General features: G+C 48.1%; 90 protein-coding genes and 4 tRNA genes (2 of these 94 cut by a window edge). 52 read left to right on the top strand and 42 right to left on the bottom strand.

All coding sequences use genetic code 11. The annotated features are described in order from the left end of the window. On the bottom strand, nt 1-626 hold the 5' end (the start) of the coding sequence (locus HHL17_RS03985; RefSeq protein WP_169223487.1) for a hypothetical protein. It extends 643 nt beyond the left edge of the window; only the first 626 of its 1,269 coding nucleotides appear in the window; its start codon is at nt 624-626; its stop codon lies off the left edge, out of view. A 177-nt stretch (nt 627-803) separates the two neighbouring features. Between HHL17_RS03985 and HHL17_RS03990 the strand changes: the two genes are divergently transcribed. Continuing rightward, a complete protein-coding gene (locus HHL17_RS03990; RefSeq protein ID WP_169223488.1) occupies nt 804-1,871 on the top strand; it encodes a glycosyltransferase family A protein in 1,068 nt (355 codons plus the stop codon). A 68-nt stretch (nt 1,872-1,939) separates the two neighbouring features. On the opposite strand, the gene sigJ is transcribed toward HHL17_RS03990, so the two are convergent. Genes sigJ through HHL17_RS04000 form a run of 3 tightly spaced genes read right to left on the bottom strand, consistent with a single transcriptional unit; the run spans nt 1,940 to nt 3,373 of the window. After that, nucleotides 1,940-2,809 (bottom strand): RNA polymerase sigma factor SigJ, encoded by an 870-nt coding sequence (gene sigJ / locus HHL17_RS03995; protein ID WP_169223489.1) that lies wholly within the window; start codon nt 2,807-2,809, stop codon nt 1,940-1,942. Continuing rightward, on the bottom strand, nt 2,806-3,027 hold the full coding sequence (locus HHL17_RS33345) for a carboxymuconolactone decarboxylase family protein (protein ID WP_206155905.1): 222 nt from the start codon (nt 3,025-3,027) through the stop codon (nt 2,806-2,808). The genes sigJ and HHL17_RS33345 overlap by 4 nt, the downstream gene beginning before the upstream one ends. After that, on the bottom strand, nt 2,999-3,373 hold the full coding sequence (locus HHL17_RS04000) for a carboxymuconolactone decarboxylase family protein (protein ID WP_206155906.1): 375 nt from the start codon (nt 3,371-3,373) through the stop codon (nt 2,999-3,001). Before HHL17_RS04000 ends, HHL17_RS33345 begins: the two co-directional genes overlap by 29 nt. Before the next feature lie 171 nt (nt 3,374-3,544). Between HHL17_RS04000 and HHL17_RS04005 the strand changes: the two genes are divergently transcribed. Further along, a tRNA-Gly gene (locus HHL17_RS04005) sits at nt 3,545-3,617 on the top strand. Here HHL17_RS04005 and HHL17_RS04010 read toward each other — a convergent pair. After that, nucleotides 3,618-4,334: a DUF6438 domain-containing protein gene (locus HHL17_RS04010; protein WP_169223490.1), complete on the bottom strand. Its 717-nt coding sequence runs from the start codon at nt 4,332-4,334 to the stop codon at nt 3,618-3,620. A 116-nt stretch (nt 4,335-4,450) separates the two neighbouring features. Here HHL17_RS04010 and pth2 point away from each other — a divergent pair, with 116 nt between their 5' ends. Further along, on the top strand, nt 4,451-4,846 hold the full coding sequence (pth2, locus tag HHL17_RS04015) for an aminoacyl-tRNA hydrolase (RefSeq protein WP_169223491.1): 396 nt from the start codon (nt 4,451-4,453) through the stop codon (nt 4,844-4,846). Here the strand turns inward: pth2 and recB are convergent. The 9 genes from recB to HHL17_RS04060 all read right to left on the bottom strand — a co-directional run bounded on the left by recB (nt 4,843) and on the right by HHL17_RS04060 (nt 16,279). Further along, the gene (gene recB / locus HHL17_RS04020; protein ID WP_169223492.1) at nt 4,843-8,256 is read right to left on the bottom strand and encodes an exodeoxyribonuclease V subunit beta; all 3,414 of its coding nucleotides are present in this window, start codon (nt 8,254-8,256) and stop codon (nt 4,843-4,845) included. The genes pth2 and recB overlap by 4 nt on opposite strands. A 3-nt stretch (nt 8,257-8,259) precedes the next feature. After that, nucleotides 8,260-11,466 carry an exodeoxyribonuclease V subunit gamma gene (gene recC, locus HHL17_RS04025; RefSeq protein WP_169223493.1) on the bottom strand — a complete coding sequence of 1,069 codons (3,207 nt, stop codon included), beginning with the start codon at nt 11,464-11,466 and terminating at the stop codon, nt 8,260-8,262. A 2-nt stretch (nt 11,467-11,468) separates the two neighbouring features. Continuing rightward, nucleotides 11,469-13,298: an exodeoxyribonuclease V subunit alpha gene (gene recD / locus HHL17_RS04030; protein ID WP_206155907.1), complete on the bottom strand. Its 1,830-nt coding sequence runs from the start codon at nt 13,296-13,298 to the stop codon at nt 11,469-11,471. Nucleotides 13,299-13,397: 99 nt separating this feature from the next. Beyond that, entirely contained in the window at nt 13,398-13,604 is a 207-nt protein-coding gene (locus HHL17_RS04035; RefSeq protein ID WP_078669488.1) for a YwbE family protein, read from the bottom strand. A gap of 51 nt (nt 13,605-13,655) precedes the next feature. Then, complete coding sequence (locus HHL17_RS04040) at nt 13,656-14,750, bottom strand: slipin family protein (protein WP_169223494.1); 1,095 nt, start codon at nt 14,748-14,750, stop codon at nt 13,656-13,658. A 539-nt stretch (nt 14,751-15,289) separates the two neighbouring features. Continuing rightward, nucleotides 15,290-15,376: transfer RNA gene (locus HHL17_RS04045), tRNA-Tyr, on the bottom strand. Between the two features lie 4 nt (nt 15,377-15,380). Further along, nucleotides 15,381-15,453: transfer RNA gene (locus HHL17_RS04050), tRNA-His, on the bottom strand. Nucleotides 15,454-15,462: 9 nt separating this feature from the next. Then, a tRNA-Ile gene (locus HHL17_RS04055) sits at nt 15,463-15,535 on the bottom strand. Between the two features lie 489 nt (nt 15,536-16,024). Beyond that, complete coding sequence (locus HHL17_RS04060; protein ID WP_169223495.1) at nt 16,025-16,279, bottom strand: hypothetical protein; 255 nt, start codon at nt 16,277-16,279, stop codon at nt 16,025-16,027. A 278-nt stretch (nt 16,280-16,557) separates the two neighbouring features. On the opposite strand from HHL17_RS04060, the gene HHL17_RS04065 reads away from it, so the two are divergent. Both HHL17_RS04065 and HHL17_RS04070 read left to right on the top strand, forming a co-directional pair. After that, nucleotides 16,558-16,770 carry a helix-turn-helix transcriptional regulator gene (locus tag HHL17_RS04065; protein WP_169223496.1) on the top strand — a complete coding sequence of 71 codons (213 nt, stop codon included), beginning with the start codon at nt 16,558-16,560 and terminating at the stop codon, nt 16,768-16,770. A 637-nt stretch (nt 16,771-17,407) separates the two neighbouring features. Then, nucleotides 17,408-17,683, top strand: coding sequence for a hypothetical protein (locus HHL17_RS04070; protein ID WP_169223497.1), 276 nt, complete (start codon nt 17,408-17,410; stop codon nt 17,681-17,683). Nucleotides 17,684-17,719: 36 nt separating this feature from the next. Here HHL17_RS04070 and HHL17_RS04075 read toward each other — a convergent pair whose 3' ends face one another. Together HHL17_RS04075 and HHL17_RS04080 are read right to left on the bottom strand one after the other, a co-directional pair. Beyond that, complete coding sequence (locus HHL17_RS04075) at nt 17,720-18,811, bottom strand: MrcB family domain-containing protein (protein WP_169223498.1); 1,092 nt, start codon at nt 18,809-18,811, stop codon at nt 17,720-17,722. Nucleotides 18,812-18,843: 32 nt separating this feature from the next. Further along, the gene (locus HHL17_RS04080) at nt 18,844-20,697 is read right to left on the bottom strand and encodes an ABC transporter ATP-binding protein (protein WP_169223499.1); all 1,854 of its coding nucleotides are present in this window, start codon (nt 20,695-20,697) and stop codon (nt 18,844-18,846) included. A 284-nt stretch (nt 20,698-20,981) separates the two neighbouring features. Between HHL17_RS04080 and HHL17_RS04085 the strand changes: the two genes are divergently transcribed. Beyond that, nucleotides 20,982-22,205: a glycosyltransferase family 87 protein gene (locus HHL17_RS04085; protein ID WP_169223500.1), complete on the top strand. Its 1,224-nt coding sequence runs from the start codon at nt 20,982-20,984 to the stop codon at nt 22,203-22,205. A 149-nt stretch (nt 22,206-22,354) separates the two neighbouring features. Further along, on the top strand, nt 22,355-24,646 hold the full coding sequence (locus tag HHL17_RS04090) for a GH92 family glycosyl hydrolase (protein ID WP_169223501.1): 2,292 nt from the start codon (nt 22,355-22,357) through the stop codon (nt 24,644-24,646). 64 nt (nt 24,647-24,710) lie between these two features. Here HHL17_RS04090 and HHL17_RS04095 read toward each other — a convergent pair whose 3' ends face one another. The 4 genes from HHL17_RS04095 to HHL17_RS04110 all read right to left on the bottom strand — a co-directional run bounded on the left by HHL17_RS04095 (nt 24,711) and on the right by HHL17_RS04110 (nt 29,560). Beyond that, on the bottom strand, nt 24,711-25,799 hold the full coding sequence (locus HHL17_RS04095; protein ID WP_169223502.1) for a family 10 glycosylhydrolase: 1,089 nt from the start codon (nt 25,797-25,799) through the stop codon (nt 24,711-24,713). A 5-nt stretch (nt 25,800-25,804) separates the two neighbouring features. Continuing rightward, nucleotides 25,805-26,941, bottom strand: a complete 1,137-nt coding sequence (locus HHL17_RS04100; RefSeq protein ID WP_169223503.1) for a carbohydrate-binding family 9-like protein — start codon at nt 26,939-26,941, stop codon at nt 25,805-25,807. Beyond that, nucleotides 26,919-27,314, bottom strand: coding sequence for a GxxExxY protein (locus HHL17_RS04105; RefSeq protein WP_262889021.1), 396 nt, complete (start codon nt 27,312-27,314; stop codon nt 26,919-26,921). Before HHL17_RS04105 ends, HHL17_RS04100 begins: the two co-directional genes overlap by 23 nt. Before the next feature lie 197 nt (nt 27,315-27,511). After that, complete coding sequence (locus HHL17_RS04110) at nt 27,512-29,560, bottom strand: M13 family metallopeptidase (RefSeq protein WP_169223504.1); 2,049 nt, start codon at nt 29,558-29,560, stop codon at nt 27,512-27,514. 119 nt (nt 29,561-29,679) lie between these two features. Between HHL17_RS04110 and HHL17_RS04115 the strand changes: the two genes are divergently transcribed. From HHL17_RS04115 to HHL17_RS04125, 3 genes are all read left to right on the top strand, one after another. Then, a complete protein-coding gene (locus tag HHL17_RS04115) occupies nt 29,680-30,867 on the top strand; it encodes a DUF5009 domain-containing protein (protein WP_169223505.1) in 1,188 nt (395 codons plus the stop codon). A 159-nt stretch (nt 30,868-31,026) separates the two neighbouring features. After that, nucleotides 31,027-31,269, top strand: coding sequence for a hypothetical protein (locus HHL17_RS04120; RefSeq protein ID WP_169223506.1), 243 nt, complete (start codon nt 31,027-31,029; stop codon nt 31,267-31,269). A 21-nt stretch (nt 31,270-31,290) separates the two neighbouring features. Then, entirely contained in the window at nt 31,291-31,542 is a 252-nt protein-coding gene (locus tag HHL17_RS04125) for a hypothetical protein (RefSeq protein ID WP_169223507.1), read from the top strand. Here HHL17_RS04125 and HHL17_RS04130 read toward each other — a convergent pair whose 3' ends face one another. From HHL17_RS04130 to HHL17_RS04150, 5 genes are read right to left on the bottom strand one after another with little or no spacing between them, the layout of a single operon-like run. Further along, on the bottom strand, nt 31,543-33,432 hold the full coding sequence (locus HHL17_RS04130; RefSeq protein ID WP_169223508.1) for a monovalent cation:proton antiporter-2 (CPA2) family protein: 1,890 nt from the start codon (nt 33,430-33,432) through the stop codon (nt 31,543-31,545). Then, a complete protein-coding gene (locus HHL17_RS04135; RefSeq protein WP_169223509.1) occupies nt 33,429-34,040 on the bottom strand; it encodes an NAD(P)H-dependent oxidoreductase in 612 nt (203 codons plus the stop codon). Before HHL17_RS04135 ends, HHL17_RS04130 begins: the two co-directional genes overlap by 4 nt. Nucleotides 34,041-34,052: 12 nt before the next feature. Then, nucleotides 34,053-35,903 carry a chloride channel protein gene (locus HHL17_RS04140; protein WP_169223510.1) on the bottom strand — a complete coding sequence of 617 codons (1,851 nt, stop codon included), beginning with the start codon at nt 35,901-35,903 and terminating at the stop codon, nt 34,053-34,055. 16 nt (nt 35,904-35,919) lie between these two features. Next, a complete protein-coding gene (locus HHL17_RS04145; protein ID WP_169223511.1) occupies nt 35,920-36,828 on the bottom strand; it encodes a transglutaminase-like domain-containing protein in 909 nt (302 codons plus the stop codon). 33 nt (nt 36,829-36,861) lie between these two features. Continuing rightward, nucleotides 36,862-39,441: an NACHT domain-containing protein gene (locus tag HHL17_RS04150; protein WP_169223512.1), complete on the bottom strand. Its 2,580-nt coding sequence runs from the start codon at nt 39,439-39,441 to the stop codon at nt 36,862-36,864. Nucleotides 39,442-40,173: 732 nt separating this feature from the next. Here HHL17_RS04150 and HHL17_RS04155 point away from each other — a divergent pair. The 3 genes from HHL17_RS04155 to HHL17_RS04165 all read left to right on the top strand — a co-directional run bounded on the left by HHL17_RS04155 (nt 40,174) and on the right by HHL17_RS04165 (nt 53,756). After that, the gene (locus tag HHL17_RS04155; protein ID WP_169223513.1) at nt 40,174-50,511 is read left to right on the top strand and encodes an Ig-like domain-containing protein; all 10,338 of its coding nucleotides are present in this window, start codon (nt 40,174-40,176) and stop codon (nt 50,509-50,511) included. Nucleotides 50,512-50,618: 107 nt separating this feature from the next. Beyond that, nucleotides 50,619-51,626, top strand: coding sequence for a PorP/SprF family type IX secretion system membrane protein (locus HHL17_RS04160; protein ID WP_169223514.1), 1,008 nt, complete (start codon nt 50,619-50,621; stop codon nt 51,624-51,626). A gap of 72 nt (nt 51,627-51,698) precedes the next feature. Further along, nucleotides 51,699-53,756: an OmpA family protein gene (locus HHL17_RS04165; protein ID WP_169223515.1), complete on the top strand. Its 2,058-nt coding sequence runs from the start codon at nt 51,699-51,701 to the stop codon at nt 53,754-53,756. Nucleotides 53,757-53,888: 132 nt separating this feature from the next. Here the strand turns inward: HHL17_RS04165 and HHL17_RS04170 are convergent, their stop codons facing one another. Further along, on the bottom strand, nt 53,889-54,398 hold the full coding sequence (locus HHL17_RS04170; RefSeq protein WP_169223516.1) for a hypothetical protein: 510 nt from the start codon (nt 54,396-54,398) through the stop codon (nt 53,889-53,891). A 445-nt stretch (nt 54,399-54,843) separates the two neighbouring features. On the opposite strand from HHL17_RS04170, the gene HHL17_RS04175 reads away from it, so the two are divergent. Next, the gene (locus HHL17_RS04175) at nt 54,844-56,259 is read left to right on the top strand and encodes an MATE family efflux transporter (protein ID WP_169223517.1); all 1,416 of its coding nucleotides are present in this window, start codon (nt 54,844-54,846) and stop codon (nt 56,257-56,259) included. Nucleotides 56,260-56,340: 81 nt separating this feature from the next. Further along, entirely contained in the window at nt 56,341-57,264 is a 924-nt protein-coding gene (locus HHL17_RS04180; protein WP_169223518.1) for a PfkB family carbohydrate kinase, read from the top strand. 90 nt (nt 57,265-57,354) lie between these two features. Here HHL17_RS04180 and HHL17_RS04185 read toward each other — a convergent pair whose 3' ends face one another. Next, the gene (locus HHL17_RS04185; protein WP_240975082.1) at nt 57,355-58,146 is read right to left on the bottom strand and encodes a S1/P1 nuclease; all 792 of its coding nucleotides are present in this window, start codon (nt 58,144-58,146) and stop codon (nt 57,355-57,357) included. A 103-nt stretch (nt 58,147-58,249) separates the two neighbouring features. On the opposite strand from HHL17_RS04185, the gene uvrB reads away from it, so the two are divergent. From uvrB to HHL17_RS04205, 4 genes are all read left to right on the top strand, one after another. Beyond that, complete coding sequence (gene uvrB, locus HHL17_RS04190) at nt 58,250-60,301, top strand: excinuclease ABC subunit UvrB (protein WP_169223519.1); 2,052 nt, start codon at nt 58,250-58,252, stop codon at nt 60,299-60,301. A gap of 408 nt (nt 60,302-60,709) precedes the next feature. After that, nucleotides 60,710-62,098, top strand: a complete 1,389-nt coding sequence (locus tag HHL17_RS04195; RefSeq protein ID WP_169223520.1) for an ammonium transporter — start codon at nt 60,710-60,712, stop codon at nt 62,096-62,098. Nucleotides 62,099-62,370: 272 nt separating this feature from the next. After that, nucleotides 62,371-63,453 carry a porin gene (locus HHL17_RS04200; protein ID WP_169223521.1) on the top strand — a complete coding sequence of 361 codons (1,083 nt, stop codon included), beginning with the start codon at nt 62,371-62,373 and terminating at the stop codon, nt 63,451-63,453. A gap of 228 nt (nt 63,454-63,681) precedes the next feature. Beyond that, a complete protein-coding gene (locus tag HHL17_RS04205; protein ID WP_169223522.1) occupies nt 63,682-64,341 on the top strand; it encodes a DUF2461 domain-containing protein in 660 nt (219 codons plus the stop codon). 107 nt (nt 64,342-64,448) lie between these two features. Here the strand turns inward: HHL17_RS04205 and HHL17_RS04210 are convergent, their stop codons facing one another. Together HHL17_RS04210 and HHL17_RS04215 are read right to left on the bottom strand one after the other, a co-directional pair. Then, on the bottom strand, nt 64,449-64,667 hold the full coding sequence (locus tag HHL17_RS04210; RefSeq protein ID WP_127042883.1) for a hypothetical protein: 219 nt from the start codon (nt 64,665-64,667) through the stop codon (nt 64,449-64,451). Nucleotides 64,668-65,015: 348 nt separating this feature from the next. Continuing rightward, entirely contained in the window at nt 65,016-66,005 is a 990-nt protein-coding gene (locus HHL17_RS04215) for an aspartate-semialdehyde dehydrogenase (protein WP_169223523.1), read from the bottom strand. A 152-nt stretch (nt 66,006-66,157) separates the two neighbouring features. Here HHL17_RS04215 and HHL17_RS04220 point away from each other — a divergent pair, with 152 nt between their 5' ends. The 3 genes from HHL17_RS04220 (at nt 66,158) to HHL17_RS04230 (ending at nt 70,515) form a co-directional block, all read left to right on the top strand. Continuing rightward, nucleotides 66,158-67,837: a lamin tail domain-containing protein gene (locus HHL17_RS04220; RefSeq protein ID WP_169223524.1), complete on the top strand. Its 1,680-nt coding sequence runs from the start codon at nt 66,158-66,160 to the stop codon at nt 67,835-67,837. A gap of 95 nt (nt 67,838-67,932) precedes the next feature. Further along, nucleotides 67,933-68,598, top strand: a complete 666-nt coding sequence (locus HHL17_RS04225) for a DUF5606 family protein (protein WP_169223525.1) — start codon at nt 67,933-67,935, stop codon at nt 68,596-68,598. A gap of 204 nt (nt 68,599-68,802) precedes the next feature. Continuing rightward, nucleotides 68,803-70,515, top strand: coding sequence for a M3 family oligoendopeptidase (locus HHL17_RS04230; protein ID WP_169223526.1), 1,713 nt, complete (start codon nt 68,803-68,805; stop codon nt 70,513-70,515). A gap of 141 nt (nt 70,516-70,656) precedes the next feature. Here the strand turns inward: HHL17_RS04230 and HHL17_RS04235 are convergent, their stop codons facing one another. Beyond that, on the bottom strand, nt 70,657-71,091 hold the full coding sequence (locus HHL17_RS04235; RefSeq protein ID WP_169223527.1) for a Fur family transcriptional regulator: 435 nt from the start codon (nt 71,089-71,091) through the stop codon (nt 70,657-70,659). A 14-nt stretch (nt 71,092-71,105) separates the two neighbouring features. Continuing rightward, the gene (locus tag HHL17_RS04240; protein ID WP_169223528.1) at nt 71,106-71,732 is read right to left on the bottom strand and encodes an SCO family protein; all 627 of its coding nucleotides are present in this window, start codon (nt 71,730-71,732) and stop codon (nt 71,106-71,108) included. A 222-nt stretch (nt 71,733-71,954) separates the two neighbouring features. Here HHL17_RS04240 and HHL17_RS04245 point away from each other — a divergent pair, with 222 nt between their 5' ends. The 3 genes from HHL17_RS04245 to HHL17_RS04255 all read left to right on the top strand — a co-directional run bounded on the left by HHL17_RS04245 (nt 71,955) and on the right by HHL17_RS04255 (nt 76,272). Further along, entirely contained in the window at nt 71,955-72,353 is a 399-nt protein-coding gene (locus tag HHL17_RS04245; RefSeq protein ID WP_169223529.1) for a MerC domain-containing protein, read from the top strand. A 9-nt stretch (nt 72,354-72,362) separates the two neighbouring features. Beyond that, nucleotides 72,363-73,547: a GTP-binding protein gene (locus HHL17_RS04250; RefSeq protein WP_169223530.1), complete on the top strand. Its 1,185-nt coding sequence runs from the start codon at nt 72,363-72,365 to the stop codon at nt 73,545-73,547. 262 nt (nt 73,548-73,809) lie between these two features. Beyond that, complete coding sequence (locus HHL17_RS04255; protein ID WP_169223531.1) at nt 73,810-76,272, top strand: TonB-dependent receptor; 2,463 nt, start codon at nt 73,810-73,812, stop codon at nt 76,270-76,272. Between the two features lie 8 nt (nt 76,273-76,280). Here the strand turns inward: HHL17_RS04255 and HHL17_RS04260 are convergent, their stop codons facing one another. The 3 genes from HHL17_RS04260 to HHL17_RS04270 all read right to left on the bottom strand — a co-directional run bounded on the left by HHL17_RS04260 (nt 76,281) and on the right by HHL17_RS04270 (nt 78,397). Then, a complete protein-coding gene (locus HHL17_RS04260; RefSeq protein WP_169223532.1) occupies nt 76,281-76,952 on the bottom strand; it encodes a hypothetical protein in 672 nt (223 codons plus the stop codon). 72 nt (nt 76,953-77,024) lie between these two features. After that, on the bottom strand, nt 77,025-77,591 hold the full coding sequence (gene purN, locus HHL17_RS04265) for a phosphoribosylglycinamide formyltransferase (protein ID WP_169223533.1): 567 nt from the start codon (nt 77,589-77,591) through the stop codon (nt 77,025-77,027). Between the two features lie 53 nt (nt 77,592-77,644). Next, nucleotides 77,645-78,397, bottom strand: a complete 753-nt coding sequence (locus HHL17_RS04270) for a copper resistance protein NlpE N-terminal domain-containing protein (RefSeq protein ID WP_169223534.1) — start codon at nt 78,395-78,397, stop codon at nt 77,645-77,647. A 492-nt stretch (nt 78,398-78,889) separates the two neighbouring features. Between HHL17_RS04270 and HHL17_RS04275 the strand changes: the two genes are divergently transcribed. The 16 genes from HHL17_RS04275 to HHL17_RS04350 all read left to right on the top strand — a co-directional run bounded on the left by HHL17_RS04275 (nt 78,890) and on the right by HHL17_RS04350 (nt 95,434). After that, the gene (locus HHL17_RS04275; protein ID WP_317166566.1) at nt 78,890-80,119 is read left to right on the top strand and encodes a c-type cytochrome; all 1,230 of its coding nucleotides are present in this window, start codon (nt 78,890-78,892) and stop codon (nt 80,117-80,119) included. Nucleotides 80,120-80,213: 94 nt separating this feature from the next. Further along, nucleotides 80,214-83,279 (top strand): TAT-variant-translocated molybdopterin oxidoreductase, encoded by a 3,066-nt coding sequence (locus HHL17_RS04280; protein ID WP_169223535.1) that lies wholly within the window; start codon nt 80,214-80,216, stop codon nt 83,277-83,279. A 117-nt stretch (nt 83,280-83,396) separates the two neighbouring features. Further along, the gene (gene nrfD, locus HHL17_RS04285; protein WP_168870639.1) at nt 83,397-84,839 is read left to right on the top strand and encodes an NrfD/PsrC family molybdoenzyme membrane anchor subunit; all 1,443 of its coding nucleotides are present in this window, start codon (nt 83,397-83,399) and stop codon (nt 84,837-84,839) included. 75 nt (nt 84,840-84,914) lie between these two features. Continuing rightward, a complete protein-coding gene (locus HHL17_RS04290) occupies nt 84,915-85,475 on the top strand; it encodes a DUF3341 domain-containing protein (RefSeq protein ID WP_240975084.1) in 561 nt (186 codons plus the stop codon). Nucleotides 85,476-85,556: 81 nt separating this feature from the next. Beyond that, nucleotides 85,557-86,165, top strand: coding sequence for a c-type cytochrome (locus HHL17_RS04295; RefSeq protein WP_169223537.1), 609 nt, complete (start codon nt 85,557-85,559; stop codon nt 86,163-86,165). A gap of 50 nt (nt 86,166-86,215) precedes the next feature. Next, entirely contained in the window at nt 86,216-87,421 is a 1,206-nt protein-coding gene (locus HHL17_RS04300) for a quinol:cytochrome C oxidoreductase (protein WP_169223538.1), read from the top strand. 63 nt (nt 87,422-87,484) lie between these two features. Continuing rightward, a complete protein-coding gene (locus HHL17_RS04305) occupies nt 87,485-88,525 on the top strand; it encodes a cytochrome c oxidase subunit II (protein WP_169223539.1) in 1,041 nt (346 codons plus the stop codon). Nucleotides 88,526-88,631: 106 nt separating this feature from the next. Next, a complete protein-coding gene (locus HHL17_RS04310; RefSeq protein ID WP_169223540.1) occupies nt 88,632-90,443 on the top strand; it encodes a cytochrome c oxidase subunit I in 1,812 nt (603 codons plus the stop codon). Between the two features lie 113 nt (nt 90,444-90,556). Then, a complete protein-coding gene (cyoE, locus tag HHL17_RS04315; protein ID WP_169225905.1) occupies nt 90,557-91,456 on the top strand; it encodes a heme o synthase in 900 nt (299 codons plus the stop codon). 17 nt (nt 91,457-91,473) lie between these two features. Then, entirely contained in the window at nt 91,474-92,037 is a 564-nt protein-coding gene (locus HHL17_RS04320) for a cytochrome c oxidase subunit 3 (RefSeq protein ID WP_169223541.1), read from the top strand. Between the two features lie 27 nt (nt 92,038-92,064). Further along, nucleotides 92,065-92,739, top strand: coding sequence for a cytochrome c oxidase subunit 3 (locus HHL17_RS04325; RefSeq protein WP_169223542.1), 675 nt, complete (start codon nt 92,065-92,067; stop codon nt 92,737-92,739). Between the two features lie 80 nt (nt 92,740-92,819). Further along, a complete protein-coding gene (locus HHL17_RS04330; RefSeq protein WP_169223543.1) occupies nt 92,820-93,221 on the top strand; it encodes a cytochrome C oxidase subunit IV family protein in 402 nt (133 codons plus the stop codon). A gap of 58 nt (nt 93,222-93,279) precedes the next feature. Further along, nucleotides 93,280-93,972, top strand: coding sequence for an SCO family protein (locus tag HHL17_RS04335; protein WP_169223544.1), 693 nt, complete (start codon nt 93,280-93,282; stop codon nt 93,970-93,972). A gap of 87 nt (nt 93,973-94,059) precedes the next feature. Beyond that, entirely contained in the window at nt 94,060-94,632 is a 573-nt protein-coding gene (locus tag HHL17_RS04340; RefSeq protein WP_169223545.1) for a DUF420 domain-containing protein, read from the top strand. A gap of 61 nt (nt 94,633-94,693) precedes the next feature. Further along, nucleotides 94,694-94,912, top strand: a complete 219-nt coding sequence (locus HHL17_RS04345; protein WP_169222778.1) for a hypothetical protein — start codon at nt 94,694-94,696, stop codon at nt 94,910-94,912. Nucleotides 94,913-94,957: 45 nt separating this feature from the next. Then, a complete protein-coding gene (locus HHL17_RS04350) occupies nt 94,958-95,434 on the top strand; it encodes a GNAT family N-acetyltransferase (protein WP_169223546.1) in 477 nt (158 codons plus the stop codon). A 101-nt stretch (nt 95,435-95,535) separates the two neighbouring features. On the opposite strand, the gene HHL17_RS04355 is transcribed toward HHL17_RS04350, so the two are convergent. From HHL17_RS04355 to HHL17_RS04365, 3 genes are all read right to left on the bottom strand, one after another. Beyond that, nucleotides 95,536-96,144: a MarR family winged helix-turn-helix transcriptional regulator gene (locus HHL17_RS04355; protein WP_169223547.1), complete on the bottom strand. Its 609-nt coding sequence runs from the start codon at nt 96,142-96,144 to the stop codon at nt 95,536-95,538. A gap of 64 nt (nt 96,145-96,208) precedes the next feature. Continuing rightward, complete coding sequence (locus HHL17_RS04360) at nt 96,209-96,469, bottom strand: DUF2024 family protein (protein ID WP_169223548.1); 261 nt, start codon at nt 96,467-96,469, stop codon at nt 96,209-96,211. Between the two features lie 29 nt (nt 96,470-96,498). Further along, nucleotides 96,499-97,077, bottom strand: coding sequence for a protoglobin domain-containing protein (locus tag HHL17_RS04365; RefSeq protein WP_169223549.1), 579 nt, complete (start codon nt 97,075-97,077; stop codon nt 96,499-96,501). A gap of 320 nt (nt 97,078-97,397) precedes the next feature. On the opposite strand from HHL17_RS04365, the gene HHL17_RS04370 reads away from it, so the two are divergent. Beyond that, a complete protein-coding gene (locus HHL17_RS04370; protein ID WP_206155909.1) occupies nt 97,398-98,567 on the top strand; it encodes a chloride channel protein in 1,170 nt (389 codons plus the stop codon). Nucleotides 98,568-98,588: 21 nt separating this feature from the next. Here the strand turns inward: HHL17_RS04370 and HHL17_RS04375 are convergent, their stop codons facing one another. Beyond that, complete coding sequence (locus HHL17_RS04375) at nt 98,589-98,915, bottom strand: DMT family transporter (RefSeq protein ID WP_169223551.1); 327 nt, start codon at nt 98,913-98,915, stop codon at nt 98,589-98,591. Between the two features lie 158 nt (nt 98,916-99,073). Then, nucleotides 99,074-99,982 (bottom strand): methylmalonyl Co-A mutase-associated GTPase MeaB, encoded by a 909-nt coding sequence (gene meaB, locus HHL17_RS04380; protein ID WP_169223552.1) that lies wholly within the window; start codon nt 99,980-99,982, stop codon nt 99,074-99,076. 190 nt (nt 99,983-100,172) lie between these two features. Here meaB and HHL17_RS04385 point away from each other — a divergent pair, with 190 nt between their 5' ends. The 4 genes from HHL17_RS04385 (at nt 100,173) to HHL17_RS04400 (ending at nt 103,446) form a co-directional block, all read left to right on the top strand. Beyond that, nucleotides 100,173-100,808 carry an LON peptidase substrate-binding domain-containing protein gene (locus HHL17_RS04385; RefSeq protein WP_169223553.1) on the top strand — a complete coding sequence of 212 codons (636 nt, stop codon included), beginning with the start codon at nt 100,173-100,175 and terminating at the stop codon, nt 100,806-100,808. Nucleotides 100,809-101,029: 221 nt separating this feature from the next. Beyond that, nucleotides 101,030-102,322 carry a hypothetical protein gene (locus tag HHL17_RS04390; protein ID WP_169223554.1) on the top strand — a complete coding sequence of 431 codons (1,293 nt, stop codon included), beginning with the start codon at nt 101,030-101,032 and terminating at the stop codon, nt 102,320-102,322. A gap of 10 nt (nt 102,323-102,332) precedes the next feature. Beyond that, nucleotides 102,333-102,881 carry an LPS export ABC transporter periplasmic protein LptC gene (gene lptC / locus HHL17_RS04395; RefSeq protein WP_169223555.1) on the top strand — a complete coding sequence of 183 codons (549 nt, stop codon included), beginning with the start codon at nt 102,333-102,335 and terminating at the stop codon, nt 102,879-102,881. A 226-nt stretch (nt 102,882-103,107) separates the two neighbouring features. Continuing rightward, on the top strand, nt 103,108-103,446 hold the full coding sequence (locus tag HHL17_RS04400) for a tRNA-binding protein (RefSeq protein WP_169223556.1): 339 nt from the start codon (nt 103,108-103,110) through the stop codon (nt 103,444-103,446). 1,143 nt (nt 103,447-104,589) lie between these two features. On the opposite strand, the gene HHL17_RS04405 is transcribed toward HHL17_RS04400, so the two are convergent. After that, nucleotides 104,590-106,743 carry a S9 family peptidase gene (locus HHL17_RS04405; RefSeq protein WP_240975086.1) on the bottom strand — a complete coding sequence of 718 codons (2,154 nt, stop codon included), beginning with the start codon at nt 106,741-106,743 and terminating at the stop codon, nt 104,590-104,592. A 306-nt stretch (nt 106,744-107,049) separates the two neighbouring features. On the opposite strand from HHL17_RS04405, the gene lysS reads away from it, so the two are divergent. The 3 genes from lysS to HHL17_RS04420 all read left to right on the top strand — a co-directional run bounded on the left by lysS (nt 107,050) and on the right by HHL17_RS04420 (nt 110,440). Next, nucleotides 107,050-108,558 carry a lysine--tRNA ligase gene (lysS, locus tag HHL17_RS04410; RefSeq protein WP_169223557.1) on the top strand — a complete coding sequence of 503 codons (1,509 nt, stop codon included), beginning with the start codon at nt 107,050-107,052 and terminating at the stop codon, nt 108,556-108,558. Between the two features lie 250 nt (nt 108,559-108,808). Beyond that, nucleotides 108,809-109,642: a universal stress protein gene (locus tag HHL17_RS04415; protein ID WP_169223558.1), complete on the top strand. Its 834-nt coding sequence runs from the start codon at nt 108,809-108,811 to the stop codon at nt 109,640-109,642. Nucleotides 109,643-109,684: 42 nt separating this feature from the next. After that, nucleotides 109,685-110,440, top strand: coding sequence for a DUF4197 domain-containing protein (locus HHL17_RS04420; protein ID WP_169223559.1), 756 nt, complete (start codon nt 109,685-109,687; stop codon nt 110,438-110,440). A 72-nt stretch (nt 110,441-110,512) separates the two neighbouring features. On the opposite strand, the gene HHL17_RS04425 is transcribed toward HHL17_RS04420, so the two are convergent. Both HHL17_RS04425 and HHL17_RS04430 read right to left on the bottom strand, forming a co-directional pair. Continuing rightward, a complete protein-coding gene (locus HHL17_RS04425) occupies nt 110,513-111,391 on the bottom strand; it encodes a flavin reductase family protein (RefSeq protein ID WP_169223560.1) in 879 nt (292 codons plus the stop codon). A 2-nt stretch (nt 111,392-111,393) separates the two neighbouring features. Continuing rightward, nucleotides 111,394-112,407, bottom strand: a complete 1,014-nt coding sequence (locus HHL17_RS04430) for a fumarylacetoacetate hydrolase family protein (protein ID WP_169223561.1) — start codon at nt 112,405-112,407, stop codon at nt 111,394-111,396. Nucleotides 112,408-112,495: 88 nt separating this feature from the next. On the opposite strand from HHL17_RS04430, the gene HHL17_RS04435 reads away from it, so the two are divergent. The 3 genes from HHL17_RS04435 to HHL17_RS04445 form a co-directional block, all read left to right on the top strand. Continuing rightward, the gene (locus HHL17_RS04435; protein WP_169223562.1) at nt 112,496-113,623 is read left to right on the top strand and encodes a hypothetical protein; all 1,128 of its coding nucleotides are present in this window, start codon (nt 112,496-112,498) and stop codon (nt 113,621-113,623) included. A gap of 41 nt (nt 113,624-113,664) precedes the next feature. Beyond that, nucleotides 113,665-114,915 (top strand): serine hydrolase, encoded by a 1,251-nt coding sequence (locus tag HHL17_RS04440; protein ID WP_169223563.1) that lies wholly within the window; start codon nt 113,665-113,667, stop codon nt 114,913-114,915. 173 nt (nt 114,916-115,088) lie between these two features. Then, nucleotides 115,089-115,343, top strand: partial view of a sterol desaturase family protein gene (locus HHL17_RS04445; RefSeq protein ID WP_169223564.1) — the 5' portion only. Its footprint extends 402 nt past the window's final position; 255 of the gene's 657 nt are visible here — the first part of the coding sequence; it begins with the start codon at nt 115,089-115,091; its stop codon lies beyond the right edge, outside the window.

Consider the following 115,343-nt stretch of genomic DNA (forward strand, 5'->3'; position numbering starts at 1 on the left):
GCATAGTAAGCCACACCACCTGCATGGATGGTAACCGGACAAAATGCGTCCAGCTGCGTATAAGGGTTGGAAGCCTTGTACAGCGCTGAATTGGACATGTTGGCGGAATTTTGTACCAGCAGAATATGGCGATAGGTAATGTTAGCCATATTGGTGATATCTACCAGTGAAATGCGGACGCCTTTATGCTGGTTGTTAATGCCGGCAATGGTACCGGGATCTACGCCATACCATGTTACGAGCAGGAATTTTTTGGCACCCCAGGAAAAGCCGGTAATGCCCTGCGGACGCCATTCCTGCGTTTGTTCGTCGCCACTGTTCCATTTGAAACCGGTTACCTGGTTGGCCGCCGGAATGTTAAACCCATACACCGTATTATAGCCGCTGGTAGAGGCTGCCCGGTTGAGGTCCAGCTGATCAGGTGTTTTAAATCCGTAAGACGACAGGCTGTTGACGAAGCTGCTCTCGTCGGTAAAGGTGACAGTACTGGCGGCAAGGGTACCTGCATTAGCGGTTTGCTGCTGTGGAGCGGTATTGGCGGGTGCGGCCTGCTCCACCATGTTTTTGCTGCAAGCTGCCAGACAGAGGGACAGCGCCAGCGGAAGGTGATAAGCGTGTAGCTTCATAGGATGTTTATTAAATGGTTGAAAAGAAATCATATAAAGGCTGCAAAGCTAAAGCAGCAGAGAGGTATGTCGTGGAACCTTTCTGGAAGTTAATGATAACTTCACATTTTTGCAAGCCCCTCAACTAATCGGCCTGCGGGAATGTTATGATCTCATACTCTTCATCCATTAAAGAACATGTTGCAACATAAAATATCCTGCTGTACGGTGTGTATGAACCGTACCATGCACCTGAAGGAAACCCTGCTGCGAAACATGCAGGATAATGCAGGATACCGCCCGCTGGAATTTGTATTGCTCAATTATGGATCTACTGATGATCTCCATGAATGGGCACAACAAACACTCAGTCCATATATCGAATCCGGCCTGCTCGTGTATTATCACAATCCGGAACCAGCATACTTCCATATGAGCCATGCTAAAAACATGGCTTTCCGCCTGGCATCCGGTGATATCCTCTGTAGCATAGACGCCGATAACTACACCGGGACAGGCTTTACGGCATATGTAAACCGTTCTTTCAATGAAGAACCGGCTGCCTTCCTCTCCCCTGCGGGCATCGGCCCGGGGAAAAAGTGGTGGGATGTACAGGGACGTATCTGTCTGAAAAAAGAAGACTTCCGCAAACTACACGGTTATGATGAGCGGGTAATGGACTATGGCTACGAAGACCAGGACTTCAAAAGCCGGCTATTGGCGCTGGGAAAGAAAAAAGTGATTATCCGCGACCCTGCCTATCTGCAAGCCATCCGGCATGATGACACCCTGCGCATCGCATCCGGGTTCACCACATCGAAGATCAAAGACCTGTTGGTCGGGAATTACTGTGAACAAACATCGGAAGTGATCTGCCTGCAAAATGATTTCACCTTTGAACGCTTCTTTGTAGACCGTGACCTGCTTCACTACGAAAGTACCCAGGAAGACATTCACCCTAAAAGGAGATATGCAGGCACCTACCAAATCCGGGATAATGATATCCGGTTGTATAAGGAGAACGGGACTGCCTACCTGCAACTAACCCTTCAGGACGAGGACACTTTACTGGCGGCAGACAACCGCCTCTTTCACCGCGTCACCTCCCCTGTCCTGCTTAATAACTTCCTGCTTCAGCGCGCAATCTACCTCGGGAGACAGGTGTTTTTCCGTAACCGCAAGAAACCTTCCTGTGTGAACCCCGATGGCTATGGCCGTGGTAAAGTGTATCGTAATTTCTCTACAGAGCCGTTGCTGTTGACGTAGTATGCTGTATAAGTGCTAAGGAGTTGGCCCAAATGTGAGACCTCACTTTTGGGCCAACCTTTTTGATATTAGTTGATTGACCTTGTCAGCTCAACCGGTTTATCCAATCGTGTCAGTTTCTCCGGGTTGGCGATCGCATAGATCTGCGTAATTCTTCCATCCTCCACTACAAAGCCTACTGCGGCGGTTGCGCCGTCGACTTGGATAAGTCCTCCCGGTTGGCCATTGAGCCACACGGCACTTGCTGTTATCTGCCGATCAGGGCGTATCAGTAAATTGGCCACCAAAGCAGCCCCGTGGACCGGAACCCGGGCGGCGGGCACAAGTCCGCCTCCATCTGCGGTCAGGACCACGTCTGGCGCCAATACTTCCATCAGTTGCTGTAGCTGTCCGGTTTGCAATGCGATGAGGAAGCGCTCTACCACGGCCTGCTGTTCCGACCGGCTCACCTGTTCCCGCAACTGCCGGGCAGCCACATGCTGCCGTGCCCGTCGTGCAATCTGCCTCACTGCGGCAGCGGACTTCCCGATTACTTCAGCAATCTCACCATGCGGCATACCGAAAACATCGTGGAGCACGAACACGGCCCGTTCTGTCGGCCCAAGTGTTTCCAGTATGATCAGCATGGCGATCGAAATGCGTTGTGTGAGTTCAAGGTCACCACCTATATCAGCGCTTGTCAGCAGCGGTTCCGGCAGCCACTCGCCAACATATTCCTCGCGGCGGCGTGATAAGGTTCGCATGTGATTAAGTGCGAGTCGTGTGACGATGCGGACGAGATAAGCCCGCGCATCCTGTACCTGCAATTGATCAACACCCGACCAACGCAACCAGGTTTCCTGTACTACATCTTCTGCATCGGTAGCAGAGCCTAGCATCTCATATGCTATTGTGAATAACAGGCTTCGATGTAAGATGAAGGGGTCCTGGTTTGTCATAACTTGGATATTAGGCTGGTTTTCCCGATACGTTGAGCCAGTGGAATATCGCAGGAATCAGCGTAACCCTGTGATTTGATGCCATGTGCTGTATTGACCCTGGAAGCGTAATTAGCAAAGCCAATGAGTGCGGTGAGCTCCACCAGTGCTGTGGGTCCAAGCTGTTGCAGCAGGCTTGCTGCCAGCTCGTCAGTGACGGTGGTTGGCGGCTTCGGCATATTCAAGCACTTCCCGTTCCAGCGGGTCAAATACGTCCGATTCCCGCCAACGAGGCACCTGGCTGGCCTTAACAGGGTCCAGCTGCTTGTTCTGCGCCATAAAATAATTGATGTCAAGGCACCAGCTGCAGCCAATCTGCGCTGCAACGGCCATATGTGCAAATGTCTTGAGGCGTTCGTCAACTGTTTTCCATTCACCCACTTTATGTCCGAAGTCCAGGCTGGCTTCGGCCACCAGGGGGTTGTGCCATGCTACTTCAACAGGCTCGGGCACAGCACCAATCTGTGCGATCATATTTTCCCTGAGTTCAACAGGGAGCGTTGCTTTTGGAATACGTAGTGCCATAGTGTGTCTCTTTTAAATATTAATTGTTTAACAAGAAGACACCTGAAGTGCTGCGAATGTGACTTGAATTCAAAAGAATTTTTGCGCGTCAATACATATTTATATGTTTGATCTGTTCTTTTACTTTGGATCAGCCCGATGTATCCGTATTTTCTTTAACTTTAGATACCTGCGGAAGTAGCTCACCTGGTAGAGCGACAGCTTCCCAAGCTGTAGGTAGCGGGTTCGAGTCCCGTCTTCCGCTCTATTTTCTTGTTAAAGTATCAGGATTTACTAATACGAAAGGATGCCCACTTTTCTGCAAAGGCACATTGGCCGGCAGGGTCAATAAATACTTGAATAGCTGATTCATTACCAAAGGAAGTCTATAGTTGTAAATAACCTGCCGTTTATTGTTGTACCATACGGCCACAGTATATCTTGGAACATCGGATATCCGCTGCTCCCAGGCTTTTAGTTTGTCCAGCGCTGAAATACTAAGTAAATACTGCAAACGTTTATAGGTACTATCAGATAAAACGTCCGTATAATGCCCCTCTTTAACAGCATGTGAGCCTCCTATAAATTTTAATTGCCTGTTTTTACTGATTTGATATTCCATGGCGGGGCATTCTCCATAGCAAAGGGAAGATTTAAAATACAAGCTGTCGAAGCGGATAGTATCTGTGGCAGTTATTGCCTGGCTTACATAATAAAGTGCCGGTTGACCTCTAACCATTTTGACGGCGCCGGGATCAGCTGGAACCAGCACCAGGCTATCCGATGTTAGTCGCTTAATCCGAAACTGAGGATTGCCTATGCCTCTAAAATTGAGATGAAGCCCATTTGATTGTAGGAGTAAAGTATCCCCATTTATCCTGTAAGTCATGTCGATGGGAAATCGACCAAAAAAATCGAATACACAGCGGGTAGAATCAAACGACACATACGCCAGTTCTGGCCCCACCCATGCTTTCTGCAACAGGGACGTTTGGGATTGTGACATTACAGCAACAGGGAATAACAACAATAGTAGCAATAGGGATCGTATGGGCATATGGATTACATTTACAGTAATTTAAATAATTATTACAAATTATGCCGTCTAGAATTGTCAAACAGGTCATCGTCATGCGCAAAGATCTGAATATGCGAAAAGGGAAAATGATTGCGCAGGGAGCCCATGCCTCTATTGCTTTTTTGACCCGCGAAGCGAGTATTGAAGGGAATATTTTACAGACCAATATCCGTAATCCGGAAGAAGTGCAGGAGTGGTTCACCAAAGGGTTTACCAAGATTTGTCTGTCGGTGGATTCTGAGGAAGAGCTGGTCCGCGTTTATCAGCAGGCGGTGGAAGATGGGCTGAATGCCACGCTGATCACCGATTCGGGGCTGACAGAATTTGGTGGGGTGCCTACTAAAACCTGTTGCGCTATCGGTCCTAACCTGAACACAGAAATTGACAGAATTACCCAAGACCTCAAGCTGCTTTAATACCGGTGGCTTTTGGCTGTCAGCATGTCTTCTATGAAAGTGATGGTGTCAAGGTCAGGGCGGGCGGTAAAGATGCCGTAGTTGCCATTGTTACGGATACCACGTACGAAGCAGTAGATCACGCCGCCAAAGTGCTTGTGGTAGTCGAAATCGGGTAACCTGCTTTCGAGGTATTTTTTCACTGCCACGGTATAGATCAGGTATTGCAGGTGGTAGTTGTTGTCGTTCATGGCTGCTGCCAACGCTGCCGGTGCATAATCTTCCACATGGCCGCCCAGGTAGTTGGACTTCCAGTCGAGAATATAATACCGGTGGTGATGCTCAAAGAACAGGTCAATCTTCCCGTTCATAATGCCTTCCAGCTCCTGGTTCCTGTCTTCAGAAAAACGTTTAACCGTTACCGTTAATTCGTTGTCGGACAATGTATTCAGCATATTGGCACGGAACAGCGGCACCGGGAAGTCAAATTCCAGTTCGGCGAGGCGTTTGTTCCTGCCGACGGATGCCAGCTGGAAGCCGGTTTTGCCTACTTTGATCTGGGTGTGCATCACGTGTTGCAACAGCTCCTGTAACATCGGCTGGTAGACCTCCTCCTGCCCCGGTACAAAACGGGCGATGGCTTCATTGACCCAATATTCCCATTGACTGTCATCGGAGAAATTCACGTTCTCGAAGATGAAGTGCAGCAGGTTCCCTGTTTTGGCGCCTTTGCGCAGCGTGTTGAATATAAAGTTGTCATATTCGTTTTCCTGTTGGGCACTGCGGATACGGGGCTTCTGCTCCGGTTTGGCGGCCAGCATGGTGTAACTCATCTTGCGCCAGTTTTCCTCCCGGAGGAAGAAAGATACCGGCGCGTTGCCGGCGTTACGGTTGGTTGCCAGCTTGCTTTTGCGGTACCGTTGTTCAGGTTCCTGTGGCAGGCTGTCTTTTGTTTCTATGAGCGCCGGGTCCGGTGGATAATGCCGGAATGCGTCCATAAACTTGGTGAACGAGGACTTATTATTGCTGGTGTTGTTGAACAGATAACACTTATACACGGCGCGGGTAATGGCAACATAAATCAGCCGTCGGTCCTCCTGTACTTGTTGCCTTTGCTGGGCCGCCTTTTGTTCGGGCGAAACCCTTTTGGCTTCAGCATTGATGTAATCCCCGGTATCCGGATCACGGAAGCTGAGGAAATCGCTGTCTGCATTCCTGAAATCCAGGTAAGGCGCCAGTACAATGCGATAATCGAGTCCTTTACTTTTGTGGATGGTAACGATATTCACCGCTTCTTCATCACTTTCTACGCGTTGGGTATACTCATCCCCTTCCACCGGCATGCCGTCGATGCCGCGTTTCAGCCAGGAGATCAGATCGCGCATGGAGAGGTTCTTGCGGTTCTGTACCTGATGCACCAGCTCAGCCAGTTGATAGAGGTTGGTAATGGCGCGTTCGCCGTTTTTGGAGTGATCGCCAAGCAGTACGCCGCGTACGCCAAAGTCGGCGATGAACGTCATCAGTGCGGTGTAGGCACCGTTTTCCTGCCAGAGGTTATGATAGTGGCCGAAGCGGGTAAGCGCTATTTCGTCGTCGAGGTTCAGGATATCCTGTACACTGAAGCCGGTGAAAGGGGATAACAGTGCCCGGTTGATGGTAGAGCGTTCCGGCGTCTCCATGGCTTCCAGCAGGTACAATACATCGAGTGCTTCAGCGGTATTCAGGACTTTGGTGTCATCGATGGTCACTGCCGGAATACCTAACTGGGCCAGCTTTTGTTTGATGTCCCTGCCTTCCTTACCAGTGCGCACCAGGATGCCGATATCTGACGGGGTGATTTCCTGCGTTTTGTCTTTAATGATTTTATAGGCCGGGTCAAGCAGCAGTTGAGCTACTTGTGCAGCCACTGCGCCGGCGATGGTGTCTTTATTTTTGCAGTTGAAGATAGTGATGGGTACTTCTTTCCCTTCGTTGTAATACAGAAAACCCTTGCCGCTTTCTTCGGGGGCCATCACGTCGATATATTGAATACTGTCTTTCTCGCCGGCGAATTCAAACGTATCAAAATTCGGCGTGGGCTTGAAGAATGTATTCATGGCCGCAATCAGGTTTTCCGATGAACGGTAGTTGTGGTTCATGTCGTAGAGATGCCGTACGCTGTTGCGGGCATCGAAGTACGTGAAGATATCTGCTTTGCGCCAGGCATAAATACTCTGCTTAGGATCGCCGATGTAGAACAGGATGGTGTTTTCGCCGAAGGCCCGGTTGAAGATTTCATACTGCTGGCGGTCGGTGTCCTGGAACTCATCCACGAACACAGCTTTGTATTTGTTTTGCAGCGAGGCTATCAGGCCGGGGTTATCCTTTTGAACTAAAGCGAGGTTCAGGTGACTGATCAGGTCATCGTAGTTCAGCATGTTACTGTGCTGCTTATAGGCCTTTACGCCTTCGGCGACTTCCTGTATCGCCAGGCAGTTCAATTGGCGGCGAATGGTATCGATATGTGTGCTGATCATCTCCCCGAAAGCCTCCTGTGCATCTATCAGCTCCAGTATCTCGGGAAAAAGTTCTTTGATATAACCTGATGATCGTCTTTTATTGATAATCCCGGCAAATTCAGCAGGATTATCAATCTTGGGCAGTATATCTTTTTTGGCGTTGGCCTTTGTATTACAGGCTATGATAAGATCTTCCCTGTTTTGAAGAATGTATTCATGCAGGGATGTTTCAGCAGCTGTTTGTTGTTGACGGATGTTGTCCAGTTCTTCCAACCAGCTTTGTTGTTGGGAAGCGGTGATGTAATAACGCTCCCATGGCTGATATCCCAGGTATTTTTTTCCACTGAGATGTTCCTGTAGTATTTTTTGAATATCGGCGCGCATGCTTTCCCGCCACAGCATCTGGAGGATCACAGGATGCAGGGTGGTAACATGTGTGCGCCAGAATTTATTCAGTTCGTTTTCGATGATGGGCGTGGTGTCGGGAACCATTTCTGCGCCGAACAGCTGATCTGTCTCAAATGCAAATTCATTCAGCGTTTGCTGGCAGAAGCTGTGGATAGTGAGCACAGAAGTTTCGTCGAGCAGCAGTACGGCATCACGCAAACGGTGATTGACTTCAATGGCGCCCCATTGGTCTACAGCCTGCAACACCAGGTGAACGATGGTGTCGTCATCCACGGGGTTGCCGAAGCTTACGGTATAAGCTTTACGGATGAAGATCCGGATACGGTCTTCCAGCTCGGCTACCGCGGCTTTGGTAAACGTCACCATCAGGATGTCTTTCACCGATAGCTTTTTCTCCAGGATGAGGCGCAGCACCAACACCGCGATGGAATATGTCTTCCCCGTGCCGGCACTGGCTTCTATCAGGTTACTCCCTTCCAGTGGTACTTCAGTCGCTACGAAATGTTGATATCTGTTCTCCGTCATCGTTTACACATAATAATCAGGGAAAATTTCAGCCAGTGGTACAATCAGCTGTTCACACAGTCTTTTGTAATCAGCCAGTACAGTTTCATCACTGAAAAATCCTTTTTCATATTCCTGGAGGATATAATTATCGTTACAAGGGAACTGATAATTATTCAGTTTTTTCTCCACCAGTTCATCAAATGCTTTGCTGTCAAGATCCGGAAGATCTTTAGGCACGGTGCCGAAATCAGGATAGAAAGGAACGATCTTCCCAAATCCTGATTTATATATTTTCATCAACTCTCTCAAACGGCTATACGCCATTTCTTTTGAGAATCTTGATGCATGGAAAATGGCTTCCTTTTTAGCGCCGGAGATATACTGCATCCCCTGCACTGTGCCCGATGCAATACCGGCGAGGTAACGCACGTAGGCTTCTACCATGTATTTTGTCTCATTCTTTGACCAGGATATTTGTAATAACTGGTCGTTGTAGATATTGTTGATATTGCCTTTCAGGAGCGTACCATCGATATCTGTTTCAAAAGAGGCTTTCTGCTCGGTGCTGCCCTGTGTGGCGTTTTCATACAGCGTACGCACGGGGTGTACCCGCTCTTCTACCTGCTGTATAGCCACAAACGCCATGTTGTTGAGCGGCAGTTGCCCTTTTTTAACCAGCTTTTTCTGTAGCATACGTTTATCCGCTTCCGTTACCGGCAACAACTGATTTTTAATGCTCCATTGCTGGAGATTATCGAGGCTGAACAGTTCCGTGTCGCTAAGCAGGATTTGTTCATCGTTATAATAGATACCTAATACCTTGTTGTAATAAGCTTTGAACGGGTTCTTGAAGAAGCTGACCAGCTCATCGAGGTTTATTTCTTCAAAGGTGACAGGATCAATTTTTTTCTGTTGGTTGATGACCGCCTTTCCTGCGTCTTGGTGGCTGTTCAGGTAACTGTACAGGCGATCGTTGCCCATGCTGTATTTACGGCTGAAGCCTTGCAGGGGCTGCTGTGTAATCAACAGGTCCCGTACTTTTTCTGCGCCGTCTTTTACGCCGGAGATAATATAATCCACCAGCTCATCTACCAGTGCAGAGGGTGGCAAGGGCGTATTGTCTTTGGCATTACGGCCTACATAGCTGACGTAAAGATATTGCTGTGCAGATAATACTGTTTCGAGGAACAGGTGTTTATCGTTTTCTTTCACGTTACGATCTCCGCGCTGCCATTGTTTTTCCATCAGGTTGAAGCTCGACTTGATCTCCCGGCGGGGGAACTTGTCGAAGTTCAGTCCCATAAGCGCCACCACTTTGAACGGGATACTACGCATAGGGATCAACGAACAGAAGGTAATGCCGCCGTTGACGAACAGACCGGCGCGGGTAGTGCCCGTCAGGGCTTGTAGCAGGCTATGGCTGAACACCTCAAAGGCTACCGGTTCCTGCATGTAGTCATTCAGGGAGTGGTAGTCAGTCAGTTGTTTGATAAGGGTGTTATAGTCTTCATCTACTTCTTCCTGTTGTTCAAAAACCAGGCTATGGACCACCTGTTCGGTATATTTCACCCAGTCAGAGATGCTTCGGAGTTTCTTCCGCTCTTCGATGGCCGCCATCAGTACTTCTGCAAAGTGACAGAAGCGGATGGTTTCGTGGGCATCGCTGCCTTCCTGTACATCCAGTGGGAAAAAGCTGTCGTCGCCGTAGCCATACTCTTCTTCCCCGCTCATACAGATACCGTACATGATACGTTGTATGCCGTAACGCCAGCTGACGAAATGGGTTTCTTCTGACTTTTTGCCTTCTATCCCGAAACGGATATTGGCCGCTTCTACGATGCTTCTGAGATGTACCGGATCGTTTAGCCCAAAACGGTTACGGATATAGGAGAAGTCCAGCAGCTGCATCACCGCTTCCGCCGTGAAGTTGTCTTCATTGATCGTAAGCAGTGCGTAGAGGGCGTTGAAGAGGTTATCGTTATCGGTATAACTTTCATCCGCAATCGTGTAGCGGAACTTGTACGGTGCGTTATTGAATACGGCCTTGATGTAGGGAGCGTAAGCATCGATATCGCTCACCATGACCACAATATCACGGGGCGAAAGGTATTCCTGCCGCTGGTCTACGAGGTGAACGAGATAGTTGTAAAGTACTTCCACTTCCCGGGCAATCGTATAGCAGGAGTTGATGGTAATGGAGCCGTCCTGTACATCTTCGAGGCTGAGCAGATGACGGTGGTCTGTGGCTGCAGAGAAGATATCGTGCTGCACTTTATGCAGCAGTGAATCCGGTATCGGTTCTTCGATGCCTATTTCCTCAAAGGCGTTGATAAAAGCATCATACTGGAAAAACAGGCCAAAAGTGTTCTGTATCACACGGCCCCAGCCGGTGAGCAGCGCGTTGCCTACATTGCGCGGATCGCTGGACTTTTGTTCTTCCAGCCCTTTCTGTCGCCAGCGGGCCAGCTGTTTTTCGCTTTTATCATCAAACCAATACACCACTGGTGCAGGATTGATGATGTGAAAATGAATATCTATATAAGATGATAGTTCATGGAGGATCTTGATGTGGTAGGCTGTAATGATGGACAGGCCAAAGAGATGCACCGCCGGCATTTTGGTGGAGAGTCCTGTATGCGGCCCTTTATAGAAAAGCGTTTCGAGGATATAGTTGCCCACCAGTGTTTTATCCGGGAGGGCGCTGCCGGAAACGGCTTTCACCTTTGCCCAGAGCCAGGCTTGCCATTCATCATCTTTCAGCAGCGCAGGATTGGCCAGGCTCCAGTCCTTGATCATCTCAGGACGGTATACCTGGTACTGGTCGAATAAGTCGGCCACTTTTTCAGCCAGCCCCATGCGTTTCAATTCGCTCTCTCCTTCTCCCTCATTAAAATACGTGGCCACTTCGGGGTACTTCTCTGCAAATTCGGGTTCTCCCATCAGCTTAAACAGCAGCCAGCTGAGGTTCTGTGGGGAGAGCACCTGCGTAAAGGGGCCTCCCAGCAACAGGTACAGATGAAAAAGCAGATCGTTGGGCTTCATGAACCGGCAGTTGGCTGCAATGCCCATTTTATAGGCCAGTTGCAGTTTCAGCCAGTTGTTCATCCCTTCCGTCTGGGTGATGATATAATGAGGCTGGAACACGCCGTTGCCTGCGGCTTTCAGATCGTCTGAAAGGCCGGCAGCGAGACTATTGAGCGAGTTCGAAACCTTTAGATATATAGCCATGTTTAATTTCCTGTTTTGACATCCCCGGCCTGTGCCAGGAAGCGGGCGGCAATGCCGGAGGCCCTGGCCACAAAACGTTCTGCGGCAGCGAGGATGACTTCTGCGGAGCCCTGCACGTATACTTTGGTCCGTGCGCGGCTTACCGCGGTATATAGCAGTTCCCTTGTCAGGATGGGCACATCGGCCGCATCGGGGAGCACTACCAGTACCTGTCCGAATTCTGATCCCTGGCTTTTATGGATGGTCATCGCAAAAGCTGTTTCCGCAAGGGTCAGATAACCGGGCAATACGCCTTTTAGTTCACCGTTACTGTCTTCAAACCAGGCCATCAGCACGCCGTTTTCGTCGGGGCGGATGATGCCGGTATCACCATTGAACAACCCGTGTTCATAATAGTTGCGGGTGAGGATGATGGGGCGGTTTTCGTAGAACTCCGCCGTAATCCTGATTTTCCCGTGGTCATGGAGATATCGTTCGATGTCGCGGTTGATGGCGTAGAGGCCCTGTGCCCCTTCCCTTACAGCAACGAGCACACGCTGATCGTTGAGTTTGCGGAGGGCGGTACGGGTATCCGGTTCACGGATGAATGATTCATACCCCGCGATGAATTTTTCAAACAGCGCCACATTGCCGGATTGATCGATGACCACCTGGTCATCGGCGCCGGCGGCAAAGAAGCTGCGGATAGCCGGCTGATCATTCCGGATCAGTGCCTTACTGAATTTACCGATACCGGTATGACCGGTAAAGCGGTGGCTGCGGCGCAGTTCCACGAGATGCTCAAACAGCGGGTGCCGGTAATTCGTTTGTGCCTGCGCTGCCGGTATCTTGCGCTGATCGTCGGAGATGAACCGGTTGATCAGCTGTAGCCTGTCACCGGAGAACATGTTCAGTTTTTCCTGTGCCTGGCACAGGTCTCCGAACAGGCTTCCCGCCTCTACGGAGGCCAGCTGGTCTTTATCGCCCAGCAGGATGAGGCGTGTCTGCGGATGGATAGCATCCAGCAGTTTGGCGAAGAGGGCCACATCTATCATAGAGCACTCATCGATGATGACTACATCATAGGTGAGCGGATTTTTTTTGTTGTACCGGAAATACGGGCTGTTTTTGATGGATTTGAGCAGCCGGTGGATAGTCGACGGGCTCAGGTCCTGAAATTTTCCCGCAATAGCCGGATCTACCGGAATGGTCGTGTTACGCAGACTTTCCGCCATTCTGGCTGCGGCTTTACCAGTAGGTGCGGCCAGCGCCACTTTAAGGGCCGGGTCCGTAGCGTATAGTATCGCCAGCAGTTTAGCCACGGTGGTGGTTTTACCTGTACCGGGACCGCCGGTGATGATGGTGAAATTATTCAATACGCCGGTGATGGCCGCCGCCAGCTGCCAGTCGGCCGGATCATCGCCATCGCGAAGGTTGCTGCCAGCAGGAAACAGCAATCGTATCAGTTCCTGTTGTTGCTCCAGTAGCGCAATTCTTTCAGGCAGCAGCTCTTTTTCGGCTGCCAGGAAGTCATTGATATGTTGCAGGAAACTGGTTTCGTAGCGGTAGTACCGTTGGAGGTACAGTCTGTTTTGAAAGAGCACGAAAGGCTGGGAATCGTTGCCATTTTTTCCTACCAGCGGGACGGTCGTCAGCGGAGCAGCTCCATTTTCCTGGATTTGGTAGAACCCGGGCAGGTTTTCCTGTTCTTCGCTGATGGCGTCGAGGTCGAGGCAGATATGTCCCTCACTGAGTTTTTTAGACAACAGGTAAGCATACGGCTTCAGTACCGGTACTTCGAAATACTCGGCAAACTGCTGGTGAACATCATTGAGGGTGGTTATATTACGCATGTAGATTCGCACTCTTGAAACGTCGTCAAAGTACGACTTTTCTGCGTGATGGGGAACGCCCAATCACCTGATAATTGGTACTTATATGTAGTGGAAATGTCAGTCTTCTTCCGTGACGTTGATTTCAGCGACGCGGCCAACCTGACCGTCTTCCAGGCGGACTTTAATGCCGCGGGAATGAAAGGGGGCGGAAGTGAGGATGTCCTGAACGATGCCGTAGGTGCGTTTGCCGGTACGCTGGTCTTTTTTGAGGATGATCGCTACTTCCAGGCCTGGGTAAATATCGTTTCGGTTACGTCCGTGCATAGTTGAAAAAATTAGAAAAGAGTCAACCGCAAAGTTAACTCTTTTCTAAAACTATTTGCTGATGAAGAGCTGCCGGAGCTGATCTATCAGTACGCCGTTGCCGGAAACACTGATGCTGTTGATTTTCTCCGCGATTTTCTCCACATATTCCATTTCTTTCAGCTTAAACAGCATGGGATTATCTTCCATCAGTTTGGCGGTATTCAGCAAGCTCCTTGTGCTGGCGGTTTCTTCCCTTCTCATGATGATATTGGCCTGCGCTTTTTTCTCCGCTACCAGTACCTGGTTCATGATGTCTTTCACATCGCCGGGCAGGATGATGTCCCGGATGCCGAAGCTGGTGATGGTGGTCCCCAGTGCTTCCGCATTTTTGCTGACAGCCTCCAGGACGAAGGCAGACAGGGCATCTTTTTTCTCCATCAGTTCATCGAAGCCGAGGCCTGCGACGTATTCCCGCAGTGCCAGCTGAAAAAGGACATACAGCTGTTTTTCGTGGTCCTTGTTGAGCAGCAGCGCTTTTTCTATGTTGTCTACCCTGTACTGTGCCCAGGCGTTGATACGCAGCGCAGCTTTGTCTTTGGTCAGGATCTCCTGTCCGTTGATCTCCAGCTGGCGCTGTCTCATATCCACCTTGCTGACGAGGATAGAGATATCATTTTTCCACCAGTAGTAGGTACCGTGAGAGAGGGTTATTTCGTACTTACCATCAATCAGCAGTACTGCCTTCTCGTAGTTCTCCACAACCGTGGACCTTACGAAAGGCGCTACCAGTTTATGGTTCAGCGTAGCGCGATCTATTTTCTCCGTAATGTTCACTTTGCTGAGATCGGCCCTTACGAATTTGTATTCGATCAGGCTTTTCCAGAAGGTATATCTTCCGGTAGTGAGCACTTGTTTCAGCAAACCGTTTTCGTACAGCAGTACGATTTCAGTTTCTTTTACGTCGATGACGTGCAGCGCCTCAGCGAGAACTGCATCCTGCAGGAGGATGTTCAGTTCTACCGGTGCAGTGAAAGCAGTATTGATGTCATACACTTTCACATCTTCGCCAAACAGCCAGTAGCTGCCGGCTTTCAGCATGCGTTGGTATACGCCTCTTTTGAAGACGAGACCGATTTCATACGCATTGATGAGTACCCTTTTCATTGTTTTGTTTTTTGGGGCGGATGAAATAATAAAGCCAGGAGTATGTGACCTTCCCGTTTTCACGGAAACGACTTTCACTTCGTGTGTTCGTCTCTGTTATGGCGGAAGGAAAGTAACAATTGATACGAAAGACACGGATATATACAGCCGTTTGCTGGTGTCCACCGGAGTTGCCGTTGCGCCCTTTTGGCGCGGTGGCGTGGGCATATAACCCTGACTTTTTGATGAGCACTTTTTTAAAGAAGGTGTGCGCTTCTGAAGGATCCTAAGGTCCTTTGCCTGACCATCGGCTTACCCTTTGCGGGGTGGGAATCGAACCCGTTGTTACTATTGCTCTACCAGATGAGCTACTGATTCTTTAAACCAGAGAGGACTCGAACCTCTTACCCATAGATCAAAATACAGCGAACAAATTATGCCGCAACAGCATACAACCAGCTACTACCGTTGCACTGCGGGGCTATGTGAAACCCGCACCTGGTTTGCGTACACAACTATTCCTGCTTCTCTGTCAGAGAAGAATTTACGGCTTGCAGCCTTGGTGTGAGTGGCAGGATTCGAACCTGCTAAGCCCGAAGGCGATGGTTTTACAGACCATTGCGATACACCGTCATCGCAGCACTCACATAAGGGGTAAAGGCGGGAATCGAACCCTGATCCTCCGATCCACAATCGGGTGTTCTGCCGTTGAACTACCTTACCCATTTTTTTGTCGGCCAGACTGGATTTGAACCAGTAACACACTGCATATAAGGCAGCCGCTCTCACCGTTGAGCTACAGGCCGGACTTTTGGGGCAACAAAAAAACCGGTCATTTTACAACGACCGGTTTCAGATTATTTTTGCACAATGATACGTGCAGGGATTTACCGAAGTCGTTGTCGTTTGGGGGCATAATAATGCTTACGGCCTATTGGCTGTAGGCTAAAATGAATATGATATATCGTTAACTGTTTCATGATTTTTTAAATTAAAAAAGCCCCGCAATCTCTTGCAAGGCTTGTGTTATATCGAATTCGTTGATTTAACTATTCTGTAGCATAACATGCCCCGCAACCCGTATGGCCTATATAGCCTGACGCGCTGAATTTTTGTGTATGTGTATACTTTGGATGCATGTTTATGATTTTTTTAACACTACAAAGATGGAGAAAATATTTTAATATCACCAAAATATTTTTTTAATCCTGATAAGAATTTGAGATTTTGGTTTTTGTGAAATTGTTTGTGGTATTGAGTTTTACGTTATTTTAAATTTTCTGTTTGTTATAACGTTAATGATTATACGTAATATTATACACTGCATCGAAGAGTGATAATAACTGGTTGTATGTCAATAATAATTGTGCTCTTTCTGTGGTGTCTTCATAGATTGTATCTTCTGCGGATAATGTTTCCGTTAACCAGGTGTTGAGCGTTTTTCTTACTTCTGATAATGGCATGAGATCGCAGAAGCGATGAAGAGGTATGAAAGGATCGGCTTCTTCTACTGGTGTCAAGTAGGTGAATTGGAAAATGGAAGGGTGCATAACAATGAAGTTTTGGTTTAGCTTAAAAGTATGAATAATTGGCTTTAAAAGCAAATATTGTTGATTGTGAGATTGAATTTTTTGCTTTATAATATGCAATGCGTTAATTTCAAATGCGTTTTAATTGGGCCAGTGGGGAATTGAAATGCATTATTGATAATTGCTTCCTTAATTACAGGAGAGTTTTAAGTTGAACTATAAGGAATTGAAATGTTTGTACTCAAAACTCTGTATTAGGGTTATAGTCATTCTTATTGTACTATGAAGGAATTGAAATTATGAGTGATAAAGTTTATAATAGAATCAAGGCTGTTTTAGCTGAAAAAGGTAAAACGAATAATTGGTTAGCCGCGATGCTAGAAGTTAACAGGACTTCTGTTTCTAAATGGTGCACGAATAAGATGCAACCGACAATTGAGACGCTGTTTGCTATTGCGGAGGCGTTGGATGTAGAGGCAAGAGAGCTGCTAGTAGAAAGGAAGAAGTCTTAACAATCGTCGACTGTCATGGTAAACGGGGAAGTGCCACGCTGAAAAGGAGAGATGGGGAGCTTTAGTTGTATAAAAGAGGAATTGAAAGAGCTTTAGAAAACTACATAACGTATCCATTTATCTAAGATAAGACTATAATATGGGACGAAAAAGACCTCCAAACCCCAATACTGCCTATGGGCGAAAAAGAATACGGGAAGAATACATCCAACGACGTGCAAATATGAGCCCGCATGAGCGGGCGCAGAGTAAGGCCACCGAGACCATTGTATTTATTATTGTTGTTTCAATTTGCATTTTTTTTATTTACTTGATTTCAGGAACAGAAGGAGTATTGAAATGGTTGTCGCATTAGCGAAAATAAAAAAGACATCTAACAGTGCCGGGGGAATCCTACTACTAGCAACAGGCGAAGTTCAGATTCACAGCAGGTATACGAAATATTCTTTCATTGACAGAATATTAGAATTAGGATCTAGAATAGTTAATGACTTGTTTTTGATATAATGTGTAGTCGTTTTTAGTTTAATATTAATTAAGAAAATAAATATGTGATTGCTCCTGTCCTTGCTCCTCTTCTCTACTCCCATTTTTCCCTTAAATTTATACCACGTTTTTAACCCAAAAAGTAACACCAATGTACATCTACAGAACACCTCATCATCCGGAAGGATGGAAAGGTCTGGCCGAGTTTGAAATTCGGGACAACCAGATCTTCACTACTGTTCATCACGCCAGCGGTACGCACACACAACCCTGGTTTGAAATTACCAATGATAAGGTTTATCCGACCGCGTATCACCCCAATGGGCGAAGTTCTTTCCCTTGGTTTGAAATCAACGGAAGCAATGTGAATACGTCGGTAAATCATCCGAAAGGTGTACAGGGATTGCCTTGGTATAAGATACAGTAGGTGTCCTAATGAATAAGAGGTGTTGTAAGACGCCTCTTATTCTATGATATCATCTTGTTTAAGGTAGATGTCTAAAAGTACCCCTTCTGAGATATTGATACCCCGACGCTGCAATCCTAATTTTCTCTCCTCGTAAAACCGGATAATCAATTCCTTTTTGTAATCATTTTCGCCATGATGGAAGGCTCTATGGCAGGTTGGGCATAAGGCAATGATGTTTTCTGCTACATCAAGACTATAAGGGTAGTTGTCTTGTACTGCCATCGGTAGAAAATGATGAGCTTCTACAAATGGATGTTTATTTTTCTTGGAGGTAAAGGTTTCGTGAGCAGGATCGACTTCACATCTATAATGAGCGCGTAATAATGCGTCTGATGAGATGCTTGGATTTCTTTGCCACTTAGTCGGCGCACGCGATACCTTAGGTGGTCGTGATACGGGGCCGTCCGGTAGTTGAACAGGCGTCGCGGTTTGTATGTCAAGCTGAAAATCAGCTTCTGTAGGAATAGTTTTGTGAAGAATATCTGTACCAATCTCTTCTTTCATGATTCGATACAGGGTGGCCATCTGTTGGAGGTCATTTAATAGCATCTGATCGCTGGGCATTTCATCGATGAAGTACACTTTGTGAAAGAGTGTACCATGAATATAGCCTTTTGTTCGTGTTCTTTCCGCTAATAAACCTAACTCACCAGATGAGAATGAGGTAAGTGTATCGAATTGGTTTCTAAGTGCCTGTTGAAGTTTTAGAATAGCTTTTCTAGCTTGTCGTGGATGATCGTAATATTTTTCAAACTGTGTCCATGCTACCAATAATGTTAGGTAGAATTTAGTCATTCGAGAATCAAAAAGATAAACAATATAATATCCTCTTTCTGGTGAATTTGTAATAGCGTTATCTAGAATGCATAGGTTCGGTATTTCGGTCATAATACCTTTACCCACAGAGCCTTTGAAGTCGTATTGATTCAAAGATAGACCAGACATCTGTTGAACCAATGCTGGTAACTCTTTGGTCATTATTTTGGTAGAACGAAGATGACCATAGTTTTTATCTACAGATTCCTTAACACCATTTTTCTCTCCAGGATAGATATCGATAAATTCTGAGAATAGTTCTGTCAACATGATTCATGGGTTCACATCAATAATACAAAATATTACTTATACCCCGCTGCCTGCAACTCAAACAACTCGGCATACTTCCCTCTCCGCTTCAGCAGTTCTTCATGGCTGCCTATCTCCGCCAGCTGCCCTTTTTCGAGCACCAGTATCCGGTTGGCCATGCGCACGGTAGAAAACCGGTGTGATATCAGTACGGCTGTCTTGTCACGGGTCAGGTCTGCGAAGCGGAGGAACACATTGTATTCCGCACGGGCGTCCAGGGCGGATGTGGGCTCGTCGAGTATTAGCAGCTGGGCGTCTTTCATATAGGCACGGGCGAGGGCTATTTTCTGCCATTCACCGCCGGAGAGGTCGATGCCTTGATTGAAACGGCGACCGAGCATCTGTTCATAACCGAGTGGCATTTTTTCGATGAGTGGTTCAGCGAGACTTTGCCGCGCGGCATCCTGGATGAGGTTGTGGTCGTGGCTGTGGGTGATATTACCGACGGCGATATTCTGGGAGACGGTCATCTGGTACCGTTGATAATCCTGGAAGATAACGCCCACCTGTGTACGTAATTCGGAGAGGTCATATTCCCGGAGGTCTACCCCATCGAGAAGGATACGGCCTTCTACCGGGTCGTAGAGGCGTGCCAACAGCTTGACCAGCGTAGTTTTTCCGGCGCCGTTCTCTCCTACGAGCGCGAGTTTTTCGCCGGCATGGAGGGTGAAGTTGAGGTGACGGATAGCCCATTTGTCGGAGTTATGGTATTTGAAGCCTACGTTTTCAAAGGAGAAGCCCTGACGGATAGGATGGGGAAACGGCCGTGGATGTTGTGGTGAGCGCATCTGCGGTTGTATCTCGAAGAAATCGAAGAGGTCTTTGAGGTACATAGCGCCTTGGGTTACACTGGAGAAGCGGATCAGGATGCCCTGGAAGGTAGTGCGCAGCTGCCGGAAGGAGCCGGCGAGGAAGGCGAGGCTACCGATGCTCAGGACGCCGGTGACCGTTTGGAGGATGATGATCACATAGGCGGCATAGTAACCGGCGCTGCCCAGCAGGGCGAACAGGGTGCCCCAGATGGCGTGACGGGATTCGAGGTTCTTTTTATCGCTGTAGAACTTATCAGAGATCACGCGGAAGCGCTGTACGAGAAAATCGGACAGGTCGAAGACTTTCACTTCTTTGGCGGTTTCATCGCTGGCGCCGAGGTAGCGGATGTAATCCAGTTCACGGCGATCGGATGTCTGTCCCCAGGTGAGCCGGTAATGCAGATGGTTGAAGTGCGATTCATTCAGGAACGCGGGAATAACGGCGACAAGCAAAAGCAATATCAGCCACGGATTGAATACAATCAGGCCGGCGGCGAGAAAGCCCATGGTAATGAGGTCCTGCACCTGACTGAATATCTGTGACAGCAGAATGGTGCGGCCAATGGTCTGTTGACGGGCACGCTCCAGTTTATCGTAAAACTCGGAATCCTCAAACTGGTCCAGGTCCAACGAGGCGGCATGTTCCATGATTTTTACTGAGGTATGGTTGGCAACCAGGTCGCCCAACAGGCTGTCGATGAGTGTGATGGCCCGGCTGAGGGCATCTGAAAGGATGGCCAGCCCGAATTCCAGGGCCACAAGCTGCCAGAGGAACTGCGTACTATGATGGGCGTGGTCTTTACTGATCAATACCACTTCGTCGATGATGAGTTTACCAACGTACAACAGGGAAAGTGGCATGGCAGATTGTGAGATGCGAAGTACCCCATTGCCGATCGTTAAGCTCCGATTAGTCTGCCATACCATCCGGAAAAAGGCGGGGATATTACTGAGGGCGGCCAGTCTTTCCCGAAAAGTCATTTTATCTTCTGCTGCCCTTGAACGTTTCTTATGAGTGGAGCCATACTTATTCATAGTATTAATTTACGGAAAAAATGCTATGCGAAACCGGTAACCAATTCCCTATATTTGCTTTGGAGAATGCAAAAATCCAGATTTACATGGTAGTACTTTTTGTTCTTGTTGTGGCCGCGGCCGTTTTGGTGACCGCCGGCGCGGTAACCGCCATTAATCTGCAGTCCGCTAAGTGGGCTTCCTTTGAAGATTAATAACGCTCTTACTTTCATAATTGCCGTCTCCCAATAGGGGGATGCGGCTTTTTGCTGCGTCATATCAGCACATATAGCATTAGACCTACGATGAATCACACAGCTGTACAGCGCAAACGAAACCTGCTGACTTATTTGGGAGAAAAGGAATGGTTGATCATGTTCCTTTGGTTTGGACTGGCTTTTATTGGTGCTATTACGGAAATATCCCGCGGTAATATCAATAACTTCCTCATTTTCAAGAACGTATTCTTTCACCTGGTACATCAGCAACCACTATATATTGAGTATCCACAGGAATACTACGATGTAAACCTGTATGGGCCTGTATTCAGCCTGCTCATTGCTCCTTTTGCCGGACTGGAAACGAAGGTGGGTGCCCTGTTGTGGGCCATGACCGGGGCAGGCGTGTTGTATTATGCCATCCGCCAGCTGCCGCTGAACAGATTACAGCAAAACATTATTCTGTTGCTGTGTACGCAGGAGCTAATGGGCGCCAGTGGATGGTTTCAGATGAATCAGTTCATCGGAGCTTTTATTATCCTCACGTTCGCCTGTATTGTGAAAGGCAAGGATATGCTGGCTGCTTTCCTGATAGTACTGGGCACGATGACGAAAATTTACGGTATCGTGGGACTGGCATTCTTCTTTTTCAGTGGCAATCCCAGACGGTTGATTGGCGGGTTGTTCCTGTGGGGAGCTGTCCTGTTTGCGGCGCCGATGCTGCTTTCCAGCCCACAATATGTTATCAACAGTTATTTTGAATGGTATGGAGCCCTCGTGCATAAGAACGCGCTGAATGAGGCTGTTACTACCACCTTCCAGAATATTTCTGCCGGAGGCTTTATTCAGCGGGTGTTTCATCTGCCCGCATTGGATAACATGTATATCCTGGTACCGGCGGTATTGATTTTTCTGGCGCAATACGTACGATTGCCCTACCGCTATAATTCCCGGTATCGGTTGTATATCCTGTGCTCTGTGCTGATGTTCCCGGTATTATTCAGTAGCAGCTCAGAATCACCGACTTACATTATTGCCATACCAGCCATCTGTATCTGGTATGTGATGCAGCCCGCCACCCGTGCGAATAATATATTCCTGTTTTTCGCTATACTGCTGGTGAGTTTCTCCCACTCCGATGTGGTGACACCGTGGGTGCGTAAGAACCTTGCAGTGCCTTATGCGCTGAAAGCGCTGCCTTGTCTGGTGCTTTGGCTGATGATCGCCTGGGAGATTTTTACCAAGCAGTTCCTGAAGAAACCGGCTAAGCCTGAAGCAGCTCCCGTACTGGAGCCTGTTGGTCAACTTTAATAGCAACGCTTTTTACAATACAGGAGGGCCGGTATGATACCGGCCCTTCCTGATTTTGAGGCATCTCCGTCAATAACCTTCCGTTCACAAAAAAAGTGCTTGAAAAGTTGTCGTGACCCCGTATATTAGCTTGCTAAAAGGATTTAGTTATGAATATGGGATTTAGGATCGGTGGCGCGCTTACCTTGTCAGCCCTGATGCTCAACGGCACGCAGGCTTCGGCACAGGTAAAACAGGCAAAGACCGCTAAAGGCTTCATCGAAAGCAGATCAGTAGCGGCGGTAGACCCTTACATCGGCTCAGGCGGCCACGGCCACGTATTTGTAGGTGCCAGCGTGCCTTATGGCGCGGTACAGGTAGGCCCCACTAACATCGTTAAAGGATGGGATTGGTGCTCCGGCTATCACTACTCCGATAGTGTAGTTATCGGCTTCTCTCAGATGCACCTGAGCGGCACCGGTATCGGCGACCTCGGCGACGTGCTGATCATGCCTTACACCGGGAAAGTCCGCACTAACCGCGGTACCCAGGAGAATCCTACTTCCGGCTACGGCTCTCACTATTCACATGCCCGCGAAAAAGCCCGTCCGGGATACTATGCGGTGAAACTGGACGACTATAATATCGACGTAGAACTGACAGCCTCTGAAAGAGTAGCGCTGCATCAATATACCTTCCCGAAAAACGAACCGGCCAACATCATCATCGACCTGAAGGAAGGCATCGGCTGGGACGCTCCGGTGGAAACATTCATCCGTAAAGTAGATGACTATACCCTCGAAGGTTACCGCTACTCCAAAGGATGGGCGGAAGATCAGCGCGTATGGTTCGCCATTAAATCCAATGTACCGGTAAAACAATTCCAGGTATTTGAAGGCGATAACAAACAAGAAGGCATCTCCCTGAAAGGGAAAGCAGTAAAAGGGGTGATCTCCTTTGAAAAATCACCTGGACAGGTAATGCTGAAAGTGGGCATCTCCCCTGTCAGCAGCGCCAATGCATTGGCTAACATCAACGCGGAAATGCAGGGATGGGACTTCGCTAAAGCGGTGAACAGCGCCAACGCTAAATGGGACAAGGAACTGTCTAAAGTAGATATTCAAACGAAAAATGAAGCGGCCCGCCGCGTATTCTATACCGCACTCTATCACACCATGATAGACCCGGCGCTCTTCAACGATCACGATGGCAGCTACCGTGGTACCGACAAAAAAGTATACCCTAATCCGGGTTTCGATAACTATTCCGTATTCTCCCTGTGGGATATCTACCGCTCTGCTGCTCCGCTGAGCACTATCCTGCATCCGGAAAAAGTGAATAGCTTCGTGAACTCCATGATCACCATACACAAACAACAAGGCAAACTACCGGTATGGCCGCTCATGGGCAGCGAAACCAACTGCATGGTGGGCTATCATGCGGTGCCTCCTATCGTTGACGCCTATCTGAAAGGATTCACCGGCTTTAATGCGGAAGATGCTTTTGCAGCGATGAAAGCTACTTCCATGCGCGATGACCTCGGTGTTAAATACGTAAAGGAAAGAGGTTATATCCCGGCTGATAAAGAATATGAATCGGTGTCCAAAGCCCTGGAATACGCTATCGATGACTGGTGCATCGCTGCCATGGCTAAAAAAATGGGCAAAAAGGAAGATTACGAATACTATAAAAAACGAGCTGCCTACTACAAAAACTACTTCGACAGTACGATTAAATTTGTACGTCCGCGTATGAGCGATGGCAGCTTTAAAACACCATACGATCCGTTCAATTCCATCCACGAGAAAGGTGACTTCACCGAAGGGAACGGCTGGCAATACACCTGGCTGGTGCCACAGGACGTGGAAGGACTGATCAACCTGATGGGTGGTGACGAAGCCTTCACCCGCAAACTGGACAGCCTTTTCACAGCAAAAGGAGATATGGGTGCAGAGGCATCTAACGACATCTCCGGCCTCATCGGTATGTATGCTCATGGTAATGAGCCCAGCCACCACGTTACTTACATGTACGCTTTCGCTGGCAACCAGTGGAAAACAGCAGAGAAAGTAAGACAGGTGATGAAGGACTTCTACTTCGATCGGCCGGAAGGTCTTGCTGGTAACGAAGATTGTGGTGCGATGTCTTCCTGGTATGTGTTCTCTTCCCTGGGCTTCTACCCGGTAAACCCCGCCAATGGCGTGTACGTGATGGGAAGCCCGCTGTTTGATAAAGCGACAGTGAAACTGCAGGGCGGTAAAACCTTTACGGTACAAACTATCAACAACAGCAAAGAAAATATCTATATCCAAAGCGTTACACTTAACGGGAAGCCGTATACGAAAAGCTTCATCACACATCAGGACCTCGCAAAAGGGGGAACTATGGTGGTGACCATGGGTAACAAACCAAATGTCAATTTTGGTAAGGCGGTTGCAGATAGGCCTGCTAACAACCTGTAATCATACTTCATAAAAAAGCCGGCTGTTTAAGAAATTAAACAGCCGGCTTTTTTTATGCATTTATCTACACGCTTTCTCCCAATACCTGTAATACTTCCGGCGTCACAGTACCGAAAATAGATACTCCGGCTGCACCATTGTCTATGGCCAGTTTCACAGCTTCGCGAAGATCACTGTAGTTATTATTGAAATCAGGCAGGAATAACCCGGCATACAGCGGGAAAGCACCGTGCAGGGTTTTTACGCCCTCGGCAACGGCATCCCCTATCCAGGTGATATTTTCCCGGTAGAACCCGTGATAGATCATCGGCATAACAGCGTTTAGTGGCCAGTTGGTCCAGTCCTGCCGAACAATACGTTTGGCAATGTCCGGCGTCGGAAATACGGCAGCGGAAATAGGCTTTTTATGTTGTTTGGCTACCTGCGCCAGATTTTTTACTACGTTGGTGATACGATCGTAACGGAACCTACGCCAGGAAGGGCTTTGGTCAGGATGCTCTATCTCCAGCGGGTCTTTGCCATAAGCAGATTTGTAGGCGCTGCGACAATCATTGCAATAGCAGAAGTCGTACTCCGGCAGCTCTTTCGACTGATCGATACCGTATTTACTCCAGAGATTTACCGGCAGAACAACATCGCAGAAACGAACGTAATCCAGGTGGATGCCATCTACATAATCTTTAGACAATGCCTGTTCTACCTGTGATTTCAGATAGTTGACCACTTCTGGTTTGCTGGGGCATAACCAGCGATAGTAATCCACATACGGCGGATGGTTGGAGCAGGATTCACCTTTACGGTTTACGGCATACCATTCCGGGTGACTCGCCAGCAGCTCTTTTTCGCCACGGTTCATTGTCCACATCCAGCGGTGCGCCTTGATGCCGGCCGCTTTGGCTGCTTTAAAGTGTACTTCGCTGTCAGCTTCAAAGAAAAGGTCCGTGATGCCCGCCTTGCGATAGGTGGCATAACGTTTCTGCAGATCGGCGGCTTTTTCTTTTGGATCAGGATTGATCCATACGCGATGCTGTATGCCTATTTTTTCCATGGACTGCGGCTGCTTTGCAGTACCGGCTGCCATTACGGGCAGCGACGGTTTAGCCAGGGCCAGACTGCCCAGTCCCAATGCTTTGATGAAATTACGTTTATTCATAAGCGTTATTTTCTATTGGTGTAGATACGACCTTCCTGATTAATGTAAATCGTACCGTCTAATTTGCCGCCTTGTATGGAGGCGGTGAACTGGGAGCTAATACCTTCCAGTTGCAGTGAGTAGGTGACGCCATCGGCTGCCGTTTGTTTGGCAGGCAGTTTCAGCTCCCCGAGGTTGGCGGCAAACTTGCCGTGGCGCTCCCGGTAACGTACCTGCTCATGAAACACATGCCACAGCAGGCGTTTGGCGGGTTCAGCAACCGGCATCCGGAATGGAGCGGTGGCTTCGCTGGTGGGTTGTGTGCTGAATTGCAGGTATCCCCATCTTTCAGGGGCATGCATGTTGATGATTTCCTGTGGAGACCATACCCAGTTGTTTTCCGGCTTTTTCAGCTTCACATACTGGCCGTCTTTTATATTGGTGTCCCACTCCACCCGGGAGAAATTGATACGCCAGGTGCTGCCGTCGGAAGGGCGCTGTACGTCGTTAAAGAAACGCAGCGCGTTAAATGGTATCGCCATTTCCACGGTCCATTCGTGGTCTTTATCGTTGGGTTGGTTGAGGGTACCATTAATATGAACGGCGGTTTTAAGGCCTTTAGTATCCCAGTTGAGCAATGCGTTGCCACCATGCCGGTACGGCTTGTTCATGAACAAGTCCATGACGGTATTGTAGGCATTGATTTCCAGTTCAAAATATTGATGCGTGTCTCCATCGGGATCAATAAACACTTCAAAATCATTGTCCTGAAATATGATCGCATCATGATCCTTAAGGGTGGCCCATATGTGTGGTTCCTGCATTACTGCTGCAATGTAGAGGTAGTGTTGGTCCCACATCATTTTTACGCGGGTGCGAAGCGGCGGTGCTGGTTTGGCATCTCCTTCAATATCTGTGAAGTCATCTGTCCAGGGTACCTGGTTCCATGCTTTTTCCGATAGCTGGCCATCGATGGTCACACTGTCGGAAGTACGATAACATACGTAGTGGCGCGGCGTACCGGTAAACGGTTTGAAGGCTTCTGAAAAAGTTTGTGCCGATACGTTTTTAACACCAACACAAGTAGCAAATACCCCAATAATAGCAATGGCAAAAAAGTGCGCGACCGGTTTCCGTCGCTCATGAATGCATGAACTTTCCATTTCTTACACGTTTGAACTCCAGGCTTATAGCTCCAAAATTAATTAGCAATCCAATTTCAATATTATGGGCCTCAAGATAATTAATAGTTTGCGCAATATGTGCATTATCTATTTGTTTGACCGCTTTCAGTTCTACACATACTTTCCCCTCTATCAAAAAGTCTGCTCTCCTTGTCCCAACCAACTCTCCCATATAAAAAATCGAAATTCCTTTTTCTCTTTCAAATACAATCCCGTTGGCCCTCATCTCAATTGCCAAACAATTTTGATAAACAACTTCCAGAAAACCATTACCTAATGCACGATGTACTTTCATAGCACATCCTATTATTTTGCTTGTCAGTTCAGAGTGGGTATAATTCGGGTTAATCATAACAATGAAGATTAATATGGTTAAAAAAACAATGGTTAAAAAAAGCAATGGTTAAAAAATAAACAATATCGCCAAATTACAAAAATCCAATAAAAAACCTGGTTGGAATCCCAACCAGGTTTTAAAAAAAACAAACGATGATCTTCATGATAATCTCCGCTAATCAGGTGAATCAGCAGTAATCATGGCCATCACAGTTACCAGATGCGTACACGTGCGCTGTCAGCTCTCCACATGCCATCACCTTCTTTCAGGTTATACACTTTATAGAAAGCGTCTACATCGCTGAAAGGTCCATTCACCCTGAATTTGGCAGGTGAGTGCACATCGGTGAGCACTCTTCTGGCCAGTTCTTCTTTTTTGGTGTGGCTCAGCCAACCGAGGGAATAACCCATGAAGTAACGTTGTGCAGGAGAATAACCGGAGATCGGTTCATTCTTTTTAAACTGCTCTGTTTTCTGGAATGCGTCCCATCCAAGGAGGATACCGCCAAGGTCAGCGATATTTTCGCCGAGTGTGGCTTTACCGTTGATGTGCAGGGTATCCACTACCACGTAGGAGTTGAACTGTTTCACCATCACAGCTGCGCGCTGGTTGAATTTCGCTTCATCTTCTTTGGTCCACCAGTTTTTCAGGTTACCGTCTGCATCAAATTGACGGCCTTCATCATCAAAGCCGTGGGTAATTTCATGGCCGATGGTAGAGGCGCCGGCATAACCGTATACCAGGGCATCGTCCAGTTCTTCGTCACGCTTACCGGGAACGGTGAAGATACCTGCCGGCAGTACGATTTCGTTGTTGCTGGGATTATAGTAGGCATTATACGTCTGAGGTGTCATGTCCCATTCGGTGCGGTCTACAGGTTTGCCCAGTTTGCTGACCTGGTAGTTGTGCCACCATTGCTGCGCTGCTCTTGTATTCTCTGCGTATGACTGTTCTTTGATGGCCATAGCGGAGAAGTCTTTCCACTTATCCGGGTAACCTACTTTCTTGGTGATTTTAGACAGTTTGTACAGTGCTTTCTGTTTGGTGCTGTCGCTCATCCAGGTGAGGTTTTCGATGCGTGTTTTAAGCGCGCCGCGGATATCTTCTACGAGGGTCTCGTATCTTTTTTTCGCAGTGGCATTGAAGAATTCTTTTACGAACAACTGGCCCAGGGCTTCGCCCATAGCGCCTTCTTCAGCATCGAGTACGCGTTTCCAGCGGGGCTTCTGTTTCTCCTGGCCTTTCAGCAAGGTACCATAGAAAGCAAAGTCAGTGGAGGCAATGTTATCGCTGAGGGTGGAAGCGGCGCTGTTGATCAGATGCCATTTGAGATAGTTTTTCCACGCGTCCAGCGGCTGCGATTTAACAGCGGAGCTGAGGGCGGTGTAGAATTCCGGCTGTCCAACAATAATCGTGTCAGCGTGACTGTTAACACCTTGCTGTTTGATGAAAGCGCTCCAGTCAATATTGCCGGCTATTTTGTTCAGCTCCGTAACGGCCATTTTATGATAGTTGGCTTCAGGATCGCGCAGGTCGGCGAGCTTGCGGCTGGACTTGGCGAGTATGGTTTCCAGCTGTACCACATTGGCGGCGGCAGCTTTAGCGGCAGTGCTGTCCATGCCGGTGAACTGCAACATTTTCGCAATATGTGCAGGGTAAGCCTGTCTTATTTTAGTGGTGCGTTCGTCGGTGTTGAAGTAGTAATCGCGGTTAGGCAAACCAAGACCACCCTGGTAGAACTGCAGCGCCATTGATTCGCTGTTCTTGGCATCCTGTGCAATGTAAGGGCTGCACATGGCGTTGGTGAAGATGTTCTGCTGTGCGGCAAGGGCTACCAGCTGCTGCGTGTTGGTAACGGCATCGATGGCTTTCAGATCGGCCTCGATAGGTTTAATGCCCGCGGCGTTGATGGCAACGGAGTCCATACCGCTTTTCCAGAAGGCCGCTATTTTACGGGAAATATCATCTCCCGGTTTTTCAACAGCCTGTTCGTTGATGAGACGGAGACGTTTGTACAGTTCTTCCTGTACCAGGTTGCCAATGCCCCAGGAGCTGTATTCCGCAGGGATAGGGTTGCGCTTGATCCATCCGCCGTTGACGTAATCAAAATAATCTTGTACGGGGTTGACGGTGCTGTCTATGTTGGCAGCCAGGATGTCAGGAGTGGCTTGTTGTTTATCGGCCGTCGACTGACCCTGGTTGCAGGCGGCGATGCATGCCATACCAGCGATGCTGACGCCTGTGAGCAGGTATTTCCTCATAAGTGTTAATTGGTTTATGGCTGGAAAGATAAATTTTTTTGACCAGTGGCCGATTAAAATAGCCTTAATACTATCAGTTTTATATTGTACTTTGGAAGATAGTCAACCACTTTTCCCCTATGATCAATAAACTCTCCACCGGCCGTATTCTGTCTATCGATGCTTTTCGCGGAATCACTATCCTGGTAATGATTTTTGTTAACAGCGTTTCTGGCGTAGACGGTATCCCCGCCTGGATGCAGCACGCACATGCGGATGAAGACAGGATGACCTTTGTGGATGTGGTGTTCCCGGCATTCCTGTTTATCGTGGGCATGTCTATTCCTTTTGCTATCAATAGCCGGCTGAATAAGGGTGACAGTTTCTGGCAGCTGCAGAAACATATCTTGTGGCGTACGCTTGGACTGCTGGTGCTGGGCGTGTTTATGGTGAATACTGGTGATCTCAATCCTGCGGCAACGGGTATCAGCAGGGCACTGTGGGCACTGTTGTTTTATGGCAGCGTAATACTGGTGTGGAATGTATACACCTTTAAACAACCATGGATCAGCTGGACGCTGAAGGGCATCGGCGCTGTTATATTAATTGTACTGGCAGTGATTTTTCGTGGTGGTGAAGATGGTACACAATACCTCACGCCGCAGTGGTGGGGTATCCTGGGCCTGATTGGTTGGGCCTACCTATATGCCTGTATTATTTATCAGCTCTTTAAAGGAAACCATAGTGCTATCTTCCTGATGATCGCGGTATGTATTGGTTACTATATCTTATGCAGACAACCTTTTGTACAGAAAGGCGAATGGAGTTGGCTGGCATCGCAGAGTGGTAATGCCGCTCATACAGCCATTGTGTTGTGTGGTATGCTGTTGACTCTATTTTATTTTGATGAAGACCTGGGATTGACTGGCAGCCGCCTGGTATCGAGAGTGGTCGGATTTTGTGTGGTGCTGTTGATCGCAGGGGCCTGGCTGAGACCTGCCTATAAACTGTCCAAGATCCATGCTACGCCCAGCTGGTGCTTGTATTGTGCCGCTATTTGTGTGGCCGTTTTTTCACTTTTATATTTTTTGATAGATGTAAAACACTTCAGCAGATGGACTTCCTTCTTTAAACCCGCTGGTTCCAATCCGCTGCTCACCTATATTTTGCCAGACATTGTGTATTTCGGAATGATAGCGCTGGGCCTCAGTCTGCCGGCTGTTTTACAGCAGGACCTGCCTGGTATTATCTGGTGTATGTGTTTCGCGGTAGCAATGTTATTTGTGGTAAAGGGACTGAATAAATTACATATTCGCCTGCAACTGTAACAATATTCCCCATTCCTACGTTATAGCATATACGTTATGTAGAAAAATATCTGCATGAGCAACATCCGCATGCCGTTGTTGTAACGTAGATATGGTAATGGCATTTTGTTTGTCGCGTGATTCCGTAGATCGTATTCTTTATCCCAAAATTTACCCCCGATGAAAAAAATAGCAATTGTTCTGATGCTGGCAGGTGTGATTTTAGCTATCTTAGCGCAGTACGCCTACACGAATGACTGGATGTGGTTTCGGATTTTCCACACACTGGGATTCATAGGATACATATTTATCATTAGCGGACTGGCTTATTTTTCCCTGTGGTTCATTCATCAGCTTTCCCGCGATGAAAAAAACAGGATCAAGCGTTATTATCAGCAGCAGCACAGCGAAAAAGAAGCCTGAGCCCTACAACGGCAGTAACCAATGGCAGCAGATACATTTACACTCAAATTTGAATATAAGGGCCACCCTCATATTCTGGAAGTGAACACCGTACACCAGACGTATAAAACCGTATACAAAGTCGTCATTGCTGAACACGAGATTAGTTTTGAGCCCGATGAAGAAGGTTATGTGCGGGCCGTTTCCGATAAACCCATGCATGACCATAGCCGCCCGGTAGATGTTGAATTGTTACATCACGTGGCAGAACTGATCATCCATCATATTCAGTAATCAGTTTCCAGCTTCACCGCGTACTTCATCCCGGATGGATTCCGGGTCCCACCCCTGCCCTTCGTCCAGCCAGGTTTTGATGCGGTCGGAGGCAATGAGCTTTTCCATTTCTTCGATACGCTCCCGCATACTGACGAGGTATTGTTTTTTATCGTCACGCATAGCTGATAAGCCTTTCAGCGTCCGTTCATCCTGCCGGAAGAAAGTCCGCGCGGCCCTTTCGCTGTGATAGGCGCGTGCCCCCAGCATCCGGAGTGCGTCGGCGCCCATACGCAGTGACGTGTCCACTGTTTCGCGGTAAATATGCAATACGCCCTGGTCCATCAGCTCAAAAGTGTCTTCCACCTGCTGTGCTCTCACCAGTAATTGCAGATGTGGAAAATATTTATGCGCCAGTTCCACAATCTGACGCGTCTGTTCATATTGATCAGTAGCTATGATCAGGAGCTTGGCATCAGCGGCGCCGGCAGCGGCCAGCAGGTCGTACCGGGAGGCATCGCCATAATATACTTTGATGCCCAGGTTATGCAGCGCATCCACCCGGTCTGAATCCATATCAAGGATGGTGCATTTGATGCCGTTAGCCCGCAGGAAACGCCCGGTCATACTGCCGAAACGGCCGAAGCCCGCTATGATCACCGGGTTCTTTTCATGTATTTCATCAGTAGAGCGCTCATCGGACTTCGGTATCTGACGGGTAAATCGCGGTTGTATGACTTTCTCATACAGTAACATAATCAGCGGCGTCAACGCCATACTGATGGCCACAATAGCAGTCAGCATCGCGGAAAGCCTGGCATCGATCAATCTCACCTGGTTGCTGAAAGCCAGTAATACAAAGGCAAATTCTCCTATGTCAGCCAACGCAAAGGCAAAAAGCAGGTTCTGGTCTGTACTCAGTTTGAATACCTTCCCCAATATCATCAGCACAGCGGCTTTGATGACCATCAACCCCAGTACAAGCCCAAATATCAGCAACGGTTCTTCCATGATCAGGGTAAAATCGATGGAAGCCCCTACTGCAATGAAAAACAATCCCAGCAGCAAACCTTTGAATGGCTCTATATCACTTTCCAACTCATGACGGTATTCACTGTTGGCAAGTACCACACCGCCCAAAAAGGCGCCGAGTGCGGAGCTTAGCCCTACAAGATTCATCAGTACGGCAATGGCCACCACCATTAACAGGGCCGTGGCGGTAAACAGCTCCCTTACACGTGTACGGGCAATGATACGCATCAACGGATTGACAAGGTAACGGCCGGCAATGATAATAGCGGCTACAGCGCCCAGCACCACCAATGTTTGTCCCCATGCCGGCAGATTGTCACGGAGGGACGATTCATGCAGGTCAGCGGTATTGGTGGCACCACTGGCCAGCAGCGGGAAAATAGCCAGCATCGGGATAACGGCGATATCCTGAAACAACAGCACGGAAAAGGCGCTTTGCCCGGCGGCGGTATTCATCCACCCTTTTTCATTGAGTGTTTGCAGCACAATGGCGGTAGATGACAATGAGAGGATCATGCCCAGGGCCAGCGATGCATTGAAAGGCTGTCCCAGCAGGTAAGCCAGACCGGCGATGGCAGCGGCGCTGCCCAGCACCTGGAGCCCTCCCAGCCCCAGAATGGAAGTACGTAATCGCCATAACAAAGTCGGCTCCAGCTCCATCCCGATAAGAAACAACATCATCACCACACCAAATTCGGCGAAATGCATAATGTCTTCTCCCTCTTTGCCGATGAAGCCCATTACGGACGGACCAATGATCACACCGGCTATCAGATAGCCCAATACGGCGCCCAGCCCCATTTTCTTGGCGAGTGGCACAAACACAATGGCGGCAGCCAGGTATACCATTGATTGAAATAGCAGCGAATGTTGATTCATACGGAGCGGGTTTGGGATGGAAGTTGTAATGCCTCGTTCATATAAGTCAGCCGTGGCAGGGCTGCCGGATCTATCTTGTCGTCCCGCAGCAACTCCAGCATGTTGCGGTATTGCTGCGCGGCGGTGCGGATATCTTCTATGTCCATGCGGTGTACACCGTAAATCACGTAAGGTGCGGCATATTGCATGTTGCACAACGCAGCGGTTTGTGAAAACGGCAACAGAAATTGATGTACCGGATACCGGTGTATTCCCTCAGGCTGATAATTTTTTTCTCCACTGCCGGCGGAAATCACATTGCCGAAATACTTGCCCTGCAAGGCTTTGCCGGTATGCCCGTAAGCCCAGCCATGTTCCAGTACCAGGTCCATCCACTGTTTGATAATAGCCGGGGCACTATACCAGTAAAAAGGATGTTGCAGCAGAATAATATCATGCTTTTCAAGCAGTTGCTGCTCCCGGGCTACATCAATGTCAAGGTCAGGGTACCATTCATACAAATCGTTGATGGTAATACCCTTGATGCCCTTGATGGTAGTCAGCAGCTGCTTCTGCACCCTGGACTTCTCCAGGGCAGGATGTGCAAAATTGATTAATACCCGCGCCATATTTTGATGTGTCTATCCTTCGGAATATTCCTGTAACAATAACCGGTACTTATTCAGTATGCGTGATTTGGAAACAAACCCTATCAGCTTCTTGTCCTGCACCACCGGTAAACTCCAAACCTGTGCTTCGTCAAATTTTTTGAGCACCAGCGTAATGTTGTCTCTTAAAGATACTACTGCTGGCGGAGCTTTCATTAATTTCTTAACAGTAACGGTATCATATAGTTCCGGGTTGAACATGATCGGACGTATATCGTCGAGGGTGATGATACCTTCCAGCTTGTCCTGCTGGTTCACTACAGCAATGGTGTTGCGGTGCCCGCCCTTAACGAGTTCTATCAGTTCCCGCAGGCTGCTGTTGATGTCTATCCGCTGAATGTCCTCTTCTACAAGGTCCTGCATCTTCAACATCAGAAGAATGTTGTTGTCATGCGCTTTGGTGAAGACCTTCCCTTCTTTGGCCAGCTCTGTGAGCTCCGGTGAAATAGGGGAAAACCATTTCGCCATCAGGTAGGAAGTGGTAGACACGATCATCAGGGGGATGAACAGGTCATACCCCGAACTGGATTCCGCAATGAGGAAAATGGCGGTCAGCGGAGCATACATCACACCCGCCATAACGCCCGCCATCCCTACAATCACGAGGTTGGTGACCGGTACATCGGTAAAGCCTATCTGAGAACAGAGCATCGCAAAAAAGAAGCCCAGGAACCCGCCGGCAAACAGGGAGGGCGCGAAGTTACCACCATTACCACCGCTCTGGATGGTGATGGAAGTAGCGAAGGCCTTCAGCAGGCATACGCAGCCGGTGAATACCAGCAACATCCAGCTCTGTGGCGGGAAGTACCCGAAGAAACTGTTTTGCAGAATAATTTCGCCATGGCCTCCGGCCAATGCTTTCACGGCGGTATACCCTTCTCCAAACAACGGGGGCAATGCCACACAAAGTACGGATACTAAGACCCCGCCCAGCATGGCCTTCTGCAGGGCGCTCCATCGCAGATGCTGGAAAAAATGCTCTACTTTCTTCGATAACACCACAAAGTAGCGGGCATAAAAACCACACAGCAATCCAAGCACAATATAAAAGGGTACGTTATGATAGTTGAATGGTGTCCGTGATTCAAAATGGAAAAGGACTTCCTCCTGAAGAATGATTTTGGATAACAAGCTGCCACAGACAGCTGCGACCACCAACGGCATAAAATCGGAAAATACGACGCCGGTCAACAGGATTTCAAAAGCAAACATCATCCCGGCGATGGGTGCGTTAAATGCAGAGGCGATACCCGCTGTGGCACCCGCCGCCAGCAACAAAGTCCTCTCTTTGTATCCCAGCGAATAAGTCCGGGCATAGTTGGAGCCCAGTGCGGCGCCGGTAACGGCAATAGGGCTTTCCAGGCCGGCAGAGCCACCCAGGCCAACAGTCACGGCGCTTTGCAGTATCTGGGAATACATCTTCACTGGCGGAATGAGGCTGGAGTTTTGCGCGATCTCATGCAGAATGGCCGGAATCCCTTTACGGGACTGCCCCTTAAAAAAGAAAATAACAATCAGGGTGGTCAGCACAATCCCCAGAAAGGGAAAGACAACGTAAAAGATCATCTGGGTACTGAAATGTACCTTGTAGGTGATAACATAGTGGATGTAGTGGACCAGCATTTTGAGCACCACTCCTGCCAGACCGGCGGAACAACCAACCAGGATACCGGACAACAGCAGGAACTGATTGCGGTTCAGTTTGCTGTGAAGCCAGTGTAGGAGTAACTCATAGCTTTTGGCTTTGCGGAGGCTGTATTGTTCAAAATCCCGTTTAAACCTGAAAAAACCATGATACTTCCGGATACGGCTAAATTGACTCATGGCGCAAATTTAAACATCAGAGCTCAATCAACCCATAAACTTTATCGTTCATGTAAGGCCCGCCGGGATGTCTGGCGGTATAATCAAGGTTGATCCAGTACTCCCCTTTCAGCTCGTGGTAGTACAGTTCTTTGATAACAGGTTTGGGAAACAGGGTGATAATAGCCTGTTTCATGATCTCGAAATCTTCTTTGTCGCCGCAGTACAGCTCGGGATAAGCGTGACCCTTGATCAGTACAATACGGCAGCGCGCCCCAATGGATTGAAGGCAGGAAGTCATCAAGATGGAGTGGTCGTCACAGTCGCCGCCAAGGCCATTCTGAATCGTTTCCTGTGGCGTAGCGAAATATTCGTCACGACGGGAATCCAGTACATATTTAAAATTACCGTTGATATACCGGAAGAGAGATAGGAAACGGGTGATCTTCCCATATTTATAGAAGTACTCGTCATAAAAGTCGATCGAGTGCTTGACGGAGAAGTTGCGGACGACGGAATCCTGGTAGTTGACTTTTTCCTTGATGCCCCGCACAGTTTTGTCGCGATAGCTTTCCACGCGGCGGGGGTACAAGCTGAGGATGTCCAGTTGTTTGCTGTCTTTGGTGCCCCAGTTGCCCTGTACCATGCCTTTATAATCGTTCAATACATTTGTGAATGTATAGTCATCACGATATTTGTTGATCAGCAGAATGCTGCACACCAGCAGGAAAGCGGGAATAATCAATGGCCGGAAAACCCATCTCAGGGCAAATACTATCAGAAGGCTGATCAGGAAAGATACAGCCAGGTCTATATGGACCCCTCCCGCTACAATGGGCGGGAGGAACCGGTTTATAAAAGGTGCGAGTGGTGCCAACGTCAGCAGGCTCAGTATGTTGAGCAGCAATTGTGTAGACGTCGAATATTTACTTTCATCAATGGCCATTATGCTATGCAATAAAGCAAAATTATGCCATAATCACTTCGCAAAATTTGGAATGGCCTGTTTGAAGGAGGTACTGTTACGGATTAATTCTATTTGTTGTTGTGTGTCCGTAATCTGTTTATCCATGTTCAGGTCACGGTAAATGTTCTTCAGCAGGGCGAAGTTCATCAGCGCGAGCACTTTCAGGTCCAGCTTCTGCGCATGTTCAATGGCTATTTCGGCAACACGGATCGCTTTATGGAATTCGTGTTCGTTATAATATACCGTGGCATGCAGCAGTTTCTGGAATGATTCCAGGTGTTTTCCGCTGAAATAGTCGGAGGAGTATTTTTTAATGACCTGATCAGCGTGCCGGCAGATCCTTTCCGCGGATTTGATATTGCCCATTCCCAGATGGCCCTGTGCCTGCCATAACAACAGCATGAGACGGAAAGAGTCCGCTTTGCGGTAAGGCAGCGAGGGATACGTTTGGAAGAGCCGCTGCGTGAAATTGAGCAGGTGCTCATAATCTTCCATCAGCAGGAAGGCCGTGCCCATGTTACGGAATACAATTTCCTGCGCCACGGATATTTGTTGCCGGGAAGTATGGCCCCAATACTGTTGGTATTGGTATATCTTGGCCCGGATGCTTTCGTTTACAAAGCCAAATTTGAGATACTCATATATAAAGAGGAGTATTTCATAAGGTGTCACCCACAGTTCTCCGTCAAATTCATCTGCGTTGTACAGCTTTTTGATGCTGTTGAGTTCCAGTTCACACTGTTCTGCATCCAGCTGTAGCAGGGCCATGCTGAAGAGCAGGTTGCGGATTTTAAGTTTGTCTTCCCTGGCTTCGGCCAGTCCCAGCAAGGCATTCAGCACCTTCCGTTTGCGGAAGTGCATGAATTCATCATTGATGATTTGGCTGAGCGGGTTCTTTTTGAAGAATCCTGCGGGGAAGATCGATTTCAGTTCCACCTGGTTGTTGCCCTCATGATGATAGTGGAGCACGAGATATTCGAGCAGATGTGATTTTTCGATGTTAGCCAGCGGGAGATGGAACATTTTGATGATGCCTTCCGTTTGCCGGGTAGTGATCGCATAGCGGAGCAGCCAGCGGAATACCCCGATGCGGTAAGGAGATTGTGGCAGATGGTCCAGTATGTTCCGCAGCAGGTTTTCGTTGATTTCCTGGTTGCTTTGCTGGAGGTAATGCATCGCCACAAAGTATTCCAGCAGGAAGGTATGGGCGAAGCGCACTTTTACGTGGAACATAATTTCCTGGCTGAGGTTCTCTTCCGTGAGGATATTATCTGCCAGCAGCTCCTTATAGGCCGGGAACAGATCAGCGTTTTGGTTGAGCAGCTTGCTCTTATCAATATAGATACCACTGCGGCCATAGTCGAGTTGCGCCAGCAGCTTTTCGATGATCTTTATTTTAAAGGCGTTGCTTTGGGAGTTGAAAACGCGGTTCTGCACAAATCGTGATACGATCTCGAACAGGCTGAGGTGTTCGTCCACAAAGTTTTGGTCTGGCCCGGTATTGAGCTGGCAGAATAGCTGGAGGTAATATGGGTTCCGCAGTTTCTGCAGGAAGCTCTCTGAGAACATCCGGATGGTGGACGGGTCAAAGTGGTGGTTATAGAGGACAGACTTTACCTCCTGTTCTGTGAGGGCAGGCAGGTTGATGTTTGTTTCCTCGTCCATTTCGGGCCCCAGGTACCAGTAGCGGCGGAAGGCCGGATATTGATGGGAGTGCTGGAATATCTCTGACCAGGTGCTGCTCCGGATAGAAAGGATCACTTTCACCCAGGGGTAGCGGTCGTTAGAGTAAACGAAGTCTTCCAGCTTGGTATATAATAGTTTGAGTTTATCTCCGGAAACGGCGATTTCATCGAACCCGTCGATGATCAGTATCAGGCGGCCGCCTTTATTATTAAAGTGGCTGGAAAAATATTCGCGGAAGTTTTCCCCTTTGCCGAGGTCCATCTGGTTGTCCAGCCAATTGGCGAGGGAGAAGCCTTTGAGCAGCAGGCTGCCGGCGGCGTGTGCATGGATGAACCAGCATACGTCGTGTTTAAACCGGGCATCCCGGCAGAACCAGAAGTGTTCGGCGAGGTGTACCAGGGCCACGGATTTGCCCCATCCTGACGGGGCTATCAGGGCGGTGGCAGCGTAGTCGCTTTCCAGGAACCGCTCAATGTGTGCATTACAGAATGTCCGGGGAACAGTAAACGGGAACGCAATACCTGAACGGTTTTTAAGCGTCAGGATAGTGTAGTGAGATACTGCATCCGCTTTGGTTTTCAGTTCATCCCATCTCCGTGTGTCCAGTTGCTGGTTGCTGCGACTGGCGCTGTTGAGCAATTGATAATGATGTTGCTGAAAATCCTCCCAGTCCTTAAACCGGCAATATTGTGAGAGTGTGTTCAACGTGTAGCGCGAAAAGCTGTGTTGTGTAACAGCAAATCCGAATACCCTTTTGAGCGTCGTCTCACTCACCAGTTTAGTGGTGTTATCCAATATGGACTGAGCCAGATTCTTGCAATCTGCCGATGACATGACTTCAACACCGTATCTGCGCAATACTTCTTTTTGCAGTGTCATGATGAAGTCATAGGATAGATCAATCATAGGGGACAATAAATGGATTAGGAATTTTCGATACTTCTTTAAGTACGTCTGAGTCAGCGGTTTAGATTTACGAAAAGTAAAATGAACAAAATGAACAGGAAATTTTAAAAATGATTATATATATGAGAATTTCTAATAAAGATACTTTTGTGTTATTTATTAATAATATTTATATATATAATGAGACTATATATTAATTAAATAGATTAAAAGTCAACCATGATGGCCTTAAGGGGCGGGTTTCTAATAAAAATTGAAAAAAAACAAAAAAAAATTTGCCCGTCAGCCCGGTTCCTGCCTGTTCAGATAAATGTCGTGACATAAAAAAGGTGACCATCGTCATTGAAATGAACAAACTGAACAGTTAAATCTGATAATGAACGAAAGGGGCACTGCCGTTCAAAATGAACCAAAATGAACCACCTTTTATCCCCTTCTTCACTATACATTCGTAACGTTTTTACAAAGTTTTAACATATGATTGAAAGTGGGTACATCTACCACCTCACTTTTCAATTATTGTCATGTAGCCACCTCGTAGCCTATCCTTCCATCAGAGTAGTTTGTAATTCATTGCAAAATGAATATCGTTTTATTTTAATATCTGATGCTATGCATTCAAACACTACTCCTAATTGCCCTTTTATTGCCGCCCCAATCAACCAATCCAGGACGAAAAGTACCTTGAACACACCTGTGTTGCTTTTCTTCAAAAGGCAAACCCGTTTGTTATTGGGAAACCTGCTGTTACTGTTGATGATCTTCGGGATGATAGCACAGCCGGCAATGGCGCAAACACAGACTCAGCGCGTATATGCGAACAGCCAGTCCAACAATGTTGACATTACAGGTATTGGCGTGTGCCTCGCCTGCGGTGTGACCAACCCGGACAGCGCAATAGATGTCACCGGGAACTTCCTGAGGACCTCTTCGCAGATAAACGCGCCGGTAGTGCTGTCGCTGCTTGGTCAGGTGACCATCTCCCAGAACCTGATCTTCCCCGCTGGTCAGTTGCCTTCGGCTTCTACCCCGGCAGTAGTGAAAATTGGTGCGGGAAGCGCATTATCACTCTCGCTCGCCGGCTCCATCGTTGTACAAGCCTATAATGGCAACACACCAGTTGGATCGCCTGCACCTATTTCGAATGCATTGCTTAATCTCCTCGCCAGTGGTAACCAGGCAGAAATATTTGTACCTGCTCCGGGTGCTGCGTACGACAGAGTACGTGTCTCTATCCGGGCAGACCTCCTCTCTGCACTGGTCGATGTAAATATCTATGCTGCTTATTATAATAAACCGGCTGCCGGTACTATCGCCTGTAATACCCCCATCGATGTATTGTACGGTATTAATGGTACGCTGGCCGGTGTAGGCTCCATCTCCGCTGTTGATAATGCGGTGGACGGTAACACGGCCACATTCGCCCAGATGTTTTCGGCGGTAGGCACTACCTTAACCAATAGCTACGCTCAAATAACTGCTGTATATCCCGGCCTCTCCAAAGCCGGTGATTCCGTTCGTATCATTACTTCGAACAACGGTGTGCTGTTGAGCGCTCAATTGCTGAACGCGATCACCATCGTTACCTATAATCAGGGCACTGTTGTAGACTCCCTGACTGGTAATAGTGCTTTTCTTATAATCAATCTGCTCTCGGGCGCGTCGGGACCGCAAACCCTGACGTTCGCCTCCTCGGGCGTGTTCGACCATATACAGGTCCGGTTTGGGGCCGTCGTCAGTGGACTGGCCACACTAAATGTGAACGAAATTCAACGGTTTAGTCCTTCACCTGCCACCACGGGTGGAAGTGTTGTCAAAACCACTTGTCTGGGTACGCCTGTTTTACTCAGTGTTAGTAGTCCTGACAATGTCAATTATAATTATACCTGGTACGATTCTACCCAGACAACCGTAGTGGGCACCGGCTCCACTTTCTCAGCACCTGCTACTACCGTGGGTACTTTCCGGTACTATGTATCGGCCATGCTGAAAACATGCTCTGCTTCTGAATCCGCTAAAGCATTGGTAACAGTCTTAGTCAATAACTACGCTACTGCTGCTGATATCACAGTGTCGCCTACTACAGCGGTCTGTGCGAATGTAGCTACCATTACACCTACTGCTACCAACCCTTCCGGTACTCCGACATTCAAATGGTATAAAGACATTAATAAAACAACCCAGATCACGAATGGTCTGGTAGAAGGCCCCATCAGCTACGCTATCGACGCTGCGGGCAAACTGACCATCACAGGGCTTACTGCTCCGTCCACTACATTCTATGTAAGTCTCACCGACAGTACCCATTGTGAAAATCAGGCCGGCGCACTCGCTGCTGCCACTGTTACCGTGGGTACCAGCCCGCTACCGCCGGTAACGGCTACCGGTGTTTCCGGCAATACCGGTCAAACTATTACGTTAACAGCTTCTGCTCCGGGTGGTACCATCGAATGGTACACTGATACAACCCTGGCTCCGGTGGCTACAGGCCCGTCATTTAATGTAGGTCCGTTCGCGACACCAGGTGTACACACTTACTTTGTTGGTGTGCGTCTCCCAGGTGGTTGTACCTCGGCAAGGATCCGCGTGGATGTTACCATCATGACGCCTGGTACGCCTACTTCCTGTAACGCACCTACAACAACGGCATGGGGTACTACCCTCGGCTGCGTGCTTTGCGCGGTGAACAACCCTGATAACGCAATCGACAGTGACCCGAACAACTTCTCGCAATTGAACGCTCCGGTAAGCCTGTTGGGTGGTGCTGCTTTCCAACAGCTCATCTTCCCGCAACCAGGTGCTGCTACGGACAGCGTGCGGTTTGAGATCGGAGCTCCCTCAAGTCTGTTGGACCTGTCGGTATTAGGAGGTGTGGTATTAACTGTCGCTAATGGTACCAACGTGGTGACAAGAGATACTATTTCCAGCCTGCTCCATATTCAACTGTTGGGAGGAAACACAAGAGCGTATGTAACTATCCCGGCTACAGCTGCATTTGACCGTGTGGAAATCAAGCTGACCGGACTCGTCAACCTCCTGACTTCAGTGAATATATATGGTGCCCGCATCATCAGCCCGAACCCAACTGCACTGGTACGTAATGTACAAGCCTGCGTTGGTTCCACTGCTACGCTCAATGCTACACCAGCACCGGGTACCAGTGTTCAGTGGTATGCTGATTCCACCACTACCACTGCTTTGGGCCCGAATCCATATACTACCCCGGTACTCAATACCCCTGGCACCATCACTTATTGGGCTCAGGTGATTGGTACCAACGGTTGCGCAAATCCTGATCGTATACCCGTTGTGGTTACAGTGAATGCATTGAGTACGGCTGCAGATATCAACCTGGCTGATACCACGCTCGGTTGCGTTAGCAATACTGCTGTGCTGAAACCTACTTCTACCACTGTTACCAACCCGGTATTCACCTGGTATAAAGACGCCAATAAAACAACAGCGATCACCAATGGCCTGACAGAAGGTGCGGTACACTATGCATTAGACAGTGTGGGTAACCTCACCATTACCGGTCTGGCACTTGGCAACTATACTTATTATGTAGCCGTTACCGGTTCTAACCGTTGTGAAAATGCTGCAGGTACGTTGAAACCAGCTGTAGTGAAAATAGTGAATGCTCCTGCAACACCAGTGGTGACTGGCACGGTCGTAGTAGCAACCGGCCAACAGGCAACACTCACTGCTTCACCTGTTCCGGGTGCTGTGATCAACTGGTACACGGATTCTACTACCACTACCATCGCCGGTACTGGTACCAGCTTCGTGGTAGGTCCGTTTAATAATCCGGGCACTTACAGCTACTTCGCTGCCGTAAGTATTCCGGGAGCCTGCTCTTCTGCACGGGTACGTGTAGACGTGGTAGTGACTGGTCCGGTTATTCCTTCTCCGGATTGTAATGTGCCGACCAGCCAGATTTCCGGTACTACCCTTGGTTGCATACTCTGCTCCGTGCAGAATCCGACCAATGACATCGACAGCTCTACCACCAACTTCACCCGCCTGAGTGTACCGGTAGGTTTGATAGGTGGTTCTGTATACCAACAGCTCATCTTCCCGAACCCGGGAGCCGCAGGTGACAGCATCCGCCTGACGATGGCAGCTCCGGGCGGTCTGGCCGATGTGGGCCTGTTTGCCGGCATCGTGATCACTCAATACAATGGCGCTACTGCTGTGAAAGCAGATACCCTGGCTAACCTGTTGACCCTGCGTCTGCTGAGCGGCCAGCAATTTAATGCTACAGTAGGTGCTACCGCCCCGTATGACCGCGTGGAAGTGAAACTCACTGGTGCAGTTAATCTCCTCAACGCTATCGATATCTATGGTGCCCGCGTTTTCTATCCGAATCCGACCATCAGTGGCACTGGTGATACCGTGTGCGTAAACCAGAGAGCAACACTGTCTGTAACACCTGCTGCGGGTACTACCGTACGCTGGTACGCTGATTCTACCGGCACGACTGTATTGAGCAGCCTGAATACTTATACTACCGATACCCTGAGAACACCAGGTAAGGTTACTTACTATGTACAGGTGGTAGGCGCTAATAACTGCCCTAACCCTGGACGTGTACCCGTAACCGTTACTGTATCTCCTGCTCCTGTTGTACCTGGCCCGGACCAGACCCTGAATCTCTGTCCTGGAACCAGCGCAGCACTGGCGGTATCTAATCCGAACAACCAGCTTACTTATAACTGGTACAACGTAGCCACTGGCGGTACCAAGCTGAATACCGACAGCGGATATGTATTTAACGTACCGAATGTCACCAAAGACACTACCTTCTATGTAGAAGCAATGAGCGCTTGTGGTGCCGTTTCTCCGAGACAGGCATTCCACATCGTGATCTCTGCTTCGCTGAGCGCACCGGTGGTAACACCTAACCCGGATTCTGTGAATATCGGTACACAAGCCGTACTGAAAGCCAGCTCCAATGCCGCTAACGTGACATTCACCTGGTATGGCAGCCAGGCTGGCAATGACAGCCTGTTTACCGGCCCGACTTACGCGCCGCCTACACAGAATACGCCAGGCACCGTGACCTATTGGGTGAAAGCATCCATCAACGGCACATGCTCTTCTATCCGCGTGCCGGTAGTGGTGGTATACGGACAGTTTACCACACCAACACCAGTACCGTGCGAAGGCGCTACCACCCAAACTATCGGCGGCAGCGGTCTCCTCATACTGGGTAACGTATACAACCCGCAGCTGGCGGTAGATAACGATGCCAGCACTTACTCTTCCCTCGTGATCAACCTCGGTGTGCTGAATGCAGAAGTATGGGAAAAAGTAGGCTTCAACGGTCTCTCCGCTCCTGGTGATACTGTAAGAGTACTGCTTACCGACCCTGGTGTGGTATTGTCCGCTTCATTGCTGGGCGGTGTTCAGCTGACTACCTATAATGGTAATGCTCCGCAGGATTCCGTGGTTGTTAGCGACCCGCTGGTGAAACTCAGTCTGTTGAGCAATGGTACACAAGCGCTCGTTGAATTTGTACCAGCCCATCCGTTTGATGCGGTACAGCTGAAACTGAAATCCGGCATCGTCGGTGCCCTGACTGAAATAGGCTTCAACTATGCACAGCGTGCACTGGCCAAACCTACTGTACAGGCATCTCAGGTGGCTGTTTGCTCCGGTAACACCGCAACACTCAATGTACAGAACCCGGCAGCTGGCGTCACTTATCGCTGGTATACTTCCAACGGTACTTACCTGACCGGTAAAGATGGTCCTTCCCTGACTACCGGTCCGCTGACCTCAGATACCAGCTTCTTGGTGGAAGCGTACCGTAATGGTTGCGCCAGCACAACAAGAACTAAAGTAGATGTGAAAGTGGCTGCTGCTCCGGCTGCACCATCCGTACAATCCAATGACGTGAAAGTTTGTCCTGGTTCAGACGCGTTACTGGCTATCGCCAACCCGCTGGCCGGCTACTCCTACAACTGGTACAATGTGGCTGTAGGTGGTACCAAACTGAACACAGACAGCGGATTTACTTATAAAGTTGTCAATGTAACAGCTCCTGCGACCTACTATGTAGAAGCCGTAAACGACAGCTGCAACACTATCTCTGCCACCAGAACGGCTGTTAACGTGAGCACCGCAGCAACACTGCCTGATCCGACCGTAACACCGAACCCTGACACCGTGGTAGTCAACCAGCAACCGGTATTTACTGCATCTGCTTCCACCGCTAATGCACAGTTCTACTGGTTCGCTACCCAGACCAGCACAGACACCCTGTTTAAAGGTGCGCAGTATGCCGCACCGGCATCCGCTACCGTCGGTACTGTTACCTATTGGGTAGTAGCTGCGGTACCTGGCACCGGCTCCTGTACTTCTGCAAGAGTACCGGTAACAGCTGTCACCATTACCGACAGACAGGACCCTGTGCCTTGCGAAGGCGCAAGCACCTTCACCATCGGCGGCTCCGGCCTCCTGGTGCTGGGCAATGTGTACAACCCGCAACTGGCAGTTGACAACAGCGCTAATACTTACTCTTCCCTCGTTATAGACCTCGGCATACTGAATGCTTCCGTTTGGGAAAGAGCTTACTTCAACGGTGTCTCCACTCTGGGTGATACTGTGAAAGTACTGGTCACCAACCCAAGCCAGGTGCTCTCTGCCGCCGTACTGGCCAGTCTGCAGCTGACATCCTACAATGGTAATACAGCAGGTGACTCCGTACTGGTGTCCAACCCGCTCGTTAATATCAATCTGCTCAGTGGCGGCAGAAGCGCATTGCTGTCCTTCGTACCAACCCAACCATTCACCGGCGTGGAAGTGAAACTGAGATCAGGTATTGTGGGCGCCCTCACAGAAATTGGCTTCAACTACGCACAACGTGCCATCGTTCAGCCAACTGTACAGGTGACCAACGCCAATATCTGTAAAGGTCAGCAGGCTACTCTCAACGTGGTGAACCCTGCGGCCGGTGTTACCTACAGCTGGTACGACAGCCACGGTAACCACCTGCTCGACAGCATCGCCTACGTGACACCGCCGACCCTCGATTCCGGCACTTACACCTTCACCGTAAGAGCTATGCGGAACAACTGTAACGGCGCAGCTTCCCTGCCTGCAACAGTAACCGTGTACGGTATACCGGCTACTCCGGTTGCTACCAAAGACAGCGTAACCACCTGCGTGAATACTCCGGTGACACTCAGCGTAAATGCAGTGCCTGGTGTGAACTTCAACTGGTATGACGCTCCTACCGGCGGCGCTAAACTGGCCTCCAACACCAATACGTATACTACTCCGTCCAACCTCGGCGTAGGTACCTATAAATTCTATGTAGAAGCAGTAAACGGTAACAACTGTACAAATGCAGGTGCCCGCGCAGTCATCACCCTCATCGTGACCACGGGGGCCACGGCAGCTGATATCAATGTGACAGATCAAACCATCTGTGCAGGCGATACTGCTGTACTCACACCGACATCCAATACAGTATTGAACCCGGTATTCAAATGGTACGCTAATCCGGATAAGACCGGCCCGATCACACAAGGTGTTAGCGCAACCGGTGTGCTGTCTATCCCAGGCCTCGCACCAGGCACTTACACCTACTACGTGAGCGTAAGCAGTGCAGGCAACTGTGAAAACGCTGCCGGTGACCTGAAAGCGGCACATGTGACCGTTAACAGACGCTCCACTGCGGCAGATATCATCCTCAATGATACTACCGTGTGTGCGAAGACAACGGTTACATTGACAGCTACCACCACCACCGTAACGAACCCGGTATTTAAATGGTACCAGGACGCCAACCTGCAAACACTGCTGTTTACCGGCGCATCCTACACCACTCCGCTGATCACAGCCAATACCACTTTCTATGTGACCGTAGAAGGAAGCAACAGCTGTGCTAACGCAGCGGGTGCAGCTAAAGTGGTGAATGTAAACATCACCACGCTGCAAACACCAACAGTAACCGCTTCCAATACCAATATCTGTGCAGGCGACTCCGTAGTCCTCTCCGTACAGAACCCGGTGAATACCCTTACTTACCGCTGGTACAATGTGGCCACCGGAGGTACTGTCCTCTTCACCGGACCGGTATATATCGTGAGAAACCTGACCGTATCCACTGACTTCTATGTGGAAGCGTCTGCCGGCAGCTGTACAGACACTACCCGTGTTAAAATATCCATCGGCGTAGGCACAGCACCGACACCGGTACTGGTATCCAACAATGTGACCACCTGTCAGAATACGCCAGGCATGTTGATGATCCTCAATCCGGACAACGCACTTACCTATAACTGGTACACTACACCAACAGGCGGCACGCCGATCTTTACAGGACCGATATTCATAACACCGCCGCTGGCTTCTACTACCACTTACTATGTGGAAGCAGTGGGTGATATCACCCACTGCGGCGCACCATCTGCCCGTGTGGCCGGCACCGTGAATGTAGTGCCTGCACCGCCTGCACCTGTGGTAATACCGGCATCTGTTAATACCTGCACCGGCTCCAGTGTAACACTGACCGTGCAGAACCCGCAGGCTGGCGTAAACTACCAGTGGAATGATGCGGCTGGCAACCTGGTATTCACCGGCGTTAGCTACACCTTCAATGCAGACAGCACCACCACTTATTATGTGAGAGGTGTGATCGGCGGCGGCTGTCCAAGGTCTTGCGGAGGCTGCCCTGGCCCAAGAACGGCGATACCGGTAACAGTGAATCCGGCACCAGCTACTCCGACTATTGCAGCGACTTCGCTCAATGTCTGCGCTGGCGGTACAGTGACACTCAGTATCCAGAACCCTGTTGCAGGTACTACCTACAAATGGTATGATGCTGCTACCGGTGGTACGCTGCTCGGAACCGGCAACACTTATACTACTAACCCGCTGAATGTAACGACCGACTTCTATGCTGAAGCCAGCAACGGTACCTGCACCAGCGCGGTAAGAGCTAAAGTGACCATAAGCGTAGGCACCGCACCAACACCGGTACTCGAATCCAATGCACTGACTATCTGCACAGGATCTACCGCAACACTGCGCGTGCTCTCACCTGCAAACAATATCACGTATAACTGGTACACCGTACCAACAGGCGGTGCGCCAGTCTTCTCCGGACCGGTTTACACTACTCTGCCGCTCACTAACTCTACCGACTTCTATGTGGAAGCAGTAGGTGATCTGGCAACGTGTGGTAATCCTTCTGCGAGAGTGAAAGCTACTGTAACAGTTACCTCGGCTCCTGCTGCTCCGGAAGTAACGGCTACCAGTCTCAGGACCTGCGCAGGTACCGGTGTGACAGTATCTGTGAAGAATGCTCAGCCAGGATTTATCTATCAATGGTATGATGCCCCTGTAGGTGGTACCCTGCTCTTTACCGGTGAGGTATATAATATACCATCCGTAAGCAACACTACTACCTACTATGTACAGGCCAATATAGGCACCGGCTGCTCCAGCGCCACCAGGACCGCGGTTGTTGTGAACGTAGATCCGGCACCGGCAATGCCGACGGTAGTGGCGAACAACCTGACCATCTGTATCGGTGGTACTGCAACCTTCAGCATCCAGGCACCGGATCCGGCATTGACCTACAATTGGTACGATGCTCCGGCCAACGGAACACTGTTGGCTTCCGGTCCGAGCTTTACCACCGGCCCGCTGACCAATACCACTTCCTTCTATGTGGTAGCGGTGAATAATAAAGGCTGTGCAAGCTCCAGTGTTAGTGTAACGGCTACTGTGATCACTACCATCGATGCTCCGCTGGCAGATCCGATAACAACCTGCGCTGGTCAGACCGTGACCCTCTCTGTGAAGAACAGCGTGGCAGGCGTGATCTACAAATGGTATACACAGGCTACCGGCGGTACGCAAGTATTCACCGGTGCTAACTACACCATCACACCAACCGGTAATGCGACTTACTACCTCGAAGCTGCTACCAGCGGTGGTTGTGTAAGCGCCAGCAGAACAGCCGTGAATGTCACTGTCAATGCAGCACCGGCAGTACCGATAGTAGTCAATGCAACACTCCAGACCTGTCTGGGTCAGACCGTGACACTGAGTGTGCAAAGCCCGAATCCGGCACTCACCTATAAATGGTATACTACCGCAACCGGCGGAACAGCCATATCAACTGGCAGCAGCTTTACAACGCCACCGGTGACGGCTAACGCGATGTACTATGTGGAAGCGGTGAACGCCACCGGCTGCCCAAGTGCAACCCGCGCAGCTGTGAGTGTTCAGCTGATCAATGCTCCGGCTGCACCGACAGTTACCGGCAACGAAAACGGTATCTGCCCGGGTAAAACAGCCACACTGACAGCCAGTTCCACAACGGCGGGTGTTACCTTCAACTGGTATACAATACCTACTGGCGGTACACCAGTGTTTACCGGTCCGGTGTTCACTACACCTGTACTGAATACGACCACTACTTACTATGTGGAAGCTGTAAGCTCCTCCGGTGGTTGCGTGGGCATAGGCGCAAGAACAGCGGTGATCGTCAGCATGCTGCAACCGCTCGCTGCTCCGCACGTGTCGTTCAGCAACATTACTGCTACCAGCGTCACCTTCAGCTGGAACCCTGTTCCGGGTGCAGTACGCTACGAAGTGACCCTCGATGGTGGTATTACCTTCAGCGCTCCAAGCACAGGTCCAACCGGTACTTCACATACCATAAACAACCTGCAGCCTAACCAGACACTGAACTTCGGTGTAAGAGCCATCGGCGCCAGCGATTGTCAAACCAGCGGATTGGGCACATTGAGTTGTACAACATCCAACCCGCAAGGCAATAACATCTTCATTCCGAACCTCTTCAGCCCGAATGGCGACGGTATAAACGATGTGTTGTATGTATACGGAACAGCTATCGCGCAGCTCGAATTCAGAGTATACAACCAATGGGGTCAGCTGGTATTCACTTCCAAAGACCAACGTCAGGGATGGGATGGTACCATGAGCGGACAGAACCAACCGGTAGGGGTATACGTATACATCGTGAAAGCGACTATGCAGGATGGACAGGTGATTACGAAGAAAGGTAACGTCACCCTCATGAGATAACGACAGGAACAGAAACCCGTAGACTAATAACATAAAGAACTAGCCGGGGTGCATGCCAGGCACCGGTTTGCACCCCGGCCAATTTTGAACAAGTAAAAAATGTTCCTATGAAAAGGATCTTAATCGTTGCAGTACTTTTGTGGAGCAGTTTGTTGCCCTGGCAGTCTTTTGCCCAGGTAGACCCTCACTTTTCCCAGTATTATGCTTATCCGCTCTGGCTAAACCCGGCGCTGACAGGCATAATTGACGGGGATTACAGGGTTTCAGGGAATTACCGCAACCAATGGGCAAACTATGGAAAGCCCTTCTCTACCGCCGGTGTTTCCGTAGATGCTGCCACAGATAAGAATATTGGGGTAGGCCTCAATGTCCTCAATATGTCTGCCGGTGATGCCGGATATAACTTCTTCAATGCCATGGCCAGTGTATCTTACACCGGTGTGCGGTTTGGACAGACTAAAACCAGCCAGATCGTATTCGGTATCCAGGGTGGTCTCATCAACCGCCGCGTAGATCCGGCCAAGTTCCAGACAGGCAGTCAATATAAGCCCACCATCGGCTTCGATCCCAGCATTGCCAACGGTGAAAATGTGACGACCACCTCTTCTACCGTTTTTGATGCCGGTGCTGGCGCCATGTTCTTCGATGGTAATCCTAATCATATGCTCAATCCCTTCGTAGGGTTTGCAGCAGCACACCTCACCGGCCCGAAAGATCCTTTCGCCGGAACGGGTGAGGGAAAGAAACTGCCGGTACGTTACCTCGTGCATGGCGGTACCAAAATTAAACTCAATGAAACGGTAAGCCTTACTCCTACAGGCCTTTATATGCGCCAGGGCAACGCCGAAGAAGTAGTGGCCGGCATGTATGCGCAACTGCTGGTAACCCCCGATTTCGATTTCCTGGTAGGTGGTAACTACCGCTTTAACGATGCAGTAATCCCTTTTGCCGGCTTCCATTTCAAAGGATTTGTCCTTGGCCTCAGTTATGACGCCAATACTTCAAATATGCGCCGCCTTGTCAACGGCAGCCAAAGCTTTGAAATCTCCCTTTCCTTTATCAGCAGGAAAAGAAGGGTGCTAAATGAAGAATACTTCATCTGCCCGAGATTATAAGGATAACGTCACACAAGTGGATATAACAGAAGTGGATACATTATTTCTCCAGACCATAGAATTAGAACCTTCATGAAAAAAATTACACTTCTTGTACTGGTAATTTTTGCAGGGCTGATTAATTCGATACAGGCGCAATACGTAGTTGATTTCAAACATACGGCAGACGTATATTACAACGCCAAGGACTATTATTCGGCAGCACAGTATTATAATAAAGCCTTGGGCACTTTCAAGGTAAAACCAGAACAGATATTGCCTTATGCCATCGCCAACGCAGCCCCTCCCAGCGGTAAGTTTAAAGACTATCAACAGGTGGTGTCCCGGCTGGCAGAATCCTATCGGCTTTATCATGACTTTGGAAACGCTGAAACCTGGTATTCCCAGGTGGTAGGTTTCAACAACCCCCAGTACTTACAAGCCAAATACTGGTACGGCATATGCCTGAGAGCCAATGGAAAATTTGATGAAGCACTTAAACAGTTCAACGAATTTAAAACCAACTATACCGGTGCAGACGAACTGTCTGCCCGTGTGCCAATGGAAATAGCCAACTGTGAATTTGCTTTGAGCGAAGCTAATAAACAACCCCGCTATACCATTGCAAAACTGTCAGGTAATGTAAACGAAGGTGGCGCCAATTATGCGCCCGTGGTGATGGGTCCCAATACGCTGTTGTTTACTTCTTCCCGCGCGGAAACCCCGCCGCTGCCAACTAAACAGGCCGTTGAAAAGAAGAAGGACAGAAGAGGCACGCCCTATGTAAACGACCTCTATACTGCCAGCGGTACCGGCAGTGATTTTAGCAGCAGCCAGAAACTGAACATACCAGCAGCCAAAGGATATGATCAGGGTGTTTCTTCTGTTTCCCCCGATGGAAACTCGATGTACATGACCCGCTGGTCAGTCAAAGATGGTGTGAAACAGGCTGCTATCTACCTAAGTACCAAACAAAACGGCACCTGGACAGAGCCGCAAAAAATGGGCGACAATATCAATATGAATGGTTATAACTCCATGCAGCCTTATATCACTGCTGATGGCAGATACCTGCTGTTTGCCTCTAACAGGCCCGGTGGTATGGGTAAATATGATATCTGGTACTGCGTGATGAACAGCAATGCCCCCGGTAATGCCCGTAATATGGGTACTACTATCAATACTAAAGATGAAGAACAGGCACCTTTTTATGATGCCGAGAAAAATGTGCTGGTGTTTAGCTCAGATGGCCGCGTGGGCCTCGGTGGACTGGATTTCTTCCAGAGCGAAGGTGATTTTGGTTCCTGGTCTACTCCCGTGAATATGGGAAAACCATTGAACTCGTCCAAAGATGATATCTATTACTCCGCAATGGATAATACACATCCCTTTGCAGAAGGATTTATCAGTTCTGACCGTGAATCCGTTTGCTGTCTGGAAGTGTTCAGTATCAAAAGGGTCCGGAAAATGGCCAGTGGCCTGATCGTGGACTGTGATACCCATCAGCCGTTGGCCGGAGCTACTATTACACTCCTCGATACGGTAAGGCAGAAAACACTGAACAAAATAACTCTTGACGCTACCGGCCGCTACTCCTTTGAAGTAGACCCGCAACGTTATTATAAAATCATTGCAGAGAAAGAAAACTACTTTACCAAGAGCCTCTACTTTAAATCAGATGAGCTCACCAGGGTGGATTCTCTCGACAATCCCACGCTCTGCCTCAAACATTATGAAGTGGAGAAACCGATTGTCCTGAACAATATCTACTATGATTTTGGGAAAGCGACCCTGCGCCCAGAATCCAAAGTTGTACTGGATACGGTGGTGGATATGCTGAATGATAACCCCAAACTGATGATCGAAATGTCTGCACATACAGACAGTGTCGGGTCTGATAAATTTAACCAGAAACTGTCTCAGTCACGCGCACAATCCTGTGTGGACTACCTGATCAGCAGAGGTGTTTCTTCCCAGCGGTTGATAGCAAAAGGATATGGCAAGTCCCGTCCTATTGCACCGAATTCACTGCCTAACCACAAAGACAATCCGGAAGGCCGTCAGAAAAACAGGCGTACAGAATTTAAAGTATTGCGCAAACAGATGCCTGTGCTGACCAATAATACCAACGAAAACCAGTCATCACAATAGACCAAAAGTAAGCGGGACCTGTCCCGGATTACTTTTCCATATCCTAATAAAAAACAGGAGAATAGCCGGCGTAATGCCGGCTATTTCTTTTTCATCACTCTATACCAGAACAGTTTTAAGTGGTATAAATACTTAGTTGGATTTACCAAAATTGCCGATTCCAATGGTATCCTTAGAGAAACGGCTATGTATTACCTTGAGGTGGCCTATATAAGCAACAGCATCGTTATACCGGAAAGGTATTTCTTTGGTAGCGCCTGCAGCCTGCCGTAAGGTGATCTTATTTACATTTTTGAACAGTTCCACAGCCAGTGCAGCACCATTGCCTTTTGCTTCGAGGGCCTGCAGTGTATCAGTTGTAGGTGTAGTGTAGTTACCGCCAAGGAAATACACCTGGTGTACCGTGTCCTTTTTGTTAGTCAACATTACTAATGTTACATTGATAGAACTGTCGGTGTTTTCATAAATCGAAACAGTGCCGGTTATCCGGGCAGCGTTAGTACCGGTACCCACTAAATTATAAGAGGTGCTGCGCGTTTTGGGTGTAGGATCAGGATTGTCGTCCTTGTTACAGGAGGTGAAGGCAATACCCAATACGGTAGCAGCTACGACTCCCACTTTGAGAGCGTGTTGATGAAGCATAAACATGGTGTTTGTTTTACGAGAGTTAAATTTGGTTAAGTTGACTTTTGGTTTCCTTACTATAATTATTGGTTTCCTTAAAAGGCTCAGCGCGCTGCCTACTGCGATATTAAACGGAAGGCAGTAATAAATGTTACATCCGCTGTGCAAAAATAATATAGAGATATCTTGTGTATGCTGTGAAAGTCTTTCCTGTATTAGGTTTTATGGTATAGTATTTTTTTTGAAAGTGTCAAGTGGAAGTTGCAACAATGTTTTCTTGTAGTCCCGGAATTTGCACTTTTCAAAAAAACGGCTACTTTTGTTTTACATCGTACTGATGTAAAAATGGTAGCATATGAAAAACTAATTTAAACACGGACCTTCCGTGTTTATCATTCCCCGCTCTTGAATCTTTAATGGTGGCTGCTTGCAGGCACTAAGTTTACATTTTAACATATTGGACATGCCTTTCTTTAAACGGGCAAAGGTACGCGTAGTTCATTTTTTTGAACTGTTTCGTATAGCTGTTGCCGGAACAGAAAAAGAGTTTACAACCGGTAGTATCAACCGGGCTATATTTTTATTGGCTATTCCCATGGTGCTGGAGATGGCCATGGAATCGCTGTTTGCGGTAGTGGACATTTTCTTTGTCAGCCATCTGGGGGTGAATGCCATTACTACTGTTGGGCTAACAGAATCTGTATTGACGTTGGTTTATACCTGCGCCATGGGGTTGAGTATGGCCGCTACTGCGGTGGTGGCGCGGCGTACCGGGGAAAAGAACCCTGAAGAAGCTGCTCATGCTGCTATGCAGGCACTGTATGTGGCCTTGGTACTGTCGGTGATCATCAGTATTGTCGGCTTTGTTTTTTCCCGTGATATTTTATTGCTGATGGGAGCTTCTGTAGAAGTGGCTGATTACGGTACTGGTTATACGAAAATACTGTTGACCGGTAACCTGGTGATAGTATTGTTATTCCTGATCAACGGTATTTTCCGGGGTGCTGGCGATGCTGCATTGGCCATGCGTTCGCTGTGGCTTGCCAACGGGTTGAATATTATACTATGCCCGCTGCTGATCAACGGTTGGGGGCCGGTACCTGCGATGGGGCTGCAGGGAGCCGCATTGGCGACTTTCATCGGCCGTGGCACAGGTGTTTGTTACCAGGTTTATCACCTGATAAGGGGAAAAGACCTGATCCGTATTACAAAGGAGCAGTTGGCACCCGCCTGGAATACGATTGTGTCTATCCTGAAGCTCGCTGCAGGCAGTACCGCACAAATGCTGATCGCCTCTGCCAGCTGGATTTTTCTGGTCCGGATTATTTCCTATTTCGGAAAAGACGCCGTGGCGGGTTATACGATCGCTATCAGGGTCGTAATTTTTACGATTTTGCCGGCATGGGGTATGGCCAACGCGGCGGCGGCACTGGTGGGGCAGAATTTGGGTGCCCAACAGCCGGACAGGGCGGAGAAATCGGTGTGGCGAGCGGCTTTCCTGAATATGGTCTTCCTCGGGGTGGTGGGCCTTGTTTTCCTGACAGGCGCCCCGGTGATCATAAAGCTATTCTCCCCGGAGGCTGATGTAGTCACCTATGGAGTACAATGTTTACGCCTGATGAGCCTTGGATACGTGTTTTATGCTTACGGGATGGTGATTACCCAGTCGTTTAACGGCGCTGGTGATACCCGCACCCCTACCCTGATCAATTTGGTGGCGCTATGGATGTTCCAGGTGCCGCTGGCTTATTCCTTGTCGATATGGCTCCATTGGGGGCCGCAAGGAGTTTTCTGGGCTATCGCGATTGCTGAGTCCATGATGGCTGTAGCGGGAGTGCTGTTATTCCGCCGCGGTACATGGAAACAGGTAAAGATTTAACCTTTTTTCCTTTCTCAGGAAGATGTTACCTTTGCCTGGTTTTGTATTAAATTTTAAACTAATAAACTTCAGGAAAATAACATGGCTCTTACAGTCGTAGGCACAATGGCGTTTGATGAAATTGAAACGCCCTTTGGTAAATCAGGAAAAATCATTGGCGGTTCCGCCACTTATATCGCATGGGCTGCCTCTAATTTTGTACAACCGGTTAACCAGGTTTCCGTGGTGGGTGAAGATTTCCCACAGACTGAGCTGGACGCGCTGACTGCCAGAGGTGTGGCATTAGACGGAGTACAGGTGAAGAAAGGCGAAAAATCTTTCTACTGGTCCGGTAAATACCACATGGACATGAACACCCGCGACTCGCTGGTGACTGACCTGAACGTATTGGCGGACTTCAATCCGGTTATCCCGGACAGCTACCAGGGCAGCGAATTCCTCATTCTCGGCAACCTCACGCCGCAGGTACAGATGAGCGTAATCGACCAGCTGACGGTTCGTCCTAAGCTGATCGTGATGGACACCATGAACTTCTGGATGGAAGTAGCCATGGAAGACCTGCTGAAAGTGCTGAAGAAAGTGGACCTGTTGATGGTGAACGACAGCGAAGCGCGTCAGCTGAGCGGTGAATACTCCCTGGTGAAAGCAGCTAAAAAAATCCTGACCATGGGCCCCCGTTACCTGATCATCAAAAAAGGTGAACACGGTGCGCTGCTTTTCCATGAAAACCATGTGTTCTTCGCTCCTGCCATGCCGTTAGATGATGTATACGACCCAACCGGCGCCGGTGATACCTTCGCTGGTGGTTTTATCGGTTACCTGGCTAAAACCCGCGATATCTCCTTCGAAAACATGAAGACCGCGATCATCGTAGGTTCTGCTATGGCTTCCTTCTGCGTGGAAAAATTTGGTACTTCCCGCCTGAAAGAAGTAACGCATGAAGAACTGAATGCCCGTCTGGAACAGTTTGTTCAGCTGGTAAACTTCGACATCGACCTGGTATAGACCTGGTAAATAATAAAAAGAGAGGCCAACCTTTTTAGGTTGGCCTCTCTTTTTTAACATCATAGCCCAGGGCTTCAGCCCTGGGAGCAATTATTTGAAGATGCCATTCAGGATGGTCGCAAGGCGCAGGCCACCTTTCAAAAGCTGGTTGTTCATGTCTTCTACAAACACATAGTTGTAGCGGTAGCTGAGTTTGGAGTCAGGTTTGGTATAACCGTACACTTTGTCCGCCAGCAGGTGGGATTCAAACATCCAGTCGGCGATAGTGCCGCTTTGCAGGGCTTTCACCCGTGCAGGAGTAGCAATGTCGATGGCTTTGGTGTATTCAGTATAGCTGAGCTGCTGAAAGTCGATCAGTTGTTCGTCCCATACGCGGTGCAGGTTGGATGGCTGATTGAACCACATTACATTGATTTTGTTGCCGCCCATGTCTTCATCACGGCCAACGTGCAGCGGCTGGTGCATGTCGCCCATCAGGTGTACGAGGAAAGTAAGGGAGAAAAGTTTCTTGTCTTTAGCCAGTTGTTTGTTTTTCAGGTCACGGATCATGGCCTGGGTTTCGGTGTACAGGTTTTCACCGGTAGCAGCCTTCAGGAGGCTGTCAAATTCTGTGCGGCTGACATTGGCCGGGAAATCGAGGTAGTGCCAGGTATTGGTATGGTCGTACTGGTGGGTGGTATCGGATTTGATGAAATCCGGCCAGTTGGCGATCATAGGCAGGCTTTGACGCCCCAGGATATTGGCCACGGCTTTTTTAGCTTGTGGGGTCAGGTGCTGCCAGGCAATCTCTGCTACAATGCGGTGCCCGTTAGGCCCCCAGGCAAAGCTGGCTAAAGGGAATAAAAAGGCCAGAATCAGGCCTGTCAGAATCTTTTTTCTCATGAGTAAGTCAGTGATTGAAAGGGCAAAAGTAAAGCTCTTTTTTTAACACTTTGACACGTATCATTTTAGTATTTTTACATACTGCTCAAATGAAATTTTCAATATGCCATTTAAGATACAAGCGCCTTATGCTCCCGCTGGTGACCAGCCGGAAGCCATCAGACAATTGACGGAAGGAGTACAGGAGGGTGAACAATATCAAACACTTTTGGGGGTGACCGGATCGGGTAAAACCTTTACTGTGGCCAACGTAATCCAGAATGTACAGCGCCCTACCCTGGTGCTGACCCACAACAAGACCCTCGTAGCCCAGCTCTATGGAGAACTTAAACAGTTTTTTCCTGAGAATGCGGTGGAGTACTTCGTATCCTACTATGATTATTACCAGCCTGAAGCATATATGCCGGTGAGCGATACCTATATCGAAAAGGACCTCGCCATCAATGAAGAATTGGACAAGCTACGACTGAGAGCCACATCCAACCTGCTTTCCGGGCGTCGCGATATTATTGTGGTGGCCAGCGTTTCCTGTATTTACGGTATGGGTAACCCTACCGAATATGAAAACGGGATTATCCGTATCCATCAGGGACAGACCTTTAGCCGGAACGCTTTCCTGCACGGACTGGTGAATTCTCTGTACAGCCGTACCACCGGCGATTTTAACAGGGGTAATTTCCGCGTACAGGGTGATACCGTGGATATCAACCTGCCTTATGTGGATTATGGCTATCGCATTACCTTCTTTGGTGATGAGATTGAAGAAATAGAAAGCTTCGATGTACAGAACGGGAAACGTATCGGTAAGATGGACAATGCGGCCATTTTCCCGGCCAACCTGTACCTCGCGCCCAAAGACATCATGCAGCAGGTGATCTACGAAATACAGGATGAACTGCATGCACAGGTGGAGTATTTCAAAGCCAATGGGAAACTGATAGAAGCGCAACGATTGTCAGAAAGAGTGAACTATGATGTGGAGATGATCCGTGAACTGGGTTACTGTAGCGGTATTGAGAACTATTCCCGTTTTCTGGACCGTCGTAAGCCTGGTACCCGTCCATTCTGCCTGATGGATTATTTCCCGAAGGACTTCCTGTTGGTGATCGATGAAAGCCACGTTACCATCCCGCAAATTGGTGGTATGTATGGTGGTGACCGTTCCCGTAAGCTGAACCTTGTGGAATTCGGTTTCCGCCTGCCTTCGGCGATGGACAACAGGCCGCTCAATTTCTATGAGTTTGAGAACATGGTGAACCAGGCCATTTTTGTGAGCGCCACTCCCGGTGATTATGAGCTGAAGAAGACAGAAGGCATTGTGGTGGAACAGGTGGTACGTCCGACCGGCCTGCTGGAGCCGCCCATTGAAATACGGCCCAGTGTGAACCAGGTGGACGATCTGTTGGATGAAATAGATAAAAGGGTGCTGAAAGGCGACCGTGTGCTGGTGACTACGTTGACCAAGCGTATGGCCGAAGAGATGGACAAATACCTGGGACGTATCAATATTAAGTCGCGTTACATTCACTCTGAGGTGGATACCCTGGAGCGTATCGAAATACTGCGTGACCTGCGTTTGGGCAATATCGATGTACTGGTGGGCGTGAACCTGCTGAGGGAAGGGCTTGACCTTCCGGAAGTATCGCTGGTAGCTATTTTGGATGCTGATAAAGAAGGCTTCCTGCGTGACGAGCGTTCGTTGACGCAGACGGCCGGTCGTGCAGCACGTAACGTGGATGGGCTGGTGATCTTCTATGCAGACCATATTACAGATAGTATGCAGCGTACCATTGACGAAACCAGTCGCCGCCGGGAGAAACAGGCGGCTTACAATGTGGAGCACAATATCACACCCAGGACGGTACGTAAGAGCAAAGAGCAGATATTGGGACAAACGTCTGTGCTGGAAATCAAGCATTTTGACGAGTCCTCTCCTTATGCTGTGCATGATGTGTCGCTGGTGGCGGAAGATGCCGTACAATTGGCCAAAGAAACGACTGCTTCGGCCAAAACGATCCCGCAGATGGAAAAGGCTATTCAGAAAGTGAAGAAGGATATGGAAAAGGCGGCAAAAGATCTCGATTTTATGGAAGCTGCCCGTTTACGCGATCAGATGTTTGCTATGGAGCGGGAATTACAGGATATGAAACAATAAATCGTCTCTCATTTCAGAAACATTATATAGAATTATTTATAATATATTTCTGGGAAATTTTACTCCCAGTGATATATTATAAATATGTATAAAATTGATAAACAGTTGACTGCAATAGGTTGCCCCGGATTACAGTGACATCTCTCCCTGATTTTATTGGAAAAATTGCAAGCCTTTCAAATCAATTTATAATTTCTTGAGTTTTAATTAATTGTAATTATGATATCGATTGCAAAATATCTTGTTTAGCATCGAAATAAAAGATTGATATTATTATTTAATATTATATAATTGACTTTATCCTAATTTTAATAGCGATAATTCAAATTATTCGATTTTTAAGCCCTTCTATTTGATGTTTTAAATTTCAACTCTACTTTTATTTAAGAAATTTAAAAATCAAATGCTATGAAGAAAAGTTCATTCCAAGACTACCTCCCCTTTATTTTCCTGGCGGTAATAGCAATAATTGGAATTTTTATTCCAGCTCTCCCCAATTTTTCAGATGTTAGTAAGTATAATACGGCTGACATCGCCTGGATCCTGGTAGCATCTTCTCTGGTATTTTTGATGACGCCCGGCCTCTCCTTCTTTTATGGAGGCATGGTGAACCGGAAAAATGTGATATCTACCATGATGCAGAGCTTCATTGCCACCGGGTTGATCAGTGTGGTATGGGTAGTGGTTGGTTTCAGTCTGGCATTTGGAAAATCTTATCATGGCATTATCGGCTCTCCCGCTACTTATTTTATGTTTAACCATGTTGGTTCCGGCGCTCCCTGGAGCCTGGCCCCCACCATTCCGCTGTTGTTGTTTGCGCTCTTCCAGATGAAGTTCGCCATTATCACACCAGCACTGGTGGTAGGTGCTGTAGCGGAAAGGATTCGTTTTACTTCTTACGTACTGTTCATGGTGCTGTTCAGCATCCTGGTATATGCTCCTATTGCACACTGGACCTGGCATCCGGACGGTATCCTTTTTAAACTGGGCGTACTGGACTTTGCCGGTGGCACAGTAGTGCATATCTCTGCTGGTTGCGCAGCCCTCGCAGGTGCGCTGGTACTGAAACGCAGAAAGGACCATATTGAAAAGAAGGAACTGCAGCCGGCAAATATTCCCTTTGTACTGTTAGGCACCGGCCTGCTGTGGTTTGGCTGGTTTGGTTTCAACGCTGGTTCTGCACTGGGTGCTAATGCACTGGCAGCTACGGCTTTTGCTACTACCAATACTGCTACGGCTGCTGCTGGCCTCTCCTGGGTTTTCTTTGACGTGATCCGTGGTAGAAAACCGTCGGCCCTTGGCTTCTGCATCGGTGCAGTGGTAGGTTTGGTGGCCATTACACCAGCTGCCGGTTATGTTGCTATCCCGCAAAGTATATTCATTGGTTTCATCGCTGCCATCATTTCCAACATGGCGGTTCACTGGAAATCAAAAACCAGCATCGACGACACACTGGACGTATTCCCCTGTCATGGCCTCGGTGGTATGGTAGGCATGCTGTTGACCGGCATCTTCGCTACCAAAGCGATCAACGAAGGTGGCAACAACGGCTGGTTCTATGGCAACTTCGAGCTGTTCAGGAATCAGGTGCTTGGACTGTTGCTCGTAGTGGCTTACAGCTTCACCGTGTCTTATGCGATCTTCAAACTGATCAACTTCATCCATCCGCTGAGGGTATCTGAAGATGAAGAAGCGCTCGGCCTGGACGTGACCCAGCACAATGAACACTATCATCCTGCCATGCTGAGTGTTACCGACAACGGCTCACTCAAAGAAGAAGAAATGGTGCACTCCTGAAAAGTACCGCCAGTAATGACCCTCAGTGATAGCAAGTTCTTTGAGTTCGATTCTGACCTTTATCAATTTTATTAAGACGTATAGATAATATCGTTTGAAAGATCTGGAATGGATAATTAATGAGATAGCATGCTGTAAAATAGTGAAACGCTTTCTTAATTATCCATTCCTAACTATGTAGCATTAGCACGCGCACACACGCATCCCCAAAACAATACGCAGGAGAAGGCCGCATCATTGCTTACCATTTTTATCAACCAAACTATAAGTACATGAAACGAATGCTAACGACCTTATTTGTTATGGGTAACACCCTTGTTGCCTGGTCTCAATCCTCCGACACGCTGCCGGCACCGGCATTCAAAATTTCAGGTTCTGCGGACGTCTATTATAAATATAACCTGAACGGTAATTATACTGACAATAAAACCAGTTTCACCAATTCCCATAACTCTTTTGAACTGGGAATGGTTTCGCTCAAAGTGGAGCATGGATTTAAAAAAGGTAGCATAGTGGCCGATCTCGGCTTTGGAAAAAGGGCTGGTGAATTCTCCTATAATGAACCGCCGTCACCGTCAAACGGCCTGTCGATGGCCATCAAACAATTATATGTGTCCTATCAGCTGACAGAGAAAGTAAAGCTGAGCCTGGGCAGTTACGCTACCCACGTAGGATATGAACTGGTAGATGCTTACCTGAACCGGAACTATAGCATGAGTTATATGTTCAGCTACGGACCGTTTTTTCATACCGGTGTAAAAGCAGATATCACCCTCAGTTCTTCACTGAGCGCGATGGTAGGCGTGTTTAATCCTACCGATCTCAAATCAGTCACCTTAAACAGTCATAAATATATAGGCGCACAGCTGGGCTTTGCCCCGGCCGAAACGCCCATCAAACTTTATCTCAACTATCTCGAAGGGAAAGATACGCTGGGCGTACAGAACCATCAGGTAGATGTGGTAGCCACCTACCAGGTAAATAATGTGCTGGGATTGGGTTACAATGGCACCTATAGTACTTACCTGAATACCCGTGCGCCTAAAGAAGACCGCAACAATGCCAACTGGTGGGGCTCTGCCCTGTATGTGAATTGCGATTTCACCCACAAAGTGGGGCTTACGCTCCGCGGGGAATATTTCAGCGATAAAGACGGCGTGAAAGTGTTTGGCGCGGTACCGGGCGGAGGCAGCGTGGTAGCAGGTACCTTGTCCCTTAATTATAAGGCAGGAAACCTGACCATTATACCGGAATTCCGGGTAGATAAAGCGTCAGCGGATATTTTTAATAAATCAGGTGGAGCGCCCACTGGTGTTACGGCAAATGTACTGTTTGCTGCTGTTTATCACTTTTAAAAACCAAAATCTGACTACTGTAGGAAAGAGAGACTGGGGAACCCTTGCTGTGAAGGAGGTTGGCTTAAAAAGCCTGCCTCTTTTGCGCTTTTACATAGTAGCCCGGGATTTCAAGCACCCTCTGGTTTTCGCCTGGTCCGACATTTGAAACACATCGTAGCCCCCAGGCTTCAGCCCGGGGAAATTTTGTCAGCCGCATGTATTATCTTGCTATAAAAAATAAAAACAATGTTACAGCCTTCCACGTTGAAGTTTCTGAAATCACTGAAACAGCACAATAACAAGGTCTGGTTCGACGAACACCGGGATCAGTATCTGACCGCCAAGACGGATTTTGAAAGCATGGTCCAGCAACTGATAGATGGTATGGCCAAACAAGATACCACGCTTGCCGGGCTACAGTTAAAGGACTGTGTATTTCGTATATACAAAGACGTTAGATTTTCGAAAGATAAGACACCTTACAAAATAAATATGGCCGCATCCTTTCAGGCTGGCGGAAAGAAGTCTACCCTTGCCGGGTATTATTTTCACCTGGAACCGGGCGGCAATAGCTTCGCCGGCGGCGGCCTCTGGATGCCACCTGCCCCTGAACTGAAAAAAGTGCGGCAGGAAATTGACTACAACTTTGAAGAGTTTGAACGCATCATCGCCAATAAAGGTTTTATCAAACATTTCGGAAAGGTAGAAGGCGATGCCCTCAAAACGGTGCCCCAGGGATATCAGAACGATAATCCCGCTATAGCCTACCTGAAATTAAAAAGCCTCATTGTATCACACCCCGTAACGGATGACGCTTGTGTACAGCCATCACTCGTCCGGGAAATCTTAAAAACATTTGCGCTCATGCAACCGCTGATTGCATTCATTAACCGTGCAATGGACTGACCCATTTAGTCATTTTTTCATTTTGTTATTTAACTATTGCATTGGGTAGATGGCCCTGGTACAGGCTTTAAATAGCCAAATAACAAAATGGAAAAATGACTAAATGATTAGTTTTTGTGAATCAGAAACTCAAACGGACGCGCTTTTCGGTTCTTCAGTAAATTCTCCTTGTCTGTACGCGCGTGGGCAAACCGCTGATTGTAAACATTTGCCACCTCGATGATAGGAATTATTCCATCCAGTGTGTCCTGCTGGTCCACGATGTTCATGATTCTGGACACCTGTGAGGAAAAATTGGTGCTCCACTCTTCAGTAAACTTGTGCATTAACAAAAGCTCACGATTGGTGTTGGTTTTCATAGGACTAAAGGGTGTTTTCTGATTAGAAAATAACGAAAATATCCGGCATCTCTCTAAAATTGGACTACTCTTTTTGCAAAAAGCTTAGTTGGCATAGGATTATGTTATCAAAATTGGATTTTATAAGCCACAAATCAATACTACTTCCGTGTAATTTTTACACTTTGTGTGTTATACTATTGTGAAATATCCAAAAAAAAGCAAGCGATAAGACGCTTGCTTTTAATGAGTTATGATTTCATTTTTCGTATAGTCATACGCGGGACTACGTTTAGGGTGTATTACGGCACACAATTACATAGCACGACAGTATGATTATAACCAATTCTTTTGTTGCAAATATTCTGCAATCTGCACCGCATTTGTTGCAGCACCCTTGCGCAGGTTGTCAGCTACAATCCACATGTTCACAGTGTTCGGCTGTGTTTCATCACGACGGATACGGCCTACAAACACTTCATCTTTATCGTGTGCATCCTTCGGCATCGGGTATTGCGCCTTAGACGGATCATCTACTACTATTACACCAGGGGTCTGGGAAAGCAGCGCACGGACCTCATTCACATCATAATCATTTTCGAATTCGATGTTCACCGCCTCGCTATGACCACCCATTACCGGAATACGTACAGTCGTAGCCGTTACTTTGATGCTGTCGTCGCGCATAATTTTCTTGGTCTCGTTTACCATCTTCATCTCCTCTTTCGTATAGCCGTTATCGAGAAATACGTCGATCTGAGGAATAACGTTCAGGTCAATCGGATAAGCATATGCCATTTCCCCGCTGATGCCTTGTCTTTCATTCATCAGCTGGGTAACAGCCTTTACGCCGGTACCGGTCACAGACTGGTAAGTAGATACCACCACTCTTTTAATCTTGTATTTTTCGTGCAGGGGCTTCAACACCAGCACCATCTGTATGGTAGAACAGTTAGGATTCGCAATGATTTTGTCTTCCTGTGTGAGCGCATCACCATTTACTTCCGGAACGACCAGTTTTTTAGCCGGGTCCATTCTCCAGGCGCTGGAGTTGTCAATGACGGTAATGCCTGCTGCTGCGAATTTAGGCGCCCACTCGAGAGAGGTGCTGCCACCAGCAGAGAAAATAGCCACATTAGGTTTCATGGAAATAGCCGTCTCAGCGCTCACCACCTTCCAGGTCTTACCCTTAAATGTTACTTCCTTACCTACGGACTTCTCAGAAGCCACGGGAATCAATTCAGTGACAGGGAAATTCCGCTCTGTCAACACCTGTAACATTTTTGAGCCTACCAGACCGGTCGCTCCTACTACGGCAACTTTCATTTTGTTTTACATTTTAATTTTTGGAGTCCCAAAATTAATATATACGCACCGCTTTTCATAACAATCGGAAGTATTTATTCGGTGTTAAGACGGCATTAACATACAACTGTCAGATTACCTGTATGTTTGAGGCTTAAACCCCCATTTGAACCATGAGTATGCCCATTGTTTGTATCGCCCTGCTGTGGCAGGTTGCGCTGAGCAGCGACACTGCCAATACCCCTGTTTATGACGTCGTGATTCACGAGATGATGATAAAACCCGCTCCCGCAGTAGGTTTACCGCCCTTTGAATACATTGAGCTGCGCAACAGAAGCAGCCACGCTGTTCAGTTGCAGCGCTGGACACTGGCGGTAAACAAGCGGGAAGTCACACTACCATCCTGCTTGTTGCAACCGGATAGCCTGTTGGTGCTCTGTTCGCTGGCAGCAGGGTTTGCCGTGCCCAATGTGCTGCCGGTGGACCGGTTTCCGGCGCTGCCTGATGATACCGGGCTGGTGGTGCTGTATAACAACCGCCGGGAAGTGATGCATGCGGTGGCTTATACTCCTTCCTGGTATGGATTGCCCACGGCCTCCCGGGCGGGCCGCAGCCTTGAGATGCTGGACCCGTCGCAGCCCTGCAGCGGCAAAGTAAACTGGGCGGCTGCTTCCTCCCCGGCGGGAGGTACGCCAGGGGCCTATAATTCCGCGGCCCGGCGTATAACAGACGATACCCGGCCAGACCTTTATTTTATAGAGATGCCCGACAGCCTGCATCTGCTGCTTCACTTCAGCAAAACGCTTGATAGTGTGAAATCAGCCTCTCCGGCCGGTTATCAGGTGAGCTCTTCCCCGGTGGCTGCTGTGACAGTACTGCCCCCGTTGTTTAACATTGTAGCCCTTCAGCTGGCATCGGCTGTTGATTCGGGGATAGTGGTCCTGCATGGTATTCCCGATTGCGCGGGAAACGAGAGCGGTATCAAAAACGGCCTGCCGTTTTTCCGGCCACAGCCGCCGGTTCCCGGGGATCTGGTCATCAATGAACTGTTGTTTGATCCACCCACTGGTGTACCGGAGTTTATAGAATTATATAACCGCAGTTCACGCGCCATTAGTCTGCGGAATATTTCTCTTTGCGCCAGAAAGGCAGACGGACAACAGGGGCCCATAAAGAGAATAGTTACCAACAGCCGCTTGCTGATGCCCGGGCAATGGCTGGCAGTCACCACGGAGGCAGACCGCCTGTGCGGTTACTACCGTTGCGCCAGCCCGGAAAACATACAGGAAATCGCTGGTCTGCCGTCTATGCCTGCGGAGGGCGGGAGCCTGTTGTTGCTGGCCGACAGCACAGTGCTGGATGAAGTCCGCTACCTGTCGGATTTTCATTTTCCGTTGATGGGCCAGCCGAAAGGCGTGGCCCTGGAACGCAGGGACAGCGGCCATGTCGTCAATTGGATATCGGCGGCTGCTTCCGCAGGCTATGCCACGCCTGGATATGCTAATTCACATCCATGGCCCGAAATGGCGGACAATGCCCGCGTTACGCTGGAACCGGCAGTGTTTTGTCCGGATGATGCTGTATCAGGCAGTCGCGCGATATTGCAATGGACGCTTCCCAATGCGGAGTGGGTAGGCAATGTAACGGTCTTCACTGCCAATGGCCTCCCTGTCCGCTATCTGGCGCGGAATATGACGATGGGAAATAAAGGGAATCTCTACTGGGATGGATTTGGAGAAAATAAAGTACTTTTGCCGCCAGGTATTTATATATTTTTAATTGAAATATTTGACCTCAAAGGCCGGGTCAAACGCTGGAAACAGCCCCTGGTCATGGCACGAAAGTTGAATTGATGCCAGCCCTTTGCTAACGGCATTTTCAAGGTGAAAATTTGTCAGCGGGCAATCTATTATAATTATTTATATTTGCGCTTCCTAAAAATTAGAACATGCAGTACAGAGAAATTGTTGCAGTAACCGGATTGGGCGGTTTGTTTCAGTTAATTGCCAGCAAACAAGATGGCGCCATCGTTAGGTCACTGGAAGATAAAAGCACAAGGTTTGTATCTTCCCGCGTGCATAATTTTACTCCACTGGAAAGTATTGAAGTTTTCACTACCGGTGAAAATGTAAACCTGGCTGAAGTATTCAAAGCCATGGACGAAAAAGCGGCTGCTTTTCCGCTGATTGACGGCAAAGCAGACAATAACGCGATCAAAGCTTATTTCAAGAGCGTATATCCTGAATTCGATGAAGAAAGGGTATATGTGAGCGATATGAAGAAAATGGTGAAATGGTTTGGTATCCTCAAAGCGAACGATCTGCTGAAGTTTGAGGAAATCCTGGCCGAAGGTGAAGAGGTAGTGGAAGAGGCAGTTGAAGCTGAAGAAGCTTCAGCTCCTGCTAAAAAGAAAAAAGCTGCTGAACCTGTTGCTGAAGAAGCTGCCGGAGAAGAAAAGCCTAAAAAGCCCCGCGCTAAAAAAGCTGCCGCAGCTGAAGGCGAAGAGGAAAAAGCACCTAAGAAAGCAAAAGCTAAAAAAGAAGATGCTCCTGCTGCCGAAGGTGAAGAACCTAAAAAAGCGGCTAAACCCCGCAAGAAAAAAACAGAAGAATAGTTTAGCATTTAGCTATTTGAATATTTTGATATTTAGCATAGCTGCTTCTGCGCAAGGCTTTCTAAATAACCAAATAACTAAATAACAAAATAACTCAGGCTTCCGCATACAGTACTTCACTGTAACGGAAGCCTGATTCATTTGTAGGAATTGAGGGAAATTGACTAAATTCCGAATCCGAAAAATTCAGTAAAACATCAGCACATGAACGCAGATATAAAAAAACTTCCCCGTCACTTTCTGCCGGAAACGTTTGAAGTGACTACCTGGGACGCACTGCAGCCATACTATGAAGCACTGCAGCAAAGAGACATCAACAGCGTGGCAGACCTGGAACAATGGCTGAAAGATATCAGTGAACTGGAGGCCGTGGTTAGCGAAGACGCCTGCTGGCGCCAGATCAAAATGACCTGCGATACGACCAACAAGGAACTGGAAGATGCTTTCACCTACTTCTGCATGGAGATACAGCCCCGCCTGCAACCCTACGCAGATGCACTCAATAAAAAATTACTGGACACCCCCTTCCTGAAGGACCTGGACCAGGGCCTGTATAAAACCTATCTCCGTAATGTAGAGAAACAGGTGAAACTTTTCCGCGAGGAAAATATCCCCCTGCAGGCCGAACTGAGTGTAACAGGGCAACAATACGGCGTTATTTCCGGTAAGATGACCATCACGGTTAACGGACAGGAATATACGTTGCAACAGGCCGCAAAATTCCTGAAAAATGAAGACCGCGCACTGAGGGAGGAAGTATTCGGTAAAACTGCTGCCCGTCGCCTCCAGGACCGTGAAGCACTGGATAACCTGTATACCAGCCTCGTACAAAAACGGGACCTGGTAGCTAAAAACGCCGGCTTCGCTAACTACCGCGATTACAAGTTTGTAGAACTGGGCCGCTTTGATTACACCAAAGAAGATTGTTTCCTGTTCCATGAAGCAGTAAAAACACATATCCTGCCGCTGGTACAACAAATACTGGAAAAACAGCAGGCCAAACTGAAAGTGGATAAACTGAGACCATGGGACACAGAAGCTGAACCAGTGGGTGTAAAGCCGCTTGAACCTTTCCAGACTGGTGAGGAGCTGATCACTAAAACAATTGAAATTTTCGACCAGCTGGGACCGTTTTTTGGTGATTGCCTGCGGGTGATGAAAAAAATAGGCCGTCTCGATCTGGAGAGCCGTATCGGTAAAGCTCCCGGAGGATACAACTGCCCGCTGCCTGAAACCGGGGTGCCTTTTATCTTCATGAACGCGGCTGGCCAGATGGGCGACGTTACCACCATGGTACACGAAGGTGGTCATGCTGTTCATTCCTTCCTGAGCCATAACCTGTCGCTGAGCGCCTTTAAAGAGTATCCAATGGAGATCGCTGAAGTGGCCAGCATGAGCATGGAGCTGATGGCGATGGGGTACCTGGATATTTTCTTTGATGATAAAGAAGAGTTACGTCGCGCACGGCTTCAGCAGCTGGAAAGATCAGTTACCGTTTTCCCGTGGATTGCAACGATCGATAAATTCCAACACTGGGTATACGAACATCCGCAACATACTACCGAAGAACGTACCGCTAAATGGCTGGAAATACTGAACGAGTTCTCCCCTGCTGTAGTAGACTGGAGTGGATATGAAGACTACCGTGCTGCCAGCTGGCAACGTCAGTTGCATCTCTTTGAAGTGCCTTTCTATTACATTGAATATGGTATTGCTCAACTGGGCGCTATCGCCATGTGGAAACAGTTCAAGGAAAACAAACAAGCAGCGCTCGATAATTACGTACAGGCGTTAAGTTTAGGAAACACTAAAACACTTCCTGAATTGTATAAAGCTGCTGGTATCCGCTTTGATTTGTCTCCGGCATACATCAAGGAGCTGGCTGATTTTATGAGAGACGAGATAGCGAAAATTTAGAAGTATTTTGATTGGCGATTTTTTGATTTCGCGAATAAAAAATCTGGTAATAAAAAAGCGAAGACCAAAGCAGCTATTGCTTTGGTCTTCGCTTTTTATCGGGCTGCGAAATCAAAAATCGCAAATCAAAAATTACCGGAATTATTTACAGGATTTACATACGCCGTTTACTACCACTTCCACATTGTGCATGGCGTAACCTTTCGGCAGCTGTATGCTGGGAACATCGGTTTCATCCAGGCAGGTAGTCGCACCGCAGTTTTCGCACTTGAAATGTACGTGATGATCATGATGATGATGTTCTGTACATTCCGATTTGCATACGGCATAACGCACAGACGTATCGGTGGTCGGTATCTTATGGATAATTCCTTTTTCAAGAAATGTCTGCAGGGTACGGTATACGGTCACACGGTCAAATGATTTGCCCGCGAGTTTTTCAAAGTCACTGTGTTCAAGTGCTCCGTTACTTCTCATGAACAGCTCCAGAATTTTCACTCTGGTATCTGTTATGCTCAATTTGCTGTCCCGCAGTAAGGCGCTAATTCTTTCTGTTATTTGTTGTTTGGTACCCATGATGAAAAAAACTTTTATTCTTCCATTAATCGGTCAATATCGTTAATCAGTTTGTCTACGTCCTGTTTTTTGGTGCCTTCGTACAGACCGCGTATCTGGCCGGCTTTATCTACCAGCGCAAACCACTGGGTGTGTACAAAGTCCTCGTCACCGGTGTAAGTGCCGTCATCCACAAGATATCCCTGACGGGCAAGTGCATACAGCTCTTTTTTAGTACCGGTAAGGAACCACCAATTTTTGGAGTCTGCACCATGTTTTTGGGCGTAAGCTTTTAATACCGGAACGCTGTCATGCTCCGGATCCACCGTATGAGACAGGATCAGGAAGTCCGGTTTGTCTTTATATTTTGCGTATACTTTTTCCATATTGGCATTCATCTTCGGACAAATACCGGTACAGGTGGTGAAAAAATATTCCGCTACATAAATTTTGCCCTGCACGTCAGCCTTGCTTTTGGTATGCCCGTCCTGATCAGTAAAGGAAAAACCCTGAACAGTATGGCCTGGCGCGCCGAGAATCGGTAATTTTTCCTTACCCAGGAAAGTACCCCTTTCCCCTTTAATAACATAACCGGCATATCCCAGAAATCCGAGGCTCAGCACGGTGAAAAATACAGTATATAAGATCGCTTTCTTAGACATAGGTGAAAAATCCCCGCTGTTTAACGTCAAAAATTAATCAATGCACAAAGGTAACACTTGTTTGACAGACACGAATCATGTAAAGCTATTTTACCCTGTTTTAGATAGATAATCAATTAATTAGAAATTACTTTAAAAGATATATTTAATCTATGCTGTTTTTTATTTGCAACATTGTTGCAAAATTACATAGTTTTGCGACAGGATCAAAATTCAGGTAAGGTGGAGAATATATTTAGAAGAATGAATCTGGACACGATAGGAATAGGTGCTTCTATGATCTGTGCGGTACATTGTGCCCTGTTGCCTTTATTGTTTGCTGCTCTCCCGCTATTGGGAATGGAAATAACGGAAAATACAGTCCTGGAATATTGTCTGTTGCTGTTTTCCTTTGGAATAGGCGCACTGGCCCTCGGCCAGGGATACCTGCGTCACCACCGCCGGCTGTTGCCGCTGTTGCTGTTTATTTCAGGGTTTGCCCTGTTGCTGGGCGGTCACTTCTGGACGGAGGCCGCTGCCTGGGAATATACCCTGATATGCATCGGGGCCGCCGCTATCGTAGGCGCACACCTGCTTAATCAGCGTCATCGCCGGTATTGCAGGGTACATAAGCATCACTAACAATAGCATATGAAAAAATTACCTGTTACCGTGCTGAGTGGTTTCCTCGGCGCAGGGAAAACTACGCTCCTGAATCACGTATTACATAATCGTGAAAATCTTCGTGTAGCCGTCATCGTTAATGATATGAGCGAAGTGAATATTGACGCTCAACTGGTGAAGAATGAAAACACCCTGCATAAGACAGAAGAACGACTGGTGGAAATGAGCAACGGCTGCATCTGCTGCACATTGCGCGATGACCTGCTTATAGCAGTGGAACAGCTGGCAAGGGAAAACCGCTTCGATTATCTGCTGATTGAATCCACCGGTATCTCTGAACCAGTTCCGGTAGCGCAAACATTCTGTTACCAGGATGAAAACAATGGCATAGACCTGAGCGCTGTTAGTCGCCTTGATACCATGGTGACCGTAGTGGACGCTTATAACTTCACGCGTGATTACAGCAGCGTCGCCTTGCTGCAGGACCAGGGCCTGACAGCGGATGCTGCCGATCAGCGGGCAATCGTGAACCTGCTCACGGACCAGGTGGAATTTGCCAATGTGATTGTGCTGAATAAATGTGACCTCGTCAGTCCGGAACAACTAGGGAATCTGAAAGCCCTCCTGCGCAAACTCAACGCCACTGCCGTGATCATAGATGCAGTAAACGGCCAGGTGCCACTGAATCAGATACTGAACACCGGTTTATTCGATTTTGAAACAACCTCGCAAAGTGCCGGCTGGCAGGCGGAGCTGGAACAGGAACATACACCCGAAACGGAAGAATATGGCATTAGCTCTTTTGTATACCGGAGCAGGAAACCCTTTCATCCCGAACGTTTCTGGCAATATCTCCATGAACAATGGCCGGGCAATATTATCCGCAGCAAAGGGCTGTTCTGGCTGGCATCGCGGCCGAAACTGGCGGTCAACTGGAGCCAGGCCGGTGGTTCCCTCCGGGCGGAGAAAGCCGGTTACTGGTGGTGCGCCATCCCCCGCCAGCAATGGAATCTCGATGAAGAAATGTACCAGCTGATCACCAGTCGATGGGATGAACGCTTCGCCGACCGTTACAATGAGCTGGTACTGATCGGACAGGATATGGACCAGGTCAATATCACAGCGGAGCTGGACCGCTGTCTCTGCACTGAAACTGAGGTGAATCGTTATTTGCAGGGAGATGTTTTTCATGACCCTTTTCCGGCAATGTAAACCCCGCTGGTGGTATCAATGGGACATATCCCGATATGGTTGATAACCATGTTCCCTCGTGTACGGCTTGTGCTGTCACCGGCTGAGTCATCTCCCAGTTTTATTTTATCAGCCTTAATTTAGGTTAGTCTAAATAATAATTAAGGCAAGTGTAAAATAAGGTTATAGTTTTGTGAAAAAATAACCGCAGTCGTGAGGGGAAGTGTCATCACTTATCCCGGGACCCCGTGCGCCTGCTTTACCTACAAGTGTCAGATTTTACATGAAATATTTATTTACACTACTGGGTGCCCTGTTGTTGATGTTATCGTCGCACGCCCAACAGGGGACCATTACGGGAAAAATTACAGCCAACGGCAAACCGGTACAATTTGCAAACATCGCTATACCGGCGCTGAAAGCTGGTGCTGTGGCGGATCAACAGGGAATGTTCGTTGTCCGGAATTTACAACCGGGAACATATGATGTCAAAGTATCCATGATCGGTTACCAACCGATGACTTTGAAAAAAAGTATTCGTGGCAACCAGACGGTCACACTGGATATCACCCTGGAAGAAGATCTGTCTAAGCTGAATGAAGTGGTGGTGACTGGCGTGTCCCGCGCCACCGCAGTGCGCAAAAATCCTATACCCATTGCCGTTATAGGTAAGAGAGAGATGAACATGCACGTGAACAGCAATATCATTGATGCTATTGTAAAAGGCGTACCGGGCGTGAGCGCTGTTACTACGGGGCCTAACATCTCCAAACCTTTTATCCGTGGCCTCGGATATAACCGTGTGCTGACGCTCTTCGACGGCGTACGGCAGGAAGGGCAACAATGGGGCGATGAACATGGTATCGAAGTAGATCAATATGGCATAGCAAGAGCGGAAGTGGTGAAAGGACCCGCCAGTCTTACTTACGGCTCCGATGCGCTCGCCGGGGTTATTAATATGATACCGGATATCCCGGAAACAGAACCGGGCAAGCTCAAAGGCAATTTCCTGACAGACTACCATAGCAACAACGGGATGATCGGTTCTTCACTGGGGCTGGCCTACAGCAAAAACGATTGGAAATACGTATTGCGGGGCACCATGAAAACCGCTCACAACTACCGCAATAAAGTCGACGGTTTTGTGTATGGCACCGCTTTCCGCGAATACAACGTGACGGCGCTGGCCAGGGTAGACAAATCCTGGGGGTATTCGCAGTGGGGCGCCAGTTTGTATGATAACACACAGGAAATCCCTGATGGCAGCCGGGACTCACTGACGCGCAAATTTACCCGGCAGGTGAAAGATGCCGACGATGATATCAAAGACAGGCCCATCGTACCGGACAACGAGCTGCGCACCTATACCCTGAATCCGTTACATCAGCATATTCAACATTACCGGTTATATAACCGTACCCGCTGGCAGCTCGGCAAAGGAGACCTGAACTCCCTGCTGGGCTTGCAACAGAGCATTCGCAGGGAATATAACCACCCGGAAATGGCGGTCCAGCCGGGACTATATGTAGTGTTGAACACGCTCAATTATGATCTGCGTTACAACCTGCCGGCTATCGCAGGCATAGAAACTACTGTGGGCGTGAATGGCATGTATCAGCGTAACCGCAGCCGCAATGCCACCGACTTCCCCATTCCGGATTACAACCTGTTTGACATCGGCGGTTTTTTCTTTGCTAAGAAAACGCTTGGTCAGCTGGACATTTCCGGTGGTCTTCGTTATGATAGCCGGAATATCCGATGGAATGATTTTTATGTAGGCCCCAATAAAGACAATGGATTCGACAAAAAATACGAGCTGCCCGATACTGCCGGTGCGAAGTTGCAGTTCCCTGCTTTCCGGCATAATTACACCGGTATCTCCGGTAGTCTGGGTGTTACCTGGAACCTGAGCCAGCGCGTGTTGCTGAAAGCTAATATTGCCAGAGGCTATCGGGCGCCTAATATCACAGAAATTGGTTCCAACGGGCTGGACCCCGGCGCCCATATCGTATACCTGGGCAACCGGGAGTTTAAGCCGGAATTCAGTCTCCAGCAGGACCTGGGCTTCCTGGCTTATCTGCCCGATCTGGATATCAGTGTGGAAGTGTTTAATAATAACATCGATAATTATATCTACCAGGCAAGATTGTATGATGCCAATGGCGAGCCGGTGGTGATAGTGCCCGGCAATGCCACGTATCGTTACCAGCAATCCGGTGCGCGGCTGTATGGGGCAGAAGTGAGTGTAAATCTGCATCCGCGTACTGTGCCCTGGTTGACGATGGATAACAGTGCCGCCTATACGGAAGGGCGTAACCGCAACCAGGCACTCATTGACTTACATGGCGATGCAGCCCGCTACCTTCCCTTTATACCGCCGTTGCATATACGTTCAGCCGTGAAGGCCATGGCATCCCGCAACTTTGGCGTGTTCTCCAAAGCTTATGTGCGGGCCGAGGTGGACCGTTTCTCTGCACAAAATCATTTTTATGGTGTAGATAATACAGAGACTTACACTGCCGGCTATACGCTGATTAATGTTGGTGCCGGTTCCGGTATTGTGAATAAGAAGGGAAAGACGGTGATGGAATTGTTTTTCCAGCTGGACAATGTATTTGACGTGGCTTATCAGGCCAATATGAACCGGTTGAAATACTTCGAGTATTATAATGCTTCCCCCAATGGCCGGAAGGGTATTTATAATATGGGGCGGAATTTCAGTGCGAAGGTGATTGTACCTTTTTAGATAATGGTTTATTTACGAAGGCGGAGGCCCAGCTTGATACCGAGGTGCAGGCTGGGCAATACGCTTACCAGCGTGCCTTTGTTGCGGTTTACCACACCGTTGTCGCCCAGCTCGTAGTTGTCGGAGTGATAGGCTTTGCCTCTGAGGCCTATGCCGAAGTATGGATCGAGCACCAGTTTCTCTCTGCGGAACTGCCGGCCTACGAGTAACTGTATCGCATATACATCTTTGGAAGCTGAATTGGTGTAGGTGTTGTTGTTCAGCGTTACATCCTGATTGGAGTAGAACACTTTTTTGTAAATCAGTACCGGTTCAAAGTAGGTGCCGGCTGCGGAGCTGGGACCTATTTCCCGGGTGATCAGATAATAGCGGAGCCCTGCCCTGAATCCCAGTCCTGCCCCATCCACAAACTGTTCAGTACTGATGTCCGGTTTCTTCTGACCGAAATCGATCTTTTTAGCCAGCACATAGTCGGGGTAGTCAGTATAGATACCGCTGATGCCCAGTTCTATACTAACTTTATCAGAGATGTCCTGTTCCAGAATGATATCCAGTTCATTAATCAGGGTAGAGGGATTCATTTTGAGATAGGTAGACCTGAACCGTTTTACACCTTCCTGGGCATAGGAGGAGGCAAATGAGAAAGAGAGTATTCCGATGAGCAACAGAGTCTTTTTCATACAGTTAGTAGGTAGCTAAGGGTGAGGGTGATGGGCGGTGTGCAGCTACTGGTGGGGGCTGCACACCGTTTGTTATTTTAGCAATATTCGTTCCACAATTACCGGAAACCATTGATGCTCCAGTGCCTGCACCTTGCGGGCAACAGTCTCCGGAGTGTCTTCAGGAGTGACGATGCAACGTTCCTGAAGAATCGGTTCTCCATCATCATATTTTTCATTGACGAAGTGAATCGTGATGCCGCTTTCTGTTTCTCCGGCAGCTACCACCGCTTCATGCACAAAATGCCCATACATGCCTTTGCCTCCATACTTGGGGAGCAGCGCCGGGTGGATGTTGATGATCTGGTTAGGAAATGCCTGTACCAGGTTGGCCGGTACTTTCCAGAGGAAACCAGCCAGGACGATCAGGTCTGTACGTTGCTCCTTCAGGAGCTGCACATATGTATCCGTATGGAAAAATTTCTCTTTTTCAATTAAAACGGCGGGTATGCCTTCCCGTTGGGCGATGTCCAACACCCCTGCTCCGGGTTTGTTGCATACAATCATGGCTACCCTGCCTTTATCCGAATTCCTGAAATGATCGATGATCTTTTGCGCGTTGCTTCCTGCACCCGATGCGAAAATGACAATATTTTTCAACAGTACTGTTTTAGGCGCAAAGGTACTATTTCAGACGTTTTTTTGGCCGGGAGTTATTTCAGGTACTCTCCGCAACCATGATAAGTTTGTTCTTTTGTCTTCACCTCTACGCTGTTTGGGCGCATGAGGCCGCTCATGTCGTCGGTACACATGGTGTTACGGATAGTGACAGTAAGCTGCGGGGTGGTATACACCTTCAGGGTGTCTGTATTGGGCCTGGGTGCTGGGAGGGGCGCCACCACGCTGTCGCCGGAGGCGGTATGGAACAGGATTTTCCGGGCTTCCAGGTCGAGGCTCCAGAAAGGTTCGTTGCCGGTAGCGGTGAAGGTGATGCCGGCGCCGGCTTTTTGGGCCAGCAGGTCGCGGCGGTCGCCGCCTTCTACCGGTTTCAGAACGTAGTTGCTGGCGAGGGCGCCTTCAATACGTTTGCCTTGTTTATCGAGTACGAGCAGTTTGCTGTCGGAAGCGAGGAAAGAGCTGCTATCGGTTTTTTTCTTGATGCTGACGATGGAATCGTTGATCTGCTGCCAGGTACCCTTCTCTGTGAAGGCGATTCCCTGTCCCCTTCCCTGGTATGATACCAGTTCGGTGAAGGTATGGTCGTCAAAGAGGCTGATCTGATAGTCCATCCCCGGGCAGTCAGCACAAGGGAGCGTACCCTGATAGGTGCCGGTGATATGGGTGGTGATGGCAGCTGGGGTTTGTTTGCCGGCAGCGGTGCTGTCGGTGGTAGTTTGGGAGGTTTGATTATTGTTGCAGGCCATCAGGGCGGCAAACAGGGTCGTTAAGCAAATGAGTTTACGCATGGGACTATTATTTTACAGACAGATTGAACATTCTGGTCCGGTGGCAGGTTATTTATGGTAAAAATAAGATACTTACCGTAAATTCAGGTGGCAGAGGTAATATAATATATTATGTGGCAAGGATATAGGGGGCCGCTATGAAGTTTTGATCTGCATATATTAATATTATATCCCGCTGAAAACGCCTGCCCTACTACTTATAGGTCTGTCAGCAAAAGGGGATTGAACTTTCAATCAAAATAATAAGTTTTGAAAGGTCCGGAGGGGCATAACTCCTGAATTAGCCAGCACAAAGGATTACATCGGAAAAGTTACAGTTCGGGAAGCGAAAATGAAGCATTTCTTAAGGCAAATAATTTTTAGAATTGTTGGTAAATTGTCAACATTGTGTCTTATTTTTGCTGGCACTTTTAAGAAACTTTAGGTCAAATCTAAACTATATAGGCTGTGTATCGTCGTGTTTCCATTCTTTTGCGCAAGCATTTTGTGAGTGTGCTTATTCTATGCGCTAGTATAGTAATTCCGTTTTCTGCCGTAAAAGCAGCGGATCCTGCCAAGGGTAAGCAAATCTTCCAACAAAACTGCGCTTCATGTCACAATGTCCATAAGAAGCTGACAGGTCCTGCACTGGCGGGTGTAGAAGGTCGCTGGTCCGATAAGAAATTATTGCACCAGTGGATCCACAACTCCGCTTCCGTATTGGCGTCTGGCGACAAGTACGCCAACGACCTCTTTAATGAGTACAACAAAACCGCGATGACGGCCTTCCCTGCGTTAAGCAATGAAGACATTGACGACATCCTGGCGTTCATTAAAGTTGAAGAGGCTAAACCTGTAGGTGGTGCTAAACCGGAAGGTGGTACTGCTACTGCCGGTGCTAAAGAGCAAGGCAGCGACAACAGCCTTCTTTTTGGTATCATCACCCTGATCCTGGCTGTAGTAGCCCTGATCCTGATGCAGATCAACAGCAACCTGAACAAACTTGCTGGTGATAAAGAAGGTCAGCCTACTCCAGAGCCGATCCCCTTCTACAAAAACAAAGCCTACATCGCACTGGCTATCCTGGTGCTCTTCATGGTAGGCGGTTACTTCACCATCCAGGGAGCTATAGGGCTGGGTCGTCAGAAAGACTACATGCCTGAGCAGCCGATCTTCTACAGCCACAAAGTGCACGCCGGTATCAACCAGATCAACTGTCTGTATTGCCACGCCGGTGCTGAGAAGAGCAAGCACGCCATGATTCCTTCCGAGAACATCTGTATGAACTGTCACAAAGCCATTAAAGAGTACTCCGGCCCTGAGCTGTTTACTGCTGAAGGCAAAAAAGTAGACGGTACTGCAGAAATCGCAAAATTATACGATTACGTAGGCTGGGACGCTGAAAAAGGTAAGTATACCAAACCAGGTCGTCCTATCGAATGGACTAAGATCCACAACCTGCCTGACCACGTTTACTTTAACCACTCCCAACACACAGTGGCCGGTAAACAACAATGTCAGACCTGCCACGGCAACATCACCGAAATGGATGAAGTACATCAGTTCGCCGACCTCTCTATGGGCTGGTGTATCAACTGCCACCGTACTACCAAAGTGCAGTTCGCTGACAACAACTACTACAGCATCTTCGAGAAACTTCATCAGGATATTAAAGATAAGAAGATCGATAGTGTGACTGTTGAAATGGTAGGTGGTACTGAATGTCAAAAATGTCACTACTAGAAAGGATTTAACGCATCATGATTTTCTGCTTACAGAAAATCATGACGTGTTTCAGAAGATATCAAAATTTATAAACGTAACTCGTTAATATAACATGGAGCAAAAAAAGTATTGGAAAGGCTTGGAGGAGTTGCACAATACCGAAGCGCATCAGGAAATTGTGAAGAACGAATTCAGAGAAGAATTGCCGTTTGAGAGTGAAGGCCTGTTGAATGCTACTACCCCCCGCAGGGACTTTCTGAAATACCTCGGTTTTACCACTGCTGCTGCTACTATCGCAGCCAGCTGCGAAACTCCCGTTCATAAGGCTATCCCCTACGTGAACAAACCGGAAGAGATCACTCCGGGCGTAGCCAATTATTATGCTTCTGCTTACGCCATCGATGGTGAATACGTACCGGTTGTGGTTAAAACCCGCGAAGGTCGTCCCATCAAAATAGAAGGTAACACCCTGTCTTCCATCACAGGTGGTTCTACCTCCGCTAAAGTACAAGGCGCTGTACTGAGCCTGTACGACGTAGCCCGTCTGCGTTTCCCGACTATCGGCGGTACTGAAACAACCTGGACAGAGCTGGACAAACAAGTAGGCGCTGCACTGGCCGGCCTGGGCGGTGCTCCTGCAGTTTTGTTAAGCACTTCCATCCTCAGCCCTACTACCAAGAAAGTAATCGATGCTTTCCTGGCTAAGTATCCAAACTCCCGCCACGTAGTATACGATCCGGTGTCTTACTCCGGTATGCTGCTCGCGAACGAGGCTGCCTACGGTAAAAGGACCATTCCTTCCTACCACTTCGAAAATGCTAAAACCATCGTTAGCCTTGGCGCCGACTTCATCGGTACCTGGCTCAACCCGGTTGAATACGCCCGTCAGTTTGCCCAAACCCGTAAGGTAAGTGCTAAAAAACCGGAAATGTCCAAACTGTTCCAGTTTGAAAGCAACATGAGCCTCACCGGTGCAAACGCGGACGAAAGATATACACACAAACCTTCTGAAGCTGGTGCTGTAGCACTGGCCCTGCTGGCCGCCGTAGGTGGCAGCGTTAGCGCTCCCAAACTGGACGCTAAAGTGGAAGCAGGCGTTAAGAAGGCTGCCAATGAACTGAAAGCCAGCGCTGGTAAAGCACTGGTGGTAAGTGGCTCCAACGACGTGAACGTTCAGCTGATCGTAAACGCCATCAACAACATCGTAGGCGCTAACGGTACTACTATCGACTGGGCTAACCCTTCCGGTTACCGTCAGGGTATCGACGCTGATATGGCTAAACTGGTAGGCGATATGAATGCCGGCAGCATCGGTGCTGTACTGGTATACGGCGCTAACCCCGCTTACGACTACTTCGACGCAGCTAAGTTCAGCGAAGGCCTGAAGAAAGTGAAAACTTCCATTTCCTTCAACGACCGCCTCGACGAAACGACTGAACTGTGTAAATATGCCGCTCCTGATCACCACTTCCTGGAAAACTGGAACGATGCTCAGGGCAAACCAGGCTACTATAGCTTCGCACAGCCTACCATCTCCCCGCTCTTCAAAACACGTGCTGCGCAGGACTCCCTGCTGGCATGGACAGGCAACACCACTACCTGGGCTGACTACCTGAAAGCTGAATGGATCAGCAAACTGGGCAGCCAGGAAGCATGGGACAAAGCCCTGCAGGACGGTGTGGTAGAACCAGCCACAGCTCCGGCTCTGGGTGGCGCCTCCTTCGCTGGTGATATCGCCGGTGCCGCCGCTAAAATCAGCAGCGCGAAAAAAGGTGGTAAATACGAACTGGTACTGTACGAAAAAGTGGCCATCGGTAACGGTAGACAATCCAACAACCCATGGTTGCAGGAAATGCCTGACCCGATCACCCGCGCTACCTGGGACAACTACGCTTGTATCTCCAACACCCTCGCTAAAACTTTCTCCGCTGAGCTGGGTGACGATTACGAAATCAACGTTGAAAAGAAAGAACTGAAAATAAAAGCCAACGGCAAAGAAATCGTACTGCCGATGCTGATCATCCCGGGTATGCACCCTGAAGTGATCGCTATCGCGGTAGGTTATGGCCGTGGTAAAAACGTTGGCCGCGCTGCTGCTGAAGTAGGCCAGAACGCTTATCCGCTGGTAAGCTACAACGGTCAGACTTTCGATTACTTCGCTGTTGATGCTTCCGTAGAAGCTACCGGTAAAAAATACCCTGTTGCTTTAACACAAACGCACAATAGCTACGAAGGCCGTCCTATCGTTAAAGAAACGACCCTCGAAGAGTTCAAGCACAATCCTAAAGAAGTAAACGAAGACAGGGAAGAGCTGAAGAAATTCGGTAAAGACTTCCGCAGCGATGCTACCCTGTATTCTTCTCATCCTTATCCTGGTATCAAATGGGGCATGTCTATCGACCTGAACACTTGTTTCGGTTGCGGTGCTTGTACCATTGCCTGCCAGGCGGAAAACAACGTTTCCGTAGTAGGTAAAGACGAAGTGGCGAAAGCGCATGAAATGCACTGGATCCGCATCGACCGTTACTTCAGCGGAGATGAAAACAATCCGGAAGTAGTGTTCCAGCCGATGCTGTGCCAACACTGCGATAACGCTCCTTGCGAAAACGTTTGTCCGGTAGGTGCTACCAACCACAGCTCTGAAGGTATTAACCAGATGGCTTACAACCGTTGCATCGGTACCCGTTACTGCGCTAACAACTGTCCTTATAAAGTTCGTCGCCTCAACTGGAGAGACTGGAACGGTGCGGACAGCTTCGAAAACAACCTGTACGACGTAGCAGATATGAACGATAACCTCACCCGCATGGTACTGAACCCAGATGTAGTGGTTCGTAGCCGTGGTGTGATGGAAAAATGCTCTTTCTGCGTACAACGTTTACAGGAAGCTAAACTGGAAGCTAAAAAAGCTGGCCATCCGATGAAAGATGGTGCTGCTAAAACAGCTTGCCAACAGGCTTGTGGCGCTGATGCGATCGTGTTCGGTAACGTCAACGACAAAAACAGCGAAATCTATAAGATCCGTAACGAAGAGCAAACTGAGAGAATGTACTACGTGCTGGAAGAAACACACGTACTGCCTTCTATCAACTACCTGGCTAAGATCAGAAACAAAGATGCCGCTCCTAAAAAAGCAGAGAAAGAATCTGCTCACAAGGAAGAAGCGCATCACGCGTAAGATCTTTTAACAGGTAACGTTAAAGGAGAAAAATAACAAAAGAAGTTACAGAATCTGAGATCATAACAAAAGACAAGGGCTAGTAGCTAGAAGCTAGCAGCTAAAAGCTTATAGAATATGAGTTTAAAATACGAATCCACACTGAGAGAACCTTTAGTTGACGGGGTTAAGGATTATCACCAGGTAACGGAAGATATCATTAGTCCCATTGAAGGGAAGCCTGGTAAATTGTGGTATGTAGGCTTTTTAATTTCACTGTCACTGTTGGGCTTCGGCGCATTTTCAGTGTTTTGGCAAATTTATTTCGGTGTGGGTGTTTGGAATCTGAACAAAACCATCGGCTGGGGTTGGGACATTACCAACTTCGTATGGTGGGTAGGTATCGGTCACGCCGGTACCCTGATTTCTGCGATCCTCCTGCTGTTCCGCCAGGGATGGCGTACAGGGGTGAACCGTGCGGCAGAAGCGATGACCATCTTCGCGGTAATGTGCGCCGGCCAGTTCCCGATTATCCACATGGGCCGTGTATGGATGGCATTCTTTATCCTGCCTTATCCTAACACCCGTGGTCCGGTATGGGTTAACTTTAACTCTCCGCTGCTGTGGGACGTATTCGCGATCTCCACTTACTTCACCGTATCACTGTTGTTCTGGTACTCCGGTCTGATTCCGGACTTCGCTACCATCCGCGACAGAGCTAAAACCAAACTGCGTAAGCTGTTATATGGTGTAGCTGCTTTCGGCTGGACAGGTTCTACCAAACACTGGCAACGTCACGAGGCGCTGTCACTGGTACTGGCAGGTTTATCTACACCGCTGGTACTCTCTGTACACACCATCGTATCTTTTGACTTTGCTACCTCTGTAATTCCTGGTTGGCATACTACCATCTTCCCTCCTTACTTCGTGGCGGGTGCGATCTTCTCCGGTTTCGCGATGGTACAAACCCTGCTGATCATCACCCGTAAAATATTACACCTGGAAGAGTACATTACCCTGGGCCACATGGAAGCCATGAATAAGGTAATTGTACTGACTGGTTCCGTAGTAGGTTGCGCTTACCTGACTGAGCTCTTCATGGCATGGTACGGTGCTAACCCTTACGAATTCGCTACCTTCTTCAAATATCGTGCTGCCGGTCCGCTGGGTTGGTCTTACTGGATCATGATGACCTGTAACGTAATCACTCCGCAGGTGTTCTGGTTCCGTAAAATGAGAAGAAACGTGATGGTAACTTTCGTCATGTCCATCATCGTAAACATTGGTATGTGGTTCGAACGTTTCGTGATCATCTGTACTTCCCTGTACCGTGACTATCTGCCATCCAGCTGGTCTTACTATCGTCCATCCTGGCCAGAAGTTGGTTTCTACATGGGTACTTTCGGTCTGTTCTTCACCTGCTACTTCCTGTTTGCTAAATACTTCCCGGTAATTGCAGTGGCTGAGATCAAGGCTATCCTGAAAACTTCCGGTGAAAACTTCAAAGAGAAAATGGAAGTGTACGAAGGAGAATCAGCAGAGCAATTTGCAAAAGCTGTTCACCACGAACATGCTCACTAATAGATGAATTGACAGAATTAATTAATTGGAATTTGAATTTTTAAATATATGGCTGTTAAAAATTTTGTTGTAGGCTTGTTTGACGATGAGGCAGTATTGTTTCCGGCAGTGAAGAAAGTTCGCACTGCTGGCTACAAGTTGCACGATGTATACACTCCTTTTCCTGTTCACGGCCTGGATCATGCAATGGGCTTAAGGGAAACCAGCCTGCACACAGCCGGGTTCATATATGGTATCACTGGTACCACCACGGCTTTAACTTTCATGAGCTGGGTATTTAATGTTGACTGGCCGCTGAACATCGGTGGTAAGCCACACTTCCCGTTACCAGCGTTCATTCCTATTACCTTCGAGTTGACCGTACTGTTTGCAGCTGTTGGTATGGTGATGACATTCTGCTACCTCTGCCAGTTAATGCCAGGCGTAAAGAAACATATTTTTCACCCCAGACAGACTGACGACAAGTTTGTGATGGTTATTGAGCTCACCGAAAAATCCAATGCGGAAGAAATCAAACGCTTCCTCAATGAGGCCGGTGCACATGACATCAATGAACAACGCGCAGAAGCTGGCTGGTGGTATGGCAGATATGACAAGAACGACGAAGACATTTATGCTCGTCCGGCTAACGCTTAATAACATTAACAGCAAAAAAATACAGTTCAACCATTAGGTACTGGGAGCAGAACTAATGAACGCTAGAATAAATAATTTCTGATGAAAAGGACTTCTAACATATTGATTGTAGCCGCATTGGCAACTGGAGCTTTCCTGGCAGCCTGTAATAAAGGGGAGCACAACAGAAAGCCCGGCAGGATTTATATGCCAGACATGTATGAATCCCGTGCGTATGAGTTTTACAGTGCGCGTTTGGCAGGTTTGAAGCCAGTGGACGGAACAGTTAAGAGAGGTGAACTTTTGCCTTACCATCTGAAAGAAGCAGATACGGCACAGGCAAATCTGGTAAAAAATCCGCTGACCATCACCGCAGATGATCTGAAGGAAGGTGAACGTTTGTTTAATATTTACTGTGGTATCTGCCATGGTACTGCACTGGATGGTAACGGTCCGCTGTACAAAGGAGGCGAGGGTCCTTACTCTGCAGCTCCTGCCAACCTGGTAGCGGGTGCTAAATCCGGCTATTCCGAAGGCCGCCTGTTTCACGTAATGACCTATGGTTATAACATGATGGGTAGCTACGCCAGCCAGCTCGACAGAGCACAGCGCTGGAAGATAGCCGCTTACATCAAGAGCAAACAGCCTGGTGCCGCAGCACAGCCTGCAGCCGCAGCTGCTCCGGCAGCGGATAGCGCGACAGCTAAATAAGTTAGAGAGAGTTAAAACTGAATTTCAAACAAGTATTTTAATATACAGTAATGAAAGACCAATTTGTAGTACCGGCAAGATTAAAAAAGACCAGCTTCGTGTTAATGGGCGTGGGCTTGCTGACTTTATTGATCGGATTAATTGCGTTTCAAGGTGAGAACGCGACACGGTTCTGGGCCGGTCTGTTGCAAAACAGCAGCTTCTTTTTGCTGATTACATTGGCCAGCACCTTTTTTATTGCAGCCACAACCCTGGCTCACGGTGGTTGGCAGATTGCCTTCCGTCGTGTTCCTGAAGCTATCTCCATGGCGGTTCCAGCTTTGGCAGCTATTCTGTTTATCATTGTAATGATCATCGTTTTCGGTGGTAAAGAACACATCTACCACTGGGTAAACGCTCACCACGTAGCAGAAGACAAAATCCTCACCTGGAAATCCGCTTTCCTGAACAAAGGATTCTACACTACTGCTACCGTCCTCACACTGGGCCTGTGGATTTTCTTCACCCTGAAACTCCGCAACATGTCCATCGAAGAAGATGGTTGGGACCTGAAACCTGAAACCGGCCGCAAGCTCCTCTGGAGAAGCACTGTTTGGTGCGGAGGATTCATTGTTATTTACGCCCTGAGCGTAGGCTCTACTACTCCCTGGGTATGGTTGATGAGCATCGATGCTCACTGGTTCTCTACCATGTATTCCTGGTACACTTTCGCCAGCAGCTGGGTATCAGGCCTGTCCCTGATCGCGCTGTTCGTGATCTACCTGAAAAAACACGGTTACCTGACTTATGTAAATGAAGAGCACCTGCATGATCTGGGTAAATTTATCTTTGCTTTCAGCATCTTCTGGACTTACCTCTGGTTCTCCCAGTACATGCTGATCTGGTACGCTAACATGCCGGAAGAAACTGAATACTTCCAGCCACGTGTATGGGGCGAATGGAGACCTATCTTCTTCCTGAACCTCCTGATCAACTTTATTACGCCGTTGTTGTTCCTCATGAAGAGAGACACCAAACGTAACTATACTTCCGTAGCCTTCATCGCCGTTGTAGTAATTGCTGGCCACTGGCTCGATTTCTGGCAGATGGTGGGTCCTGGTACCTACAAACACCTGGTATTCCCATGGTATGAACTGGGTCTCGGCGTTGGCTTCGTTGGTTTGATCATTTTCCTGGTTGCCAATGCGCTGACCAAAGCTCCGCTGGTACCAAAAAATCATCCTTACCTGAAGGAAAGTATTGTTCACCACACCTAATATGGTGATAACGAAGATTTAGCAATAGAAAAGCATTAGATAACTTAATTATTTCATATAGCAATGTCAGGATTTTTAGCAGTCTTAGTTATTGTTCTCATATTCATAGTCATCTTCCAGATTGCGAAGGCGAGCGAATATGTGTCCATATTGAAGGGAGAAAAGAAAGCACGCCAGCAAAGCAACCGTATCAATGGCTTTCTGCTGATAGCATTCCTGGTGCTGGGGCTCATCGGCGTGTATTATTGTAATAACCTGCTGAAAGGCAAGATCCTGGGCGAATCTGCTTCTGTGCAGGGTGAAGGTGTGGATACCCTCATCTACGTAACCCTCGCCATTACTGGTGTTGTGTTCGTTGGTACCCAGATCCTCTTGTTTTGGTTCGCATTTAAATACCAGGAAAAAGAAGGCCGCAAAGCATTTTATTTTCCGCATAACAACAGACTGGAAGTGATCTGGACCGTTATCCCGGCCATCGCATTGACCGTTCTGGTGGCTTTTGGTCTGAAACACTGGTTCCAGCTGACTTCCGATGCTCCGAAAGATGCAGCCATCGTTGAAATCACAGGTAAACAATTTAACTGGCTCATCCGCTACCCGGGTAAAGATGGTGCGCTCGGCCGCCGCGATTTCAAGAAAATCGACGAAGCTGCGAGCAACCCGCTGGGTATGGATTGGGAAGATCAACTGGGCAAAGATGACTTCATGGCAACTGAAGTTCACCTGGTAGTAGGTAAACCCGTAAAATTCGTAATCGGTTCCCGTGATGTTATTCACGACGTTGGTTTACCTCAGTTCCGTATGAAAATGGACGCTGTACCCGGTATCCCTACCACCCTGTGGTTCACGCCTAAGTTCACTACCAAACAAATGAAGGAAAAAACCGGTAACCCGGATTTCACCTTCGAAATATCCTGCGATCAGATGTGTGGTTCCGGTCACTACTCTATGAGAGGCGTGATTATTGTTGAAACTCAGGCTGAATATGATGCCTGGGTTGCCAAACAACCGCTGCAGTACGCCTTGGCTCACCCGGCTCCTGCTGAAGCGCCAAAGGCCGACAGCACACAAAAAACAGTGGCAGCGAATATCGGTAAGCCGTAATTTTGTGTAGAAGAATTTTTTGACGCAGTACTTAACCAATAATAAAAGACAAACTAACAAACGCGATACTTCCCGGGCGTTGGTTTATTAATAAACAGAACCGATTATGAGTAACGAAGCAACATTGCACAGTCAACAGGAGGTAATGCACGGCGCGCATGATCATCATGATCATGATCACCATCATGAAGACAGTTTCATTTCGAAATATGTATTCAGCCTTGATCATAAAATGATTGCCAAACAATTCCTGATCACCGGTATTATTTGGGCTATCATCGGTGCTTTCTTTTCTGTGGTGTTCCGTTTGCAACTGGGTTTTCCCGATGCTACTTTCCCTTGGCTGGAAAGCATTCTGGGTCACTGGGCTAAAGGTGGCCGTATCACTCCCGAAGCTTACTATGCATTGGTAACAATGCACGGTACTATCCTCGTATTCTTTGTATTGACCGCTGGTTTGAGTGGTACCTTCTCTAACCTGCTCATTCCGCTGCAGGTAGGTGCCCGCGATATGGCTTCTCCTTTCATGAACTGCCTGAGCTACTGGTTCTTCTTCCTGGCCAGCCTCGTTATGATGGCTTCCTTGTTCGTTCAGACAGGACCGGCTTCCGGCGGTTGGACCATGTACCCTCCATTGAGTGCACTGGGAGACGCTTCCATCGGTTCTAAAATAGGTGTGGACCTGTGGCTGATCTCCATGGCGCTGTTTGTTGTTTCTCAGCTGCTGGGTGGTCTGAACTACATCTCTACCCTGTTGAACATGCGTACCAAAGGTATGAGCATGACCAAAATGCCTTTAACCATCTGGTCATTCTTCTTTACCGCTGTACTGGGCGTACTGTCTTTCCCTGTACTGCTGTCCGGCTTCATCCTCCTGCTGATGGACCGTCACGCTGGTACCAGCTTCTATCTCTCTGATATCTTCATCGCAGGTAAAGCCCTGGCTAACGAAGGTGGTAGCGCCATCCTCTACCAGCACTTGTTCTGGTTCCTGGGTCACCCTGAAGTATATATCATCATTCTCCCTGCCATGGGTATGGTGTCTGAAGTACTGGCAGTTAGCTCCCGTAAACCTATCTTCGGCTACCTCGCCATGATCGGTTCCCTGTTCGCTATCTGTATCCTGGCCTTCCTGGTTTGGGCTCACCACATGTTCGTTACTGGTCTGAACCCATTCCTCGGCGCTTTCTTCGTACTCCTCACCCTCCTCATCGCGGTGCCATCTGCCATCAAGGTATTTAACTGGCTCACCACCATCTGGAAAGGTAACATCCGCTTTACGCCGGCATCCCTGTTCTCTATCGGTTTCGTGAGCACCTTTATCTCTGGTGGTCTGACCGGTATCTGGCTGGGTAACTCCTCTATCGATATTCACCTGCATGATACCTACTTTGTAATCGCACACTTCCATATCGTAATGGGTGTGTCTGCATTCTTCGGTATGTTTGCCGGTATCTATCACTGGTTCCCGAAAATGTATGGCCGCTTTATGAACAATACCATTGGCTATATTCACTTCTGGGTAACCCTGATCGGTGCTTACCTGATCTTCTGGCCTATGCACTACGAAGGTATGGCAGGTATGCCAAGAAGGTATTTCGACTACTCCAGCTGGACTTCCTTCAATCAGTTCGGTGGCCTGAACCAGTTTATCAGCATCGTGGTAATCCTGGTGTTCGCTACACAACTGCTGTTTGTGTTCAACTTCTTCTACAGCATCTTCAAAGGAAGAAAACTGACCGAACAGAACCCTTGGAAAGCTACCTCCCTGGAATGGACTACGCCGATCAACCCGGGTCACGGCAACTGGCCTGGTGAAATTCCTGAAGTTCACCGCTGGGCTTATGACTACAGCAAGGATGGAAGAGACTTCATCCCGCAGACAGAACCAATTGGTCCTAACGAGTCAGCTCACTAATTTATAAAATGAGATTCCGGAGCGCAGAAATAAACTGCTTTCCGGAATCTTGTTCACCGTGATGTTTGTAAATTTGTTCCGGACTTAAAACCCGGGATGTGGATAGAAATAAAATGTTGCAAGAAAACTCCATAAAATTGTCGTCATCGTATGCAGTAGCGAGTAAGGTGAAGGATTATTCTCAGCTAATGAAGTTTAATCTCACCTTCATGGTGGTATTTTCATCTGTGGTAGCTTATCTGCTGGTGCCGGGTGTGGAGTTTGACATGATCAAAGTTCTTTTGTTATTTGCCGGTGGTTTGCTGGTTTCCGGATCAGCCAATACCATTAACCAGATATGGGAAAAAAATACCGATAAGCTGATGGCCCGCACCGCCACCCGCCCCCTGCCCTCCGGCAGGATGAGCGAAACGGAAGCGATCATCGTAGCTGCGGTAACCGGTGTAGCGGGTTTCCTGATCATGGGCTATTGCTTTAACTGGCTGAGTGCTGCCCTGAGCCTTTTCTCCCTGGTGATGTACGGTTTCGTGTATACACCCTGGAAAAAATGGAACTCCCTGGCTGTATTGATAGGGGGTATTCCGGGTGCCATGCCGCTGCTCATTGGCTGGGCTGCAGGCGCCAACAACCTCTCCGAAGGTGGTTGGTCACTGTTTGCTATCCAGTTCCTGTGGCAGTTCCCGCATTTTTGGGCTATTGCCTGGATTGCGCATAAAGACTATACCCGTGCAGGATTTAAACTGCTGCCAGCCAATGGCGAACCTAACAAGTTCACCGCATTGCAGGCAGTTATGTATACCCTGTTACTGATTCCTGCTGGTGTAACACCCTACCTGCTCAAAATCACAGGCGGTATTTCCGCTATCGTGGCCATTCTCGCAGGTGTGTTTTTCCTGTACCGCGCGATTAACCTGTACAGAAAGAATGATGTTCCGGCAGCACGTAAACTGATGTTTGGTTCATACATTTACCTGACCATTGTTCAGCTGGCACAGCTGCTGGACAAGGCCTAAAAGAAATAGAAGGAGTGATGCATACAATGAGCATACAACGTAAAAAAATTCATCCGCACAAGTATTCCCTATGGATAGCAATGGGTAGCATTACCATGATGTTCATCGGATTTACGAGTGCATACGTTGTGAAGAGATCGCAGGCTAACTGGTTGGCATTTGAACTGCCACATATTTTCTGGCTGTCTACTGCTGTAATTTTACTCAGCAGCCTGACTATCCACCTGGCACTGAAACAGTTCAGGGAAAGAAATATGCAGCGTTATAAGCAGCTGATCACCCTTACGGCCGTACTGGGCGTAATTTTCGCTGCTTGCCAATGGATCGGCTTTTCACAATTGAAAAATAGCGGGCTTCCCCTCAACGGGCCTGTTTCCGCTTCCTTTATTTATGTTATCGTAGGCGTGCACATGTTGCACGTATTGGGTGGTGTGGTAGCACTGCTCATTATGTTTGCCAGGGCCTACCGGACCCGCATTCGTACCTACTCCTCAGTACCCATCGAAGTAGCCGCTACCTACTGGCATTTTGTGGATGTGCTGTGGATCTACCTGTTGATCTTTTTAAGTATCGCGAGATAAACTTTGTAAAATTTTATAAAACTAACAATGGACACAGCAGTTACAGCGAAGAAAAAATGGTGGGACGGAGGATACTCTCCCTTTAATGTGAGCTATGGCAAGTTGATGATGTGGTACTTCCTGGTATCAGATGCCTTCACCTTCGGAGCATTACTGATTTCTTACGGAACTATTCGCTTCTCCAGCACTTCCTGGCCTGATCCGAACGAGGTTTTCCGCTCTTTCCCAGGTATGGGACATGCCAACTTACCGCTGGTATTCGTGAGCTTGATGACCTTTATCCTGATCATGAGCTCTGTAACCATGGTACTGGCCGTTCATGCCGGTCACATGAGAGATAAAAAAGCTGTTGCCAAATGGCTGACCTGGACTGTCATCGGTGGCGCCTGCTTCCTGGCCTGTCAGGCCTGGGAATGGACACACCTGTACCACGAAGGTGCATGGTGGGGCCGCAACCCTTTCCACAACGTTGATGGTACACTGGCTTCTACCAACTTCACTAACTTCTTCTTTACCATCACCGGTTTCCACGGCTTGCACGTAACTTCCGGCGTTATACTGAATATCATCATCCTCGCTAACGTACTGAAAGGTACTTACGAAGAAAGAGGTCACTACGAAATGGTGGAAAAAGTAGGTCTTTACTGGCACTTTGTAGATCTGGTTTGGGTATTCGTGTTCACCTGCTTCTACCTGCTCTAATCGGGTCGCGTCAGCTGCTATGAATACAAGGTTTGTAATTTGATTTATCGCATTTTAGAATTTATTTAATCTCAATAGGAATGGAGCATACGCATACCGCAGAAGGACATGCACATCATGATTCATCTACTAAAAAGATCTGGAGAACTTTCTGGATCCTCCTGGCTGTGACCATGGTAGAAGTTGGCCTGGCGTTTTTACACCTGGAAACAGGTTTCCCCAGCAGAGTACTGCTGAACGCTGTGTTCATCGGACTGACAGTAGTGAAAGCTTTTTATATCGTTTCCGAGTTCATGCATCTCGGCAGCGAAATCAAAAACCTGATCTACACTGTTATGCTGCCTTTGCTGTTCTTCATCTGGTTCATTATCGCTTTCCTCTATGAAGGTAATTCATGGAAAAACCTGAACAGGGACCTGAAACCGGGTACACCCATTGAAAAGGTGAAAGCACCAGCAGAAGGTCAACACGGACACCACTAAGTTTTTTGACTATTTAAATTTCAGCGTCATCTCACGCAGGGCTATATTAGGAGTTGCATTGGCTATATTGGTACCGTTGACTGGTTACCTGATTGTAGATCACTACGGGAAAAACGTAATACCTATTCCAAAGTATTACATTCCCGAAAGAGTGGACACGATTGTTAAAGATGGCAAAACCACTTATGACACCGTTTTCCACCAGATCAGGGATTTTAAAATGACCAATCAGTTGGGCCAACAGGTAAGCCTGAAGGATATGGAAGGTAAAGTGATCCTGGTAGATTTCTTTTTTACTTCCTGCCCTTCCATCTGCCCTACCCTGACTAAAAACCTGAGAAAGATCCAGAGCGCTTACGGTAAAACGGATACGCTGCTTCAGATCCTCTCTTTCTCAGTAGACCCTGTCAGAGATTCAGTACAAAGGCTGCGGAAATACGGATATGACTACAAAGTAAATCCGGACAACTGGTGGCTGCTGACTGGTGATAAAAAAGAAATCTACGACCTCGCCCGACACGAATTCTTCGTTTCTGTAACAGAAGGTGACGGCGGACCGGATGATTTCATTCACACGGAAAAGCTGATACTGATTGATAAAAACAGACATATCAGAGGATATTACAACGGGCTCGATTCTAATGCCGTTAAACAATGCGCTACAGACATCGCCACCCTGTATCTTGAAAAAGACAGGCACCGCCCGGGATTCTGGAAATTCCTGAAAGGTTTGTTCAAGAATTTTAGCTGATTAATAATTATAAAGTATTCGTGAAAGGTGGATAAAAGAAAGGGTTTCACCTTTCTTTTTCCACCTTTCGCATATCCGGAACATATTATGGAACTAAAGAATAAAAATCTAAACACACCTATTGCCATCGTTTCTGTCGTGATTCCTGCGCTGGTGGCCTTACTGTTTTTCCTGCCGAAGCCCGATTTCCATCCCGGCTTTGATATTAAAATTCTTCCGCTGTTCCATGCGATCCTCAATTCCGCCACTGCGGTATTGCTGGTGGCCAGTCTTTATTTCATCAAAAACCAGCATGTAAAAGCACACAAAACCACCAATCTGATTGCGGTGGGACTGTCTGTTATTTTCCTGTTGTCTTACGTTACTTACCATTCCCTGGCACCCGAAACCCGTTTCGGTGACGTGGACCACAATGGTGTGGTAGATGCTGCCGAAAAAGCAACGCTTGGCGGTATCCGTTATATATATTATTTCCTGCTGCTCACGCACATTGTATTGGCTGGTATCATTGTACCGCTGGTGCTGTTTACCTTGCTGCGCGGCTTCCAGAATGATATTCCGCGCCACCGTAAAATTGCCCGTATTACCTGGCCTATTTGGTTCTATGTGGCTGTAACCGGTGTGATTGTGTATATCATGATTTCTCCATATTACCATTGATATATTTCGACGATATTTTTCCGTTAGATGACCTAATTTTGTTTGATTAAATTATGCCGATATGAATAAGCTGTGTTTGTTTCTGCTGACCGTAACGCTGACAATGATGAGTGCTCCGCTGATGGCGCAATGCTCGCTTTGTACCAAAACAGCACAGCAGTTGGGAGAAGGTCCTGCTAAAGGATTGAACAATGGTATTCTCATGTTGGCATTTACACCACTGGCGATCATTGGGCTGTTGGCTTTCCGCTGGTGGAAAAGCAACCGCGAAGCATCCTGATACCCCTCAGTTGCTGCAATGTTTTAACCCCTTTTGTTTGCCACTATGATCACCTATCGTAAAGCGGATATCCGGGATATTCCACAAGCGGTATCATTGCGTCTCCAGTTTCTTAAAGAAGTGTACCCACAGGCAGACACTTCCCGCGACGTGCTGTTGCAGGAAAAGATTACTGCTTACCTTCAGGAACATCTTCCCAAAGGCGATTTTGTAAACCTGTTTGCAGAAGATAATGGCCAGGTGGTGGCCAGCGCAGGTATTGTTTTCTATAATCAGCCTCCCCTCTATCATAATCTCGATGGCCAGGTGGCCTATATCCTCAATGTATATACGTTACCCGCTTACCGTGGGCAAGGGATTGCCAGAGCCTTAATGGAAAGGCTGATAATAGAGGCAAAGGATCGTAACACGGGTAAGTTGAGCCTGCATGCCAGCAAAGATGGGCGTCTGCTGTACGAAAAACTGGGGTTTCTGGCCGGAGATAATGAAATGACCTTACAATTGCCACGGGTACAACCCTGACAGGCTCCCGGAGGAGCGTTCTGCTGAAAGGCAGGAAAAATAGTTGGCATCTCCCGAAAACATACAAAACACTCACACCGGACAAGCTCTAAGTCGTTGGCCTAGTCTCTGGCTTCAAATACCGGACAGTCTACCCGCAGGTTGGCCTGCTTCAGGGTGATCCCCAGCTCATTGCAGTAATTGCCCCTTTTGTTGGTAGCAAAATGCTGACAATTAAAACACATAGGCTGGTGAGTAATCACCTCCTGCTGGTTCAGCTGATAAATCAACTGCATCAGTTGTTCGAGCAGTATGCCCTGTTCTTTTACAGGACTGGCTGCTACGGCCTCCTGCATCGGCGTGGCAAAGTGCTCCACCTTTTTGGCGATGGCACGGCCTTCCTTCAACAGGTGCAGGGAATGGCTCCTGGTGTCCGTTTGGCTCGGCTTTCTTACCAGATAATTCTTTTGTTCCAGCGATTTCACAGCGTCGCTGATGGTGGCTTTTGTCATGTTGAAATACAACGCCAACGAGGTCACTGTACGTTGCTCTTCCGGATAATGGAGCAGGAACGTCAGTACCTGAATTTGTATGGGACTCAACCCATATTGCGTGGCCTCCTGCCAAAGGAGCACCCTGAAAGCCTCTGATAAGCGCTCAAGGGCAACCACAATTTTGCTTGGTGTGTTTTCTGCCTGCTGCGCGGGGCTGAATGTGGAAACTTTCCCCATATTTACTACTGTCCTTAATTAGCGGGGCAAGGTACAATAATAAAGCCTGCTTGTAAATAGCATATTAGTGACATCCTTGGGATTCGTGAATATAGTATCCCTGTGCAGATATCTGGAGTTCCCAACGGGGAACGGTTTCTGTGGTGTAGCTAAACCGGCAGTCTCTGCTGCTCACCGGCAGGTTTTCCTGTAGGCGTCCCTGTAAAAAAGCGCTTCCATAGGCCAATACAGCGGCAAAGGCTGTATCCGGGGGAACGATGATATCAAAGTGAAGAAAACCTCCAGTTCTCTTTTTTGCACAAGCCTTGTATACGGCTACTTCCATAAATACAGTTTTGGGGGTGAGGGAAAATATCAAAAGGGTGCCGGCTGTCCATCCGGATAAATCCACAATAAAGCACTCAGGCTCACGGCTTTAAACCACGCCTGGTGCATGGCGGCAGCTTCGGCTCCACTGTATCCTGCACTGTTGATAAAATAACGGCCGGCTTCACTGACCGGAAATACGAAAGTTGTCATGTACCGCAGATATACGGGTGACAGGGGATGCAAATCATCAAGAGGGACATTTCTTAACTGTAGCTGCCGGGCAATACGCTCCTCAAATTCCCACCACCGGTGACTGTCACGACGGTTACACAAGGCTGTGATCCAGGCATTGAAATGAGGCCGGAGGCTGTTCAGATAATCCAGGTCCGGCGCTCCGCTACTGGTGAAGTAGTGAGCGAGATAATTGTTACTGACAATATTCTCATACCATTGGTTCAGTATCTCTTCTGCATGAGGCGCCAGTATCTCTCCTGCCATCGTCAGATATTGCTCGTCTTCGTGTGTAAACAGCATCATGCGTTTGATCTTAATCAATACCTGTGCATCAACAGAAGTGCTTTGGGGTTCGGGAATCATTGATGACCGCTCAGCTGCGTTAATCATATCTTACATACGTTTTTGAACTGCTGCAATTAGATAATGGTCACATGCAAATATAGTAAGGAATCCTATTCAATTGCAACATTGTGCAATTGCAACAACATTTTTATTTGCGGTACCCTTTCTGTCTTGCGCAGATATATGGGTTTGAATTAATTTGAGATTTTCGGATGAACTGTATAGTTTTGATTGCCTGTTAACCAGGTATTTGAACTACCGTAATGAAAAACATTCTAACACGCTTATATAAAAACGGTCTTGGTATCCACTCTGTACTATCCGGAGACAAAGAAAATTTTGAAATAATTTCCCGCGAGGGGTATTTGCGACACGTTTTTTACCTCCAGGCGCTGGGCGCCGGGGCGGGAATACTCACGGTAGGCGCGGGAATGGCGCTATCATGGCTCATCCGGCTTATTGCTAACCTCGCCTTTTTCGGGGAACTGACAGCAGGAACACGCCTGCTGGCAGAAAGTGAAGCGGGCATGTGGTTGCTGCTCATTCCGGTAGCGGGGGCCTGTTTGTCATTGCTCTTGTTGCGCCGGAGCCGTAATCCGGCCCTGCAACTGCCGGCACAGGTGGTTAACATTGGTACCGGTGCCCCACTGGGTGTGGAAGGGCCTGTGATGCTGATTGCCGGCGCTGCCGCCATACAAGGCCAGCGGCGGCTGCGTATTTCCGGTCCGGAAGCGCATCTCCTGCTGGTAGCCGGGGCTGCTGCAGCCGTAGCCTGGTATTTTGGTGCACCGGTATCGGCCCTGCTGCTGGCGCTGGAGTTATGGCTCAGCAGCTGGTCATTGCTTACCTTGCTGCCTGTACTGACAGCTATCCTTGTAGGCGGCCTTGCTCATTATTGCTTCCATGACATGCAGCCTTTTTTTGCCATGAAGCCCGGCCCGGAACTGAATACTCCCGCCTTCCTGGCGTACCTGGTGCTGGGATTGATCATCGGGTTGATGTCGGTAGGTATTATCCGGTCTTCACGCGGCCTTGCCCGGCTGGGAGAACGGCTTCGGCGGCATAGTCCATGGTGGCTGCTGCTGGCGGCTGTTCCCGTGGGCGTACTGGGTTATCTGGCGCCGGAAAGCCTGGGCAACGGCGAAGCCTATGGCAGTGACCTGCTGAAGGCACATGTTACTTTACAACTGTTGTTTGTGGTGGGTGTGGTGAAACTGATAGCTTGGCTTTTTTTCACTGGAGGGAATAATACAGGGACCACTATCACTCCCCTGCTGATCATGGGAGGCGCTATAGGAATGTTATGGGCGGTAGTGGCGCTGGGAATATGCCCGGGTGTGGTGATCGACCCGGTAATGGCTGCCTTGATAGGTATGGGCGCTTTGTTTGCAGGCGTTACAAGGGCCTGGCTGACAGCTATTGTACTGATGCTGGAATTGACACATTATCTCCCGGCAGCGCTGCCGGTAACGGGAGCGGTCATCATCGCTGTCCTCGTATCGTGGCCGTTGATAAAAACAAGGCGCACCGTCTGATACGTGCGCCCTGCCAGAAAATTACTCGCCTCCGGAAACGGCCTTCAGGCCTGCAATGGAACCGATCAACATCACCAGGAAGAATATACGCCACATAGCCGCTGGCTCTTTAAAAAAGATCATACCTGCAATAGCGGTACCTGCCGCGCCAATGCCTGTCCATACTGCGTAGGAAGTCCCAATAGGCAACCCGTTGTTGATCGCTTTGTTCAGGAAAAAGAAACTGAGCGTAATACAGATGAAAAAGCTCACTGAAGGCCATAGCTTTGAAAAATTCTCAGAGTACTTCAGTGAAATCGTAAAGCCAACTTCAAATAGTCCGCCAATAAGCAGGAGTAACCAAGCCATAATAACCAGATTTATACGTGAAAAATAAAATTTGTGTAAGAGGAAAGATGTGGGACAACAAAAGCCCGCAGCCTCAGGATCAGAGGCCGTAGTTGAATACTGCGTAAGCGATGGATATGCCGAAAGAGGTTGTCCGCATCGGACAAAGATAATAAAATTTAGCGACCTGCCTTTTCTGATACGTAGCGGTACAGGTTAAATGATTGTTGCTTAATCTGGGCCTGTATTTCCAGCTGTAGCGTTTTTTTGCTGATATCGTGCATGCGGCGGTATTGTATGAGCTGGTAGGCCTTTTCCGCAAGCAGTAGCGAATGGCGCTGATGCTGGTGTTGCACGGCCTGATGATGCCGCGCAATGGCTGCTGTAATTTCGTTTATCCCTTCCTGTTGGGTGGCGATGGATTTGAGAACAGGGATTTCCCAATGTTCCTGTTGTTTGCTATGAGCCAGCAAGCGTAGATTTTTTACGAAGCTGTCCGCATTGTCGCGGTCCGCCTTGTTGACCACAAAGATATCTGCGATCTCCATCAGGCCGGCTTTCATGGTCTGGATTTCATCTCCTGCTTCCGGCACTACTACCACAATGGTGGTATCGGCAATGCCGGCAATTTCCACTTCGCTCTGGCCTACCCCTACGGTTTCTATGAAGAGGTAATCGAAGCCGGCTGCTTTTATCAGGTCACTGACTTCAATGATTTTCGGGCTAAGACCACCCAGTGCACCGCGGCTGGCCATGGAACGGATATATACGTTAGGGTCTCCGAAATGCTGCGCCATCCGGATCCTGTCGCCCAGCAAGGCGCCGAAATTGAATGGGGAAGAAGGATCTACAGCAATGATGGCTACTTTTTTCCCTGACGCCAGCAGGTGGCTGATGAGTGCATTGACCAGGGTACTTTTACCAGCACCGGGAGGACCGGTGATACCCACCACTTTGGTCTGACTGTTATCCGGCAGTTGCTCCAGCAGGACTTCGTAACCGGGTGCTTCATTTTCCACCAGAGAAATACAACGGGCCAGCGCTTTTATCTCTCCACGCAAAAGTCCATCCATAAATTGCTGGTACATGTATAAAGTCTTTAGTTGATCAGGTATTGCAGAGTGCCCTTGCCTGTTATGTCTGAGAATGAATAATAATGTTGTTTATAAAGGTATTCCTTTTATTTAATATATACATCGTATGAGTGCTAATAAGCAGATTCTGCGCCCGTTATGCGGGCCGTTTTTTTTACCTTTAGCTTAAACTCTGAGCCGAAAGATGACAAATTTTATTTCCATATTTCCCCTTGGTATTGTGGTGTATCCGGGAGAACAGCTGAATCTCCACGTATTTGAGCCCCGGTATAAACAGCTGGCGCGGGAATGCGTGGCAGAAAACAAGCCTTTTGGTATTCCCGCGGTGATTGACAGGAAAATAATGGAATATGGAACACTGGTGACCATTGAAAAAGTACAGAAATTATATGATAACGGCGAAATGGACCTGATCACCCGTGGTACCAGCGTTTTCAGAACACTTGAACATATAGGGGACATCCCTCATAAATTATATGCCGGTGCTATCGTCAATTATCCCGAGAACCATGTTAACAGCAATACCCGCCTGTTGAATGAGGTACTGCACGGCATCCGGGAGCTGCATGCGATCCTTCAGGTACATAAAAATTTCCCCAAAGAGGACGTTCGTCTTACCGCCTACGACCTGGCCCATCACGCAGGACTATCACTAACGGAAGAGTATGAACTGTTACATCTCTTTTATGAGGTACAGCGACTGGAATACCTTAAACGCCATCTCCACAAAGTAATTCCCATGATGGCCGAAATGGAGCGGCTGAAAGAGCGGGTAAAGCTCAATGGTCATTTCAGGAATCTGTCTGCCGGGGACCTGTAAACTTTTTTCAGCACAAAAAAGCACCGTAAGATATTGTCAAAAAAATATATTTTTGATGGGAGATGATGATCTGTCAAGGCTTTCAGCGTTCGATACGGTCAACTTTAACGCGCTTTTAACAGGGCTGATTTTGGTTTTTTTTGCTTCCCGCCTTAAAAAGTAGATATTTGCAGACCCATAATTTTCACTGGACAAGGGTTTAAATTCAATTCTGATACGAAATGCATTGGACAAAAGTCAGTATTCTTTGCTTCCTGGTTGGATTTTTCCTGGTGGCAAATAATGCTACAGCACAGGATAATTCACCCTACTCGCGTTACGGTTTAGGCGATCTGAACAACAACCAGAATACAGTCAACCGTGGTATGGGTGGCGTATCTCAGGCATACGGAGATCCTACATCTGTTAACTTTATCAATCCGGCCAGCTATTCCAACCTGCTGCTCACCACTTTCGACATTGGTGTGGAAGCCGGCGCCAGGTCTATCTCCGACAAGAACGCGAGCTTTAGCTCCGGCTTTGGTACCCTGTCTTATCTGCAGGTGGGTATTCCCATCCGTAAGAAATGGGGCCTGAACCTGGGTCTGCGCCCGGTGACCAGAGTGTCTTACAACATTCAGGAGTCTAAAGACCAGATTTTTTACGATACCCTTAAACTGCCTGTAGCTCACCGTTACCAGGGCAGTGGTGGTTTATATCAGCTGTATGCCGGTACCGGTGTGGGAATCGGTAACTTCAGCATCGGTGTTAACCTGGGCTATCTGTTCGGAAATATTGAAAACAATACCCGCGTAATTTATCCTGTAACTGATATCAACGCTTCCAGGCATATGACGCGCATCAGCTACAGCAGCTTCTTTTATAAAGTAGGTGTGCAGTACAAGGCCAAACTGAACAAAGAAATGGACCTGACACTGGGCGCTTCCGGAAGCCTGAAACAGGATATGTCGGTACGCCAGGAGAACCTGAGCGAAAGCCTCATATACAATGCTGCCAGCAATGACTTTGTTACACTCGACTCCGTGAAATCCGAAAAAGGCCCTAAAGGTACCGTTGTGTATCCACAGGACTTTGGTGCTGGTTTTATACTGCGCAAGCTGGATAAATGGCAGATCGGTATGGACTTCAATACTACACAGTGGAGCAACTTCAGAAAATATGAGCAGGCTGATTCCCTCCAGAATTCCTGGAAACTGGCTATTGGTGGACAGTTTGTTCCCAATGCCACAGCGCTCAGCGGCTACTGGAACCGTGTGGCTTACCGCCTTGGTGCTTATTATGGCCTCGACTACCTGAAACTGGCTGGTCAGGACATGAACATCATGGGCTTTACGGTAGGTGCAGGATTGCCGGTTCGCCGTATGCCCTACTCCAACCAGTACACCATGGTGAACATCGCTTTTGATGTCGCTCACCGCGGTAGCAACAATACTGCCCTCAAGGAAAATACCTACCGGGTGTCTCTTGGCTTTACCCTGAGCGACAGATGGTTTATTAAGAAGAAATACGATTAAGCCTGACCGTATGATCGGCAAAAGACTCATATATCTGTGTATCGCGCTGACAGCGGTTGCCTGCGAAAATGATATCCAGGCAGTCATGGAATTTGATTCCAAAAAAGCAGCTGTCGAAAACGGCACAAATATCGAGGCTATCTTCAGCCAGAACGGTAAGACAAACGCGAAGCTGATAGCTCCTGCCATGGAAAGAAGCCTGGACAAGCCGTCCTACGTGAAATTCAAGCAGGGACTGAAAGTGCTCATGTTTAATGATACGCTCGGCGTGGAAAGCACGCTCACTGCCGATACAGGCCGCTATATGGAAGATGAAGGCTCCATATTCCTGACCAAAAATGTAGTGGTGGTGAATAAAAAAGGCGACCGTCTTAACACCGATGAACTGAACTGGGACCCGAAGAAAAAAGTATTTTACTCCACTAAGGAAGTATTTATTAAAACCCCCACCGATTCTCTGCATGGTTGGGGATTGATTGCCAACGAAGATTTTACCGACAGAAAGATTATCAATGTAAGCGGACCTATCACCGTACAGGACAGCTTGTCGATGCAATAGCCCGCTTCCGGAAAGTATATAACGAAAGAACCCCACCTCTGCAGGTGGGGTTCTTTCGCTTTAACCTATTTTTTAACCTAAAATTTGTAATATTAAAAACAATAACTATGCCAGATTGCCCTTTTATGGGCGCATTTCAACACGTTGTGCGACCGCTCCTCACAAACTGATGCTGACTTTTGCTTTTTTGGCTTCAGTCCGTTATTTTTAGATAAAACGAGTGCAAATGGAATTGATCAACTGGCAGGACTTTGAGAAAATAGAAATGAGAACAGGAACGATTATAGAGGCGAATGACTTTCCCAAAGCACGTAACCCGGCTTATCAGTTATTAATAGATTTCGGCCCGGAAATCGGCATGAAAAAATCCTCTGCACAGATTACCCGGCTTTACCAAAAAGAAGAGCTGATTGGCAAACAAATCATTGCTGTAGTAAATTTTCCTCCAAAACAGATCGCCAATTTTATCTCCGAGTGCCTCGTATTAGGAGTAGTAGGGGATGATAAGGAAGTTACCCTCCTGCAACCAGGCAAGTCCGTCCCGAACGGCCAACGAATAGCTTAATGCCCAACGTACGGATACGGTCCGCCAACGCGTTCTTTTAAACGGTTAACGCATAAAGTTATCAGGATATCAACGTCCTGTTTAATAAAAAATTTGAATTCATTTGTATTAAATCTCCGTTAATTATTGATTTTTAAAACTATATACATATTTATAAATAGTAATTCTATATATTTATAATATTGCAAATTATTTAATATAACAACATATTTACCATTATCCTCTTTTCACGAACAATATTACAGCGTTCACGGAAATGGAAGCCTGGGACTAAAATCCACAGTATATCTTTGTTTTAGGTTTTTCATAGGATATGGTTAAAATTATTACAAGGGCGGTATTCTTACCACCCTTTTTTTATTCTCTTTACCCTGCATTTCTAATGGTTTATAATAAAATACACATTTTATAACTTTTACTAATGCTTTTCCTGCGATCATTTTTTTGACCCTACCGAGGGTATTTGGGGAGTAATTCAAGCCAGGCCATGGTCACCAATTCACACATTAGTCAATATAGCTGTCTCCTTAAACGCTCATCTGTTACTTTACTCCTTTTCCGCTTATCATTTTACGTTTACCTCCCCTTTTAATACGTTTGCCTGCAACCTGCTCGCACCCGGCTGACGCGCCATTACAGCAAAACACGATATCTTTCTGATGTAACTAAATGATAATCATATTTATATATCAAAATTAGATACATTATGATTAAATGACAGGCGTTTAACTGCAATATGCGTTCACCGTCTTATTTCCCACGTTCCCCGAGAAAAATACATCGTTCACAAAAATGGAGTAACATCTAATTCAAAAAACGCCCACCTTTGGGTTAGGTTTTTCAATAAAGATATGGTTAAAATTTTTCGGGGCTGTAGTCTTGCAGCCCTGTTTCTTTCTCCTAAAACCTGTGATTACTCCCTCATACTTACTCCCTTTACCTGATAATCAAATCATTACATTTAACCCGCAAGATTTTTTGGTCCTATTTACTTTGGTCCTGTTTATCCTTATCGCCTGTGGAGTCGCAATCTTACCTTTTTGTACGTTGATTTACACATCTTATGGCAAAAAAAATGAGGTCCCGGAAAGGATATCATGACTGATATTTTTCCGGGACCTCGTTTATAGGTAACCGTAGCGGTTATTTCGCGTTGAAGGTGGCTGGGAAAGGTTTGTCCAGCAGATGGGTGTAAATAAACCGTGCTGTTTCGGTGGAAGCATGCAGGGCATTAGGGCCCCTCCATCCGTGACGCTCGCCGGGATAAAGCATAAACTCAAAAGGTTTGTTCAGGCTTTGCAGCTTGTCCACCAGCTGAATTACATTTTGCATATGTACGTTGTCATCCATGGTGCCATGTGCCATACGGAGAACGCCTTTGTAGCGGTTGGCATAGGCCATCACGGACGTGATCTTATAGCCTTCCGGGTTCTCCGCCGGTGTGTCCATATAGCGCTCAGTATAGTGGCTGTCATACAGCTGCCAGTCGGTTACCGCGAAGTTGGACATACCGTGGGTGAATACATCAGCGCCGTATGTAAGGGCCATATCGGTCATATAACCACCGAAGCTGCCACCGGTCATGCATATTTTGGAAGGATCGGCCCAGGGCTGCGAACGAAGCCACATAGCGGCATCCATATAATCTTCAATTTCATATTTGCCCAGCTGACGATGGATATAGTTCATCCCTGTTTTGCCCAACTGGCCACTGCTGCGGTTGTCGATAGCCACCTGGATAACACCTTCCTGGGACCACCACTGGGAACCAGGGCTGAACTTCCAGGTATCGTACACGGTGCCTGCGTTAGGACCGCCATAGATGCTGATCAGGATAGGATATTTTTTCCCGGGCTGCATATGTACCGGCAGGGTGATGGTCATCGGTAATACCAGGCCATCGCGGGTTTTGTAGGTAGTCAGCTCGGGTTTGTACAGGTTGTACTGCTCAAACTTGTTGCCTTTGCTGTTGCCCAGCTCCCGGATAACTTTCCCGTTATTGTCCAGCAGCGCCATCCTGTCTGGTGTTTGCAGGTTGGAATAGGTGGTAATGAAGTATTTGCCACCAGGTGCGATGTTGATGATATGGTTGTAATTGCCGAAAGTCAACCGGGTAATGGCGCCGGTTTTCATGCTCACTTTATACAGGTCGAAACGGGTAGAAGCTTCTTTACGGGCGGTAAAGTAGATGATCTGGTTTTTTTCATCTGTGCTTACAACGTCTTTTACGGTCCAGTTGCCGCTGGTCAGCTGTTTTTTCAGCGAGCCGTCCATGTTGTGGAGGTAGAGATGAGACCAGCCGGTTTTGTCACTTTGCAACAGAAATCCCTGGTTGTTTTGCAGGAAGGGAACATCATCGAACCAGTCCACCCATGTTTTCTGATTTTCACTATAGATTTCTTTCTTGGCGCCGGTTTTCGGGTCGATGCTATATATCTTCAGGTTGTCCTGGCTACGGGGCATCCACTGCATCCAGAGTTGTTTGCTGTCGGCCGTCCAGAAAGGCATGCCGAAGTACTGATCGTCTTTTTCATTGAAATCTGCCCACACGGTATTACCGCCTTCTACGGGCACCACGCCTACTTTTACCGCAGGGTTAGGATCGCCGGCTTTGGGATAGCGGGTGTTTTCGAGATATCCATGCTGTCCTCTTTCACTGTAGATAGGGAATACGGGCACCTTGGTATCATCAAAGTGCATATAGGCGATCTGTTTACTATCGGGGCTCCACCAGAAAGCGCGGTAATGGGTGGGGCGACCGAGAATTTCTTCATAATATACCCAGGAAGACCATCCGTTATAGATCACATCTGTTCCGTCGTGGGTATAGCGTGTTTCTTTTTTAGAGGCTATTTCCAGGCTGAACAGGTCATTGTTGCGAGTAAAGGCCACATAACGCCCGTCTGGTGAGAGGGTGGGGTTTTTCTCTTCAAGGGTGTCGTTGGTGAGGCGGATGCTGTTGCCGTCAACGCCTTTGTAGTAGATGTCCCGGTTGCGTACTTCCACGCTGGGGCCATCTACCGGAGCGGTATATATTTCTGCTTTTCCGGTGCGGGCGTCCACTTTCATGGCCTGCATACGGCCGGAAGCGGCGTCGCGGCGCATTTCCAGGTAGTGGTCTGCATCTGCCCAGCCTTTGAGGACTGGTAAGGGTTGCATAATATCTGTGGCCTGGCCTCTGAAGGCCTGTTCAAAGGTAACATCCTGCTTTTCCTGCGCCTGTAAACGTGGCATAGCGGTAAGCAACAAGGCAGCACTGCCCAGGCAAGTGGGTGTAAACCATGATAAGCTTCTCATAATACGATTGTTGATTTTTGTCGTTGTTGGCGGGCGAAAATAAGCATAACTCAAAAATACCCCTCACAAAATCCATAAGCGGCCGGCTGCTACTGCCAGTTATCCACCAACAGGCGCCATTTACGCAATAGTTGACAGCATTCCGTAACTCCAGCTGTTTATAGCAGTGGAACAGGCTACCTTTAAGCCGGTTTTCATAGGATATGGTCAAAAAATAAGAGGGCTGTAGTCTTACAGCCCTTTTCCTTAAGATTCTCCCTATAATCAGTTATTTTTGCACTCCATTTGGCATTTACAAATAATCACATGACACAATTATCTGAGCAAGAGATTATCCGCCGGGAAAAATTACAGGAGCTGCAAAAACTGGGGATCGACCCCTACCCTGCGGCGGAATACCCGGTTAATGATACTTCCGTTAACATAAAAAATAACTATTCGGAAGCTACTAAGGAGCAATTCCAGGACGTATGCCTGGCAGGCCGTATTATGTTTATCCGTGATATGGGTAAGGCAGCTTTCGTTGAACTCCAGGATAAGGCAGGCCGTATCCAGCTGTATGTACGCCGCGACGATATCTGTCCCGGTGAGGACAAGACCGCTTACGACGTTGTTTTCAAGAAACTGATGGACATCGGTGACATCATCGGTGTAAAAGGATATGCTTTTGTGACCAAAACCGGCGCTACCTCCGTTCACGCAAGGGAAGTGACCATGCTGTCCAAAGCCCTGCGCCCTCTCCCGATCGTGAAATCCGTGGAAGGACAAGTATTTGACGAGGTGACCGATCCGGAATTTAAGTACCGTCAACGTTATGTGGACCTGGTCATCAACCCGGAAGTGAAAGATGTGTTTGTAAAACGCACCAAAATCCTCCAGACCATCCGCGATTTTTATAATAACCTGGGCTATCTGGAAGTGGAAACACCCATCCTGCAGCCTATCCCCGGCGGCGCTACCGCCCGTCCGTTCGTTACGCACCACAACGCGCTGGATATTCCATTATATCTCCGCATCGCGAATGAATTATACCTGAAACGCCTCATCGTAGGTGGTTTTGAAGGGGTATACGAATTTGCGAAAGACTTCCGCAATGAAGGGATGGACCGTACCCACAACCCGGAGTTTACCGTAATGGAAATGTACGCCGCCTATAAGGACTATGAGTGGATGATGCGTACTACCGAAACTCTGCTCGAAAAAGTAGCGGTGGCCCTCCACGGTACAACTGAAGTACCGGTAGGGGATAAAACCATCGACTTTAAAGCGCCTTTCCGCCGTGTGCCGATGTATGAAGCCATTAAGGAACATACCGGCTTCGATATCTCCGGTATGGACGAAGCACAGCTCCGTGATGTCTGCAAACAATTGGGCATCCATGTGGACGCTAAATTCGGTAAAGCCAAACTGATTGATGAGATCTTTGGTGAAAAATGCGAAGGCCACTACGTACAGCCGACCTTTATCACCGATTACCCGGTGGAAATGAGCCCGCTGACTAAAAAGCACCGCAGCAAAGAAGGGCTGGTAGAGCGTTTTGAGCTGATTGTCAACGGTAAGGAAATCGCCAATGCTTATAGTGAGCTGAACGATCCTATCGACCAGCGTGAACGTTTCGAAGATCAGGTGAAACTGATGGAGCGTGGTGATGATGAAGCCATGTATATCGACTACGATTTCCTCCGTGCCCTGGAATATGGCATGCCGCCTACCTCCGGTATCGGTATCGGTATCGACCGTCTGACCATGCTGATGACTAACCAGCCTTCCATTCAGGACGTGCTGTTCTTCCCGCAAATGAAGCCGGAGAAATAGTCCCAAAAGACGCAAAGAAATCTACATAAACAAAGACCAAATTTGTACTGGTTTAATGGTATTATAATATTTTACCATTTATTCAGCGCAAATTTGGTCTTCTTTTTTTATTGGCGGCTATCTTCAACAAAATCTTGGGTGACCAATAATTTCCGGCATTAAATTTTCTATACCCTTATCAGAAACGCTCAGATACCGTGTCACATAGTTAACTTTAAGTAATGCTTTTCTGTATCTTAAAATTAGTCATATGAAAACTATACTTGTACCCACTGATTTTTCTGATACCGCCTATAATGCAGCTACTTATGCGTTAGCAATCGCCGCACAGCTGAATGTTGACCGTGTGGTGCTTTATCATGCCTATGAGTTGATTGTCCCCATTCCCGATGTGCCTACGTCTATTCCCATGGTCAATCCCGATGACCTGCGAATTGCTTCACAGGATGGATTGGACAAGATGCAGAAAGAGCTTTCACCCCTGGCGGCAACTGGCGTTAGCATCGTGACCCGGGCGGATAATACCCTGCTGGCAGCCACCATCGACGATGTGGTGAAACAGGAAGAAGCCACGCTGATCGTGATGGGCATCACCGGCGGCAGCAAAGTGGAAGAGATATTGGTAGGGTCCAATACCATCGATGTGGTGAAACATACCACCTGTCCGGTGCTTATTGTGCCGGGTAAAGCATCATTCAAGGGCATCACGAAAATTGTGTTCGCCTGTGATCTGCGCCAGGTGGCCGACACCACCCCGATTACGCCGCTGAAGAAGCTGCTGGCCGCCTTCCATGCAGAACTGCATGTGATCAATATCGATCATGAAAGCAGGCACTTCTCCACCGATACGCCTTTTGAAACATTGATGCTGGATACGCTGCTGGAAGACTATAGGCCGGAATATCATTTTATAGACAACCCGGACGTGGTACAGGGAATCACAGAGTTTGCAGAAAACATACACGCCGACCTGATTCTGACGATTCCTAAAAAACATGGCCTGTTTGAACGGATTTTCAAACGTAGCAATACTGCTAAACTGGCCTACCAGACACATATCCCGCTATTAGCGATACACGAATAAAGTTATATATTTGAAACATTAATACATTATCATCACAACATTATGCTGAAAAAAACACTGTTGGTACTCCTGGGCGTTGGCTGCATGCACGCCAGCCAGGCACAATTACTGAACAAACTGAAAAAGCTCGGAAAATCCAACTCCACAACTACCGCTACAACTCCTGCTTCCAATACTGGTGGCAGTGTAACCGAATCAGAAGCTGGCTCAGCTATCAAGGAAGCACTGGCGAAAGGCGTTGCGAACGGTATTGCCAATCTCAATAAAACAGACGGTTTCTTTGGTAATGATCTGTATAAGCTGTTATTACCTCCTGATGCGGTGAAAATCGGTAATACACTGCGTGCTATAGGACTTGGGCCACAGGTGGACCAGGCCATCCTGCAAATTAACCGCTCTGCTGAAAAAGCGGTGGGATATGCTGCTCCCATCTTTGTGAATGCGATCAAACAAATGACGCTCACCGATGCGCTCAACCTCGTGAAAGGTGGCAACAATTCTGCAACAGAATTTTTCAAAAGCAAAACTACAGATCAGCTGAAAGCCGCTTTCAATCCTGTAGTGAAAAAATCACTGGACAGCACCAGCGCTACCCGCTACTACTCAGACATCGTGACTACCTACAACAAACTGCCGACGACGTTCAACAAAGCGAACCCCAATCTGCAGGACTATGTGACCACCATGGCTGTTAATGCGCTGTTTGACCAGATCGGCAAAGAAGAAGCTGCTATCCGCGCCAATCCTGCCGCCAGAACGACTGATCTCCTGAAAAAAGTATTCGGTAATATCCTGTAATAATTGATTCAGGTCAACATAAAAAAAGGAGCGAAGATTCTTCGCTCCTTTTTATTTATAAGCATGTTTTTATCATGCACTGAGTAATACCTGCCATGCCTCTCCTACCTTGTTGGCTTCCAGTAATTGTTTGGCGTAGTGATGCAGCTCGCGTTCCATCTCATCAGGGGTGAGGCTATAATACTGAATGATGTTTTTCAGATGGTTATCATCAAAAGTCGGATCTACAAAAGGCATTTCATGCACATTGCCCAGTTTGCCCAGATCATTGCCGCTGAGGATGGTGCTGTTCCGTATAGATAATGGTAACGCATCTACGCCAATACCCAGTTGCGTATTAGGCTTGGGTACTTCAAAAACAGCATCGCCTGAAGCGCGGCAATAGTAATCGCCGCCCATACGTGCTACCAGGTCTATCTTTTGCGGATCTATTTTGCCTTTGGCATCGAATATTTCGTCGTTGATATGAATCAGTATCGGCTCGCAGATAATGAGGTTGCCGGCGCCGCCCTGGTTACCGGTTTCGATGATCTGTTTTACCACACATTCCAGTTGCACAGGACTTTCCTTTACACGGAGCGGTTTCACTTTTTCTGAAGGCAGTGGTGTAAAACCTGCTTTCACAAATTCATCCACACCTTCCGGGTATTCGCAGCTGGCGAGGGATGTTTGTTGCACCATACCATAGGTCACCACATTGATCACTACTTCGCGGGTAGCGCGGATATTTTCCAGTGTATGTTTGGTGGTGTTGTCACGCACGCGGCGGGACGGTGAAAATATCAGTGTAGGCGGATTGGTACCGAAAAGGTTAAAGAAACTAAAAGGCGATAAATTAGGTTTCCCTTCAGCATCCACGGTACTGGCAAAACAAATCGGGCGTGGGGCGATGGCTCCCTGCAGATAAGCCTGCAGTTCGACGGTTTTAATTTCAGACGGAACTACCTTCATGCCTATACGTTTTTCTTAAGTGCCAGTATAGAGAAATCGGTATCCTCTTTTACAATGGTGTTAGTAAGCGTGCCCAGTCCATCGATGTCCATTTCCACCACATCGCCGGGTTGCAGCCATTGTTCGGTGTAATTGGGATCATTGAGTTTGCCGGTGCCGTTCAGTTCCAGGAAACAGCCGGTGCCTACGGTGCCGCTGCCGATCACATCGCCAGGCATGATGTTGACGCCATAGGCGCAACGTTCAACGATTTCTGCAAAAGTCCAGTCCATATCGCCCATGTTGCCTTCGCTTACTTGCACACCGTTGACCTTACAGGTCATTTTCAGGTTGTAGTTATTGCCGGTATGTCCTGGTTTGGCAGGAATAAGAAAGGCTTCCAGTTCATCAGGTGTTACCAGCATAGGGCCAATCACTGTGCTGAAATCCTTGCCCTTGGCGGGACCGAGGTTGAGCTTCATTTCTTCCATCTGCAGGGTGCGGGCGCTCATGTCATTCATGATCATAAAACCGCCGATGTAATCATCTGCTTCTGCTGCGGTAATATTGCGGCCGGCTTTACAGATCACGATGGCGGCTTCCAGTTCAAAGTCCAGCTTGTCGAAATGATCAGGCATGCAGTGAATGTCGCCGGGGCCCTGGATGGCATTGTGATTGGTGAAATAGAAGATGGGATACTGATCAAACTCGGGGATCATCTCCACTTTACGGTTTCTGCGCGCGGCAGCCACGTGCTGACGGAAGGCATAGCCATCACGGCAGGAAGTGGGGAATGGTACAGGCGACAGCAGCTGTACGCTTTCTACGGGTATACTATGAGCCGTGCCCGGATGTTTGCCGGCTTTCAGGCTGGCATCAGCCTGCCGGGCAATGTCGATCACATCTTCCCACATCATCAGGAACATACCCATGTTGTTGGGCAGGTCCGGATGCAGTTCCTGGGTGTTGTATAACTGCCCGTTGACAAGGATAGCCAGCTGGTCTGTTTCCTCTCTTAAATAGCTTACAAGTTTCATGATTTGTATTGTTCTGGTTGTATGATTGACCAAATATAAGGATGCTCCTGCGGTTTTTTTGTATAAATTAGGAAGATAAATACCTGTTATGAAATCCCTTTTATGGCCCCTTTGCCTGCTATTTGTCCTGCCCCTGGCAGCTGTAGCGCAGTCTCCTTCCCGGTATACCATTTCCCCGTTAGCAAAATTGCCGGCAGACAGTCTCCTGAAAACAAGGCTCCTGGTAAGCCTGGATGGGTTTCTGAGAGACAAGGACCATCCTGGTCAGCCTTCTGTTTACATGGACACGGCCTATCTGCGGGGCGACAAAATGGGATTTGAAGAGATCGTGAAAGTGGAGAACAGTGCCAAACGTAAGGATACCGGCTTCTACAAGGTACAATTGCAGAATGTGATAAAACTTAAACAGGAGGAAACATTCCTGATTAAACTGGGATTTGTAGGGTTGGCCGATGGGCAGCCGGTAGTGCGCATGATTTACAGCATCATCGGGAAAGACCGGAAGGACCGCTTTGTTTTTTATCCCGCCCGCGATTATGTGATCAAAGACTGGAAACAACAGTGGGTAGGCAATATTCATTACCTGTACCCCTATACGCTGGACATGGCCGCCGCCCGGCGGTTTGATCGCTTTAACACCACAGTGGCGGGCTGGTTTGGAGCGAAACCGGTAAAGCTGCATTATTACCATTGCAGCGATGCGCAGGAACTGCTACGGGTAAAAGGTGTGGACTATGATGCGAATGCCAGTTATATGCGGCGCGGCGATTCTGATAAAGACAATGATATCTTTATGAGTGGTGTTGGTAGTCCCTGGTATGGGCATGATCTCATTCACTTCTATTGCGACAAGTTTCTTCCCCGGCCCGTAAACAGGGCCATGGAAGAAGGATTGGCGTATTATGCTGATGGCGGTTGGGGCGAGTCTTATGCTACCTGTCTGGGTATCCTGAAGAAATATGCCGCTGATCATCCGGGAGAAGACTTATACCGGGCTTTTAAAAATAATGTCAGTGTAGGTGATATCAGCCTGAAGTTCACCATCAATGCTTTGTTGCTGGAGGAGGTGATACGCCGGCAGGGCTTCCCTAAGGCATTGGAGGTATTGAAAGCCGAGAACAATGATGCGGGACTGGAACAGTCGCTCCATACCCATTTCGGGCTTACACCGGCTAATTTTAACGAAAACATCAGGAAGCGCTTAATAGCCAGCTGATAATTTTATATTTTGGCAATCAGAACCACTATTGCTGCTCTATGACGCGTCACTGTTTGCTGTTGTTGCTTTGTGGCTGCCTGTCCTTTGCTCAGGCACAGCCCCGTACAGATACCCTGCTCAAAAACATGTTCAACCGCGAGGCTACGCCGTTGTTGCGGCATATGCTGCAACATCCGGACTCTTTCCGGTACCAGCTGATTTACACGCAAATTGACCGGGATGCCAATAATAAACCACATTTCAGGCACTATTACCTTAATGTGGACGCTAGCCAGTATTTTAATCCGGCCAGCACTGTGAAGCTGCCTATCGCCTTGCTGGCGTTGGAAAAGATGCGGGAGCTGAAAGTGCCCGGACTGAACGGTAATACCACGATGCTTACAGACAGCAGCGGAAGCGGACAGTTGACCGTGCATACCGACAGTACTGCCCAAAGTGGGCTTCCGTCTATCAATCATTATATCAAACGGATATTCCTGATTAGCGACAACGACGCTTATAACCGTTTGTATGAGTTTGTTGGCCAGCAATCTATTCATGAGCGGCTATGGGAAAAAGGATATAAAGATGTTCGTATTGTCCGGCGGTTTATGCCTTTGTCTGAAGAAGAAAACAGGCATACCAATGCCATCCGGTTTGTAAAGGACGGCAAAACCCTGTACCAGCAGGCGCCTGCTGTGAGCAAGCTGCAATATGATTATAGCAGGAACATCCGAATAGGTGCGGGATATATGGATAAAAATGATCACCTGGTATCCGAGCCGATGGATTTTACAAAGCATAATAGCCTGCCGTTGCAGGACCTGCAACAGTTATTGCAATCGGTTATTTTCCCGCAGTCGGTGCCGGCGGAGCAGCGTTTCCGGATAGCCCCGCAGGATTACCGGTTCCTGTACCGGTATATGTCGGAGTATCCTTCAGAAAGTACCGACCCTGTTTATGATACGACGGAGTACTTCGACAGCTATACGAAGTTTTTCCTCTTTAAGGGTGCCGGGCACCACATCCCGTCTAATATGCGGGTATTCAATAAAACGGGCTGGTCGTACGGTTTCCTTACAGATGCGGCTTACATCGTTGATTTTGAGCATCATGTGGAGTTTATGCTCACCGGAACGGTTTATGTGAACCGCGATGGTATTTTAAATGATGACAAATATGAATATGAGGGGGAGGGATATCCATTTTTCCGGGATGCGGGAAATATCCTTTATCAATACGAGCTGCAACGGAAACGGGCCTACCAGCCGGATTTGAAGGAGTTTCGAATCAACTATACAGCGCAATAGAAAGCAGTTGTATAAATATTTGATGGATAAATCAAAGATTAAAAATATCAATTAGAGTGAAGGTTGTATTTTTGTGCCTGAAATCGGCAGACGGGGCTCAGCTACCTGCCGGGGTAAAATAAGAGGGGTTTTATTCATTTTCCCGTAACTGTTGCGCGTTAAAACTGGGATTCATGAAATTTGAAAAGATTAAGAACAAAGGACAGGCAAGATTATTTGAAAGCCAGTACCTCGAGATGCTAACCAAAACGCATCCCCTGGTGATCTGGGGAATGTATTTGCCCATTATTGGCTATATGCTTTATTATAGCCATGACACATTAGGTTTTGAAGTAGGGACGGTGGCACTCATATTCGTTGGAGCGATGTTATTTTGGTCGTTCTTCGAGTATATCATGCACCGGTTTATCTTTCACTTTGCCAGTGAG

The sequence above is a fragment of the Chitinophaga fulva genome (assembly GCF_012927205.1).
Classification (GTDB): domain Bacteria; phylum Bacteroidota; class Bacteroidia; order Chitinophagales; family Chitinophagaceae; genus Chitinophaga; species Chitinophaga fulva.

Bases quoted from the DNA above. Each gene is read 5' to 3' on its own strand.
- HHL17_RS04060 (WP_169223495.1), bottom strand. From the start codon at position 16,279: ATGCACCCTTCCATTTTCCAATTCACCTACTTGACACCAGTAGAAGAA.
- HHL17_RS04305 (WP_169223539.1), top strand. From the start codon at position 87,485: ATGTCAGGATTTTTAGCAGTCTTAGTTATTGTTCTCATATTCATAGTC.
- HHL17_RS04065 (WP_169223496.1), top strand. From the start codon at position 16,558: ATGAGTGATAAAGTTTATAATAGAATCAAGGCTGTTTTAGCTGAAAAA.
- HHL17_RS04375 (WP_169223551.1), bottom strand. From the start codon at position 98,915: ATGGCTTGGTTACTCCTGCTTATTGGCGGACTATTTGAAGTTGGCTTT.
- HHL17_RS04365 (WP_169223549.1), bottom strand. From the start codon at position 97,077: ATGATTAACGCAGCTGAGCGGTCATCAATGATTCCCGAACCCCAAAGC.
- HHL17_RS04390 (WP_169223554.1), top strand. From the start codon at position 101,030: ATGCATTGGACAAAAGTCAGTATTCTTTGCTTCCTGGTTGGATTTTTC.
- HHL17_RS04110 (WP_169223504.1), bottom strand. From the start codon at position 29,560: ATGAGGAAATACCTGCTCACAGGCGTCAGCATCGCTGGTATGGCATGC.
- HHL17_RS04415 (WP_169223558.1), top strand. From the start codon at position 108,809: ATGAAAACTATACTTGTACCCACTGATTTTTCTGATACCGCCTATAAT.
- HHL17_RS04090 (WP_169223501.1), top strand. From the start codon at position 22,355: ATGAATATGGGATTTAGGATCGGTGGCGCGCTTACCTTGTCAGCCCTG.
- HHL17_RS04040 (WP_169223494.1), bottom strand. From the start codon at position 14,750: ATGAAAAGGGTACTCATCAATGCGTATGAAATCGGTCTCGTCTTCAAA.
- HHL17_RS04160 (WP_169223514.1), top strand. From the start codon at position 50,619: ATGAAAAGGATCTTAATCGTTGCAGTACTTTTGTGGAGCAGTTTGTTG.
- HHL17_RS04120 (WP_169223506.1), top strand. From the start codon at position 31,027: ATGAAAAAAATAGCAATTGTTCTGATGCTGGCAGGTGTGATTTTAGCT.
- HHL17_RS04220 (WP_169223524.1), top strand. From the start codon at position 66,158: ATGAGTATGCCCATTGTTTGTATCGCCCTGCTGTGGCAGGTTGCGCTG.
- HHL17_RS03990 (WP_169223488.1), top strand. From the start codon at position 804: ATGTTGCAACATAAAATATCCTGCTGTACGGTGTGTATGAACCGTACC.
- HHL17_RS04070 (WP_169223497.1), top strand. From the start codon at position 17,408: ATGTACATCTACAGAACACCTCATCATCCGGAAGGATGGAAAGGTCTG.
- HHL17_RS04075 (WP_169223498.1), bottom strand. From the start codon at position 18,811: ATGTTGACAGAACTATTCTCAGAATTTATCGATATCTATCCTGGAGAG.
- HHL17_RS04215 (WP_169223523.1), bottom strand. From the start codon at position 66,005: ATGAAAGTTGCCGTAGTAGGAGCGACCGGTCTGGTAGGCTCAAAAATG.
- HHL17_RS04430 (WP_169223561.1), bottom strand. From the start codon at position 112,407: ATGAAACTTGTAAGCTATTTAAGAGAGGAAACAGACCAGCTGGCTATC.
- HHL17_RS04170 (WP_169223516.1), bottom strand. From the start codon at position 54,398: ATGCTTCATCAACACGCTCTCAAAGTGGGAGTCGTAGCTGCTACCGTA.
- HHL17_RS04400 (WP_169223556.1), top strand. From the start codon at position 103,108: ATGGAATTGATCAACTGGCAGGACTTTGAGAAAATAGAAATGAGAACA.
- HHL17_RS04435 (WP_169223562.1), top strand. From the start codon at position 112,496: ATGAAATCCCTTTTATGGCCCCTTTGCCTGCTATTTGTCCTGCCCCTG.
- HHL17_RS04175 (WP_169223517.1), top strand. From the start codon at position 54,844: ATGCCTTTCTTTAAACGGGCAAAGGTACGCGTAGTTCATTTTTTTGAA.
- HHL17_RS33345 (WP_206155905.1), bottom strand. From the start codon at position 3,027: ATGCCGAAGCCGCCAACCACCGTCACTGACGAGCTGGCAGCAAGCCTG.
- HHL17_RS04225 (WP_169223525.1), top strand. From the start codon at position 67,933: ATGCAGTACAGAGAAATTGTTGCAGTAACCGGATTGGGCGGTTTGTTT.
- HHL17_RS04235 (WP_169223527.1), bottom strand. From the start codon at position 71,091: ATGGGTACCAAACAACAAATAACAGAAAGAATTAGCGCCTTACTGCGG.
- HHL17_RS04210 (WP_127042883.1), bottom strand. From the start codon at position 64,667: ATGCACAAGTTTACTGAAGAGTGGAGCACCAATTTTTCCTCACAGGTG.
- HHL17_RS04145 (WP_169223511.1), bottom strand. From the start codon at position 36,828: ATGGCCATTGATGAAAGTAAATATTCGACGTCTACACAATTGCTGCTC.
- HHL17_RS04085 (WP_169223500.1), top strand. From the start codon at position 20,982: ATGAATCACACAGCTGTACAGCGCAAACGAAACCTGCTGACTTATTTG.
- HHL17_RS04280 (WP_169223535.1), top strand. From the start codon at position 80,214: ATGGAGCAAAAAAAGTATTGGAAAGGCTTGGAGGAGTTGCACAATACC.
- HHL17_RS04230 (WP_169223526.1), top strand. From the start codon at position 68,803: ATGAACGCAGATATAAAAAAACTTCCCCGTCACTTTCTGCCGGAAACG.
- pth2 (WP_169223491.1), top strand. From the start codon at position 4,451: ATGCCGTCTAGAATTGTCAAACAGGTCATCGTCATGCGCAAAGATCTG.
- sigJ (WP_169223489.1), bottom strand. From the start codon at position 2,809: ATGACAAACCAGGACCCCTTCATCTTACATCGAAGCCTGTTATTCACA.
- HHL17_RS04150 (WP_169223512.1), bottom strand. From the start codon at position 39,441: ATGATTGATCTATCCTATGACTTCATCATGACACTGCAAAAAGAAGTA.
- HHL17_RS04135 (WP_169223509.1), bottom strand. From the start codon at position 34,040: ATGGCGCGGGTATTAATCAATTTTGCACATCCTGCCCTGGAGAAGTCC.
- HHL17_RS04355 (WP_169223547.1), bottom strand. From the start codon at position 96,144: ATGGGGAAAGTTTCCACATTCAGCCCCGCGCAGCAGGCAGAAAACACA.
- HHL17_RS04080 (WP_169223499.1), bottom strand. From the start codon at position 20,697: ATGAATAAGTATGGCTCCACTCATAAGAAACGTTCAAGGGCAGCAGAA.
- HHL17_RS04240 (WP_169223528.1), bottom strand. From the start codon at position 71,732: ATGTCTAAGAAAGCGATCTTATATACTGTATTTTTCACCGTGCTGAGC.
- nrfD (WP_168870639.1), top strand. From the start codon at position 83,397: ATGAGTTTAAAATACGAATCCACACTGAGAGAACCTTTAGTTGACGGG.
- meaB (WP_169223552.1), bottom strand. From the start codon at position 99,982: ATGTACCAGCAATTTATGGATGGACTTTTGCGTGGAGAGATAAAAGCG.
- HHL17_RS04325 (WP_169223542.1), top strand. From the start codon at position 92,065: ATGGACACAGCAGTTACAGCGAAGAAAAAATGGTGGGACGGAGGATAC.
- HHL17_RS04165 (WP_169223515.1), top strand. From the start codon at position 51,699: ATGAAAAAAATTACACTTCTTGTACTGGTAATTTTTGCAGGGCTGATT.
- HHL17_RS04180 (WP_169223518.1), top strand. From the start codon at position 56,341: ATGGCTCTTACAGTCGTAGGCACAATGGCGTTTGATGAAATTGAAACG.
- HHL17_RS04260 (WP_169223532.1), bottom strand. From the start codon at position 76,952: ATGAAAAAGACTCTGTTGCTCATCGGAATACTCTCTTTCTCATTTGCC.
- HHL17_RS04115 (WP_169223505.1), top strand. From the start codon at position 29,680: ATGATCAATAAACTCTCCACCGGCCGTATTCTGTCTATCGATGCTTTT.
- HHL17_RS04345 (WP_169222778.1), top strand. From the start codon at position 94,694: ATGAATAAGCTGTGTTTGTTTCTGCTGACCGTAACGCTGACAATGATG.
- HHL17_RS04200 (WP_169223521.1), top strand. From the start codon at position 62,371: ATGAAACGAATGCTAACGACCTTATTTGTTATGGGTAACACCCTTGTT.
- HHL17_RS04035 (WP_078669488.1), bottom strand. From the start codon at position 13,604: ATGCACGGACGTAACCGAAACGATATTTACCCAGGCCTGGAAGTAGCG.
- uvrB (WP_169223519.1), top strand. From the start codon at position 58,250: ATGCCATTTAAGATACAAGCGCCTTATGCTCCCGCTGGTGACCAGCCG.
- HHL17_RS04425 (WP_169223560.1), bottom strand. From the start codon at position 111,391: ATGAAGGTAGTTCCGTCTGAAATTAAAACCGTCGAACTGCAGGCTTAT.
- HHL17_RS04340 (WP_169223545.1), top strand. From the start codon at position 94,060: ATGGAACTAAAGAATAAAAATCTAAACACACCTATTGCCATCGTTTCT.
- HHL17_RS04250 (WP_169223530.1), top strand. From the start codon at position 72,363: ATGAAAAAATTACCTGTTACCGTGCTGAGTGGTTTCCTCGGCGCAGGG.
- HHL17_RS04300 (WP_169223538.1), top strand. From the start codon at position 86,216: ATGAAAGACCAATTTGTAGTACCGGCAAGATTAAAAAAGACCAGCTTC.
- HHL17_RS04255 (WP_169223531.1), top strand. From the start codon at position 73,810: ATGAAATATTTATTTACACTACTGGGTGCCCTGTTGTTGATGTTATCG.
- HHL17_RS04095 (WP_169223502.1), bottom strand. From the start codon at position 25,799: ATGAATAAACGTAATTTCATCAAAGCATTGGGACTGGGCAGTCTGGCC.
- HHL17_RS04360 (WP_169223548.1), bottom strand. From the start codon at position 96,469: ATGGAAGTAGCCGTATACAAGGCTTGTGCAAAAAAGAGAACTGGAGGT.
- HHL17_RS04270 (WP_169223534.1), bottom strand. From the start codon at position 78,397: ATGCGTAAACTCATTTGCTTAACGACCCTGTTTGCCGCCCTGATGGCC.
- HHL17_RS04440 (WP_169223563.1), top strand. From the start codon at position 113,665: ATGACGCGTCACTGTTTGCTGTTGTTGCTTTGTGGCTGCCTGTCCTTT.
- HHL17_RS04320 (WP_169223541.1), top strand. From the start codon at position 91,474: ATGCATACAATGAGCATACAACGTAAAAAAATTCATCCGCACAAGTAT.
- HHL17_RS04385 (WP_169223553.1), top strand. From the start codon at position 100,173: ATGACAAATTTTATTTCCATATTTCCCCTTGGTATTGTGGTGTATCCG.
- HHL17_RS04130 (WP_169223508.1), bottom strand. From the start codon at position 33,432: ATGAATCAACATTCGCTGCTATTTCAATCAATGGTATACCTGGCTGCC.
- HHL17_RS04000 (WP_206155906.1), bottom strand. From the start codon at position 3,373: ATGGCACTACGTATTCCAAAAGCAACGCTCCCTGTTGAACTCAGGGAA.
- HHL17_RS04140 (WP_169223510.1), bottom strand. From the start codon at position 35,903: ATGAGTCAATTTAGCCGTATCCGGAAGTATCATGGTTTTTTCAGGTTT.
- lptC (WP_169223555.1), top strand. From the start codon at position 102,333: ATGATCGGCAAAAGACTCATATATCTGTGTATCGCGCTGACAGCGGTT.
- HHL17_RS04100 (WP_169223503.1), bottom strand. From the start codon at position 26,941: ATGGAAAGTTCATGCATTCATGAGCGACGGAAACCGGTCGCGCACTTT.
- HHL17_RS04330 (WP_169223543.1), top strand. From the start codon at position 92,820: ATGGAGCATACGCATACCGCAGAAGGACATGCACATCATGATTCATCT.
- recD (WP_206155907.1), bottom strand. From the start codon at position 13,298: ATGCGTAATATAACCACCCTCAATGATGTTCACCAGCAGTTTGCCGAG.
- HHL17_RS04195 (WP_169223520.1), top strand. From the start codon at position 60,710: ATGAAGAAAAGTTCATTCCAAGACTACCTCCCCTTTATTTTCCTGGCG.
- HHL17_RS04405 (WP_240975086.1), bottom strand. From the start codon at position 106,743: ATGAGAAGCTTATCATGGTTTACACCCACTTGCCTGGGCAGTGCTGCC.
- HHL17_RS04125 (WP_169223507.1), top strand. From the start codon at position 31,291: ATGGCAGCAGATACATTTACACTCAAATTTGAATATAAGGGCCACCCT.
- lysS (WP_169223557.1), top strand. From the start codon at position 107,050: ATGACACAATTATCTGAGCAAGAGATTATCCGCCGGGAAAAATTACAG.
- HHL17_RS04205 (WP_169223522.1), top strand. From the start codon at position 63,682: ATGTTACAGCCTTCCACGTTGAAGTTTCTGAAATCACTGAAACAGCAC.
- HHL17_RS04420 (WP_169223559.1), top strand. From the start codon at position 109,685: ATGCTGAAAAAAACACTGTTGGTACTCCTGGGCGTTGGCTGCATGCAC.
- recB (WP_169223492.1), bottom strand. From the start codon at position 8,256: ATGACGGAGAACAGATATCAACATTTCGTAGCGACTGAAGTACCACTG.
- cyoE (WP_169225905.1), top strand. From the start codon at position 90,557: ATGTTGCAAGAAAACTCCATAAAATTGTCGTCATCGTATGCAGTAGCG.
- HHL17_RS04185 (WP_240975082.1), bottom strand. From the start codon at position 58,146: ATGAGAAAAAAGATTCTGACAGGCCTGATTCTGGCCTTTTTATTCCCT.
- HHL17_RS04295 (WP_169223537.1), top strand. From the start codon at position 85,557: ATGAAAAGGACTTCTAACATATTGATTGTAGCCGCATTGGCAACTGGA.
- HHL17_RS04105 (WP_262889021.1), bottom strand. From the start codon at position 27,314: ATGATTAACCCGAATTATACCCACTCTGAACTGACAAGCAAAATAATA.
- recC (WP_169223493.1), bottom strand. From the start codon at position 11,466: ATGGCTATATATCTAAAGGTTTCGAACTCGCTCAATAGTCTCGCTGCC.
- HHL17_RS04350 (WP_169223546.1), top strand. From the start codon at position 94,958: ATGATCACCTATCGTAAAGCGGATATCCGGGATATTCCACAAGCGGTA.
- HHL17_RS04310 (WP_169223540.1), top strand. From the start codon at position 88,632: ATGAGTAACGAAGCAACATTGCACAGTCAACAGGAGGTAATGCACGGC.